The 110,432-nt window shown below is 63.0% G+C and carries 117 protein-coding genes, 3 tRNA genes and 4 pseudogenes (1 of these 124 running past the window's edge); 59 read left to right on the forward strand and 65 right to left on the reverse strand.

Going from position 1 to position 110,432, the window contains the following annotated elements; genetic code table 11:
* Positions 1-94: 94 nt before the first annotated feature.
* Positions 95-1,657, reverse strand: coding sequence for a DUF2778 domain-containing protein (locus NKI05_RS22205; protein WP_081725507.1), 1,563 nt, complete (start codon positions 1,655-1,657; stop codon positions 95-97).
* A 644-nt stretch (positions 1,658-2,301) separates the two neighbouring features.
* Between NKI05_RS22205 and NKI05_RS22210 the strand changes: the two genes are divergently transcribed.
* Positions 2,302-2,688, forward strand: coding sequence for a cytochrome c (locus NKI05_RS22210; RefSeq protein ID WP_352793239.1), 387 nt, complete (start codon positions 2,302-2,304; stop codon positions 2,686-2,688).
* Between the two features lie 130 nt (positions 2,689-2,818).
* A complete protein-coding gene (locus NKI05_RS22215; RefSeq protein WP_023684778.1) occupies positions 2,819-3,241 on the forward strand; it encodes a hypothetical protein in 423 nt (140 codons plus the stop codon).
* Positions 3,242-3,385: 144 nt separating this feature from the next.
* Here NKI05_RS22215 and NKI05_RS22220 read toward each other — a convergent pair whose 3' ends face one another.
* Positions 3,386-3,589, reverse strand: a complete 204-nt coding sequence (locus NKI05_RS22220) for a hypothetical protein (RefSeq protein ID WP_023713401.1) — start codon at positions 3,587-3,589, stop codon at positions 3,386-3,388.
* Between NKI05_RS22220 and NKI05_RS22225 the strand changes: the two genes are divergently transcribed.
* A complete protein-coding gene (locus NKI05_RS22225; protein ID WP_245261756.1) occupies positions 3,530-3,853 on the forward strand; it encodes a hypothetical protein in 324 nt (107 codons plus the stop codon). The genes NKI05_RS22220 and NKI05_RS22225 overlap by 60 nt on opposite strands.
* 106 nt (positions 3,854-3,959) lie before the next feature.
* On the opposite strand, the gene NKI05_RS22230 is transcribed toward NKI05_RS22225, so the two are convergent.
* Complete coding sequence (locus NKI05_RS22230) at positions 3,960-4,892, reverse strand: dimethylarginine dimethylaminohydrolase family protein (protein ID WP_023711883.1); 933 nt, start codon at positions 4,890-4,892, stop codon at positions 3,960-3,962.
* Between the two features lie 19 nt (positions 4,893-4,911).
* On the reverse strand, positions 4,912-6,513 hold the full coding sequence (locus tag NKI05_RS22235) for a zinc-binding metallopeptidase family protein (protein ID WP_031205206.1): 1,602 nt from the start codon (positions 6,511-6,513) through the stop codon (positions 4,912-4,914).
* Between the two features lie 83 nt (positions 6,514-6,596).
* Between NKI05_RS22235 and NKI05_RS22240 the strand changes: the two genes are divergently transcribed.
* From NKI05_RS22240 to NKI05_RS22265, 6 genes are all read left to right on the forward strand, one after another.
* Positions 6,597-7,493 carry a LysR substrate-binding domain-containing protein gene (locus NKI05_RS22240; RefSeq protein WP_352793164.1) on the forward strand — a complete coding sequence of 299 codons (897 nt, stop codon included), beginning with the start codon at positions 6,597-6,599 and terminating at the stop codon, positions 7,491-7,493.
* 103 nt (positions 7,494-7,596) lie between these two features.
* Complete coding sequence (locus NKI05_RS22245) at positions 7,597-8,688, forward strand: ABC transporter ATP-binding protein (protein WP_023814898.1); 1,092 nt, start codon at positions 7,597-7,599, stop codon at positions 8,686-8,688.
* 83 nt (positions 8,689-8,771) lie between these two features.
* On the forward strand, positions 8,772-9,887 hold the full coding sequence (locus NKI05_RS22250) for an ABC transporter substrate-binding protein (RefSeq protein WP_023814899.1): 1,116 nt from the start codon (positions 8,772-8,774) through the stop codon (positions 9,885-9,887).
* 21 nt (positions 9,888-9,908) lie between these two features.
* The gene (locus NKI05_RS22255) at positions 9,909-10,742 is read left to right on the forward strand and encodes an ABC transporter permease (protein ID WP_023670301.1); all 834 of its coding nucleotides are present in this window, start codon (positions 9,909-9,911) and stop codon (positions 10,740-10,742) included.
* Positions 10,742-11,548 carry an ABC transporter permease gene (locus NKI05_RS22260; protein WP_023814900.1) on the forward strand — a complete coding sequence of 269 codons (807 nt, stop codon included), beginning with the start codon at positions 10,742-10,744 and terminating at the stop codon, positions 11,546-11,548. The genes NKI05_RS22255 and NKI05_RS22260 overlap by 1 nt, the downstream gene beginning before the upstream one ends.
* A gap of 137 nt (positions 11,549-11,685) precedes the next feature.
* Positions 11,686-12,270, forward strand: coding sequence for a LysE family translocator (locus NKI05_RS22265; protein WP_352793236.1), 585 nt, complete (start codon positions 11,686-11,688; stop codon positions 12,268-12,270).
* 46 nt (positions 12,271-12,316) lie between these two features.
* Here the strand turns inward: NKI05_RS22265 and NKI05_RS22270 are convergent, their stop codons facing one another.
* Both NKI05_RS22270 and NKI05_RS22275 read right to left on the reverse strand, forming a co-directional pair.
* Positions 12,317-13,207 (reverse strand): alpha/beta fold hydrolase, encoded by an 891-nt coding sequence (locus NKI05_RS22270; protein WP_023814901.1) that lies wholly within the window; start codon positions 13,205-13,207, stop codon positions 12,317-12,319.
* Entirely contained in the window at positions 13,207-13,542 is a 336-nt protein-coding gene (locus NKI05_RS22275; protein WP_023814902.1) for an antibiotic biosynthesis monooxygenase family protein, read from the reverse strand. The genes NKI05_RS22270 and NKI05_RS22275 overlap by 1 nt, the downstream gene beginning before the upstream one ends.
* Positions 13,543-13,669: 127 nt before the next feature.
* Between NKI05_RS22275 and NKI05_RS22280 the strand changes: the two genes are divergently transcribed.
* Positions 13,670-13,743: transfer RNA gene (locus tag NKI05_RS22280), tRNA-Cys, on the forward strand.
* A 20-nt stretch (positions 13,744-13,763) separates the two neighbouring features.
* On the opposite strand, the gene NKI05_RS22285 is transcribed toward NKI05_RS22280, so the two are convergent.
* Positions 13,764-13,840 (reverse strand) — tRNA-Arg (locus tag NKI05_RS22285).
* Positions 13,841-13,900: 60 nt separating this feature from the next.
* Positions 13,901-14,206: an ETC complex I subunit gene (locus NKI05_RS22290; RefSeq protein WP_023670294.1), complete on the reverse strand. Its 306-nt coding sequence runs from the start codon at positions 14,204-14,206 to the stop codon at positions 13,901-13,903.
* Positions 14,207-14,379: 173 nt separating this feature from the next.
* Here NKI05_RS22290 and NKI05_RS22295 point away from each other — a divergent pair, with 173 nt between their 5' ends.
* From NKI05_RS22295 to NKI05_RS22310, 4 genes are all read left to right on the forward strand, one after another.
* The gene (locus NKI05_RS22295) at positions 14,380-15,564 is read left to right on the forward strand and encodes a flavin-containing monooxygenase (RefSeq protein WP_023695547.1); all 1,185 of its coding nucleotides are present in this window, start codon (positions 14,380-14,382) and stop codon (positions 15,562-15,564) included.
* A gap of 51 nt (positions 15,565-15,615) precedes the next feature.
* Positions 15,616-15,692 (forward strand) — tRNA-Pro (locus NKI05_RS22300).
* Positions 15,693-15,871: 179 nt separating this feature from the next.
* Positions 15,872-16,240, forward strand: a complete 369-nt coding sequence (locus NKI05_RS22305) for a hypothetical protein (protein WP_352793168.1) — start codon at positions 15,872-15,874, stop codon at positions 16,238-16,240.
* A gap of 336 nt (positions 16,241-16,576) precedes the next feature.
* Positions 16,577-16,837, forward strand: a complete 261-nt coding sequence (locus tag NKI05_RS22310) for a hypothetical protein (RefSeq protein WP_023689056.1) — start codon at positions 16,577-16,579, stop codon at positions 16,835-16,837.
* A 307-nt stretch (positions 16,838-17,144) separates the two neighbouring features.
* On the opposite strand, the gene NKI05_RS22315 is transcribed toward NKI05_RS22310, so the two are convergent.
* The 5 genes and pseudogenes from NKI05_RS22315 to NKI05_RS22335 form a co-directional block, all read right to left on the reverse strand.
* Positions 17,145-17,561 (reverse strand): type II toxin-antitoxin system VapC family toxin, encoded by a 417-nt coding sequence (locus NKI05_RS22315; RefSeq protein WP_023814903.1) that lies wholly within the window; start codon positions 17,559-17,561, stop codon positions 17,145-17,147.
* Positions 17,558-17,812, reverse strand: a complete 255-nt coding sequence (locus NKI05_RS22320; RefSeq protein WP_023670289.1) for a FitA-like ribbon-helix-helix domain-containing protein — start codon at positions 17,810-17,812, stop codon at positions 17,558-17,560. The genes NKI05_RS22315 and NKI05_RS22320 overlap by 4 nt, the downstream gene beginning before the upstream one ends.
* Before the next feature lie 123 nt (positions 17,813-17,935).
* A complete protein-coding gene (gene hdaA / locus NKI05_RS22325; protein WP_023689058.1) occupies positions 17,936-18,640 on the reverse strand; it encodes a DnaA regulatory inactivator HdaA in 705 nt (234 codons plus the stop codon).
* A gap of 2 nt (positions 18,641-18,642) precedes the next feature.
* Positions 18,643-19,836 carry an AI-2E family transporter gene (locus NKI05_RS22330; RefSeq protein ID WP_023695549.1) on the reverse strand — a complete coding sequence of 398 codons (1,194 nt, stop codon included), beginning with the start codon at positions 19,834-19,836 and terminating at the stop codon, positions 18,643-18,645.
* A pseudogene (locus NKI05_RS22335) lies at positions 19,808-20,349 on the reverse strand (CDP-alcohol phosphatidyltransferase family protein). Before NKI05_RS22335 ends, NKI05_RS22330 begins: the two are co-directional and overlap by 29 nt.
* Positions 20,350-20,536: 187 nt before the next feature.
* Here NKI05_RS22335 and purM point away from each other — a divergent pair.
* The 3 genes and pseudogenes from purM (at position 20,537) to NKI05_RS22350 (ending at position 22,850) form a co-directional block, all read left to right on the forward strand.
* Positions 20,537-21,616, forward strand: coding sequence for a phosphoribosylformylglycinamidine cyclo-ligase (gene purM / locus NKI05_RS22340; RefSeq protein WP_023689059.1), 1,080 nt, complete (start codon positions 20,537-20,539; stop codon positions 21,614-21,616).
* Positions 21,613-22,320, forward strand: coding sequence for a phosphoribosylglycinamide formyltransferase (gene purN / locus NKI05_RS22345; protein WP_023689060.1), 708 nt, complete (start codon positions 21,613-21,615; stop codon positions 22,318-22,320). The genes purM and purN overlap by 4 nt, the downstream gene beginning before the upstream one ends.
* Positions 22,321-22,326: 6 nt before the next feature.
* A pseudogene (locus NKI05_RS22350) lies at positions 22,327-22,850 on the forward strand (SixA phosphatase family protein).
* Between the two features lie 193 nt (positions 22,851-23,043).
* On the opposite strand, the gene NKI05_RS22355 reads toward NKI05_RS22350, so the two are convergent.
* The 6 genes and pseudogenes from NKI05_RS22355 to NKI05_RS22380 all read right to left on the reverse strand — a co-directional run bounded on the left by NKI05_RS22355 (position 23,044) and on the right by NKI05_RS22380 (position 28,865).
* Positions 23,044-23,277, reverse strand: a complete 234-nt coding sequence (locus NKI05_RS22355; protein ID WP_023689062.1) for a DUF680 domain-containing protein — start codon at positions 23,275-23,277, stop codon at positions 23,044-23,046.
* A gap of 236 nt (positions 23,278-23,513) precedes the next feature.
* Positions 23,514-24,287, reverse strand: a complete 774-nt coding sequence (gene dapB, locus NKI05_RS22360; RefSeq protein ID WP_023684757.1) for a 4-hydroxy-tetrahydrodipicolinate reductase — start codon at positions 24,285-24,287, stop codon at positions 23,514-23,516.
* Between the two features lie 62 nt (positions 24,288-24,349).
* Positions 24,350-25,153, reverse strand: coding sequence for an agmatinase (gene speB / locus NKI05_RS22365; protein WP_023684756.1), 804 nt, complete (start codon positions 25,151-25,153; stop codon positions 24,350-24,352).
* A 96-nt stretch (positions 25,154-25,249) separates the two neighbouring features.
* Positions 25,250-26,422, reverse strand: a complete 1,173-nt coding sequence (locus tag NKI05_RS22370; RefSeq protein WP_023684755.1) for an amidohydrolase — start codon at positions 26,420-26,422, stop codon at positions 25,250-25,252.
* Positions 26,423-26,434: 12 nt separating this feature from the next.
* Positions 26,435-27,660: pseudogene (locus NKI05_RS22375) on the reverse strand (Zn-dependent hydrolase).
* Positions 27,661-27,662: 2 nt separating this feature from the next.
* Positions 27,663-28,865: a diaminopropionate ammonia-lyase gene (locus NKI05_RS22380; protein WP_023814905.1), complete on the reverse strand. Its 1,203-nt coding sequence runs from the start codon at positions 28,863-28,865 to the stop codon at positions 27,663-27,665.
* A gap of 103 nt (positions 28,866-28,968) precedes the next feature.
* Between NKI05_RS22380 and NKI05_RS22385 the strand changes: the two genes are divergently transcribed.
* A complete protein-coding gene (locus NKI05_RS22385) occupies positions 28,969-29,445 on the forward strand; it encodes an Lrp/AsnC family transcriptional regulator (protein WP_023684753.1) in 477 nt (158 codons plus the stop codon).
* 58 nt (positions 29,446-29,503) lie between these two features.
* Here NKI05_RS22385 and NKI05_RS22390 read toward each other — a convergent pair whose 3' ends face one another.
* Positions 29,504-31,612: a molybdopterin-containing oxidoreductase family protein gene (locus tag NKI05_RS22390; RefSeq protein ID WP_352793173.1), complete on the reverse strand. Its 2,109-nt coding sequence runs from the start codon at positions 31,610-31,612 to the stop codon at positions 29,504-29,506.
* Between the two features lie 385 nt (positions 31,613-31,997).
* Between NKI05_RS22390 and NKI05_RS22395 the strand changes: the two genes are divergently transcribed.
* Positions 31,998-32,699 (forward strand): hypothetical protein, encoded by a 702-nt coding sequence (locus NKI05_RS22395; protein ID WP_023814908.1) that lies wholly within the window; start codon positions 31,998-32,000, stop codon positions 32,697-32,699.
* A gap of 18 nt (positions 32,700-32,717) precedes the next feature.
* On the opposite strand, the gene NKI05_RS22400 is transcribed toward NKI05_RS22395, so the two are convergent.
* The 5 genes from NKI05_RS22400 to NKI05_RS22420 all read right to left on the reverse strand — a co-directional run bounded on the left by NKI05_RS22400 (position 32,718) and on the right by NKI05_RS22420 (position 37,390).
* Positions 32,718-34,595: an ABC-F family ATP-binding cassette domain-containing protein gene (locus NKI05_RS22400; protein ID WP_023814909.1), complete on the reverse strand. Its 1,878-nt coding sequence runs from the start codon at positions 34,593-34,595 to the stop codon at positions 32,718-32,720.
* A gap of 137 nt (positions 34,596-34,732) precedes the next feature.
* Complete coding sequence (locus NKI05_RS22405) at positions 34,733-35,179, reverse strand: Ros/MucR family transcriptional regulator (RefSeq protein ID WP_023670270.1); 447 nt, start codon at positions 35,177-35,179, stop codon at positions 34,733-34,735.
* A gap of 166 nt (positions 35,180-35,345) precedes the next feature.
* Positions 35,346-35,579 carry a hypothetical protein gene (locus NKI05_RS22410; protein WP_023733893.1) on the reverse strand — a complete coding sequence of 78 codons (234 nt, stop codon included), beginning with the start codon at positions 35,577-35,579 and terminating at the stop codon, positions 35,346-35,348.
* A complete protein-coding gene (locus tag NKI05_RS22415; RefSeq protein WP_245261760.1) occupies positions 35,572-36,543 on the reverse strand; it encodes a DMT family transporter in 972 nt (323 codons plus the stop codon). The genes NKI05_RS22410 and NKI05_RS22415 overlap by 8 nt, the downstream gene beginning before the upstream one ends.
* Before the next feature lie 13 nt (positions 36,544-36,556).
* On the reverse strand, positions 36,557-37,390 hold the full coding sequence (locus NKI05_RS22420; RefSeq protein ID WP_023814911.1) for a hypothetical protein: 834 nt from the start codon (positions 37,388-37,390) through the stop codon (positions 36,557-36,559).
* 111 nt (positions 37,391-37,501) lie between these two features.
* Here NKI05_RS22420 and NKI05_RS22425 point away from each other — a divergent pair, with 111 nt between their 5' ends.
* A complete protein-coding gene (locus NKI05_RS22425) occupies positions 37,502-38,470 on the forward strand; it encodes a LysR substrate-binding domain-containing protein (protein ID WP_023735479.1) in 969 nt (322 codons plus the stop codon).
* 240 nt (positions 38,471-38,710) lie between these two features.
* Here NKI05_RS22425 and NKI05_RS22430 read toward each other — a convergent pair whose 3' ends face one another.
* Positions 38,711-38,863, reverse strand: coding sequence for a hypothetical protein (locus tag NKI05_RS22430; RefSeq protein ID WP_023693936.1), 153 nt, complete (start codon positions 38,861-38,863; stop codon positions 38,711-38,713).
* A gap of 136 nt (positions 38,864-38,999) precedes the next feature.
* On the opposite strand from NKI05_RS22430, the gene NKI05_RS22435 reads away from it, so the two are divergent.
* The 3 genes from NKI05_RS22435 (at position 39,000) to NKI05_RS22445 (ending at position 41,760) form a co-directional block, all read left to right on the forward strand.
* Entirely contained in the window at positions 39,000-39,167 is a 168-nt protein-coding gene (locus tag NKI05_RS22435; protein ID WP_023670264.1) for a hypothetical protein, read from the forward strand.
* Positions 39,168-39,217: 50 nt separating this feature from the next.
* Positions 39,218-41,299 (forward strand): ATP-dependent helicase, encoded by a 2,082-nt coding sequence (locus tag NKI05_RS22440; RefSeq protein ID WP_352793177.1) that lies wholly within the window; start codon positions 39,218-39,220, stop codon positions 41,297-41,299.
* Positions 41,300-41,457: 158 nt separating this feature from the next.
* Positions 41,458-41,760 carry a DUF982 domain-containing protein gene (locus NKI05_RS22445; RefSeq protein WP_023670262.1) on the forward strand — a complete coding sequence of 101 codons (303 nt, stop codon included), beginning with the start codon at positions 41,458-41,460 and terminating at the stop codon, positions 41,758-41,760.
* A 34-nt stretch (positions 41,761-41,794) separates the two neighbouring features.
* Here NKI05_RS22445 and NKI05_RS22450 read toward each other — a convergent pair whose 3' ends face one another.
* Positions 41,795-42,271: a sterol desaturase family protein gene (locus NKI05_RS22450; RefSeq protein ID WP_023814914.1), complete on the reverse strand. Its 477-nt coding sequence runs from the start codon at positions 42,269-42,271 to the stop codon at positions 41,795-41,797.
* 492 nt (positions 42,272-42,763) lie between these two features.
* Between NKI05_RS22450 and NKI05_RS22455 the strand changes: the two genes are divergently transcribed.
* From NKI05_RS22455 to NKI05_RS22480, 6 genes are all read left to right on the forward strand, one after another.
* The gene (locus NKI05_RS22455; RefSeq protein ID WP_155929547.1) at positions 42,764-43,951 is read left to right on the forward strand and encodes a methyltransferase domain-containing protein; all 1,188 of its coding nucleotides are present in this window, start codon (positions 42,764-42,766) and stop codon (positions 43,949-43,951) included.
* Between the two features lie 104 nt (positions 43,952-44,055).
* Positions 44,056-45,306 carry a class I SAM-dependent methyltransferase gene (locus NKI05_RS22460; protein WP_352793180.1) on the forward strand — a complete coding sequence of 417 codons (1,251 nt, stop codon included), beginning with the start codon at positions 44,056-44,058 and terminating at the stop codon, positions 45,304-45,306.
* A gap of 37 nt (positions 45,307-45,343) precedes the next feature.
* Complete coding sequence (locus NKI05_RS22465) at positions 45,344-46,339, forward strand: glycosyltransferase family 2 protein (protein WP_023738638.1); 996 nt, start codon at positions 45,344-45,346, stop codon at positions 46,337-46,339.
* Positions 46,340-46,508: 169 nt separating this feature from the next.
* Positions 46,509-47,183, forward strand: a complete 675-nt coding sequence (locus tag NKI05_RS22470; protein WP_023738637.1) for a class I SAM-dependent methyltransferase — start codon at positions 46,509-46,511, stop codon at positions 47,181-47,183.
* Positions 47,167-47,748, forward strand: coding sequence for a class I SAM-dependent methyltransferase (locus NKI05_RS22475; protein ID WP_352793183.1), 582 nt, complete (start codon positions 47,167-47,169; stop codon positions 47,746-47,748). The genes NKI05_RS22470 and NKI05_RS22475 overlap by 17 nt, the downstream gene beginning before the upstream one ends.
* A complete protein-coding gene (locus tag NKI05_RS22480) occupies positions 47,727-48,131 on the forward strand; it encodes a hypothetical protein (RefSeq protein WP_352793185.1) in 405 nt (134 codons plus the stop codon). Before NKI05_RS22475 ends, NKI05_RS22480 begins: the two co-directional genes overlap by 22 nt.
* 27 nt (positions 48,132-48,158) lie before the next feature.
* On the opposite strand, the gene NKI05_RS22485 is transcribed toward NKI05_RS22480, so the two are convergent.
* The 3 genes from NKI05_RS22485 to NKI05_RS22495 all read right to left on the reverse strand — a co-directional run bounded on the left by NKI05_RS22485 (position 48,159) and on the right by NKI05_RS22495 (position 50,959).
* Entirely contained in the window at positions 48,159-48,944 is a 786-nt protein-coding gene (locus tag NKI05_RS22485) for a GGDEF domain-containing protein (RefSeq protein ID WP_023754713.1), read from the reverse strand.
* 396 nt (positions 48,945-49,340) lie between these two features.
* A complete protein-coding gene (locus NKI05_RS22490; protein ID WP_352793187.1) occupies positions 49,341-50,000 on the reverse strand; it encodes a hypothetical protein in 660 nt (219 codons plus the stop codon).
* 446 nt (positions 50,001-50,446) lie between these two features.
* Positions 50,447-50,959: a DinB family protein gene (locus tag NKI05_RS22495; protein WP_023814919.1), complete on the reverse strand. Its 513-nt coding sequence runs from the start codon at positions 50,957-50,959 to the stop codon at positions 50,447-50,449.
* 269 nt (positions 50,960-51,228) lie between these two features.
* Between NKI05_RS22495 and bluB the strand changes: the two genes are divergently transcribed.
* On the forward strand, positions 51,229-51,864 hold the full coding sequence (gene bluB, locus NKI05_RS22500; protein WP_023814920.1) for a 5,6-dimethylbenzimidazole synthase: 636 nt from the start codon (positions 51,229-51,231) through the stop codon (positions 51,862-51,864).
* 12 nt (positions 51,865-51,876) lie between these two features.
* Here the strand turns inward: bluB and NKI05_RS22505 are convergent, their stop codons facing one another.
* Positions 51,877-52,074 carry a hypothetical protein gene (locus NKI05_RS22505; protein ID WP_023814921.1) on the reverse strand — a complete coding sequence of 66 codons (198 nt, stop codon included), beginning with the start codon at positions 52,072-52,074 and terminating at the stop codon, positions 51,877-51,879.
* 238 nt (positions 52,075-52,312) lie between these two features.
* Between NKI05_RS22505 and ndk the strand changes: the two genes are divergently transcribed.
* Positions 52,313-52,735: a nucleoside-diphosphate kinase gene (gene ndk / locus NKI05_RS22510; protein WP_023673443.1), complete on the forward strand. Its 423-nt coding sequence runs from the start codon at positions 52,313-52,315 to the stop codon at positions 52,733-52,735.
* Positions 52,736-52,821: 86 nt separating this feature from the next.
* Here the strand turns inward: ndk and NKI05_RS22515 are convergent, their stop codons facing one another.
* Entirely contained in the window at positions 52,822-53,277 is a 456-nt protein-coding gene (locus NKI05_RS22515; RefSeq protein WP_023701901.1) for a MarR family winged helix-turn-helix transcriptional regulator, read from the reverse strand.
* 64 nt (positions 53,278-53,341) lie between these two features.
* Between NKI05_RS22515 and NKI05_RS22520 the strand changes: the two genes are divergently transcribed.
* A complete protein-coding gene (locus NKI05_RS22520) occupies positions 53,342-53,818 on the forward strand; it encodes a cupin domain-containing protein (protein WP_023701902.1) in 477 nt (158 codons plus the stop codon).
* Between the two features lie 3 nt (positions 53,819-53,821).
* Here NKI05_RS22520 and NKI05_RS22525 read toward each other — a convergent pair whose 3' ends face one another.
* From NKI05_RS22525 to NKI05_RS22550, 6 genes are all read right to left on the reverse strand, one after another.
* Entirely contained in the window at positions 53,822-54,589 is a 768-nt protein-coding gene (locus NKI05_RS22525; protein ID WP_023814922.1) for a YbaY family lipoprotein, read from the reverse strand.
* A gap of 69 nt (positions 54,590-54,658) precedes the next feature.
* Positions 54,659-55,132 carry a molybdenum cofactor biosynthesis protein MoaE gene (locus tag NKI05_RS22530; protein WP_023742333.1) on the reverse strand — a complete coding sequence of 158 codons (474 nt, stop codon included), beginning with the start codon at positions 55,130-55,132 and terminating at the stop codon, positions 54,659-54,661.
* Positions 55,133-55,136: 4 nt separating this feature from the next.
* The gene (moaD, locus tag NKI05_RS22535; protein WP_023673448.1) at positions 55,137-55,394 is read right to left on the reverse strand and encodes a molybdopterin converting factor subunit 1; all 258 of its coding nucleotides are present in this window, start codon (positions 55,392-55,394) and stop codon (positions 55,137-55,139) included.
* Between the two features lies 1 nt (position 55,395).
* A complete protein-coding gene (gene pgsA, locus NKI05_RS22540) occupies positions 55,396-55,992 on the reverse strand; it encodes a CDP-diacylglycerol--glycerol-3-phosphate 3-phosphatidyltransferase (RefSeq protein ID WP_023673449.1) in 597 nt (198 codons plus the stop codon).
* Between the two features lie 170 nt (positions 55,993-56,162).
* On the reverse strand, positions 56,163-58,238 hold the full coding sequence (gene uvrC, locus NKI05_RS22545) for an excinuclease ABC subunit UvrC (RefSeq protein WP_023814923.1): 2,076 nt from the start codon (positions 58,236-58,238) through the stop codon (positions 56,163-56,165).
* Entirely contained in the window at positions 58,235-58,999 is a 765-nt protein-coding gene (locus NKI05_RS22550; RefSeq protein WP_023814924.1) for an SDR family oxidoreductase, read from the reverse strand. The genes uvrC and NKI05_RS22550 overlap by 4 nt, the downstream gene beginning before the upstream one ends.
* Before the next feature lie 411 nt (positions 59,000-59,410).
* Here NKI05_RS22550 and NKI05_RS22555 point away from each other — a divergent pair, with 411 nt between their 5' ends.
* Positions 59,411-60,061, forward strand: a complete 651-nt coding sequence (locus NKI05_RS22555; protein WP_023673452.1) for an outer membrane protein — start codon at positions 59,411-59,413, stop codon at positions 60,059-60,061.
* Between the two features lie 63 nt (positions 60,062-60,124).
* On the opposite strand, the gene NKI05_RS22560 is transcribed toward NKI05_RS22555, so the two are convergent.
* The 3 genes from NKI05_RS22560 to NKI05_RS22570 form a co-directional block, all read right to left on the reverse strand.
* A complete protein-coding gene (locus tag NKI05_RS22560; protein WP_023814925.1) occupies positions 60,125-60,721 on the reverse strand; it encodes a glutathione S-transferase family protein in 597 nt (198 codons plus the stop codon).
* A gap of 341 nt (positions 60,722-61,062) precedes the next feature.
* A complete protein-coding gene (locus NKI05_RS22565) occupies positions 61,063-61,452 on the reverse strand; it encodes a hypothetical protein (RefSeq protein WP_023673454.1) in 390 nt (129 codons plus the stop codon).
* A 581-nt stretch (positions 61,453-62,033) separates the two neighbouring features.
* Positions 62,034-62,561 carry a DinB family protein gene (locus NKI05_RS22570; protein WP_352793193.1) on the reverse strand — a complete coding sequence of 176 codons (528 nt, stop codon included), beginning with the start codon at positions 62,559-62,561 and terminating at the stop codon, positions 62,034-62,036.
* Between the two features lie 62 nt (positions 62,562-62,623).
* Here NKI05_RS22570 and NKI05_RS22575 point away from each other — a divergent pair, with 62 nt between their 5' ends.
* On the forward strand, positions 62,624-63,247 hold the full coding sequence (locus NKI05_RS22575) for a TetR family transcriptional regulator (protein WP_031205213.1): 624 nt from the start codon (positions 62,624-62,626) through the stop codon (positions 63,245-63,247).
* Between the two features lie 97 nt (positions 63,248-63,344).
* Here the strand turns inward: NKI05_RS22575 and NKI05_RS22580 are convergent, their stop codons facing one another.
* From NKI05_RS22580 to NKI05_RS22600, 5 genes and pseudogenes are all read right to left on the reverse strand, one after another.
* Positions 63,345-63,791 carry a hypothetical protein gene (locus NKI05_RS22580; RefSeq protein WP_023673457.1) on the reverse strand — a complete coding sequence of 149 codons (447 nt, stop codon included), beginning with the start codon at positions 63,789-63,791 and terminating at the stop codon, positions 63,345-63,347.
* Positions 63,792-63,993: 202 nt separating this feature from the next.
* A pseudogene (locus tag NKI05_RS22585) lies at positions 63,994-64,412 on the reverse strand (VOC family protein).
* The gene (locus NKI05_RS22590; RefSeq protein ID WP_023814927.1) at positions 64,400-64,951 is read right to left on the reverse strand and encodes a MarR family winged helix-turn-helix transcriptional regulator; all 552 of its coding nucleotides are present in this window, start codon (positions 64,949-64,951) and stop codon (positions 64,400-64,402) included. The pseudogene NKI05_RS22585 and the gene NKI05_RS22590 overlap by 13 nt, the downstream one beginning before the upstream one ends.
* A 192-nt stretch (positions 64,952-65,143) precedes the next feature.
* Positions 65,144-65,992, reverse strand: coding sequence for a 23S rRNA (adenine(2030)-N(6))-methyltransferase RlmJ (locus NKI05_RS22595; RefSeq protein WP_023673460.1), 849 nt, complete (start codon positions 65,990-65,992; stop codon positions 65,144-65,146).
* Between the two features lie 7 nt (positions 65,993-65,999).
* On the reverse strand, positions 66,000-66,614 hold the full coding sequence (locus tag NKI05_RS22600; protein WP_023673461.1) for a hypothetical protein: 615 nt from the start codon (positions 66,612-66,614) through the stop codon (positions 66,000-66,002).
* A gap of 182 nt (positions 66,615-66,796) precedes the next feature.
* Here NKI05_RS22600 and NKI05_RS22605 point away from each other — a divergent pair, with 182 nt between their 5' ends.
* Positions 66,797-67,954: an ATP-grasp domain-containing protein gene (locus NKI05_RS22605; protein ID WP_031205215.1), complete on the forward strand. Its 1,158-nt coding sequence runs from the start codon at positions 66,797-66,799 to the stop codon at positions 67,952-67,954.
* A 48-nt stretch (positions 67,955-68,002) separates the two neighbouring features.
* Here the strand turns inward: NKI05_RS22605 and NKI05_RS22610 are convergent, their stop codons facing one another.
* The 11 genes from NKI05_RS22610 to NKI05_RS22660 form a co-directional block, all read right to left on the reverse strand.
* Positions 68,003-68,305, reverse strand: a complete 303-nt coding sequence (locus NKI05_RS22610) for an addiction module antidote protein (RefSeq protein WP_023814929.1) — start codon at positions 68,303-68,305, stop codon at positions 68,003-68,005.
* A 1-nt stretch (position 68,306) separates the two neighbouring features.
* Positions 68,307-68,594: a type II toxin-antitoxin system RelE/ParE family toxin gene (locus NKI05_RS22615; RefSeq protein WP_023672746.1), complete on the reverse strand. Its 288-nt coding sequence runs from the start codon at positions 68,592-68,594 to the stop codon at positions 68,307-68,309.
* A gap of 52 nt (positions 68,595-68,646) precedes the next feature.
* A complete protein-coding gene (locus tag NKI05_RS22620) occupies positions 68,647-69,651 on the reverse strand; it encodes a Rieske 2Fe-2S domain-containing protein (RefSeq protein WP_352793196.1) in 1,005 nt (334 codons plus the stop codon).
* Positions 69,648-70,781 carry a GNAT family N-acetyltransferase gene (locus tag NKI05_RS22625; protein ID WP_023814931.1) on the reverse strand — a complete coding sequence of 378 codons (1,134 nt, stop codon included), beginning with the start codon at positions 70,779-70,781 and terminating at the stop codon, positions 69,648-69,650. Before NKI05_RS22625 ends, NKI05_RS22620 begins: the two co-directional genes overlap by 4 nt.
* Positions 70,778-72,034, reverse strand: a complete 1,257-nt coding sequence (locus tag NKI05_RS22630; protein ID WP_023715075.1) for a F390 synthetase-related protein — start codon at positions 72,032-72,034, stop codon at positions 70,778-70,780. Before NKI05_RS22630 ends, NKI05_RS22625 begins: the two co-directional genes overlap by 4 nt.
* Positions 72,031-72,855, reverse strand: coding sequence for an MBL fold metallo-hydrolase (locus tag NKI05_RS22635; RefSeq protein ID WP_023814933.1), 825 nt, complete (start codon positions 72,853-72,855; stop codon positions 72,031-72,033). Before NKI05_RS22635 ends, NKI05_RS22630 begins: the two co-directional genes overlap by 4 nt.
* Complete coding sequence (locus NKI05_RS22640) at positions 72,852-73,856, reverse strand: NAD-dependent epimerase/dehydratase family protein (RefSeq protein WP_031195192.1); 1,005 nt, start codon at positions 73,854-73,856, stop codon at positions 72,852-72,854. Before NKI05_RS22640 ends, NKI05_RS22635 begins: the two co-directional genes overlap by 4 nt.
* Complete coding sequence (locus NKI05_RS22645; RefSeq protein WP_352793199.1) at positions 73,853-74,791, reverse strand: 3-oxoacyl-ACP synthase III family protein; 939 nt, start codon at positions 74,789-74,791, stop codon at positions 73,853-73,855. Before NKI05_RS22645 ends, NKI05_RS22640 begins: the two co-directional genes overlap by 4 nt.
* 142 nt (positions 74,792-74,933) lie before the next feature.
* Entirely contained in the window at positions 74,934-75,383 is a 450-nt protein-coding gene (locus tag NKI05_RS22650) for a DNA polymerase III subunit chi (protein ID WP_023814935.1), read from the reverse strand.
* A gap of 8 nt (positions 75,384-75,391) precedes the next feature.
* Positions 75,392-76,882, reverse strand: coding sequence for a leucyl aminopeptidase (locus tag NKI05_RS22655; protein ID WP_023814936.1), 1,491 nt, complete (start codon positions 76,880-76,882; stop codon positions 75,392-75,394).
* Positions 76,883-76,931: 49 nt separating this feature from the next.
* Positions 76,932-77,225, reverse strand: a complete 294-nt coding sequence (locus tag NKI05_RS22660) for a hypothetical protein (protein WP_155929551.1) — start codon at positions 77,223-77,225, stop codon at positions 76,932-76,934.
* Positions 77,226-77,257: 32 nt separating this feature from the next.
* On the opposite strand from NKI05_RS22660, the gene lptF reads away from it, so the two are divergent.
* The 8 genes from lptF (at position 77,258) to NKI05_RS22700 (ending at position 85,605) form a co-directional block, all read left to right on the forward strand.
* On the forward strand, positions 77,258-78,457 hold the full coding sequence (gene lptF / locus NKI05_RS22665) for an LPS export ABC transporter permease LptF (protein WP_023814937.1): 1,200 nt from the start codon (positions 77,258-77,260) through the stop codon (positions 78,455-78,457).
* A 2-nt stretch (positions 78,458-78,459) separates the two neighbouring features.
* Positions 78,460-79,542, forward strand: a complete 1,083-nt coding sequence (gene lptG, locus NKI05_RS22670) for an LPS export ABC transporter permease LptG (protein WP_023695591.1) — start codon at positions 78,460-78,462, stop codon at positions 79,540-79,542.
* A complete protein-coding gene (locus NKI05_RS22675) occupies positions 79,542-81,989 on the forward strand; it encodes an LPS-assembly protein LptD (protein ID WP_352793201.1) in 2,448 nt (815 codons plus the stop codon). Before lptG ends, NKI05_RS22675 begins: the two co-directional genes overlap by 1 nt.
* Before the next feature lie 91 nt (positions 81,990-82,080).
* Positions 82,081-83,010: a SurA N-terminal domain-containing protein gene (locus NKI05_RS22680; protein ID WP_352793203.1), complete on the forward strand. Its 930-nt coding sequence runs from the start codon at positions 82,081-82,083 to the stop codon at positions 83,008-83,010.
* A 12-nt stretch (positions 83,011-83,022) separates the two neighbouring features.
* Complete coding sequence (gene pdxA / locus NKI05_RS22685) at positions 83,023-84,051, forward strand: 4-hydroxythreonine-4-phosphate dehydrogenase PdxA (RefSeq protein WP_031195193.1); 1,029 nt, start codon at positions 83,023-83,025, stop codon at positions 84,049-84,051.
* Between the two features lie 53 nt (positions 84,052-84,104).
* A complete protein-coding gene (rsmA, locus tag NKI05_RS22690; protein WP_023814939.1) occupies positions 84,105-84,941 on the forward strand; it encodes a 16S rRNA (adenine(1518)-N(6)/adenine(1519)-N(6))-dimethyltransferase RsmA in 837 nt (278 codons plus the stop codon).
* Between the two features lie 68 nt (positions 84,942-85,009).
* On the forward strand, positions 85,010-85,315 hold the full coding sequence (locus tag NKI05_RS22695; RefSeq protein ID WP_023672731.1) for a type II toxin-antitoxin system RelB/DinJ family antitoxin: 306 nt from the start codon (positions 85,010-85,012) through the stop codon (positions 85,313-85,315).
* Entirely contained in the window at positions 85,312-85,605 is a 294-nt protein-coding gene (locus NKI05_RS22700; RefSeq protein ID WP_023672730.1) for a type II toxin-antitoxin system RelE/ParE family toxin, read from the forward strand. The genes NKI05_RS22695 and NKI05_RS22700 overlap by 4 nt, the downstream gene beginning before the upstream one ends.
* 33 nt (positions 85,606-85,638) lie before the next feature.
* Here NKI05_RS22700 and gmk read toward each other — a convergent pair whose 3' ends face one another.
* From gmk to fabD, 7 genes are all read right to left on the reverse strand, one after another.
* Positions 85,639-86,313, reverse strand: a complete 675-nt coding sequence (gene gmk, locus NKI05_RS22705) for a guanylate kinase (RefSeq protein WP_023672729.1) — start codon at positions 86,311-86,313, stop codon at positions 85,639-85,641.
* A gap of 6 nt (positions 86,314-86,319) precedes the next feature.
* A complete protein-coding gene (locus NKI05_RS22710) occupies positions 86,320-87,210 on the reverse strand; it encodes a YicC/YloC family endoribonuclease (protein ID WP_023814940.1) in 891 nt (296 codons plus the stop codon).
* A 262-nt stretch (positions 87,211-87,472) separates the two neighbouring features.
* Positions 87,473-88,732: an endolytic transglycosylase MltG gene (gene mltG, locus NKI05_RS22715; RefSeq protein WP_023672727.1), complete on the reverse strand. Its 1,260-nt coding sequence runs from the start codon at positions 88,730-88,732 to the stop codon at positions 87,473-87,475.
* A 201-nt stretch (positions 88,733-88,933) separates the two neighbouring features.
* A complete protein-coding gene (fabF, locus tag NKI05_RS22720) occupies positions 88,934-90,196 on the reverse strand; it encodes a beta-ketoacyl-ACP synthase II (RefSeq protein ID WP_023685687.1) in 1,263 nt (420 codons plus the stop codon).
* A 34-nt stretch (positions 90,197-90,230) separates the two neighbouring features.
* Positions 90,231-90,467 (reverse strand): acyl carrier protein, encoded by a 237-nt coding sequence (locus tag NKI05_RS22725; RefSeq protein WP_006203723.1) that lies wholly within the window; start codon positions 90,465-90,467, stop codon positions 90,231-90,233.
* 221 nt (positions 90,468-90,688) lie between these two features.
* Entirely contained in the window at positions 90,689-91,426 is a 738-nt protein-coding gene (gene fabG / locus NKI05_RS22730) for a 3-oxoacyl-[acyl-carrier-protein] reductase (protein ID WP_023705359.1), read from the reverse strand.
* 60 nt (positions 91,427-91,486) lie between these two features.
* On the reverse strand, positions 91,487-92,434 hold the full coding sequence (gene fabD / locus NKI05_RS22735; RefSeq protein ID WP_352793205.1) for an ACP S-malonyltransferase: 948 nt from the start codon (positions 92,432-92,434) through the stop codon (positions 91,487-91,489).
* A 247-nt stretch (positions 92,435-92,681) separates the two neighbouring features.
* Between fabD and NKI05_RS22740 the strand changes: the two genes are divergently transcribed.
* The 13 genes from NKI05_RS22740 (at position 92,682) to NKI05_RS22800 (ending at position 106,718) form a co-directional block, all read left to right on the forward strand.
* Positions 92,682-94,640, forward strand: coding sequence for an LTA synthase family protein (locus tag NKI05_RS22740; RefSeq protein ID WP_031205217.1), 1,959 nt, complete (start codon positions 92,682-92,684; stop codon positions 94,638-94,640).
* A 299-nt stretch (positions 94,641-94,939) separates the two neighbouring features.
* The gene (gene rpsF / locus NKI05_RS22745; protein WP_023672722.1) at positions 94,940-95,440 is read left to right on the forward strand and encodes a 30S ribosomal protein S6; all 501 of its coding nucleotides are present in this window, start codon (positions 94,940-94,942) and stop codon (positions 95,438-95,440) included.
* A complete protein-coding gene (rpsR, locus tag NKI05_RS22750) occupies positions 95,440-95,688 on the forward strand; it encodes a 30S ribosomal protein S18 (protein WP_006203718.1) in 249 nt (82 codons plus the stop codon). The genes rpsF and rpsR overlap by 1 nt, the downstream gene beginning before the upstream one ends.
* A 266-nt stretch (positions 95,689-95,954) precedes the next feature.
* A complete protein-coding gene (gene rplI, locus NKI05_RS22755; protein ID WP_023672721.1) occupies positions 95,955-96,542 on the forward strand; it encodes a 50S ribosomal protein L9 in 588 nt (195 codons plus the stop codon).
* Between the two features lie 186 nt (positions 96,543-96,728).
* Complete coding sequence (locus NKI05_RS22760; RefSeq protein ID WP_023814945.1) at positions 96,729-98,078, forward strand: cyclopropane fatty acid synthase; 1,350 nt, start codon at positions 96,729-96,731, stop codon at positions 98,076-98,078.
* Between the two features lie 157 nt (positions 98,079-98,235).
* The gene (locus NKI05_RS22765) at positions 98,236-99,213 is read left to right on the forward strand and encodes a small ribosomal subunit Rsm22 family protein (protein WP_023814946.1); all 978 of its coding nucleotides are present in this window, start codon (positions 98,236-98,238) and stop codon (positions 99,211-99,213) included.
* Positions 99,214-99,435: 222 nt separating this feature from the next.
* Positions 99,436-100,929 (forward strand): replicative DNA helicase, encoded by a 1,494-nt coding sequence (locus NKI05_RS22770; RefSeq protein ID WP_023672717.1) that lies wholly within the window; start codon positions 99,436-99,438, stop codon positions 100,927-100,929.
* Positions 100,930-101,159: 230 nt separating this feature from the next.
* Positions 101,160-102,563, forward strand: coding sequence for a DNA repair protein RadA (gene radA / locus NKI05_RS22775; RefSeq protein ID WP_023672716.1), 1,404 nt, complete (start codon positions 101,160-101,162; stop codon positions 102,561-102,563).
* Between the two features lie 48 nt (positions 102,564-102,611).
* Positions 102,612-103,277, forward strand: coding sequence for a CvpA family protein (locus NKI05_RS22780; protein ID WP_023672715.1), 666 nt, complete (start codon positions 102,612-102,614; stop codon positions 103,275-103,277).
* 108 nt (positions 103,278-103,385) lie between these two features.
* Positions 103,386-104,867: an amidophosphoribosyltransferase gene (gene purF, locus NKI05_RS22785; RefSeq protein WP_023672714.1), complete on the forward strand. Its 1,482-nt coding sequence runs from the start codon at positions 103,386-103,388 to the stop codon at positions 104,865-104,867.
* Between the two features lie 30 nt (positions 104,868-104,897).
* Positions 104,898-105,653 carry an SDR family NAD(P)-dependent oxidoreductase gene (locus tag NKI05_RS22790; protein ID WP_023672713.1) on the forward strand — a complete coding sequence of 252 codons (756 nt, stop codon included), beginning with the start codon at positions 104,898-104,900 and terminating at the stop codon, positions 105,651-105,653.
* Positions 105,654-105,730: 77 nt separating this feature from the next.
* Positions 105,731-106,360: a hypothetical protein gene (locus tag NKI05_RS22795; protein ID WP_023752520.1), complete on the forward strand. Its 630-nt coding sequence runs from the start codon at positions 105,731-105,733 to the stop codon at positions 106,358-106,360.
* A 136-nt stretch (positions 106,361-106,496) separates the two neighbouring features.
* Positions 106,497-106,718 carry a hypothetical protein gene (locus NKI05_RS22800; protein WP_023689120.1) on the forward strand — a complete coding sequence of 74 codons (222 nt, stop codon included), beginning with the start codon at positions 106,497-106,499 and terminating at the stop codon, positions 106,716-106,718.
* Between the two features lie 153 nt (positions 106,719-106,871).
* Here NKI05_RS22800 and NKI05_RS22805 read toward each other — a convergent pair whose 3' ends face one another.
* On the reverse strand, positions 106,872-107,378 hold the full coding sequence (locus NKI05_RS22805) for an OsmC family protein (RefSeq protein ID WP_023814947.1): 507 nt from the start codon (positions 107,376-107,378) through the stop codon (positions 106,872-106,874).
* Positions 107,379-107,670: 292 nt separating this feature from the next.
* Between NKI05_RS22805 and NKI05_RS22810 the strand changes: the two genes are divergently transcribed.
* The 3 genes from NKI05_RS22810 to NKI05_RS22820 all read left to right on the forward strand — a co-directional run.
* A complete protein-coding gene (locus tag NKI05_RS22810; RefSeq protein WP_023814948.1) occupies positions 107,671-109,176 on the forward strand; it encodes a S10 family peptidase in 1,506 nt (501 codons plus the stop codon).
* A 148-nt stretch (positions 109,177-109,324) separates the two neighbouring features.
* Positions 109,325-110,212 carry a DMT family transporter gene (locus tag NKI05_RS22815; protein ID WP_023685677.1) on the forward strand — a complete coding sequence of 296 codons (888 nt, stop codon included), beginning with the start codon at positions 109,325-109,327 and terminating at the stop codon, positions 110,210-110,212.
* 52 nt (positions 110,213-110,264) lie between these two features.
* On the forward strand, positions 110,265-110,432 hold the 5' end (the start) of the coding sequence (locus tag NKI05_RS22820; protein WP_352793211.1) for a DMT family transporter. The gene runs 741 nt beyond the window's last position; the window shows 168 of its 909 coding nt (coding positions 1-168); it begins with the start codon at positions 110,265-110,267; the stop codon falls past the right edge of the window.

Here is a 110,432-nt window from a genome sequence, read left to right on the forward strand (position 1 = left end):
GCCTACTGCCTACTGCCTACTGCCTACTGCCTACTGCCTACTGCCTACTGCCTACTGCCTACTGCCTACTGCCTACTGCCTACTGCCTACTGCCTTACGCTCCCCGGCCTTCCTGAGCGACCCGCGTCAGCGGCTTGGTCAGGCGCGGCACGACGACGAGGCGCTTGATCTTGCCTTTCTTGTAGGCGGCAAGGAAGCGGGCGTAGTCCTTGAAGACGACGCAGCCATTGGACTCCGCACGGCCGCCGCGCAGCATGTAGGTGTGGGCGAGCAGGCCGTCGCGACCGTACTTGTTGCCGCCGCTGACGGGAGTGAGACGGAGCGCCTCGACGCCATGGAAGCGGGATTCTCGAAGACGCAGATCATAGGTGTTGGGCGGCGTCGGGCCGACATTCTTCTTGTGCACGAAGCGCGGCTGGTCGACCATCGAACCCAGCCCCGAATGGGCCTCCAGCCGCGAGCCGTCCGGCATATAGACGGTCTTGGCCGAGATATCGTACACGGCGACGCCGCCGCCCATTCCGGGCGTGGCGAACAGATCCTTGAAGGCGCGACCGACACCGCCCGCCGGGACGTCCGGCTTGGCATAGGCCAGCATCTCGCCGGCCTCTGTCTTCGACCGTTTGCCAGGCTTGATCCGGCTTGATTGGATGCTCTGGCTTTCTGGCACGCCAGGCAGTGCGGCAACCTCCGAAGTACTGCGTGGCGAGCGCGGCGACGAATTGCCCGGCGACTGGGGTGCGGGGCTCTCGGCCGTCCTGTCGGTCTGTGGCTTGGCTGCCCTGGGTTTGCTGGCTTGCCGAGCCTCGGCAGGCTGAGCGGTTTCGGCGCGTGGACGCCAACCCGGCAACGCAATGTTGTCGGGCAGATCGTCCTGCGGCGGCAGCGAAGCGACCTGAACCTCGGCCTGCCCAGGATCCTGCGCACCGGCGATTGCTGCAACGGCCGCCGGCGGGGCCAGCATGTCAGCGTCTTCCGGCAAGCTGTTGGCCAGCGCCAGCGCCAGGCGCGACGAGCGTTCGATCTCAGCCACTTCCGGCCCAAAGCGTTCCGAGGCCGGGCCATGCTGATCGGGCAGCCGGACTTCGGCGAAACGGGCAGCGACCGGAAGGCTGGCAAGCATGAAGGGCGCATTCGAGGCCTTGGCGAAGGCGGCAGCCAGCTTTTGCGGCGACAGCTCTGCCTTGGCCACCACGCCGTCGAAGCGCATGCCGCGCGAAGTGGCGAGAGCGACGCTGGTGTTTGGCGCAATGTTTGAGGCGACACTGCTCGGGGCCACAGCGTGCGTGGCCGGCTTCAGCCGCGCCATCTTGCCGTCATGCGCGAAGTTCGCGGCGGCATGCGCGCAGCCGGCGTCGCATTGGCTGAGCAGCGAGGCCTGTGATTTTTGCGCCGAAAGCCGCGGCGCCCACGAATTGGCGAGGCTGCGGCGCGAATCGGCAAGTGCTGCGTTCGGCAGAAGCAGACTGTGCGGAAGGCTGTTGGAGGCTGCGGTGAGCGAGGTACCGAGCGAATAGAGGCCGGCCATGGTTGCCACCGACCACAGCGCCAAGGCCGCGCCGACAACCGGCACCACCACCCAGCGCTGGCCGGATCTCTTCGAAGTCAAACCCCGTTCAGGAGTGTCGCCCCGGTCTTTCAAACGCAAAAACGCCATACAACCACTCTCAATCGGCATGCAGGCTTGCGACCCTCGCATCCGTGACATCCACAGTTCGCTGGTGCCCCCTGCACCTTTCGCGTCTGTTGCCGATTGAATCAAAAGATGGACAAAGTTGGTTAACCAATCCCTCCATCAGCCACCGATTATGCGGCGCCTGATACGAAAAAAGAGCACTCCATGGTCTGCGCCACGGTAGAATGCTCTCCCTCACCCCCGCCTTGCTGCCCGTTTTTGCGATCCAAGTCAAGGAAACGCTGCGTCAGCTTGCTGCAAGCCTGTGCTGATTGCCCGCTGATCGGCCTCCTCAATCAGTTGACCTTCCGGTGGCTGGAAGGTCTATCTGCTCAGAGACGGAGACCTCCGGCGACGGAAATTTACCGATGAGAACCGGCATCACGACCGAAGAATCCGACTGCAGGTCGAACCCCTGCTGCGGCTGGCTGAGCACGGATGGATGGGGCAAGGACATGGCGCCGTGAGATGGACTGTGAAAGCGGCGCTGCTGTGGCTGGTCTGTGCCCTTACGATGGGCGCCTCCGTCGGCAGCGGACCGATCGTCGCGGCCCGCCAGGCGTCGATGAAGGAGATGGCGGCGGCTGCGAAAACCATTGCCGGCATGTTCGACCGCAGGCAAGCCTATGACGCGGCAGCCTTCAAGGCGGCAGCGGACACGCTGCGCGCGCACCGGCCCTGCCCTGATTGCCGAATTTCCGAGCGGCTCGCTTGGACCGCCTTCGCAGGCCAGGCTGGAGATCGATCAGTCACGGGCGGAATTCGAGGCCCTGGCAAATCAGATCGGAACGCTGGCCGACGCTCTGGCCGCCAAGGCCGAAAGCGCGCCGGCCGTCATCACCGATGACATGCGCATGGGCACCGGCCTGGCGATGGGCGGCGGCAGCCTGCTCGGCAAGCGCTCGATTCCAGAGGAAGCCGATCCGACCAAACTGCCGGCGGAGCATATCCTGCATCTCATCCTGCAGGATTGCTCGACCTGTCATTCGAAATTCCGGCAAAAGGTACAGTGAAGCGACATTATCCGGCGGAGCATTTTCTTGCTGGCCTGCGCCACAGTCACTTTGCATACAAGTAAATTCGTTTGTGCTAATATATCGCCGGTCGTGCATATCCATGCATGACGAGCATCGGGAGGATGCAATGAAAACCATGAATCGCAGGTCTGCAATTGCCCTCGGTCTGACGACCGCCGCGGTAGCGCCTTTGTTCACCTTGGCGGCATCGGCAAAAATCAAGAAATACGGCCCGAAAGAGGGCAAGGAGATTGCGCCCGGTGTCAGGGTGGTGGAGGTCGGCACCGGCAATGCAGACATTCCCGCCTACAAGAGCATCGCAATTATCGACGTTGTGTTTCAGCCCGGAGCACATGCTCCTCAAACCGTGATGGACAACGACATGGTGTGCACCATTACCTCAGGTGCATTCACGATCAAGAAAGCGGACAAGGAATTCAAGCTCAAGACGGGTGATATGTACACCTGCTCCAAGGGCAAGACCGATGAAGCGACGAATACAAGCAAGGAGGTCGGCGTGCATCGCATCGCCGTATTGATACCCGCATAGCAGATGGAATTCCGGCCGGACCACGCCGTCGCGAGTCCGGCCGGCCAGACGAGGCGATCTCGTTCCGTCGTCAGCGCGGCCATCTCACGCCAGCCACTCCCTGATCGCCGGGCGGGCGGGAACGGCGCGCATGTGGTCTTCGCGCTATGGCTTTGTTTGGGCATGATCTTTTGGGGAAGCTGGCTTGGTTTCAAAATCAACGGCTAGGTCGAATGGCTGATCAATCAGCGCATCCACGTAGCCAATACGGAGATCGAAAACCGCACGAGTTTTGCCGGCCACCAGGCGGTGTTCGAGGCGATCGAGCGCCGCGACCCGGAAGCGGCCGGCCAAGCGATGCGGGCGCATCTGGAAAACGCCCGGCGCAAGTTCAATTCAGGTTCGGGCAGATTGGACCGGCAGACGCGGCAGCGCTCTGGCGCAAAGCAAAAAGCCCGCCGTTCAAAGCCGGCGGGCTCCCTTCAATCATACAGCGCGATCCGGTCGCCGATAACCAGGACGACCGAATTTCGGCCTTCAGCGGCTGGTTGCGCTCAGGGGGCGGGCTTCGACGGGTTCGAAGCGACCAGCGATCCCAGTTTGCCGGCTTTGGCCAGACTCGGCCTTTCGTAGGTTTTTTTCACAGAATCCCTCCTTAATAGCATCAATTTCGTCTGCCGGGCCCGTTTTGTCAAATCTGGCAGCAGTCCGTCACAGGTCCCGGCGGCAATTCGTGCCGTTACGCCGGCTCGCGCTTCAGCGCCTGCGCCATGCAGTGAATGCCGCCGCCGGTCTTGGAAATCTCGCTCATGTCGACGGCAGCAACCTCGAAGCCGCGCGCTTTGAGTTGGCCGATCAGCGACTGGCTCGACGTCGGCGCGATCACCCTGTCCTTGCCGAGCGACATGAAGTTGCAGCCGAGCGCCATCGTGTCCTGGAAGGGCACGTCGATGATCTCGTGGCCCTTGCCCTTCAGCCAGTCGACGATGCCGGGCTCGGTGCAGGCGAGGCACACCGCGGTGAGCTTCTCGGCGATCGGCACCACCATCAGGTCGATATGGACGTAATATTCGTCGATGAAGGCGAGGCGCGTTTCCCAGCCTTCCTTTTCGAACCAGTCCTGCACCTGGCGGGCGCCCTCTTCCTGCGTGCGGGCGCCGCCGCAGCCGATCAGCACCACGCCCTCCTCGATGACGTTGAAGTCGCCGCCTTCGAAGGTGCCAGCCGTGACCATGTCGTAGATGGGGATGCCGAGCTTTTCATAGGTGCGGATGGCGGCATAGTTCTCGCCGCGCCGCCACCAATTGGCCATGGCGGTGATGAAGGCGCCGTAGGGCGTCATGACGCTGGAGTCTCTGGAATAGACCTGCATCGGCAGTTCCGGCGTCGGCTCGTGCCAGTGGATGTTGACGCCGAAATGCTCGTAGGCGGCGACGAGGTCCTTGTGCTGCGCCTGCGCGATCTGGACGTTGCAGGGCGCTTCGCGCAAATGCTTGCGCGACAGCGAGCTGGTCGAGAGGTGGCGCAGGAAGTTTGGCGAGCCGAGCAACACGTCTGTCAGCACGTCGGTCTCGTTGGCAAAGCCCCATGACGTCAGCGGCTTGGTGCCGCCGGCGGGATTGCGGCGCTGCAGCGAGAACGGTTCGGCGATGATGCGATCATGGACGGTCATAAGGTTCTCCTCGATTTGACTATGCAGCTTGATTGGATTGGCTGCTCGGAATCCACCAATCGCGCCCCCGCGCGGTGGTGACATATTCCGGCCAGCGGAAATTGATCGGCGGGTCATAGTCGCAAAGCGGCGCGATCCAGTTGGAGCCACCAATGCCGCCGCCGCTGCGGGTGACGAATTCGTCCATGGCCGCATCGCGCGCGGCCTTGTCCTCGAGCAGGCGGAGGGCTGCAAGCGCAACCGTCTTGGCGGCGCAAATGACCATCGGGTCGATGGTGGCCGAGATACCGCCCAGCGCGTTCATCGCCCAGGATGGATAGGCATGGCCATTCGCCGAGCGCAGCGCCGGGCGAGCGACATAGAAGCGTGCGGTCGGCGTGTGCCACGACATGTCGGTGTAGTCGTCGGAGGTCGAGTTGATCTGCGACGGAGGCAAATCGCGGCGCAGGATTGCCTCGGCCTCTCGCGGCGCAACCAGCCGCTCCATCTCGTCGATGAAAGGGTTGTCGGTTGCGGTGCCGCCGGCATTGACCTGGACCTCGCGACCGATCGCTTTCGCCGCCTCGTCCCAGTTCGGAGCGCCGACGGTGGACAGCGCCTCATAGGCAATCCTTGCCATGGCGTGATTGGCGAGGCCCGGCCGCGACTTCGACACCCAATAGCGCTCATAGCGACAACCGCTGATCGCCGCGGCCGCGGCCGCATTACGGTCGAGCACCGCGGTGACCTGCTCTGCCATGGCAATGGTCGGCACGCGGATCATGTACTGGATCTCGGCCAGCCCCGCCGGCAGATTGTCGGCGGTCGCCTGCCCGGCGGTGAGGATCGCCTCGCTGATCGACCAGCCGCCCTGGTGGGGTAGCATGGAATCGCGCAGCGCCTTGGAGGCCATGTACATCGTCATCAGCGCGTCGTTGGCGCCGGGCGCCCGCACCGCCGAATGCGCCTGCGGGATCGGCGCGCCATCGCTTGCGCGAACCCAGTTTTCGGGTTCGTCGCAGACAAAACGGTAGATCATCGCATAGGCGGCGCCGCAATGCGTGTCCCAGCGCGCCGTGTTGCAGAGCGGCAGCATATAGAAGGGGTGGAAGGAGATCATGCCGGCAAGGCCGTCATAGTAGCCCTTGGCCGCATGGATCGGCTTCGAGCCCCTGACCTTCTCGGCCGGCTCGCCGGTGAAGCGCAACGTCCCCTCGATGCCGTGGCGTTGCATTGCCGCCTTGGTGGCGAGAAGTCCGCCGAGGCCAGCAATGCCAAGCCCGGAATGCGGATCGGTGTGGCCGCCGGCCTCGCTGCCGAGGCCCGGCCGCGATCGCTTCACCGTTGCCGCGTCCTGGCAGTTGCCAGGCACGGCGTCGTATTCGCCGTACATGCCGATGGTCGGCCCCGGGCCATTCGTCCAGTGGGCGCAAAAGGCGGTCGGCATGCCGGCCGACCCTTCCTCGACCGAAAAGCCCTCATGCTTCAGCCGCGCGACATACCAGGCCGCCGACTGGTATTCGCGCCAGGCTGTTTCGCCGAAATCGAAAATGGTGCGCGTCCACGCCGACAGCGACGGCTGGATGCTATCGAGACAGGCAAGCGCGGTGGCTTGCGCCGAGGTCGTCACCGGTTTCTCCATGCGGCCCAAGAAAGCAGTGAAGCGGCATTGCAAAAAGTGATATGTTTTTCCGGTTCATGCAAATTCGGTTCACCTGAGGCCTCTTGCGAATACCTTCCACACAGGCGCTGCGCGCCCTCGACAGTTTTGCCCGTCACGGCAGTGTCTGGCGCGCAGCCGATGAACTGCACTTGACCCGCAGCGCCGTCAGCCATCAGTTGCGGCTGCTCGAACGCGACCTCGGCTTCGACCTGCTGGAGCGCATCGGCAAGGGCGTGGCGCTGACACCGCGCGGCCAGCGCTATGCCGCCGATGTGAGAAAGGCGCTGACGGTGCTCGGCGATGCGGTGACGCGCCAGGCCGGCACGGGCGTCGGCGGTTCGTTCGCCGTTTCCTGCACGCCGGGCTTCGCCTCTCTGTTCCTGTGCACGCACATCGGCGAGTTCCGGCAGATGTATCCGGACGTGGCGCTGTCGATCCTGACGCCGCGGCGGCTGGACGATGTCAGCAATCCGGACGCCGATGCCTTCATTGCCTTTGGCGTCGGCAACTGGTCGAACCGCTCGGTGGAGTTGCTGTGCGAAATCTCGTTCACGCCACTTTGCAGCCCGACACTGCTCAACAAGGTCGGCGGCTTTTCAAAACCGGCCGACGTGCTGCGCGCCAATCTCCTGCATCTCGGCGACACCGAGGACTGGGCGCGCTGGCTGGCGCTGTCCAAGGTGGAAAACCCCGACACCGAAGGCGGCATCTTCTTCTCGGACATGAACCTCGTTTTTTCCGCGGCGATCGCCGGCCAGGGCATCGCCATGGGCGACGAGCTGACCAGCCGCCGGGCGCTGAGCGAAGGCCGTCTGGTGCGCCCCTTCGACATCGCGATCCCCTCGCCGCGCTCGTATTTCCTGGTGTCGGAACATGCCAAGGCCAGCCACCCGGTGCTGGAAGCATTCAATGGGTGGTTGAGGTCGAAGCTGTCGGAGAACCGGATCAGCCCGTACTAGCCTCCCATCCGTGAATCAAATTTGCCGATCAGGCGAAAACTATTCGGTTGCGGTGAGCCGGCGCACTGCCCTACGCTCAAGCCACGATCAAGGAAGAGGCAGGATGCAGCAACCCGGCCGGGCCGCAGAGATCAAGGCAATCGGGATCGGCAAGAGCTTCGGCTCGTTCCAGGCGCTGGACGATCTGACGCTCAATATCGGCCGCGGCGAGTTTTTGACGCTGCTCGGCCCCTCGGGTTCCGGCAAGACCACCTTCCTGATGATTCTGGCCGGCTTCGTGCAGCCCACCGTCGGCAGGCTTTTCAGCGACGGCGTCGATATCACCGAACGGCCGGCCGAGCAGCGTGCCGCCGGCATGGTGTTCCAGGGTTATGCGCTGTTTCCGCATATGTCGGTCGAAGCCAACATCGCTTTCCCGCTCAAGGTACGCAAGAAATCGGCTGCCGAGATCAAGCGCCGCGTTGCCGAGATGATCGAGCGCGTCGGCCTCAAGGGCCATGAGACGAAACTGCCGGCGCAGCTTTCCGGCGGCCAGCAGCAGCGCGTGGCGTTGGCCCGCGCTTTGGTGTTCGAACCCGGCGTGCTGCTCCTCGACGAGCCGTTCTCAGCGCTCGACAAGAGCCTGCGCGGCCAGATGCAGGCCGAGATGAAGCGGCTGCATCAGGAGACCGGCACCACCTTCGTCTTCGTTACCCACGACCAGAGCGAGGCGCTGGCGCTGTCGTCGCGCGTCGCCATCTTCAACCATGGCAAATTGCTGCAGGTCGGTGCACCGGACGAGGTGTATGACCGGCCGGCCAATCGTTTCGTCGCTGAGTTCCTGGGCGAGATCAACATGCTGCCGCTCAAGGGCGTGAAGCGCGCCGACAATGGCGCGACCGCGCTCTGCGAAGACCGCGCGATCACGCTGCGCGGCAATGCCGAGGCGGTGAACGGCAACGCCATATTGGCGATCCGGCCCGAGCATATGTCGATCGCGCGCGAAGCCGCCGCCGGCGAGAATGGCATCGCCGCCACCGCCATCGGCTCGACCTATCTGGGTGCGGCGACCAAACTCGATCTGACGACGCGCCAGGGCGCCAAGGTGACCGTCTCGGTGCCGAACGAGGTCGCGGCGGCGGCGCTGAGCAAAGGCAATTCCGTCTGGCTGACCTGGCCGGCGGAAAAGGGTTTCCTCCTTCCGGACGGAGGATGACGACGAGAACGGCGAAGTCTTCCAGCAAAGAATCTGGAGCGCGCCATAACCACCGGAACCAACAACGAAAAAGGGGAACTAAAATGACAGACCAAAGCAAAAAACAAGCCATGGACGCGCTATCCGCCCGGGCTGTGCGCGGCGAGATTTCGCGCCGGCAATTCACCCAGCTTGCAGCCCTCGTGCTGGCCGGCACACCGATGCTGCTGCGCTCGACCGGTGCCTTTGCGCAGGCCAAGGAGCTGGTGCTGGTCAACTGGGGTGGCGATGCCCTTACCGCTTATGACGCCGCCTACGGCCAGGCCTTCACCAAGGAAACCGGCATCACCGTCAAGATGGACGGCTCGGGCCCGACCGAAGGCGCGATTGCCGCACAGTTCAAGAGCGGCGCGCCGACCTGGGACCTTGTCGACGTCGACCCGTTCTCGGCCATCACGCTCGGCGCGCAGGGTGCGCTCGAGCCGATCGACTACGCCATCGTCGACAAGAAGAAGATGCGCGAGGGGTTCGGCTGGGAATACGCGGCGTCGACCTATTTCTTCTCCTATGTCATCGCCTATGATTCCGAGAAATACGGCAAGGACGCGCCGACCGGCATGGCCGACTTCTTCGACGTGAAGAAGTTTCCGGGCAAGCGCTCGCTCTACAAATGGGGCGTGTCGAGTTGGGAAGCCGCACTTCTCGCAGACGGCATCGCGCCGGCCTCGCTCTACCCGCTCGACCTGAAGCGCGCGCATGACAAGATCGCCGCCTTCAAGGAAAACGTCGTGGCTTACTGGGGCGGCGGCGCCGAGAGCCAGAGCGTGCTGCTCAACGGCGAAGCCTCGATGGCGATCGTGTGGTCGACCCGCGCCTCGCTGATCGAGCAGGACTCGGGCGGCAAGATCAAGTTCATCTGGGATCAGGGCCTGATTTCGCCCGGCGCGCTGGCCGTGCTCAAGGGCAACCCCGGCGGCAAGGACGCAGCGATGAAGTTCATCGCCAGCGCTCAGGATCCGCAAAAGCAACTGGTGATGTTCGACAAGCTCGGACAGGGTCCGGCCAATCCGGCCGCCGATGCGCTGATCCCCGCCGACAAGAAGCGCATCAACCCGGTCGATCCCGAAAACATGAAGAAGCAGATCGCGCTCGACATGGACTGGTACGCCAAGAATTACGGGGCAGCACTCGACGAATACACCAAGATCATCTCGGCCTGACCAGGCCGGGCACGAGCTTCGATGAGAGGCACCCTCTCCGACAGGATGGGCGCGGCGGTGCTGATGGCGCCGCTGCTCCTGTTCCTTGTGCTGGCCTACGCCTGGCCGTTCCTCGGCGTCGTCAAGTGGAGCGTCACCTTGCCGACACCGGGGCTCGGCCAGTATGGCGCGCTCGCCACCGATGCCCTGGTGCAGTCTGTGTTCATCCGCACGCTGCGCATCGCGCTGATCGTCACCGTGGTTTCCGTGGCGGCGGCATACGCCATCACCATGGTGTGGGTGCGCGGCAGCCCGGCACAGCGCATAATCGCTGAATTCTGCATTCTCGTCCCCTTCTGGATCTCGGTGCTTACCCGCGCCTTCGGCTGGGTGGCGCTTTTGTCCAACCGCGGCCTGATCAACACCTGGCTGCAATCGATCGGCTTCATCTCCGAGCCGCTGGCGCTGGTGCGCAACGAGTTCGGCGTCATTGTCGGCATGACGCATTTCCTCATTCCCTTCGCGGTGTTCCCGCTGGCCTCCGCCATGCGCAGCCTCGACGAGCGCGTGCTGCTCGCGGCTCGCGGGCTCGGCTCCAGCCGTATGCGCACCTTCTGGACCGTGTTCGTGCCGATGACGCGCTCCGGCATCATCGGTTCGGCGATGATCGTGTTCGTCTTCTCGCTCGGCTTCTTCGTCACGCCGGCGATCCTCGGCGGCGGCCGCAGCGTGATGATCGCCGAGCTGATCTATCTCCGCATCTTCCAGAGTCCCGACTGGGGACTGGGTGCGGCGATCAGCGTCGTGCTGGTGCTGTTCGTCGGCGCGCTCATGGCGCTGCTGTTCCGCTATGTCAGACCGAAGCAACTGATCTGATGCCGACCTATCGCCCCGGTCCCGTCTCCCTGATCCTCGCCGTGCTAGTGGCGCTGTTCCTGCTGCTGCCGCTGTTGGCGGTCATCCCGGTGTCGCTGACGCCAAGCCGCATGCTGGCTATGCCGACGGGCGAACTGTCGCTGCGCCACTACCGCGCGCTGATCGAGGATCCGCGCTGGCTCGACGCCATCCTGCTGTCGATCCGCATCGGCATCGTCAGCAGCGTCATCTCCACCGTGCTGGCGCTGTGCTTCAGCCTTGGCGCCTGGATGTTCCAGCCGCGATTTACCGCCGCCCTTGTCGGCTTCGTGCTGTTGCCGATGGTGGTGCCGCCGGTGGTCTCGGCGATCACGCTCTACTTCCTGCTGACGTCGATCTCGGGCATGAGTTCGTTCTTCGGCTACGACACCTGGCTCGGCGTCGCCATGGCGCATTCGGTGATGACGGTGCCTTTCGCCACGGTGCTGATCCTGGTCTCGCTCAGCCAGCTCGACCGCCGCATCGACCTTGCCGCGCGCGGCCTTGGCGCCGGCGTGTGGGAACGCGCCACGCGCATCATCATGCCCAACATCAACTTCGGCATCGTCACCGCCGCGCTGCTGTCCTTCGTGCTGTCCTGGGAAGAGATCGGCGTCACCCTGTTCATCACCTCGGTCAACGCCATCACGCTGCCGCGGCTGATGTGGATGGGCCTGCGCGACAACATCGACCCGGCGATCGCCGCGCTCTCGGTGATCCTGATCATCATCACCGTGCTGGTGCTGGCGGTGAGGACTGTGGTGGTGAAGATGCGCGGCGGGCACTGAGCCAAGGTGGCCAACAACAATCGGCGATAGCCAAGCCGCTGTGTGAAGGGCGTTACGGACGGTGAGCGCCGGGTACATTACGCGGCGTCATGGGAAACCTGCCGCTGGTGACATTTGCCTTTGTGTCGGTGCTCGGAATGGCGGTTCCGGGACCGGACGTCGTGCTCGCCATCACCAACGGCTCCCGCTACGGTTTTCGACGCGCGTTTCTCGGCATGGCCGGCGTCGTACTGTCTGATTTCGTTCTTATCAGCATCGTCGCGCTGGGCTTCGGCGCTCTTCTGCTGGCTTCGGAATTCTATCTCTCGGCTCTCAGGATGTTCGGCGCGGGCTATCTGCTTTTCGTCGCCATCGGTACCCTGCGCACCGCATCCCGACCTTCGTTCAACCCTAACCTTCCCGAAACACGCCATTCAGCCAAGGCACTCATTGGGCGCTGCTTCCTGGTGGCGGTCACAAATCCGGCGGCCTGGCTGCTTTTCCCCGCGATCCTGCCGCATTTTGTCCGCGTGGATGAGCCGATCGCGATCCAGTATGGCATCCTGGCCATTATCGCCGCGCTTGCCGATGTGTTTGTGCTGACGTTTTACGCAGCCCTTGGCGCGCGGGCTGCAAGGCTTCTGGCTGGGCCAAACGCCGTGTGGATCGACCGGTTTTACGGTATCGCCCTGCTTGGTCTTTCGAGCACTTTGATCCTGCAATCCCTCGGCCATCTGAGATAGTCGACACAGGAACACACAGGCCCGGATTTTAGCAATCGGCCCGCAGTCAGCTTGCGAAGAATCTCGACAGCCTTGCAGCCGTGTCTTCGGGGTGCTCTTCCGGGAAGAAATGCCCACCCTTGACCGAGCCGCCTCCGACGTTATCAGCCCATTGCCGCCAGATCGCCAACGGGCCGCCCTCCTCCGCATACCAGTTCTCCAACCCGCCCTCGCCGCTCCAGAGCGCAAGCAGCGGGCATCTGATGCGACAGCCATCAGCCTGGTCCTGCGCGTCGTGCTCGCGGTCGATGCCGGCGGCGGCGCGATATTCCTCGCAGATGGCGTGGGCATGGGCGGGATCACGCAGCGCCTCGATATAGGCGGCCCTGACCTCAGCGGGAAAAGCATCTGGAGCCGAGCCCCAGCCGGCGATCGCATTGTCGACAACTGCGTCGGGTGCTACGGACAACAGGCGCTCCGGCAGCGGTTCGGGCTGGGCGAGCAGGCTCCACGGCCAGAAGGCCAGCGCCAACCTGGCATCGGCCCGATCCCAGGCGGAGGCCGTGGGGACGATGTCGAGAACGGCGACTTTCGACACGGTTTCGGGATGGTCGAGCGCCAGCCGGTAGGCGACGCGACCGCCACGGTCGTGGCCGGTAACCATGAAACGGTCGAAACGGAGAACGTCCATAACCTGCACCATGTCGCGCGCCATCGCTCGTTTGGAATAGGCGGCATGATTGGCTCCGGAAGCCGGACAGCCGCTTTGTCCGTAGCCTCTCAGATCGGCGGCGACCACGCTGAAATGCGGCGCCAGGGCCACGGCGATGTCCCGCCACATCACATGCGTTTCGGGAAAGCCATGCAGGAGCAGCAGCGGCGGCCCTGAGCCACCGGCCCTGACGAAGATCGATGTCTCCTCCATTTGAACGGTCCTGGCGTCAAAGCCCGCAAACATCAGCTGCCGCCAACCATTCCGTGGCTGGAAAGGATGCGCAACACCTGGACACCCTTCGGCAATTCGATCAGGAACTCCTTGTCGCGGTCGAGATGGTGGATGCTTTGCGGATCGCCGCCGGTAAAGGCGGCCATTGCTTCGACGCTCTCCCAATAGGAGATGGTGATGAATTCCGAATGTGTCGGCGTGTCCTCGCGAAAAGTCTGCACGCCAAGCGCTTTCTCGATCAGCGGCTTGATGCCGGCCTCGTAATTGTAGCGCTCATAGGCATCGGCCTTGTCGGGCAAGGTCCTGCCGCGCCAGATGCGCGCAATGGTCGGGGTTGTCGGTGCCATCAGACATAAACCCCTGAGCGCCGGCGGCGTTCCGATCCCGACTGGTGGCAGACGGATCGCGATCCGAACCTACGAGCAGAGGCCGGCCAAGTTGACTAGCTGTCGCGGTCAATGCACAAGGAGCCATGGTCTGAGGGCGGGACGGTGACGCATCGGTCTGCAAAACCGACGTAGTGGGTTCAATTCCCACTCAGGCCTCCACACTATCTCTTTGAAGTTGTTGGCGATCCCGACAGGATTCGAACCTGTGACCATCGGCTTAGAAGGCCGGTGCTCTATCCAGCTGAGCTACGGGACCGCTGGCCGGCATTTGATATCTTGGCCGGCTGGTGTCTATGTGCCAGGCGCTGACCGCCGGTCAATGCGTCCAGGGTATCCTGCGGTCATAGCGGAAATTTTCCGCGTAGGAAATCTGCCGGCGCTTGGTCTCTTTCGGCTCCTCGACACGGAAGGCCAGCCCCTGCTTTTCGGCATAGGCCACCGCTTCTTCCCTGGTGTCGAAGGTCAGCCTGATCTGGCTCAGCATGTCGCCCGATGTGGTGTAGCCCATCAGCGGGTCGATCTTCTTGCGTTGGGCGGGATCGAATTCCAGCACCCAATGGCCGGTCTTGGCCTTGCCGGACTGCATCGCGGTTTTGGCTGGGCTGAAAATACGCGCGGACATGGGCACCTCGTAGCTGCGTTGGCGGTAGCGCCGCCTTATTTCAGTCAATACTGTGCAACACTGCCGACGGCAAGGCCGAAGCGGCCTGCAACCAGGCCGCTTCGGCAGCGGCATCGGCCCGATACACTGGCGTAGCATCAAAAGTCATGGTCATGATGGCGACACAAAGAGGCATGGACGCAGGGATTTTGCACGCCGAGGCCGACAGCCAAGCGATTTTCGACGGCGCGATCGTGATCGGCGCCGGGGCAGCCGGCTTGACCGCAGCCCATGCGCTGCTCAAGACCGGCGTGCCTGTGATGGTGTTGGAAAAGGAAGCCCGGCTGGCCGAGCCATGGCACGGGCGGCACGAGCGACTGCATCTCAACACGCATCGCGACCTTTCGGCGCTGCCGGGCGTTTCCTTTCCTGCCGGCACCCCTGCCTTTCCGCACCGAAACACCATCATCGGCCATTTGAACGAATTCCACGCCATGCACCGGCTGCCGGTCGAGTTCGGCATCGCGGTCGAGGAGATTGGCTTCGAGGGCGACCACTGGCTTGTGCGGACCAGTGCCGGGCCGCGGCTGGCGCGCCATGTCGTCATCGCCACCGGGCGCGACCGGCAGCCCTTCATCCCGGCCTGGAAAGGCATGAAGGCCTTTGCCGGACGCATCATCCATTCGGCCGCATTCGGTAACGCCAAGGCCTATGCGGGCAAGAAAGTGCTGGTCGTCGGCGCCGGCAATTCCGGCTTCGACGTGCTCAATCACCTGGTGGCAGCCGACGCGGGACAGATCTGGCTGTCGGCGCGCAACGGTCCGGCACTGCTGCCCAAGCGCCTCGGCCAGATCGCCGTCCACCGATTTTCGCCGATCCTGGCGCGGCTGCCGTTCAAGCTCGCCGATGCGGTGATGGCGGCGACGCAGCGATGGGCCTTCGGCGACCTCACGGCCTACGGCCTGCCGCCGACGCCTTCGGGCGGCGCAAGCCGGCTGGCGTCGGATTATACCGCCATCGCCACCGATGACGGCGCCGTCGATGCCATCAAGGACCGCAGGATCATCGTGCTGCCAACCGTGCGGGAATTTACCGGCGACACGGTCGTTTTCGACGATGGCGCGACGATCCAGCCCGATATCGTCATCGCCGCGACCGGCTACCGCACCGGGCTCGAGGCCATGCTGGGCAAGCTCGGCGTGCTCGACCAAAAGGGCGTGCCGCTGTTCAACGGCGCCGACAGCGACCCGAAACTGCCGGGCCTGTGGTTCACCGGCATGCGGCCAAGCATCCGTGGCTGCTTCGCCAATGCTCGCATCCAGGCCAAGGCGATCGCAGCCAGGATTGCGCGGGAGCGCATACCGCCAAGCCCCGTTTGATGTTTTAGGGGTTGCGCGACAGGGTCCGGAACCGTATACGCCGCAGGGCCTCGGAGTGTAGCGCAGCCTGGTAGCGCATCTGGTTTGGGACCAGAGGGTCGGGAGTTCGAATCTCTCCACTCCGACCATTTTTTCCCACAAAGCCAGTCCTTGCCCAAGGTATCACTCCCAAGGTCGCCAATGGCTGCCTCGCCGGTAGCGCATGGCGGCACGCATTGCCCAAGCAGCAGCCGCTCGCCGATCGGACCCTACATTGGAACACCAGTTCGCTCCGAGAGTTGTGTATGTTCAACCCAAGGAGCAAACAATGAAAACCCTTCTCATCGCCTCGATGATCGCGTTCGCCGGAACGGCGGCTTTGATCGCACCGGCGCAAGCCGCCAGTCTGACTATCCAGTCCGATGACGACGATCAATATTCGTCCGACGATGGCGATATACAGATTCTTCGCCATCACCAGCGCCACAAAGACTATAGCGACGACTATGGCGACGACTACAGCGACAACCAGGATGGCCAATGGCGGCGCGCCACCATCGCCATCACCGCTGCCATATCGAACTGGTCAGGCACTGGCGCCATCACCACAGGGTCGTCGAAGAGGTCAGGGTCTGCGGCTGATCCGATCGCTTTAGACCTGCTACGGCCGAGTTTGGCGACCGGAGCACCAATCTGACCTAAAGCGCGTCTCATTTGAACGGACTCACGCGACGCGCTTGAGGTCTTGTTTGATGCATGTTTGATGCATGCGGTTCTCTCAAAACCGGGGCCACTTGAGCGACATGCATCAGGCGCCCGTGTCATCGAACAGCATCCCTTCGGCGGGTTTGGCTGAAAATCGACGCAGGGATAATCCCCTCGCTTCCACCTCTATCGCCGGTCTAAAAGCGCGTCGCGCTGAAACGTATCCAGGCGACGCGCTTTGATTTTTGTTTTGATGCATGTCGTTCTCTCAAAACCGGGACCACTTTTGAGCGACATGCATTAGACTCCGGGCAAGGGGAGATTCTGGATGCTTGGTCTCGAGGCATGGCTTTCGCTGATTGGCCCTGCCTACTTCGCTTACATCCGCATCACGGTTCCGTTCGTCGTCGTCTGGGCCATTATCTGTGCAGCCCTGTGGATCTGGAACAACCGGCCGAGCAAGAGGCAAGGCCGTCCCCGGTCGTGGCCCGCCAGCGTGCTGTTCTTTGTCGTCGTCGTCGCGTGCTACGTGGCAGCGCATACGGTGGTCTATCTGCTGGTCCGGTATCTGGCGGCGTTGTGGCTATAGGGCACCCTCCCGGACACTCCGGTGACTGCTCTACGAAGGTAAGCTCGCCGGGCGAGAACCCCAATCATCACTCCCGGCGAGCCTACAACCCGATCAGGAACGCGACCAGGACCGGGGTCAGCCGGCAAGTTCCCAGGTGCAAGACGGATGCCAGATAATGTTTCCCGAAATGGGACAGCGGCCCTCATGCGGCGGTGGGCACGGAGAGATCGAGTGTATTCATTCGAACACGCTGTCGTCGCTGTAGAGGAAATCCTGCGGAAACGCATGTTCGCAGCTCGCGCTCTGGTCGGGCTGCCGTACCTGATTACGGCTGCCAAGGATCGATGACAGGCACGCCGGCCGCATGGAATGGCGCCGTGTCACGCGAGGCGAGATGAAAGCCGTTTGCGGAGGCGATTGCCGCGATGTAGCCGTCGGGCACAGGAAACCCCTTGCCGGCTGCCCTCGCCTTCACTGCAAGTCGGGCATAGTGCCGGGCCGCCTCGGTATCGAAAGGCAGGATGCGCCGCTCAAACACGGCGCACACACCGGCGAAGGTTTCAGCGAGCGCAGCCTTGCGACGACCCGCCGGCATGGCCTCGATGCCGAACAGCACTTCGGCGAGCGTCACACTGGAGAGGTAAAGCGTTTCCTCGGCCTGGTTATCAAGCCAGGCCAACACAGCTTGATGCGGTTCGGGCTTCATGGCCCCCGAAACGACATTGGTATCGAGGAGGATCATTCGAACCCCAGCGGTTCGGCCGGCGCCTTGTCGCGAGCCTGCTCCAGAACCTCCACGTCTTCATTGGTCAGCCCGGCGCGTCGGGCAATGTCTGCCAGAACGGAGCCGAGTTTCACACGGCCGTCCGGCCGCACCGCGTTTTCCAGAATGTCGCGTATCTCGGCCTCGGTGCTGCGACCGTGCAAGGCCGCCCGTACACGCAGAGCTCGGTGGGTCGCTTCCGGAAGATTTCGGACGGTCACTGCAGGCATTGATATCGCTCCGATGTCATTGATTGAAAGTATCATATTGTTTCAGGTGATGTCACCATGCATGTTTTGAAAACGTCGCACGGGTGGGATCGACAATCGCCGTCCAGGGAATTGCAGCAGGATCTAAACCTCGAACTCGCCCTGCCCTTCGTCCATTGCGCTGACGGTTTCGGCGGCGAGCGCCCTGGTGATCGGCGTCTTGCGCTCGAGCGCGGTGCGGTCGAGGCGCTCGACCACGCGCATGGCGGTGGCCAGCGAGCGCTCGATGCGGCGCACCAGATATTGCACGACATGCGGCTCGACCTCGACCTGGCGGTCGGCGAAGAGTTTGGTGATGACACCGGCCAGAAGCAAATCGTCCGGCTCATGGATCTCGACGGTTGCCGCCGCCTTCAGCCGCGAGGCAAGATCGGGCAACGTCACCCTCCAGGCGGCGGGGAAGCGCCGCGCCGTCAACAGCAAGGTGGCCCCGGCGCCGCGCACTTCATTGATGAGATGGAACAGGCCCGCCTCGTCGATGGCTGTCTTGTCGACATCGTCGATCAGCGCGGGCCTGCCGCCAAGCCCGGTGATGGCATTGCCGATGCGCTGGGCATCGACCGCCACAGCGTTGGCCCGCGCCTGCCAGATCGAGCCCAGATGTGTCTTCCCGGAACCGGCCGGGCCGGCGAGCACGATCACCGGCGACGGCCAGTCCGGCCAGCGGTCGACAAGGGCTGCCGCCTCGCGGTTGGTGGCCGACACCACCAACTCGTCGCGCGAATAGCCGGTGCCATGCCCAAGGTCTAGCGGCAGCTGGCGCGGCGGTTCGGTCTTTTGATCCGCCACGTTCAGCCGCGCGGCGAGCGGTGGCCGCCGCCGCGATCGGCAGGCAGCGGCGGGACTGGCTCGGTGGAGTGTCCCTTGTAGAGCGGCGATTCGAGATAGCGGGCAATGGCAAAGCGCACCAGCACGGCAACCGCCGCCGAAGCAGGAACGGCGATCAAAAGGCCGACGAAGCCGAACAGGGCGCCGAAAGCGAACAGCGCAAACATCAGCCAGACCGGGTGCAGGCCGACGCTTTTTCCGACCAATCTGGGCTGCAGGATGTTGCCTTCGATGAACTGGCCGATGAAGAACACCACGGCGACAGCAACGATCATGGTCCAGTCCGGCCAGAACTGGACGAAGGCGACGCCGACGGCCAGGACCAGTCCGGTCAGCGAGCCGACATAAGGGATAAACGAGATCAGCCCGGCGAAGAGGCCGATGAGGATGGCGAAATTCAGCCCGGTCAGCGTCAGGCCGGTGGCATACATGCCGCCGAGCACCAGGCACAGCGTGCCCTGGCCGCGCACGAAGCCGGCGGTCGCGGTGTTGATGTCCCTGGAGATCGCCCTGACCGTCCCGACATAATCACGCGGCACCCAGCTGTCGACGACCGCCACCATGCGATCCCAGTCGAGCAGCATGTAGAAAGCGACAACCGGAGTGACCACGAACAGGCTGACCACCGACACCAGAGCAACGCCGGAACTCCAGATCGAGGTGAAGACGGTGCTCAGCAGGCCGAAACCGGAAGTGAGCAGCGAATTCAGCCCGTCGCGCAGGCCATTGGCATTGACGCCGAATTTCTGCTCCAGCCATTTCGGATCGAAGCTGGTGATCAGCGACTGCAGCCGGGTCAGATATTCCGGCAGCTTGCTGGCGAAATCGGCCATCTGCGTGGCCAGTACCGGAACCAGGATGACGAAGGCCAGCACCAAAAGGACGATGAAGGCAATCAGGATGACCACCGTCGCCATCAGCCGGGAGAGGCCGAGGCGTTGCAGCCGGTCGGCGACCGGGTCGAGAAAATAGGCCAGCACCATGCCGGCAACGAACGGCAACAGGATGCTGGAAAAAATGTAGAGGAACAGCGCCAGGAAGATTGCCGTGCCCAGCCAGAAGAAAATCTGGCGGCGAAACGCCAGGGACGCAGCCGCGTCTGCTAACGCGGCAGTCGCGGCATTCTTGTCAACTACCCGGGGTGGAGCCTTCGCCATAGCCGCTCATATGCCTCAGCCAAGCCACGAGATAGGCCGCGGCCGAAGCCACGGTCAAGACCCCGGACAGCAATATGAGCGCAGGCCTGAGCGGGTCGAGGCGGAGGCCAAGGGCAAGTTCGCCCAGCACACGGCGCCAGCACGATCTGGGCGGCGGTGTTGGCCTTCGACACATAGAGCGGCTTCATCTCGACCGGATGCGCCATGACCGTGGACAAAAGCACGGCGCAGATGATCAGCGCACGCGTGACACCATGGTCACCACCAGCCACAGCGGCAATTGCCCGATGAAGCCCATGACCACGAACACCGAGACCAGAAGCACCTTGTCGGCCATCGGATCGAGATAGGCGCCGAGTTCGAATGCTGGTTGAAGCGGCGGGCGATGAAGCCGTCGACGCCATCGGAAATTCCGGCAACGAGAAATCCGGCAAAGGCCCAGTCCCAGCGCATGTTCAGCATCGCCAGCACCAGCACGAAGCGCAGGATGGTGATGAGGTTGGGAATGGTCAAAGGCATGTCCCGCCATGCTTGTTCTGCAGATCGATGGTGGAGATGGATTGTGGCTGCAAGGACCAGCGGTGAAGGGGCGACTGTCCACGTATTTATCTTGGGCAAAAGCCCGGTATCCTGTCGTCATCCTTGCCCCCCGAAACCATTCATGCGAAGAGCCGCCGAGGGAAACAGGGATGCGCCGACGATGAGCAAGGGCGACCGGGCCAAGCGCAAGAACGGGCTCACCTATGCCGAGGCGGGCGTCGACATCGATGCCGGCAACCTCATGGTCGAGAAGATCAAGCCGCTGGTGCGCGCGACGCGCCGGCCGGGCGCCGATGGCGAGATCGGCGGTTTTGGCGGCCTGTTCGACCTCAAGGCGGCGGGTTTCACGGATCCGGTGCTGGTTGCCGCCAATGACGGCGTCGGCACCAAGCTGAAGATCGCCATCGATGCCGGCAAGCACGACACGATCGGCATCGACCTCGTCGCCATGTGCGTCAACGACATCGTCGTGCAGGGCGCCGAGCCACTGTTCTTCCTCGACTATTTCGCCACCGGCAAGCTCGACCCCGACCAGGGGGCGGCAATCGTCGGCGGCATAGCAATCGGCTGCCGACAGGCCGGCTGCGCGCTGATCGGCGGCGAGACGGCCGAAATGCCCGGCATGTATCACGACAAGGATTACGACCTGGCCGGTTTCGCCGTCGGTGCTGCCGAACGCGGCCAGTTGCTGCCGACCGACGATATCGTCGAAGGCGACGTGCTGCTTGGCCTGGCTTCCTCGGGCCTGCATTCGAATGGCTTTTCGCTGGTGCGCCGCATCGTTGGCGTCAGCGGTCTTGCCTGGGGCGATCCGGCGCCGTTCAACGATGAGGCGACGCTGGCAGAGGCGCTGCTCGAGCCGACCCGCATCTATGTGAAGTCGGTCCTCAAAGCGATCCGTGGCACGCACGGCATCAAGGCGCTGGCCCACATCACCGGCGGCGGTTTCCCCGAAAACATCCCGCGCGTCCTGCCAAAGGACTTTTCCGCAGAGCTCGATCTCAATGCCATCGATGTGCCGCAGGTGTTTTCCTGGCTGGCGAAGACTGGCGGCGTGGCGCCGGAGGAGATGATGCGCACCTTCAACTGCGGTATCGGCATGATCCTCGTCGTCGCCTCCGGCCAGGCCGCACAGGTCGCAGCCGTGCTGCAGGAGGCCGGCGAGACGGTGACGCCGATCGGCCGCATCGTGCCGCGCCGCGACGCCGGCGTTATCTATCGGGGCTCGATCGGCCTATGAGCAGGAAACGCACGGTTGTTTTGATCTCGGGACGCGGCTCGAACATGACGGCGCTAATCGCGGCGGCGAGCGACCCGGCCTATCCCGCCGAGATCGTTGGCGTCATTTCCGACCGGGCCAACGCCGCCGGCCTCGGCATCGCGGCCGCGCGCGGTATCCCGACCAAGGTCATCGTGCGCGCCGACCATGCCAGCAAGGAAGCCCATGATGCGGCGATCGACGCCGCGCTGATTGCGTTCAATGCCGAGATCGTGGCGCTGGCCGGCTATCTGCGCATTCTCTCCCGCGGCCTGGTCGAGAAGTGGCAAGGGCGCATGCTCAACATCCACCCTGCCCTGCTGCCGGCCTTCAAAGGGCTCGATACGCATGCGCGCGCCCTGCGCGCCGGCATTCGCATTCATGGCTGCACGGTGCATTTCGTCACATCAGAGATGGATGACGGCCCGATCATCGCGCAGGCAGCGGTGCCGGTGATGGTCGGCGACAACGAAGACACGCTGGCCGCCAGAGTGCTGAAGGCCGAGCACCGGCTTTATGCGCTGGCACTCGGGCTGGTCGCCGACGGCAAGGCGCACATGGAAGGCGGCCGCACCGTGCTGGCGCATTTCGCCGACGATGCCGAAAACGGAACTTCCGTGGTGATGGCGCCCGACCCGCTGCGCGAAGAACGCGATCTCGAACATCTGGCGCGGATCACGCCGTAGGCCGACATGGCGACACCGAGACAATTGCTCCTGCTGCGCCACGCCAAGTCGAGCTGGGACGACCCGGCGCTTGCTGATTTCGACCGGCCGCTCGGGCCGCGCGGGCTGAAGACGGCGCCGCTGATGGGGCGCGAACTGGCCCGGCGCAGTTGGCTGCCTGACCTGGCGCTGGTGTCGCCGGCGCTGCGTACGCGCGAGACATGGCGGCTGGTCTCGGCGGAACTGTCGGCGAGCGTAACGGTGGAGTTCGCCGAGGCGCTTTTCGAAGCCACGGCTGGCGACATTCTGGCCGAGCTGCAGCAGGCAGTCGCATCGGCTAGCTGTCTCCTGGTGCTCGGCCATAATCCCGGCCTGGAGGACTTTGCCCGCCGGCTCGCCGGTCCGCGATCGGGTGTGGCTGCTCTCAGGAAACTTGAAGAGAAATTCCCGACCGGCGCCTTGCCCGCTTTGTCATCGACGGCGACTGGGCGGATCTCGGCTTCGGCGCGGCCCGGTTGACGCATTGCATCAAGCCGAAGGATCTAAGCTAGACCAAGCTGCCTAACGGGCTAGCCGCAGGTGACAGCCGCAAACCGTGTTTTGAAAAGACCACGGTCAAACAAGGAGATAGGACCAATTGCTGGCGGATTGATTCAAGATCTTTGCGGCCCCGAGTCGATTGCATAAAAACAAGAGCGGTGGGCCGGGCCCACCGCTCTTTGTGGTCGTAGATTTCTCAGAAAATCAACGACCCCAGATGCCCTGGCCGGATTCCGGCTGGTTCGAGTCGCCCTTGATCGTGAAATCGCCGAGGCTGGCCGGCTTGCGGATCGAGGCGGTATAATTGTGATCGATGTTGCCGGCGGGCGCTGTTACAGCAGGCTGGTTGACGCTGTCGGAGCCGTAGTGGTCGCTGCCTGCGAAAGCGGTGCCGGTGGCAAGGAGGATGGCAGCAGCGGTAAGTGCGATCTTGGTCATTTCAGGTAATCCAGATTTTTCAGTTCTGTCCGTCAAGTGGCGTGCCTTGGGAGGAATTCGCGTCGCTCGGACCACCCCGAAATGGGTGTGCGTTGCTGCCATTGCCAATCACAAAAATGTGCGAACCGAACCGTTCGGTTCGGTGTTGGAAGGCGCGAAATGGCGTAGTTGTTGCTATATTCTATTCTCTAGGCGGCTCCGACCTCCAACGCCCCTCGTTGCGTTACCCTTGCATCTCAAAAGGTCGTGAAGCCCAGTACGTCGCGCATGTCGTATTCGCGGGGCGGCCGGACGGCGACCCAGCGTGCTGCCGCAATGGCGCCGCGCGCGAACATCGAGCGGTGGCCCGCCGAATGGGAAAGCGTGAGCGTCTCGCCCTCGGCCAGCAAGCTCACGCTGTGCTCGCCGACGATGCTGCCGCCGCGCAGCACGGCAAAGCCGATCTCGCCGGCAGGGCGTGGACCTGTAAGGCCGTCGCGGATGCGTTTCGCCACATCGTCCAGCCTGACGCCATGTCCGCGAGCGGCCGCCTCGCCCAGCATCAGCGCCGTGCCCGACGGTGCGTCGACCTTCATGCGGTGATGCGCTTCCAGGATTTCGATGTCGGCGGCGGGACCAAGTGCTCGCGCCGCCTGCTCGACCAGCCCGGTCAGCATGCTGAGCCCGAGCGAGTAGCTGCCGGAGCGAACGATGGCGACGGACTTCGAAGCAGTAGCGATGGCGGCGAGATCGGCCGGCTCGAAGCCGGTCGAGCCGATGACCAGCGCCGGGCCGCCGCAGGCCGCGCAAGCTTGTGCAAGATCGACGGAGGCCGAAGGCGTGGTGAAATCGATGACGACATCCGCAAGCGCCAGTGCTTCGTCGCGCTCGACCAGCCCCTCACCGATGCTGCCCGGCCTGTGAAAGCGGGCGACGAGCGTCAGCCTGGGATCGGCCTCGACGGCCAGCGCCATCTGGCTGCCCATGCGCCCGTTCGCGCCGGCTATGGCTATTTTCAAAGGATGCGGCATGCGGCTTTCACTGGAAATGCGAGTCACAACAATGATCTACCATGCCGCCCTGCCAGATTGATTCAGCCGGCGCCATGCGTCTTGAGCATCATGCCGGCGATCTCCTTGACCAGCTTGGCGGCAACCAGCGCGGTGAGATTGGAGACGTCCTGGCTTGCATTGTATTCGACGACATCGGCGCCGACGATGGGCTGGTCGATCCGCTGGATCAGGTTGATCACTTGCCGGGTTGTAAGACCACCGGGTTCGCGGTGCGACACGCCGGGCGCACAAGCCGGGTCGAGGCCGTCGAGATCGACCGAGAGATAGACCGGCGTCTTGAGATCGAGCTGCAGATCCTCGCTGAAATGCCGCGCCTCGATCATTTCGACGCCGAAGCGCTTGAGCTGGTCACGAAGCTCATCATTGAGGGTGCGCAGGCCGATCTGGATCAGCCGGTCAGCCAGCCCCTCCTCCAGGATGCGCGCGAAGGACGAGGTGTGGGACCGCCTGTTGCCCTGATAGGCATCGTAGATGTCGGGATGGGCGTCGATCTGGACGATCGTTAGCCTGGCATGGCGGCGGCGCACGGCACGCAGCACCGGCCAGGCGATGGCATGATCGCCGCCGAGGCTGATCAACGGGTGGCCGGCATCCAGCGCGCGGCCGACCTCGGCCTCGATTCGCTCCCACGGATCGCCGGCGCCTGAAAAGTCGATGTCGCCGTGGTCGACGAAACTGTCCGCCACATCGAAGCCGGTTTCGCTCCACGAGCTGTGCGCGTCGCTTTTGAGTTCGCGCCGGATCAGGGCCGGCGCTGCAGCCGCGCCCTTGAGATAGGACGAGTTCTCGTCATGCGGTATTCCCAGAAGCGAAACCCTGGTCATCGGCGTGCGATCTCCGGGAACAGGCAATCTCCCTAAACCTGGGAGCTGGCTGGCGATAGCAGTGCCGCTTGGGCCAGCTGCGAAGGCGATCAGGCGTCACTTCCCGATCGCGCCGCCCAGCCTTTGCCTGACGATCGCGGCGTGGAAATTCGTGCCGTGCAACAGCCCGTCATCGTTGAAGTCGTAGCTGGAATTGTGCAGCGGGGCCGAGGCCTCGCCATTGCCGAGGAAGACGAAACAGCCCGGTACGTGGTCGAGAAAGCGGGCGAAATCCTCCGAGGCGGTCATCGGCTCCGCCGCGATGCCGGCGGCGCCATCGGCCAGCACGCGCCTTGCGGCGACAAAGGCCGCGTCCACCAGGTCGGCATCGTTCTGCAGCGGCACGAATTCCCTGCTGTAGGTCACGTCGGCGGTGACATTGTAGGCGGCGGCGGTGCCCGCCGCGATGACCCGCATCTGGCGCTCGATCTCGGCGCTGACCTCGGGACGAAAACTGCGGGCGTCACCAAGGATGCGGGCGAGGCCGGGCAATGCGTTGCGGGTGCCGTCGGTGATCAGTTCGGTCACCGAAACCACCGAAATGTCGGCCGGGCTCAGCCTTCGCGAGACGATGGTTTGCAGATTGGTTACCAGCGCGCAGGCGGCGACCAGCGTCTCGTTCCCGGAATGTGGCCGCGCCGCATGGCCGCCGATCCCCTTGAGCACGATCTCGAAATTGTCCTCCGCCGACATAAACGGGCCGGCACGGGTCTCGAAATGTCCAATGGGCAGGCCCGGCATGTTGTGCAGGCCAAAGATCTCGTCGAAGGGGAAGCGCTGCAGCAGCCCGTCATCGAGCATTGCCAGCGCGCCCTTGCCCCATTCCTCGGCCGGCTGGAAAACGAAACGCACGGTGCCGTCGAAACCACCCTCGGCGGCCAGCAGCTTTGCAGCGCCGAGCAGCATGGTGGTGTGGCCGTCATGACCGCACGCATGCATGATGCCGGGGTTCTGCGAGCGATAGGCTGTCGCGGACTGCTCGGTGATGCGCAGCGCATCCATGTCGGCCCTGAGCGCAATCGCCCGGTTGCCGCTGCCGCGCTTCAACGTGCCAACGACGCCGGTGCCGCCGACCCCCTCTGCAACATCGTCCAGCCCGAATTCGCGCAGCTTCGCGGCGACAAAGGCAGCGGTGTGCTTTTCCTCGAAGCCGAACTCGGGGTGCGCGTGCAAATCGCGCCGCCAGCCGGTCATTTCCTGCTTCAGCACATCACGATCGAGCTCAGCCATTTTCTCCCCGACCTATTTTGCAAGCTCACTGGCGACATCAAGCAGGATGTTGGCGCCGGCGACAAGCTCGGCATCTTCAGTGTGTTCGCGCGGATTGTGGCTGATGCCACCGGCGCTCGGCACGAAGATCATTGCCGCCGGCGCGAGGCGGGCCATCATCTGCGCGTCATGGCCGGCGCCCGATGTCATGCGCCTGACGCCGAGACCGCGGTTCTTCGCGGCCGCCTCGATCCGTTCGACGATGCCGATGTCGAATAGCACCGGTTCGAAACGGGCCAGTTGCTCTGCCGAAATCGACAGGCTTTCGGCTGCAGCGAGCTCCTCGAGATAGGCAGCAAGGGCCGCCTCATGCGCCTGCAGGCACTGTTCGTCGGGATCGCGCAGGTCGATGGTGAAGACGGCGCGCGCGGGAATGACGTTGATGGCATTGGGTTCGAAGCGCATTGTGCCGACGGTGGCGACTGTCGGCGTGTTCGATGCGCTCGCCCGATCATGCAGGAAAGTGATGACGCGGGCGGCGGCATGGCCGGCATCGCTGCGCATCGACATCGGCGTGGTGCCGGCATGGTTGGCGGCGCCGTCGATGGTGATGCGCTGCCAGGAAATGCCTTGCAAATTCTCGACCGCGCCGATCGGCACCCTTCACGCTCCAGCACCGGCCCCTGTTCGATATGCAGTTCGAGATAGGCATGCGGCTTGAGGAAGCCGGGTTCGCGGTCGCCGGCATAGCCGATGCGGGCGAGTTCCCGGCCGAGCACGCTGCCGTCCGTGCCGACAGCGGCCAGCACCGCATCGGCGTCGACGCCGCCCGCATGGGCGAGCGAGCCCATCATGTCAGGTGTGTAGCGCACGCCTTCCTCATTGGTGAAAGCGGCGACCGCGACCGGGCGTGACGGCGAAAAGCCCGAAGCCTGCAGCGTCTCGATCACCTCCAGCCCGGCCAGCACGCCGTAGCAGCCATCATAGATGCCGGCATCGATGACGGTGTCGATATGCGAACCGATGAGCAGTGGCGCCTGCCCGGCATTGTCGGGGCTTTGCCAGATGCCGAAAATATTGCCGACCCGGTCGATGGCGACTTCCAGCCTGGCCTGCCTGAGCCAGCCGACAAAGAGGTCACGGCCCTGTTTGTCTGTGTCGGAGGCGGCGAGCCGGATCAGCCTCTCCTCACTGTCGCGGCCGACGGCGCCGAGTTCCCGGATGCGGCCAAGCAGACGCTGTGCATCGATCCCGATCATGGCTATGCCTCGGCCTTCAGCTTGCCGGCCAGCACATCGGCGGGGCTCTGCCCGACCAGCTCGGTATAGCGGTGCGGGTCTGTGGCGCCTTCGGTGTTGATTACAAGCACGCGGGATTTGTCGTCGAGCCCGAGAGCGGACTTGTGGTCGGCCGTCGTCCGGATCAGCCCGGCAAGACCGACGCCGCCGCTTTCGCCGGCGACGATCACTGGATCATTGCCAGCCGGCCGTGCCAGCCGCCGCATCACCGCGACCGCCTCCTCCTCATCCACCGTCATGAAGGCATCGGCAACCCGCGCCAGAACGCGCCAGGCAACTTGCGAGGCCTCGTAGCATTCGAGCATCGCCATCACCGTCGGCTGATCGTGTGCGACCTTGACCACGTGGCCCGCCCGGGCGGCTGCGACAACGCAGGCGGCGCGGGCCGGCTCGACGACGATGAAGGTCGGCCTGGCGTCACCGAGCACGATGGCGAGATGACCGGCCACCGCGGCGGCAATGCCGCCGACACCGGCCTGCACGAAGACATGGGTCGGCGGCTGCGGCAACTGGCCCAACGCTTCGCGCACGATCGCCGTATAGCCCTGCATGACCAGACCGGGGATGCGCTCGTAGCCCGGCCAGGAGGTGTCGGACACCACGGTCCAGCCTTGCTCCGCTGAAACCTCGGCGGCCTGCCTGACCGAGTCGTCATAATTGCCGTCGACGCGGATCATCTCGGCGCCATAGCGGGCTATTGCTGCAATGCGCGCCTCGCTGACGCCGGCGTGAACGAAGATCGCCGCTTTCGCGCCAACCAACTGTGCACCTTGCGCGACCGAGCGGCCATGATTGCCGTCGGTGGCGCAGGCAACCGTCATGCCGGCAGCGACCGCCCGGACGTCGAACCGGTTGAGATCGGCCACGTCAACGGGCCGACCAAGCGATCGGCTCGCCTCCTCCAGCACCAGTCGAAAAACGGCATAGGCGCCGCCGAGCGCCTTGAAACTGCCGAGACCGAGGCGAAAGCCTTCATCCTTGATGTGGACGGCGCCGAGGCCGAGTTCGCCGGCCAGCGTCGGCAATGCATGCAACGGAGTTGCCAGGTGATTGTCGCGATGGGCCAGAAAGCGCTCGACCGTATCGGCACCGGCATTCCCCAGCGTTTCGGCATCGACCGGATCGAGCGGCCGACGGTGCAAGGCATTGCTGTTGAGCAGGAACACGGGTGGCCTCCTTTGGGTGTGACGAAATCATATTGCAGCCGAGGCGCAAATAGCGCTGTTATTGGCGCTTCGAAATGCAAGTTTGTTTCGCCAGGATAGCGCTTTGCCTCGATCGCCTTCACTCGACAGTTTCGACCTCGCCATCCTTGCCATCCTGCAGCGGGACAACACGATGCCGCAGCGGCTGATCGGCGAAGCCGTCAACCTGTCGGCGCCGGCGGTGCAGCGGCGCATCAAGCGCATGGAACAGTCCGGCGTCATTGCGGGCAATGTCGCCGTGGTCGACCCGGCGGCGGTCGGCCATCCCATCACCATCTTCGTCGAAGTGGAACTGGAGAGCGAACGCTCGGACCTGATCGACGCCGCCAAGCGGCAGTTCTCGGCAGAGCCCGAAGTGCAGCAATGCTACTACGTCACCGGCGAGGCCGACTTCATCCTAGTCATCACCGCGGCCGACATGGGGGCCTATGAGGCCCTGACGCGCAGACTGTTCTTCGACAGCAAGAATGTCCGAAAATTCCGCACCTTCGTTGCCATGGACCGTGTCAAGGTGGGGCTGACGGTGCCTCTGCCGGGATAGCCAGTCACTTTTACGCAATTCCGGACGGAAAACCGCTCACACTTTTCCTGGAATTGCTTTAGCCCGCCGGCCGCAGCCAGACCTTGTTGTCGTGGAAGGCCGCACCGCCATAGGGCGCTGGTGCGTCGGCGCCGGTGAGCACATTGATGCCTTCGCCACGCTCATGCGCGCTGTTTGGCCAGATGCCCTCGGCGATCACCACGCCGCGCTTGATGCCATCGAACAGCTTTGCGTGCAGCACCACCTCGCCGCGCCGGTTGCCGACCTCGATACGGTCACCGTCGTCCAAGCCAAGCGCGGCAGCGTCGTCCGGATGCAACAACAATTCCGGCCGGCCTTCCTTGGCCTTCGACACCGGCGTTTCCGAGAAGGTCGAATTGAGGAAGTTGCGCGCCGGTGATGTCGTCAGCCGGAACGGATGCTCGGCGTCCGCCACCTCGATCAGGTCGACATGGTCAGGGAATTCGGGGAGTTCCGCCACCGGCCCGAACAGGCCCATGCTTTTCGGCGGCCGGTTGGGCGCCGCCTGCCCGCTCCAATTGGCGCGGAAGTGAAATTTCTTGTCGGCATGGCCGAAGCCAGCGATGAAATGCGCGGCCTCGAAATCCGGCTGCAGGTCGACCCATTTGTCTTCCTTCAGGCTGACGAAGGAGCCCAGCCCGCGCTTGCCCAGGATGATGTCGATATGCTGCTGCTCGGTCAGGCCAAAGCCCGGCCGGTCGGAGACGCCGAGACGCTGCGCCAATTGCTCGATGACGAAGTGGTTGGTGCGCGGCCCTTCCGGCGGGTCGATCAGCTTGGGACCAAGCGTGATGTGCTGGTTGCCGCCGCCCTTGTAGACGTCGTCATGCTCGAGGAACATCGTTGCCGGCAGCACGACATCGGCAAGCTTTGCCGTGTCGGTCATGAACTGTTCGTGCACGCAGGTGAACAAGTCGTCGCGCAGAAAACCTTGTTTCACCAGCCGCTGCTCGGATGCGACATTCACCGGGTTGGTGTTCTGGATCAGCATCGCCGTCACCGGGGGGCCACCGTAAAGCGCGTCCGCTGCGCCGGTCAGCACCGGACCGATGCGCGACTGGTCGAGATGGCGAATATTGGGATCGCGCATCGCGGTGCCTTCCAGCACATCCTGGTTGAGCTTGAAGATGCCGGAATTGGAATGGAAGGCGCCGCCACCCTCATATTGCCAGGCGCCGGTGACGGCGGCGATGCAGGATGCCGCGTGCATGTTGACCGAGCCATTGCGCTGGCGGGCAAAGCCATAGCCGAGGCGGAAATAGGTTTTCCTCGTCGTGCCGACGAGGCGGGCGAAAGCCTCGATCTCGGTGACGGCAAGACCGGTGATGGCGGAAGCCCATTCCGGCGTGCGCGTCTCCAGATGCGCTTCCAGCCCCTTCGGATCGTCGGTGTATCTTTTGAGATAGGCGCGGTCGGCCATGCCTTCCCTGAACAGCACATGCATGACCGCGCAGGCCAGCGCGCCATCGGTGCCGGGCTTCAGCACCAGGCCCATATCGGCCTGCTTCATCGTCGCGTTCTGGTAGACATCGATGACGACGATCCTGGCGCCACGCTCCTTCCGCGCCTTGATGGCGTGGGTCATGACATTGACCTGCGTGACCACGGCATTGGTGCCCCAGATCACCACGCAGTCGGACTTCGCCATCTCGCGCGGATCGGGACCGCGCAAGGCGCCCGCTCCCATCATCCAGCCGGTCCAGGCCAGATTGGTGCAGATCGAGCCGAAGAAGCCGGAGTATTTTTTCGCATGGCGCAGCCGGTCGATGCCGTCGCGCTGCACCAGCCCCATCGTGCCGGCATAGAAATAAGGCCAGACGGTCTCGGAGCCGTATTTTTCTTCGGCCGCGATGAATTTCTCGGCGACGACGTCGAGTGCCGCTTCCCAGCTGGATTCTTTCCAGATGCCGTCGCCCTTGGCGCCGGCGCGAACAAGCGGCTTCAGCAGTCGGTCCGGATGATGGACACGATCGGCATAGCGCGCGACCTTGGCGCAGACCACACCAGCCGTATAGGTGTTGGCCTTGGCGCCATGGACGCGGCCGATGCGGTTGCCATCGAGCAGCTCGACCTCGAGCGCGCAGGTCGACGGGCAATCATGCGGACAGGCGGAGTGGCCGATGCGGAGCTTGGCGTGCTGGTTCATGGGGTCAAACTAACCGTTTATGACGGCGACGTGTAGTGCCAGATGGCACCTGGGAGAAGGTGGATCGGCGCACAGCGCCGAGACGGTTGAGGGGTGTTCCAGCGGAGTGAGACGTTGGCGTTCCCTGGAACACCCCTCATCCGTCGCCTTCGGCGACACCTTCTCCCACAAGGGGAGAAGGGAGGACCGCTCCCTACTGCGCCGTGCCTTCCTCATCCTCGACCGACATGGTTAGCCACTTTCCTCATGGCCGGCCAGCGGCTCGAAGGCGGCGCGGCGCTGGGCTGCACCTCGCTTAGCATGCTGTTAGGCTCATATCTCAAATTCAACTGCGGATATTGGTTTCCTAGGGTATTCATGGAGATGGCTTTGAAGGACCGTATCCATGAAATATCGAAAGCTCGCGGTCGGGCTGGTTCTTGCGGTTGTCGTATTGTCAGGCGCCTTGCTCCTGTTGGGCGGGGCTCTCGCAAGCCTCACCACTTCAATGTTCGGCGCATCTCGTATGATTTCCAAAAGCATGGAGCCTTATGGGGTCGTACTACGAACCCCGTTCAAAGGGGGCAAACGTCTTCCGCCTGAGGCAAAGCCCCTTGAGTGGCGCGTCGTCTTGCCACGAGCGTTCGTGACCATAGAGATAGGCACCAACGGTGCGATCGCCCCGGGAGGACGCAGAGAAAGCCGCTGGTATGAATGGCCCGCGCGAAGAACCTTTTTCCTAGATTTTGAGACAGTTATCGACCTCAAGACGGATCAATTGACGCCGGCTGTGTTGTCCGATCCCGCACGGCTTAAGGACAATTTCTTGAATATCACTTTAAGCAACAGTAGCCTCTATCCCAGAGTTAAATCCGATGAATACTGTATCCACGATGATGATTACGACAGCAGTATCGTGGAAGACGGAATTGCCGATCAGGTGCATCCATGCTCCTCGACGCCAAGGTGCGGCATAAACACGATCGTTGACGGCTGGGACGTCCGACTCATCGTCTCGCGGGCGATCTATAACCAGCCCCAAAAAATGTGTGCCGCCGCTCGGCGCTTTCTTTCAGAACACACAATCAAACGTGACAGCATCCGCTAGCGCGGAGACGGCGCCGCTTTACTCCGCCGTGCCCTCTTCATACTCGGCCGACATGGTCAGCCACTTTTCCTCGTGGCCAGCCAACTGCTGTGCCAACTGCGAGCGCTCCTTGGCCAGCCGGGTCGCCGTCGATGGATCCTTCTCATAGACGGCCGGATTGGCGAGTTCGTCCTCGATCAGGTCGATGCGCTTGCGGATGCGGTCCATCAGCGCTTCGGTGGCGCGGATTTCCTTGGCCAGCGGCTCGAAGGCGGCGCGGCGCGCCGCGGCATCGCGGCGGCGATCGGCCTTCGATGCCTTCTCGGCCTCGCGCTTGCCGCGACGGTCGCCCGACACGCCGGTGACCAGCGTCTTGTAGTCCTCAAGGTCGCCATCATACGGGTTGACCGCGCCGTCCTTGACCAGCCACAGCCGGTCGGCGGTCGCTTCCAGCAGATGGCGGTCATGTGAGATCAGGATGACGGCGCCGGGAAATTCGTTCAGCGCATGGATCAGCGACTCGCGGCTGTCGATGTCGAGATGGTTGGTCGGCTCGTCGAGGATGAACAGGTTCGGCCCTTCGAAGGCCGACAGGCCCATCAGCAGGCGCGCCTTCTCGCCGCCGGACAGGTCCTTGGCGGCGGTGTTCATCTTCTCGGTGGTGAGACCGAACTGGGCGACGCGGCCACGTACCTTGGATTCCGGCGCCTCCGGCATCAGCCGGCGGACATGCTCGTAGGCGTTTTCATCAGGCCTGAGATCGTCGAGCTGATGCTGCGCGAAGATAGCCACTTTCAGGCCCGGCGCCACCGTCATGGTGCCGCTCTCCTGCTTCAACCGGCCCGACAGAAGCTTGGCGAAGGTCGACTTGCCGTTGCCATTCGCGCCGAGCAGCGCGATGCGGTCGTCGGCATCGATGCGCAACGTCATCTTCTTGAGGATCGGCTGGCCCTCGGTGTAGCCGACATTGACGTTGTTCAGCGCCACGATCGGCGAGGCGACCGTTTTCAACGGTTCGGGGAAAGAGAACGGCCGCACCGTGTCGTTCACGATCGCCGCGATCGGCTTCATCTTCTCCAGCGCCTTGATGCGCGACTGCGCCTGTCTCGCCTTCGAAGCCTTGGCTCGAAAACGCTCGACGAAGGATTCCATGTGCTTGCGGGCGGCTTCCTGCTTGACACGGCCCTTCTCCTGCAACTCCTTCTGCTCGGTGTACTGGCGCTCGAACTGGTCGTAGCCGCCGCGCCAGAAGGTCAGCTTCTTCTGGTCGAGATGAACGATGGAATTGACGGCGCGGTTGAGCAGGTCGCGATCGTGCGAGATCAGAAGCACCGTGTGCGGATATTTCGACACGTAGTTTTCCAACCAAAGCGTGCCTTCGAGATCGAGATAGTTGGTCGGCTCGTCAAGCAGCAGAAGGTCGGGCTCGGCAAACAGCACCGCGGCGAGCGCCACACGCATGCGCCAGCCGCCGGAGAAGGACGAGGCCGGGCGGCGCTGCGCGGCGTCGTCGAAGCCAAGGCCAGCGAGGATGGTGGCCGCGCGAGATTCCGCCGAATGCGCATCGATATCCGCCAGCCGCATATGGATGTCGGCAATGCGGTGCGCGTCGGTGGCGGTCTTTTCCTCCTCGAGCAATGCGGTGCGCTCGAGGTCGGCCTTGAGCACGATTTCGATCAGCGGCTCCTCGGTGCCGGGCGCTTCCTGCGCCACCTGGCCGATGCGGGTGTTCTTGGGCAGGCTGATCGAGCCGGTCTCGGAGGGAAAGTCGCCGGTGATGGCCTTGAACAGCGTCGTCTTGCCGGTACCGTTGCGGCCGACGAGGCCGGCCTTGGTGCCGGCCGGCAAGGTCAGCGAGGCATGATCGAGAAGCAAGCGTCCGGCCATGCGGAGCGAAAGATCGTTGATGATAAGCATGCCGGGGCTTTTGCACGGGAGGGCGGCGCTTCGCAAGGGCCTGGGCGCCGGCAGGGGCATAAGGCATGAAAACGGCGCGCCCAAAGCGCGCCGTCCATCACTGCAAACTGCAGACTGACTTTCAGAGGCTGCCTGGTTCAGGCTTTGGGTTTGCGCTTCGTCACCTTGGCCGCGGCGGCCGGAACGGCCGGCTTGCGGCCGAGGCCCGAGGACTTGGCCAGTGCCGAACGGGTCGCGGAGTAGTTCGGCGCCACCATCGGATAGTCCGACGGCAAGCCCCATTTGCCACGATATTCCTCCGGGCTGAGACCATGGTCGGTCATCAAGTGGCGCTTCAGCGACTTGAATTTCTTGCCATCTTCCAGACAGACGATGTGGTCGGGAAACACCGACCGCTTCGGATTGACAGCGGGGTTCAGCGCGGGGCTTTCCACGGCGGCAATGCTGCCCAGCTTGCGCACCGATGCGCTGACGCTGGCGATCAGATCCGGCAGGCCGGACGCAGGGAGAGGATTGTTGCCGACATAGGCTGAGACGATGTCAGCAGTCAGTTCAATAGCGGTCTTGCTGTCGATGGTGTGCAATTCTGTTTCTCCCGCCGGTCATGAAGTTGCCGGCTTTTTTTAAGACTTCTCTTGATGTATCGACCTAGCTGCACCCCCCAACGGGTCGCTAAGTCTCAATAAACGATCAAGAATCGGAACAGGAGGATGTTTCCACAACAGGTTGCAACGTTGCAAATTAGAAAATCTAATACTTGGAAACGGCCGACTTCGCGCCAGCAGATTTCAACTGCACGGACCCGGCAGGTTTGGAGTCGGCCAGTATCTCCAGAATGCGCTTCCAGCGGGCGCACCGGCCGAAATCTTTTTGTTCTATCGCCTTTTCGGCCTTCATGGCGGCATAGAGCGGCGCCTCGGCGCCGAACTCCTTGAGCAGCCAGAATGCTTCCTGTCTGGCGAGACGTTCATCGTCGTCAAGCATGGTTTTCAGCCTCCGAGCGTTCTATGCCCACCGCAATACAGCTGCCGATGACGAGGACCGCACCGGCTATCGCGGTCAGCGTCAGCCTTTCGCCCGAAAGTGTCAGCAGCAGCGTCGATGCGATCGGCGTCAGATAGGCGATGACCGCAACCTTGCCGCCGCCTTCAAGCTTCAAGGCGCGCGACCAGAAATAATATCCCAGCCCCATCGGACCGGCACCGAGATAGAGGCCAAGCAGGAGGTGCTCACTGGATGGCCAGGCTGCGCCGTCGTGAATACACCACAGTAAGGTCAGGCCGACGCCGACCAACGCCGAAGGCAAAAGCAAACGCTCCGACGGTGTGGCCAGGCGGGCGACCGCAATCGAATAGAAGGCCATGCACAGCGCCGAGCCGAAGGCAGCGAGATAGCCTACGATGCTGCCCTGGAGAAAAGGCTGGCCGCGACCACCCGAGATCACCAGCGCCACGCCGACAAAGCCAAGCACGGCAGTCAAACCCAGAAGCACGGGGCGTTGCCGCTTGCCCAGCACGATGACCGCCGCCGCGACCATCAGCGGCCAGGTGTAGGCGACGAGATTGGCCTCGATCACCGGCATGGAGGCAAAGGCGATGTATTGCAGCACCATGGTGCCGACCAGGCCAATAAAGCCGACCGCGACCGGCGCCAGGGTGCCGTCAGCACCCTTGGCAAAGGCTGCGTCTTGCAGGCCCCTCTTCCGGCTCGCCAGATGGATGACGGCGAACACCAGAGCCGCTCCACAAAATTGCAGCAACTGCACCAGCGACACCGGATGGCTGGCCAGCAGCGATTTGCCGACCAGCGCGTTGGTCGACCACAGGGCGACCGCGCCGGCGGCGAAGACCAGGGCCGATGGCGAGCCCGATCCATCCCGGAATCGCCGAGACGGTGCCTTGTCATTATCGCCGACCATGATGTTACCGACGGCCAAACCGGCGTCCACTTCTATGCTCTGGCTACCAGGATTCCCTTGACCCGCCCGGGACCGGCGCATCGGCCGCCGCCGTAACCGGACGGTCTTCCTCGAAGCGGCGATAGGCCGGCAGCTGGTTCGTCCAGACGTCTTCGGCGAGCTCGTTGACCCATTCGCGATCTCGATCATTGTCGGCTGCGAGATAGAACATGCGATTGTCGTCGACGTAGGGCTTGGCCACCGAGCGCTGGTTGAGGACCAGCGTGACGCGTGAGCCGAGCTGGATCGGCGCGGTGCGGTGCAGCACACCGAGAAACTGACCGAGTGTGGCGTAGTTCATCTTGTGGTCGATGCGCATGACCTGGTTGCGCGGAATCTCGCGGCCGGATTCAAGGATGGCGCGGCCGGTCTCGGAATCGTCGCAGTAGATTTCGAGATGGCCGCCGACCAGCGGATTGCTGATCGACAGCGGAATGAGTTCGGTGACCGGGACACCGTCGCAATGCCAATCGACGGCGCCGTCCTTGGGATTCATGAAAGTGACGGTCGAGCCGACGATCGACAGCGGATAGGGCTCGAGCTTGGTGCCCATCATGTCGGACAGACGTTCCAGGCGCAGCTTGTCATGCAGCAGTTCCTTGATCTCCGGGATGAAACGGTCGGCGCCGGTGATGAAGGTCAGATCGAGGTGCTTGTGCACGGCGTGGCTGGCCTTGAGCTTCAACGCCGCCTCTTCGATCGCCGCCAGCAGCGCCGGGTCGTAGCCATGCAGATACTGCGCAACGCCGAAACCCGACACTTTCCAGGCCGTCTCATGACCGATAATGGCTTCTCGGCTCATCGCGTAGCGCAGTTCAGGTATGGTATGGGCGTTCATTCTACTTCTCCAGGATGGGGGCATCACTTGGTAAACTGTCGATTAATTTCCCCACCCCTGTAAAATTAGGAATGCTGGTGCTAGTGTAAGCCCAGCTTAAGGTCGAAACGCGTGCGTCTGCTCAGTCAGGTCAACCTCAATTCGCTGAAGATTGTCGAAAGTGCCGCCCGGCACCGTAACTTCACGCGCGCCGGCGAAGAGCAGTTTATTACTGCTTCCGCCGTCAGCCAGCGCGTCAAAAGCCTCGAGGAACAGCTGCGCTTCAAGATCTTCCAGCGCGGCGGCAATGCGGTGTCGCTGACGCCCGAGGGCGAGACCTATGTGTCGCGCGTTCGCGAGGCGCTGGAGCGCATCGTGGCGGCCAGCATGGAGGCGACCGGACAGTCGCAGGCACATGTGCTGAAGATTTCGGTGCTGCCGACGTTCGCGGCGCGCTGGCTGTTTGCCCGCCTGCCGCTGTTCCAGCGGCAATATCCCGAAATCGAAATGCGGGTTTCGACCTCCTACGCCGCCAATGAGTTCGCCACCTCCGAGTTCGACCTCGAGATCCGCTATGGCGACGGCAGCTTTCCCGACCTCAAAGCGGACCTGCTGTTCAAGGAGGATTTGACGCCGGTGTGCAGCAGGAAGCTGTTCCACGAAGTTCTCGGCGACAGGCCGCCGTCAAAGGTGACGCCGGACGACCTCAGGCATTTCACGCTGCTGCATTCCGACACCTGCACGCAGAACTGGCAGTCGTGGCTGGGTTTTGCCGGCGCGAGTTCCGTGCTCGGCGAGACCAAGAGCATCTATTTCGATTCCTGCATGATGTCCTATGAGGCGGCCAATGCCGGCATGGGCTTTGCAGTCGCCAACCGCGCCTATATGGCGAGCGAGATCCGCGCAGAGAGACTGGTGGCGCCGTTTGCCGTGCATCACCCCAACACCGCCGGCTGGTATTTCGTCTGCCCGGTCACCGCGCCCTACACGCGCAAGGTGGAACTGTTCAAGCAGTGGATAATGGCCGAGGCGGCGCTGACGCAGTGCCAGCTGGACGCCGGGATTGCCGGCGGCCCGGTGCTGCGCAAGGCCATTGCCTGAGGTCGGATTCTTTCCGCGGCCTTGCGGGATTTGCGGCCGTTTCTGCTGGTTTTGCGCAGACGGCACGAGCAGAACCGGCACGAAAACTGCCACCTCATGACGCAGGCGAGAGACTCAGCTATCTTCGGTTGTTGCGGCGGACCTGATATCCGCCTGGCCGGCGCTATCAGCTCACCTCCCAAGCGGCGCCGGCCTTCTTCTCCCGAAGGCTACCTCAGCCTTATCGTCCCGCTAAAACGATCATTGCGCCGGCTGATCGCCGCTGGCCGCCGGCTTTGGCGCCGAATCCGTCTGCGGGGTTTGGTCGAGCACCGGGGCTTTGGTTGGCTGGATGTCACCGTCGCAGGCGGCGAGCGCCAAGCTGGCGGCCAACAGAATCAGAAGCCTCTTCATGGCGACCTCCTAGGTCTGCCCTCTCCTTCATAAGGCAACGAGGTGGTTCGGCTTTGGTTGCACGCTCGCAAACGACGCCGCGTCGGCTGGAACCAAACGGCGGCTCTGAGGTTGGTTGCCCAAAGGAGATCGCGCCATGATCCGTCTGCTCATTACCGGCCTTTTCGCTTACGCGACCTATCGCATCGCCAAGGAGATCATCAAGGACGTGCCCGACAATTTCGATCCGTTGCCGGTGCCTGGCGACGAACGCGCCACATTGCGGCGCCAGTCGGCGGCGACGGGTGTCGCGCCACGGCGATAGGGGCGACTTCGGCCCGTTGCGAACAAAGCGGAAACGATGCTTGATAGGCGATGACCATCGCCATCAATGATTCGTCCTTGCAGCCCGCCTATCTGGCGAAGCTCAACGCCGAGCAGCGGCTCGCCGTCGAACATGGCGACGGCCAGATCGCCGGGCCGCTGCTGGTGATCGCCGGCGCCGGCTCCGGCAAGACCAACACGCTCGCCCACCGGGTCGCGCATCTAATCGTCAAGGGCGCTGATCCCAGACGCATTCTGCTTATGACATTCTCGCGCCGCGCCGCCACCGAAATGGCCAGGCGGGTCGAACGTATCGCCGGCGAGGTCCTGGGCCGAGACGCGTTCGTCATCGCCGACGCGCTGGCCTGGGCCGGTACGTTTCACGGCATCGGCGCCAGGCTGCTGCGCGACTATGCGCTGACGATCGGCCTCGACCCGGCCTTTACCATTCACGACCGCGAGGATTCCGCCGACCTGATGAATCTTGCCCGGCATGAACTTGGATTCTCGAAGACCGAAAGCCGTTTTCCGACCAAGGGCACCTGCCTGGCGATCTATTCGCGCGCCGTCAACGCGCAGGCGCCGCTTGGCGAGGTGCTGGGTTCGGCCTTTCCGTGGTGTGCCGGCTGGGCCGAACAACTGAAGGCTCTGTTCGCCCGATATGTCGAGGCCAAGCAGGCGCAGAACGTGCTCGATTACGACGACCTCCTGCTCTACTGGGCGCAAATGGCCGCCGAGCCGGAGATCGCGGCGCATCTGGGCTCGCGTTTCGACCATGTGCTGGTCGACGAATACCAGGACACCAACCGGCTGCAGGCCTCGATCCTTTCGGCGCTGAAGCCGGACGGCGCCGGACTGACAGTGGTGGGCGACGACGCGCAGTCGATCTATTCGTTTCGCGCCGCGGAAGTGCGCAACATCCTCGATTTCCCGCAACAATTCGCGCGAGCCGCCGATGTCATCATGCTGGAGCGCAACTACCGCTCGACCGTGACTATTTTGGCGGCAGCCAACGCGGTCATCTCGGAGGCGTCGGAGCGCTTCACCAAGAACCTCTGGTCGGAGCGCAAATCCTCGCAAAGGCCGAAACTGGTCAGCGTGCGCGACGAGGCCGAGCAGGCGAACTATGTCTGCCAGGCCATCCTGGCCGAGCGCGAGGCCGGCACGGTGCTGAAATCGCAGGCGGTGCTGTTTCGCGCCTCGCACCACAGCGGCCCGCTGGAGATCGAACTGACGCGCCGCAACATCCCCTTCGTCAAGTTCGGCGGGCTCAAATTCCTCGACGCCGCCCATGTCAAGGACGTGCTTTCGGTGCTGCGTTTTGCCGAGAACCCGCGCGACCGCGTCGCCGGCTTCCGCGTGCTGCAGCTCCTGCCCGGCATCGGCCCTTCGGCGGCGAGCACCATCGTCGAGACCATGGCCACATCGCTCGACGAGGAAATGGGGCTGGCCCGCTACCGGCCGCCGCAACGCGCGGCTGAGGACTGGCCAGCCTTCGTTGCGCTTTATTCCGGCCTGCGCGCCCGGTCGGGGAAATGGCCGGCCGATCTCGAACAGGTCAGGCTGTGGTACGAGCCGCATCTTGAGCGCATCCACGAGGATGCGACGACGCGGCGGGCCGACCTCATGCAGCTCGAGCAGATCGGTTCCGGCTATGCTTCGCGCGAGCGCTTCCTGACCGAGCTGACGCTGGATCCACCGGATGCGACCAGCGACCAGGCCGGGCCGCCGCACCGCGACGAGGACTATCTGATCCTGTCGACCATTCATTCGGCCAAGGGCCAGGAATGGAAGAACGTCTTCGTGCTCAACACCGTCGATGGCTGCATCCCGGCCGATCTCGGCGTCGGCACCAAGGAAGACATCGAGGAGGAGCGCCGGCTGCTTTACGTCGCGATGACGCGGGCCAAGGACGGCCTGCATCTGGTGACGCCGCAGCGCTTCTTCACTCACGGCCAGGCAGCGCGCGGCGACCGCCACGTCTATGCCTCGCGAACCCGTTTCATCCCGGCCTCGATCCTCGGCGCCTTCGAGCAGACGTCGTGGGCGAGCGTCCACGCCAAGGACGATCCGCGCCACAGACCTGAAGTCCGCGTCGACCTCGGCGCCCGCATGCGCGGCATGTGGAAATAGCCGCAACCGCGAATGCCGGCAGGGAGCGACCTCAAGAGCAAATCGTCCTGTCATGGCATCTCTCAGGGAACCTCGGGCCGTCAGCCGCGTTTTCTGGCGTCCAACCCGCGATCGGAGAGCGGCGACCGCCGCCTTTCCGCCCATCCAGAGAGGCCAGAATGCACGATGCGATGTTCTTCACCCCGGTTGCCGTTAGCGTTGGCGCCGGCCACAAACGCATGCTCGCCTCGCTGTTCGAGATGCATGATTTCCTGACCGAATTTCCGCCGTCACGCCGGCGCCTGAGCTATGGCGCGGCCGTGAGGGCCTGCGAGGCGGCACGCGCCGGCGAAATCTCGACTGAGGCCGCACGCGATGCCCTGATCACCTTTGCAGTCACGGCAGGCATCCTCTGGCCCGCGGTCCAGCCGGCCGTCTCGGTCAAGCCGGTCGCACACGGTTATGGCGGCTACGCCGTCTGAGACGGCCGGGACCAGGCCTGCCCAGCAAAAAAGATCACTCGGACTTGCCGGCAGACGTCGGCGAGGCCTCTGCCAGCCTTGCCGGCGGGGCGGTCTGTTCGGTGTTGCCGACAAAGAGTTGAGCGCCGACAAAGGGATAGGCAAGCTGCGGATGATAGAGCGAGGGAACCGGGTCATCGGTGCCGTATTTCTGCGGCATCCTGTCGGGCATGAACAATGTGCCTCCCAGCATGTCGAGCAAAGGCAGCTGCCCGGCGAAATTCTTGTCCCAGGCTTCGCGCTCATTGGCATGATGCCAGTGATGAAATCGCGGTGACGCCAGCAGGCATTTCAACGGTCCGACCGTGATGCGCGTGTTCGAATGGATGAACAGCGACTGCCATTGATAGATCACTGTGAAGACCAGTATGGCGGGGTTCGAAAAATCGAGAGCGAAGACCGGCAGGAACGACGCCGATTTGGTCAGGATCTGGTCGACAGGATGGACGCGGTGCGCTGCCAGCCAATCCATCTCCTATGACCGGCACCGCCTTGAGGCACCCTGCCCTCGTTGGGCCGAAGATCAGCTCGCCAGAGATTAATGCTAAGAGATGAACGGATTGCTGACGGCGGCTGGCGGCTGCTTATCGCCAGAAAAATCGAGATTTTGGTTGTATAACGATATTCTCCACCGCTTTCGTGTAACATCGTGGTTATCGCGAAGTCGTTCTCAGAAGCGATAGTTTTACCTGCGCCACGGAAACAAATATGTTGGCCGCCGCTGCACCAAAACTTGGGCGCAATTTTCAATTTTTGCTTTACGAAAACTCGCACCCCACGTAGATCAATTCTTGATGTACATAACTCTCAGAGCATATTGTGCGATCAAGCTTTGAGGGCTAACGTGCCTTGGTGAACCGGGAGGACGATCAAGCGACCTGTGCGCTGAACACGTTATTTAGCAGAAACCAGCAACTATATCAGCATAGGAATGGGTGGGGCGTTGCAGAATACACAGGGTATATTGACGTACCGACTGGGCAGCCTTTTGAATAGAGCCAATCTTGGCTCTCTGTTCACAGCAGCCGGTCGACCCGGTTTTCGACAGCTTTTTGCTTTTCGAAAACAGCCTGACCTCGACACGACCAATTCGCTGAGTTTTGCGGCACCGCCTCCCGAAGCGCCACCTTCCGAAGCACCGCCTCCCGAAGAATCGTCTGCGGAGCCACCGCATGCCGAAGCACCGCATGCCGAAAAATTTGTCCATTTGATCGACAATCTGTGGTGCGATACGTATGGCGTGTTCGTAAAAGGCTGGGCCCATGCTTGGGACCTCCCGATCACGGTGATGCGGCTGAAGAGCGGGGATTTTCGGGTAGAGGTTTCGGACTTCCACGACCGATCCGACTTGGCGACCTTCTTCCCATCACTGCATTCAATGAAATGCGGCTTCTCGGCCTACTTGGCCTGCAGTCCCTTCCGGCCGGTGGTTTTGGAAATCGAGACCGTCGATGGCTCGGCGGAATTCGAAATCTCCGCACTTTCGGCCAATCATCCTGTCAATACTGTCCTTCCCGAGCCGATGTTCACGCAACGGCGCTTTGCCGATGAGATGAAGAGGACCGGTGGTGTCGTCGTGGAAATCGGTGCGCGTGTCGTGGGGCCGTCATCTTCGCTACAGGCAGGGCAGTTCCAGCCCGAGTGCAAGTTCATCGGTGTCGACATTCATGAAGCGCCAGGCGTCGACGTTGTGGCAGACGCACATTTCCTGGGTGAGCATTTCGAGCCCGGCTCAATAGACGGAATATTCTCTTATGCGGTGATGGAGCATCTTAGTTGTCCGTGGCTGCTGGCGGCGCAAATCAACAGGGTGCTGAAGGTCGGAGGCCTGACCCTGCACTCGGTGCCTCAAGCCTTTCCAGTCCATGAAATGCCCAACGATTTCTGGCGGATTTCGAGCGAAGGCTTGAAAGTCCTGTTCGCACCCGAGATGGGCTTCGAGATCCTCGAAGTCGGAATGACGACGCCGGTCAAAATGTATGTGCACCCGGCGTTCCGGGAAGGTCCCATGCTCGAATTTGCGCTCCACGATGGAATGGCGGCGTCCTATGTCCTGGCGCGCAAGACTTTCGATCTTCCGGATGGTGCGGTTTCCTGGCCGCTCCAGCGCAGCGATTCCATGGACCACAGCAAAGCCTATCCGAAGCACTGATCACAACGATGCCAGAGAGGGGATTCATAAACTTCGACTGCCCACCGGCCCCGGCGGAATTCGTTTGCCCAGCGTGTGGTGGCGCCAATGCCAAGGCAAAAGTTTTGAGCGCCGGCACGATGTCGCTCTACCGATGCGATCGATGTGCGTCGCTGATTTGTCACCCGTTCCCATCAATCGACTATACGGAACACACCAACCCGTTGGGTATCCGCAACTACGTTGAAATGAACGCCTCCATCGACACTGTCGCGCGGAACATTCTCAGGGTCGTTCCAGAAGGTCGAGTCGGCAGAGTCGTCGATATCGGTTGCGGTTTCGGCTTTGCCCTGGATGCCGTTCGCACCATCGCCGGCTGGGAGGCCAAGGGCTTCGAGCCTTCACAGTATGGTGGCGCGGGGCGGGATCAACTCGGCCTCGATATCGTCCGCGATTTTGCGCCGCTGAACGCCAATCCACAATATCTGTACGATGTGGTGCATTGCTCGGAGGTAATCGAGCACATTCACGATGTGACCGGCTTTCTGGCAATCCTTAAATCGTATTTGGCCGAGGATGGGGTGATTGTCCTGACCACGCCCAATCCCGAGCGGATCAATCCTGCCACTGAACAATCCACCCTTCTGGCTCTGCTGTCACCTGGAGCTCACACGATCCTCTTTAGCGCTGAAGCGCTGACACGGCTGTTCGATGAAGCGGGATTGCCATTCGTATCCGTCGACAAAAGCGCAGACAGCACCTTGTTCTATGCATCGCGCAAACCGATCGAATTCCAACCCACCGAAAGTTGGCAGAGTAAGATCCTTTGGTATCTGGAGAATGCGGTTTCGCGCGCCACTCCTGGTTCTTCGTTGGCAATCGGCTTGCGCTATCGCCTTTTTCGCGGGGCCATCGATCACGGCAAGTACGAACTGGCGGAAAAGAGCTTCGCTTCAATTCTTGCTGATGCGCGGCCCAGACTGGATGACATAAACACGTTGGCGGAGTTTGCCGACCGGTGGCCGCTTTGCATAGCGGCTTCGACCTACTATCGCGGAATGCTGCTGCTCATCCACAAGGGCGACTACCTGCACGCGGCCGAGCATCTCTGTGCGGCACATCTGCTGTGCCGGAAAAAGCTGTCAATCGATTCCTCGGTAGCGGGCGTCGAAGCCGATTTAATCTGGCGGGCGAAGTATCACGAAGCGCTTTCGTTAAAATATGCAGGCCAGAACCGTCGTGCTCTCTCTGTTCTTCGGGCATTGGAAGAGAATGATTTATCGGTGAAAGTACCGCCAAACCTCATTCCGGATGTCGAAAACCTTAGGATCGATCTTACAAGCTTACTTCCTCGATATGAAACCCTAAATGCTTGAGTTATTCGGTTCTTGGCCACCGTGAAGGTTTTATTAGATGAAACGATCGATCGTTGCCTGCATACCGCTCTACAATGGTCGAAATTTCATTGGAGCGTCGCTGAAAAGCGTGCTCGAGCAAACTCGTCCGCCAGATGAGGTAATCATTGTCGACGATGGTTCCACCGACGGTGGTGCTGAAGTCGCTCGCGAAGTTGCCCGGGGCGACAACCGGGTATGTGTCCTGACGAAAGAGAACGGCGGTCAATCGTCGGCCCGCAATATGGGCGTCCGCAACTCCAAAAGCGACCTGATCGCTTTTCTTGACCAAGACGACTGGTGGTACCCAAAGCATCTCGAGACTTTGGAAGCTGCGGCAGGGCCTGAGCCTCAGGTAGGTCCATTCGGATGGGTCTACAGTGACCTTGACGAATACGATCGGGATGGAAATTTAGTGGTTCGGCAGATGCTCAAGCGACTTGGTTCAGAACATCCGAAACGGACGATCTTCAACTGCCTGTCCCAGAACATGTATGTCCTCCCGTCTGCCTCCCTCATCTCTCGCGAAGCGTTCGAGGCGGTAGGTGGATTTGACGAGCGGCTTTCCGGCTACGAGGACGACGATCTTTTTCTGCGGCTGTTCAGGGCGGGCTACACCAACAGGTTTCTGAGAGAGGCCTTGTCCGCGTGGCGCATTCATGGTGACTCCGCGTCATACAGCGCAAGAATGGCCAGGTCGGCTCTAATCTACGCAGACAAACTTCTGGTGGCATTTCCTGACGATGTTCCCTTGCGACGCTACTACGCCAGAGACCTGATAACGCCGCGTTTCTTTCGCAGTGCGGCTGGCACCTACCGGATTGCAGGCCAGTGCGGAAGCGCTGAACTGCTGATGCCGGCACTTGCGCTTATCGACAGGATCACGCCGACAATGAGGATCAGGCGATGGCTGATCATGCGGGCGATACGGCCTTTCCTCGGCAGCCACTTGGTTGCGAAACTGGCATCTTTGGAATTTACACGTAGCTTTGTAAGCCGGGTTCTCGCAATTTAGCGGCGTCTGGCAATAGCCTGTCCGACTATGCAAGTTGGCTTCGGCGCATTCCCTACGCGACGGCCAGCAAGTAATTGCTCCCCACTCCCGGTCTCCAGTCTGGCTGCGTTGTCGCGCCGGGCATGGCAGCGCGGCTCTCGCGAGATATTGGTATTGGGGTCGATTTCAGATGCTGGGAGACGGATTTCTACACAGATACTTTCTCAATAATGGAGGAAAGCGGCTTCATAAGTGGTTCCATTATTTCGATATCTACGAGCGCCATTTCGAACGCTTCAGAAACAGAGCGCCAACGATTCTCGAGATAGGCGTGTCCGGAGGCGGCTCCCTTCAGATGTGGAAGGCTTACTTCGGCCACGGCGCTCGCGTAATTGGCATCGATATCGATCCGATCTGCAAAGCGCATGACGAAGTCGGCATAGAGATATTCACTGGCAGCCAAGACGATCCGGCGCTGATCAACCAGATCATCGACAGATATGATGCCTTCGACATCATCATCGATGACGGAAGTCATATCATGCGACACGTAATGAAGAGCTTTGAGCTGCTGTATGACAAGGTCGACCCTCATGGCGTTTACCTCGTCGAGGATCTTCATACTGCGTATTGGGATGAGTATGAGGGCGGCCTGAAGCGAGCCGGGACTTTCATGGAGTTCGTCAAGGACAAGCTTGATGAGATAAACGCGGCACACGCAAGAGGCGCGATCCCCGTCTCTACCTTCACCCGATCGACAGCCTGTATCGCCGTCTACGACAGCGTGGTCGTGTTCGAAAAACGGCCGCAAGGCACCCGCCAAACCTCCATAACGACAGGAATGGGATATGCTGAACAGGAATGAGTTGCTGTTTTCATTATTCGATCCGAGCGGCTTCGGCCTGGAAATCGGACCAAGCTACAATCCTCTTTTGCCAAAGCGCCGTGGCTACAATGTCGAAATCGTCGACCATGCCGACGCCGCCAGCCTGCGCGAGAAATATCGCGACGATGCATCAAAGATCGAAGAGGTCGACTATGTCTCGGACGGCCGCACTCTGCTCGAGACCATCGGCTATGAGCAACGATACGATTTCATCTTTGCCTCGCATGTGATCGAACATGTCACCGACATCGTTCGTTTCCTCCAAGACTGCGAAACACTGCTGAAACCCGGGGGACGGCTTGTGCTGGCCGTACCAGACAAGCGCTTTTGCTTCGATGCGCTACGGCCGCTGTCCACTGTCGGTCAGACGCTGCAGGCCCATGCGGAAAAGCGCAAACGCCACACGCCGGGAATTCTGTTTGACCAGGTTTCGTATGTTTGCACCAAGGCCAAACAGACCTCTGGCTCGAGCCGACCTTTGACGATGTCGCCTTCCTGCAAAGCGACGAAGAGGCAAAAAGCATGTTCGAAGCCGTTCAGGTAGACACGGCCTATTACGATGCTCACGCGTGGCAGTTCACGCCGGCCTCGTTCCGATTTCTGATCAAGAAACTTCGTTCGCTCGGATACATCAAGTCGGGGGAACTTGCGTTTCACAAGAATGAACCGGGTCAGTTACACCTGCATGAGTTTTATATCAGTCTCTCGAAGAACGCCCCTGTCCTGCATGATTCCGATGTCGATCTGCTCAAGGAGGCGGAGCGGGAGCTGCGCGAAGTTGCCGTAAGCCGGGATGAGCTAAGCTTGCAGATCGCGGCCGCACACCAACAAATCCAGAGTCTCATTGCAACGAACCAGGCCCTGCTGAAATCGACATCCTGGAAGATAACCGCCCCGCTACGCTATGTCAGATCGGTGTTCCTGTAACACCACGCACGCCATGCAGGCTCACCCTCAATGCAAGGTCGGATCACCGGCCAGCAGGCCGCGCGGCCCGGTCGTTTCGAAACTGACCTGGTCGCGGCCGTTGGACTTGGCCTTGTAGAGGTGCCGGTCGGCCGTCAGGAACATGTCGGCATAGGTGGTGGGTCCGCTGAAGGCGACGCCGCCGATGCTCACCGAGAGCGGACAGGGCCGCCCATCCGGGGCAAACTCGACCTCGCGGATGCGCCGCCGGATCCCCTCGGCAACCAGCCAGGACTGCGACGGGTCGGCGCCGGGCAGGAAGATGGCGAACTCCTCGCCGCCGATGCGTCCGACGATGTCGGCGCCGCGCAGCTGGGCCTTGATCGTCTGCGCGATCAGCTTGAGCGCCTGATCGCCGCAATCGTGGCCCAATCGATCGTTGATGGTCTTGAAATGATCGGCGTCGACGATCAGCAGGGCGCCGGCATCGACGACGGCCTGGCTGCGCGCCTGTTCGAGATAGGCCTCGACCAGCATTGAAAACGCGCCGCGGTTGAACACCGCGGTCAGGCTGTCAGTTGCCGCGACAATGCTCAGATTCTTCTGGGCGATCGCCAGCTGGCGCATCTTGTACATCAGGAAAGAGAAGAACGATCCACCCAGCACAAGCGGCAGTAGCAGGTCGGTGAGCTGCGCCCAGCGCAATGCTTCGGGCGACAGCGACGGAAAATTGTAGGAATCGACAAGGAAGGCCGCCGCGATACAGATCGCCGTGCCGACAACCGTGACTGCTATGACCCTGCCCCAGCTGGTGGGCGACAGATCGACCCGCATGCCATTTCTCCCACTGTGTTCGCCATTTTGCAGCGGGAACACAAATGAAACCCTAAAATCTTACCTGCAATTCGAATGTGGTTAACCAGAACAATTCCAGCAAAAGTGTGAGCGGCTTTCCGGGAAGAGCGCGTTGGGCGCTTTCCCCTTCGGAATTGCCAAGACAAAGGGATAGCGCGTTTCACCGTTTCCGTTAAACGATAAAACGCTCCGGCAATCGAAAGGCGCGATCGGTTGCCTTGTGAGTGGCGACAAAAAGCCCGCCACTTGCGCGGCGGGCTTTCCGACTGGCCGGAGGCTTCTCGTCAGCGCATGTCCCTTGGGAAGTCTGGGCCATGCGGTAGGAGAGTGCCGTAAAGCCTCACGGCTGGCTCGACACTCCCGGCGAAACCTGTCTCAGCGACGCGAGATCATAAGGCATAGCTGCCGCAGATCGCTGTCGTAGGTGCCCTCGCTGGCGAGCACATCGACGCAGCGCTTCTTCATACGTGTCAGCTGGCTGTTCGACATGCTGGCGACGACACCGGGTGTCCCAGGGGTGCCTGGTGTTCCAGGAGTTCCTGGAGTGCCGGGGGTACCGGGCGTACCGGGCGTGCCCGGCGTTCCGCCAATGCCGACGCCGACACCGACGTTGATGCCGCTGACGACGTTGACGCCGACACCGGCCTTGATACCTCCGCTGCCGCCGACCGTGGCCCCAACACCGGCCTTGATGCCACCGGCTCCGCCGACCGTCGCGCCAGCGCCGGCCTTGATGCCGCTGCTACCGCCGACTGAGGCGCCGAGGCCCGCAGTAACGCCGCTATTGCCGCCGACCGTTGCGCCAGCACCCGCCTTGATACCGCCGCTGCCGCCAACCGAGGCGCCGGCACCGGCCTTGACCCCGCCGCTGCCGCCGATCGAAGCGCCAACACCGGCATTGATGCCGCCAGCACCGCCGATAGATGCGCCGACACCGACGCCAATTCCGCCGCCTGCATTCGCGGGAGCGGCAAAAATGACGATAATTGCACCCGCCGCCAGTGTTCTAGCGATTTTTTGAGTGATATTAACCATGACACTCTCCTTGTTGCCGTTCTGCTTTGTGCATTGCAACATGCCAGCAAACCAAAGCAGACATATGCTTATGCACTCACAGCTACGCACGAGTCTTCCTTATAGTTTCTTTATTTTTTCCAAGAATAAGGATTGTAGTTCTCAAGGCGTGCACTGGTCTGCTAAAAAAAAATATGTTTTTGCTTCAACATTTAAACTTTGTTTAATTCTCTAAACAGAAATTCCACCGGAGTTGGAGCGGGTTGTGGCTGCGGCGGCCTGGAGCCGAAGGCCCACAAAAGGCGGGCCACCGACAGCCCAGCCACCTGGCCCCGTCACCGGGCAGCGTTGTGCCGACAGGGTCCTCACAACCCGGCTGGAATTCAGAGCTGGCGTCGGGGATGGATGGTCGGCGCAAATGTACCGGTAACGCTCCCGTGCGTTCAAACGGAAGCGCGGTCAGGAGATCAGGCGTAGGCGCGGCCTTCGTCGGTGCGTTGGAAAAAGGCCAGGTCGAGCTGCACCGAAGGCCGGCCGAGAATGGTCAGGATGGCGTGCGCCTGGCCGCGGTGATGGGTCTGGTGGTTGAAGACGTGTCCCAGCGCCGGCGCCAGCCGCTGCGAGACGGTGCGCATGTCGGAAACGGTCATGTAGGAGAAGCGGCCGGACAAAGCCTTTTCGGTCAAACCGCCGACCCAGTCGACGATCCGCCTGTCCTCGGCCTCACGCGCCAGCTTTAGGCCAGGCAATGCGCGGTGCAGGATGGCGTCGAGCTTCGTCGGCGCGTCGCCCTCGCCGGTGAAGCGTTTCATCCAGATGCGGTCGGTGGCCAGCAGATGGTTGAGCGTGCCCATCATCGAGCCGAAAAATGCGCCGACATCGCGGTTGAACTCTTCTTCCTCAAGTGCGGCGACGGCATCGTAGATGCGGCCATTGGCCCATTGATTGTAGGCCGCGAACATCATGAAATGCTGTTTCATCTTTTTCCCGCCGACGAGTTCCGCTTCAGCCGCAGGCGACTAATTAGACCGCGAGGGCGCAGCCGCCAATGACCATTCTGTTCAATAAACTCGTCGGACACGACGCGACCCGTCCGTTCAGCCCGCATTGCTGGAAGGAGGCGGCGGCAGCAGCTTAGGGAGTAGGCAGCAGGCAATAGGGTCCGAGCGCTGTACTGCCTACTGCCTACTGCCTACTGCCTACTGCCTACTGCCTACTGCCTATTCCCCACACAAGTCTCCTGATCGCCATGCCACCACCCCCCGATTTCACCGATGATTTTCGCGCCGGGCTGGTCACGCTGCTGCGCTGGCGCCGGGATGTGCGGCGCTTCGAGCGGACGGCTTTGCCCGAGGGTACGCTGGAGCGGCTGCTGGAGCTTGCCAGCATCGCGCCGTCCGTCGGTCTCAGCCAGCCGTGGCGCTTCGTGGTGGTCGACAGCGCCGAGCGGCGGGGCGCGGTGAGAGACTGTTTCGAGCGCTGCAATGCCGAGGCGCTGGCATGCTTTTCGGGCGAGCGCGCCGCGCTCTATGCCCAGCTGAAGCTCGCCGGTCTCAATGAAGCGCCCTGCCAGTTCGCGGTTTTCGCCGACCGCACGACGCAACAGGGCCATGGGCTCGGCCGCATGACCATGCCGGCGACCATCGACTATTCGGCCGTCATGGCGGTGCACACACTGTGGCTGGCGGCGCGGGCGGAAGGCATCGGCATGGGCTGGGTGTCGATCCTCGACGCCGCCGAGATGGCCGCAATCCTGGACACCCCGCCTGAGTGGACGCTGATCGGCTATTTCTGCCTCGGCTATCCCAGCGAGGAGCATGAGATGCCGACGCTGGAGTGCGAGGGCTGGGAGCGCCGGCGGCCGCCCGTTGTTATCAGGCGGTAGTGATACTGACAGTCACTTCGCGCCGTCTTTGCCGACCAGCTTCACGCAGATCGGGTCGCCCTTCGGCATCGGCGTGCATTGCCATTCGGGGCCGAAGCCGAAGTTCGTATCTGTGCGGCGACCCAGAAAGAGCAGCAGAACAAGGCCCACGGCAGCAAAAATGCCGATAATCAATAGGCTGGTGGTAGGCCAGCGCGTCCCGTCAAACATGGTCCGATGTCTTTCCGTTCCGCTGATTTCCCTTCGAAACCGTGCGTGCCTGCGCAATCGCCATTTTCCCGCAAAGCCTTGCCTTTGACCACAGCGTTGCGAACAGCCATGCGGGCGGTCGCGGTCGAATAACGCTGCCGGGGCGCCTCCCCTTGGCAATGGGCCGGGCGGCTTGTATAGAGCCCGCCACTCCACATTCCGATCTCAAGACTTTCCATCTCAAGACAAGGACGACCCCATGGCGCTCGAACGCACCTTTTCCATGATCAAGCCGGACGCGACCCGGCGCAATCTTACCGGCGCCATCACCAGGATGCTGGAAGAGGCCGGCCTGCGCGTCGTCGCCTCACGTCGCGTGTGGATGAGCCGCCGCGAGGCCGAAGGCTTTTACGCCGTCCACAAGGATCGTCCGTTCTTCGGCGAACTGGTGGAATTCATGTCGTCGGCGCCGACCATCGTGCAAGTTCTGGAAGGCGAAAACGCCATTGCCAGGAACCGCGAAGTGATGGGCGCGACCAACCCCGCCAACGCCGCCGAAGGAACCATCCGCAAGGTCCACGCGCTGTCGATCGGCGAGAATTCCGTGCACGGCTCCGACGCGCCGGAAACCGCCGCGCAGGAGATCAAGTACTGGTTCTCCGACACCGAGATCGTCGGCTGAGCCGACGCGAACCAATGTATGCAAGAGGCCGGCACTTCGCCGGCCTTTTTCTTTGGTCAGGTCCCGGCTTCGGCTTCATGCCGCTTTCAACGGATGAGCGGCGTGTCCCAGAGGTCGCCGAGCAGCGTTTTCAGCTCCGTGAAACGCTTCTCGCCCAGTTCCTCGGCCCATTCCCGTTCGACGTCGAGCAGGATGTCGGCCATCTTCTGGTATGCGGCGCGCCCGCGGTCGGTGAAGTGGACGACGGTCCCGCCGCTCTCATCGGGTGCCGCCGAGCGAGTGATATAACCCATCGCTTCCAGCGTCTTCAGCAGTTGATTCATGGCCTGCTTGCTCATCGCGGCGCGCTCGGCGAGCGCGCTCGGCCGAAGGCCATCCGGGCCGGGATATTGGATCACCGCCATATGCGGCGGGCTGAGGTCCTCGAAACCCGACGCCCTGAGATCCCTGATCAGCTTGCGGTGAATGGCCATGGCCGGAACGCGCAGCAGTGCACCGATCAGCGGTGGCTTCTTTGGCGGTTCTTCCGCGGATAATGGCATTGACACTCTGGTAAATTGAGTTTACTCATTTCGGTAAATTCAATTTACCACGTGGGAGGATGAAATGCTAGACAGAGCTAGCCAGATCAGCGTCAATCCGGCCGACGAGACAATCAGCCATGGCGGCCTTGCCGTGCGCTTCCTGCTTACCGGCGACCAGTCGAACGGCAGCATCGCCGCCTTCGAACTGACGGTCGCCGGCTCGCAGCGCCTGCCCGCCCCGGCGCACAGCCACGATCACTATGAAGAGACGATGTACGGGATCGAAGGCGTGCTGACGCTGACCGTCGACGGACACCGGCACGATATCGGGCCTAGGCAGGCGCTGTGCATTCCGCGCGGCGCGGTCCATCGCTTCGACAACGACACCGCCGCGACCGCCAAGGTGCTGTGCGTGGTGACACCGGCGGCGATCGGCCCGGAATATTTTCGCGAGGCCTTCGCCATCTTCAGCACTGGCGGCCCGCCAGACCGCACCAGGCTGATGGACCTGATGCGCCGGTTCGGCCTGACGCCGGCGCCCCCGCCGCCGCAGTCTTGATTCTTAGCTCGCTGCGTTGAAGCGCAAGATATCGTGGCCGTCCTTGTCGGCGATGATCAGCTTGCCGCCATCGACACGGTATGACGCCGCCTTGGCGAGCGCCTCGAACAGCGCCTTTTCCTCGGCCATGATCTCCGGCGCGCAGGCCTTGTAGGTCGAGCCGATGTCGCTGATGACGATGGTCTCGCCATCGACCTTGGCGGTGGCGAAATAGGCGTTGCACGGGCCGCTGCCGCCCGCCTTGCCGGCTTCGCTGACCCGGAACGTCGCCTGCGGCTCCGAAATCACGCCGATACCGTCGATATATTCGACTAGCCAGCTCTGGCCGAACAGCGAGGCCGAGGTCGGCTTGTCGCTCGGCGCCACCATTTTCAGCACAATGGCCTGCGGCGCCTCGCTGAGCGGATCGACCTGATAGCGCGAGTCCGTGACGAACAGCAGCTTGTCGTCGGCGGTGATGCGCGCCTGCAGCGCATAGGTCATGTTGGGCCGGATCACCGTTGGATCGAAGCTGATCTCGAACTTGATCGGCACCTGGCCGGCCGGCGCTACCTTGCGCTCGCCGACAATGGCGGCCGGCGCATCGGCCAGCGATACATCGGCAAGTTGAACCGACAGCACGGCGTTGGGCGGCAGCGCGATGCGCTCGCGATACATCACCTCGCCCTTCAGGGTTTTCTCGGCGGCGACGGAAGGCTCGGGAACGGCCAGAACGCCGATAACCAGCGGCACAAAACCGAAGACGAAGAATTCGGCGATCCTGTCCAGCATGCCCTTGCTCCCTTTTTGCCGATGCGATTTGGCCAAGGGAATGCGGTCAATACATGGCTGCGCCGAGATTTATTCGGGCCGCGCCTTCCAGCGCGCCGCAGCCTGGTCGTCGGCGTCCTTGGCCTCGACCCAGCCGCCATCGCTGCCGTCCACGCGGTGCTCCTTCTTCCAGAAAGGCGCACGCGATTTCAGGAAATCCATCAGGAAATTCGCCGCCTCGAACGCCGCCTGCCGGTGTGACGACGCCGCCACCACCAGCACGATGTTTTCGCCCGGTGCGATCTTGCCGTGGCGGTGGATGACAGTCAGGCCTTGCAACGGCCAGCGCTGAAGCGCCTCGCCGGCGATCCGGCTGATTTCGGCCTCGGCCATGCCTGGATAGTGCTCGAGTTCCAGCGCCGACAGCTGGCCCTGCTCGTCGCGGCAAAGTCCTGAGAAGGACACTACGGCGCCGATGTCGGCGCGACCCCCGGTCAGTTTCGCGATCTCGGCGGCAACGTCGAAATCGTCGCGCTGGATGCGCACCGTCGGCGCGCCGGACATGGTGTCAGCCCCCGGTCATCGGCGGAAACAGCGCGATCTCGCGCGCGCCGGCTATCTTCTCGCGATGCTCGACATGTTCCTGGTTGATGGCGACGCGGATCACATCAGGATATTGCAGCGCGTGCTCATATTCCTCGCCACGCGATTTCAGCCAGCGCAGGAGGTCGGCCACCGTCTCGATACCGGCGGGCAGTTCGACATCCTCTTCCGGCTTGCCGATCCGTTCGCGCACCCAGGCGAAATAAATGAGCCGGGTGATCATCTCACTCGTCCATGATGTGCTTGAGGCCGGCGCGGAAATAGTCGTAGCCGGTGTAGAGCGTGACGAGGGCTGCGATCCACAGCAGCACCAGTCCGGTCTGCGTGGTCAGCGGGAAGATCTTGTCGCCGGCAGGCCCAGCCAGCAGGAAGGCGATGGCGACCATCTGGATGGCGGTCTTCCATTTGGCGAGCTGCGTCACCGGCACCGAGACTTTCAATGCCGCCAAATATTCGCGCAGCCCCGAAACCAGGATTTCGCGGCACAGGATGATGATTGCCGCCCACAACGACCAGCCTGCGATGCCGGCATGACGGTCGGTGTCGGCGGCGAGCAGCAGCAGGCAGGTGGCGACCAGCAGTTTATCGGCGATCGGATCCAGCATCTTGCCGATGTTGGACGTCTGCTGCCAGGCGCGCGCCAGATAGCCGTCGAGATAGTCGGTGATCGAAGCCAGCAGGAAGATGATCAACGCCGACCAGCGGGCGAAGTCGCTCGATTTCAGATGCCCCTCGAGAAAAAAGCACAGCACCACCAGTGGCACCGCGACGATGCGGGCATAGGTAAGCATGTTAGGCAGGTTGAACGCGCGCTTGGCCATATCTCAGGGACTCTTTCTGCCTGCGTACTCAAATCAGAACCGGATGTAGGGGGTCAACAGGCGAGATTCGATTGGCCAGACGAAAATAGCGCGCGATTGCCGGGATTCGAGTGGCCTGCGAGAAAAGAACGGCTGCTGCCATTTGATCGGGACAGCGGCGTCACCGGCGCTCAGCTCTCATGGAAATGATTGTAGACGAGCTTGGCGACCTGCTCTGAAATACCGTCGACCTTGACCAGATCCTCGACTGCCGCGCGGCTGACCGCCTTGGCAGTGCCGAAGGCCAGCAGCAGCGCGCGCTTGCGGCCGGGACCGATGCCGGCGATCTCGTCGAGCGGGCTCTTGACCAATTCCTTCTTCCGCCGCGCGCGGTGCGAACCGATGGCGAAGCGATGCACCTCGTCGCGCAGCCGCTGGACGAAATAGAGCACGGGATCCCTCACGGGGAGCGAAAACGAGTCCCTGCCTCTGACGAAAAAACGCTCGCGGCCGGCATCGCGGTCCTGGCCCTTGGCGATGCCGATGGCCGCCACGCGATCCTCGATGCCGAGGTCGGCGAGGATCTTGCGCACCGCGCTCATCTGGCCCTGGCCGCCATCGATCAGGATGACGTCCGGCCAGGCCGGGAAGCTGCCGGAGATGTCTTCCTCGATGTCGTCGCCTGCTCCACCGGCTGCCGCGTCGTCGGGAACGACATCGCCATGTTCCTTCAGCAGCCGCGAAAAGCGCCGTTCCATCACCTCGCGCATCATGCCGAAATCGTCACCGGGCGTGATCTCGGTCGAGCGGATGTTGAATTTGCGGTACTGGTTCTTCACAAACCCTTCCGGCCCGGCGACGACCATGGCGCCAACGGCGTTGGTGCCCATAATGTGCGAATTGTCGTAGACCTCGATGCGCACCGGCGGCTTGGGCAGGCCGAAGGTCTCGGCAAAGCCGGCGAGCAACCGGCCTTGCGTGGAGGTTTCGGCCAGCCGGCGGCCGAGCGCCTCGCGGGCATTCTGCAGCGCGTTGTCGGTCAAATCCTTCTTCTCGCCGCGCTGCGGCACCGAGATCGACACTTTACGGCCGGCGCGGGTGGACAGCGCTTCGGCCAGCAGTTCCTGATCCTGGACGCCTCGCGACAGCAGAATGTTCCGTGGCGTAGGCTTGTCGTCATAGAACTGCGCCAGGAACGAGCCCAGCACTTCCGCCCCCTCCAGTGCCGGATCGGCCCTGGGGAAATAGGCGCGGTTGCCCCAGTTCTGGCCGGTGCGGAAGAAAAACACCTGGATACAGACTTGGCCGCCCTCCTGATGGATGGCAAAGACATCGGCCTCGTCGACCGTGGCCGGGTTGATGCCCTGATGGCTCTGCACATGGGACAGTGCAGCCAACCGGTCGCGATAAATGGCGGCGCGCTCGAAATCGAGCTCCTGCGAGGCCTGCTGCATGGCGGCAGAGATTTCGGTCTTCACCTTCTGGCTGCGGCCCGACAGAAAATCCTTCGCCTCGCTGACCAGCTCGGCATAGTCGCTATGCGAGATCTCCCCGGTACATGGACCGGCACAGCGCTTGATCTGGTAGAGCAGGCACGGCCGGGTGCGGTTTTCGTAAAAGGAGTTGGTGCAGCTCCTGAGCAGGAAGGCGCGCTGCAGCGAATTGATGGTGCGCCCGACCGCGCCGGCCGACGCAAAAGGTCCGAAATAGTCGCCCTTGCGCGAGCGCGCACCGCGATGCTTGTAGATGCCGGGCGAGACGTGATCGCCGGTCAACAGGATGTAAGGGAACGACTTGTCGTCCCGCATCAGCACATTGAAACGCGGCCGCAAGCGCTTGATGAGATTGGCCTCGAGCAGCAGCGCTTCGATTTCGGTGCGGGTGACGACGAACTCCATCGTCGATGTCTCGCGCACCATGCGGCCGATGCGGGCGGTGTGGAACCGGCCTTGCGCGTAGTTGGTCACCCGCTTCTTCAGGCTGCGCGCCTTGCCGACATAAAGCACGTCGCCGGCAGCGTTCATCATGCGGTAGACGCCGGGCGCATTGGGCAGCCGCTTGACCAATGTCTGGATGACCTCGGCGCCGACCATGCCGTCGGCGTCGCCGGCATGCGGCGCCCAGTCTATCGCTGTGAAGGCGACATCGGGCCCGGTGGCCTCGGGCTCGACGATCTCCTCGACCGCTTCATCCTGAAGGTTGATCTCGGGCGGCATATCGTCGGCGGCGCCGGCGCGCGTCTTGTGTTTCTGGTCTGCGGGACTCATTCCACCATGCCTGTCACATCCGGCGTCTGCCATGCAAGATGCTGGCCGCCGTCAAGCGCGATCATCTGGCCGGTCACCGAGCGCGCATCCCAGAGATAGCGGATGGTGGCGCCGAATTCGGCCAATTGCGGGCCGCGCTCCAGAATCAGGCCATCGACCTGCTTCTGGAAATCATGATCTTCCTGGCGCGTATTCTTCAGCGTCGGACCGGGACCGATGGCGTTGACGCGGATGCGCGGACCGAGCGCCTGTGCCAGCATTTCGGTCTGCGTCCACAAGGCCGACTTCGACAGCGCATAAGAGAAATAGCGCGGCGTCGGCCGCCAGACGCGCTGGTCGATGATGTTGACGATCAGCCCCTCCTGCCCTGGCGGCAAGGCGCGGGCGAAGTTTTGCGCCAACAGCGCCGGCGTCTTCACATGGATGGCGAAGTGAAGGTCCCATGCCGCCCAGTCGAAGTCCTCGACGCTATCGTCGACGAACAGCGACGCATTGTTGACAAGAAGCGTGACCGGGCCGAGCGCTGCCGCGGCGCGGCCGACGAGATCGCCAACCGAATCCATGTCGGTCAGATCGGCGGCTACCACGCCGGCGCGGCCGCCTCCGTCCCTGATGTTCGCAGCCAGCGCGTCGGCCTCGGCGGTCGAGCGGTTGGCGTGGATGGCGACGGCAAAACCGTGCGCGGCCAGATCCTCGACGATCGCCTTGCCGATCCGCTTCCCCCCGCCCGTCACCAGCGCCGTTCCGGCGGCTTCGATCATCTGTCAATCCTCAATCTGCGCCTCAATTCGGCTGGCGGCACATTGTGACGCGTCCAGGGGTTAAATGCCGTTTCCACCTGGGGCAGGAATGTGGCGAAACGGCTTTTTCGCCGCCGGCACCGCCCCGGATTCGGGTCGGCAGGACCGCAATATAGGACGCTGAACCCGTTGCACCAAGCCGAGTGCAGTGCAGCATCGCCTGCGTACTGACATTTCGCTGTTGCGAAGATGCAACGTCAAGCTTCGGCCTCATTCGTGCCGGGGAATGACCCATTTTCAGGTTCGCTGCCGCCGCATTTTGACACGACATTCGGAACCGTTGAGTGCCAGATCCGTTTCACCCCCCGGACGGGTTGATGGCGCTCAGGACAAACAGGCCTACGTGTCTTGTGGCTTAAGGAGTAAACAACAATGCAAACCAATCTCAAATTCGCGCCGCTCGCGGTTGCGCTCGGGCTCTTCGCCCTCAGCGGTACCGCTTTTGCTGCCGATGTCGTCTCGGAAGAGCCCCCGGCGCCGGCCCCGATCGCCGAGCTCCCCGTCGCTTCCTGGGCCGGCCCGTATGCCGGTCTCAGCGCCGGCTACGGCTTCAGCGGTCATGCCAAAGTCCAGGACGGCGGCCCCGACATCAAGACCAAGGGCTTTGTCGGCGGCGTTTTCGGCGGCTACCAGTGGCAGCAGGAAAACTTCGTGTACGGTGCTGAAGCCGATCTCGGCTACAATGGCGTCAAGGGTGACAGCGGCGGCGTCAATTCCAAGGGCGGCTTCGAAGGCTCGCTGCGCGCCCGTCTGGGTTACGCCGTGACCCCGGAAATCCTGCTCTACGGCACCGGCGGCGGCGCCCTGAAGAACCAGAAGGTCTCGGTCCCCGGCGACAGCGACAGCAACACCATGCTCGGCTGGACGGCCGGCGTCGGCACCGACATCAAGATCACCGACAATGTGTTCGGCCGTGTCGAGTACCGCTACACCGACTTCGGTTCCAAGAGCTTCGACAGTGTCGGCACCAAGGTCAAAGAGAGCGACAACCGCGTCACCTTCGGCGTCGGTATGAAGTTCTAACTGTCGTTCAAGCCACGACACAAGAAAGCCGGGCCTCGCGCCCGGCTTTTTTTGTTTCGCCCGTCAGGCCGGCACAGCCACCTTCAGCCCCGGAAACTTCTCATCGAAACGCGCTGCCCAGCGGGTCAGGCGGCCGCGGCCCTTTTCCCATTTGCCGGCGAAGCGCAGAGAGAGGTAGCCGAGGCAGGCACGCAACGCCAGCTGGCCAAGCGTGATCTTCTTCGGCAGCTTCGGCGGATTGGCGTTGAGGAAATCGAGTGCGGCGGTGATCTTGGTCCACTGGCGATCGAGCCAGGGTTGATAGACCATCTCCTCCGGACGCGTGCGCCGCTCATAGACCATCGACAGCGCGCAGTCGCATATGCCGTCGGCCAGCGCCTCCAGCACTTCGGCCTTGAGGCGCTTGTCGGCATTGCGCGGCAACAACAGGCTCTTGGAAGCGCGGTTGAGATGCTGAGTGATCGCGCGGCTGTCGTGGATCGAGCGGCCGTCGTCGAGCACCAGCACCGGAATCTTGCCGAGGGGATTGGCTGACATCAGTTCAGCAGGCTTGTCCTCGGTCTTGACCAGCACCAGCTCGACGGCAATGCCGGCATGGAGTGCTGCCATGCGCACCTTGGAACTGTAGGGGGATGAGGACGCGTAGAGCAGCTTCGGCATGATCGGTTCCCTGTTTTCGGACGGCCAGTGCATGTCGCTCAACAATGCGGCTCCGGTCTTGAGAACGACGCGCGTAAAACAAAGGTCTAGAGCGCGTCGCCTGAACCCCATCGGATGCGACCGCCTTAGTGTTGGCCGATCTTCCCTGAGGGAGCAACTGCCAGAAGGGCAAAACCAGGCGGCCAATCCGCCGACAATGAAATCGCCAATGCATGTCTCACAGAAGTGGCGTCAATTTCGAGAGAACGACATGCATCAAAACAAGACCTAAATCACCACAAAAAAGCTCCCGGGAATCTGCCAGTCGGCAAAGTTCCCGGGAGCTTTGAGATGGTCCGCTGTTACTTCTTCTTGGCGGCTGGCTTTTTGGCCGGTGCAGCCTTCTTCACAGCTGCCGTCGACTTGGCGGCGGCGGCCTTCATCGGAGCCTTGGCGGCGGGTTTTGCCGCTGCCTTGGCTGCCGGCTTCTTGGCGGCGGGCTTGGCTGCTGCCTTCGCAGCAGGCTTCGCCACAGCCTTGGCGGCCGGCTTCTTGGCGGCGGGTTTCGCTGCTGCCTTGGCGGCGGGTTTTGCTACTGCCTTAGCTGCCGGCTTTGCCGCTGCCTTGGCGGCCGGCTTTGCCGCTGCCTTCGGTGCTGCCTTCTTTACTGCTGCAGGTTTCGCGGCAGCTTTCGGTGCCGCTTTCTTTGCCGGCGCTTTCGCCGCCGGCGCCTTCGTCGTGGTCTTTGCCATGCGATGCCCCTTGCGTTTGTGCCGATGGCCGTGAGTGACCCGGCGAGCTAATGCATATCTGACTCGTGCGTATCTAGCCAGCGAAGCATTACATAGAATTTCGCAGATTAAGTTTCGGTTACGCTGAGAGCATGATCGCAATGATCGGCACAGAAATCGGCAAGAAATCTTCCCGCTTCGCAGCGAACTGTTGCGAGAGAAATCTCTGATATCGCGACTCACACGTTCTTCTCGTCAAGCTCACATTCTCTTGCAACGCCGTCGATCTCACGCGGTCATCGGCGGCCTATTGGATGGCAACAATCATCGCACCGCAGAGGCTGATCTTGCTTCATCCCCACGGTTGCAGGAACAGCACTAAACTAAACGCGAGCTTTTTACTCGTATATCGAAAGTGGTTGGATGGAAGCCAGGAAAGACAGTACTTGAAGGGACAGCCTGTTGTGTTGGACGTTTCCCAGACGAGAAGGGAGATCGCCAGCTTCGGCGCAAGAGATGCCCAACGGAAATGGGAAACGAAAGATCGGGGAATCCTCCTCCCGGGAAGCCGCGGTCCCTTGGAAGCCAACGGGTGCGGGCCCCTAAGCGCCAACCCGTTCGCGCACCTGCAGCCGGCGCGAAGGCTCGGCGTGGTGGAGGTGGACGGCAAACGTATCCCACGGCGCCGCAATGCCGATCTGCATCAGGATCCGCCCGATCTCGCCGCGGTGATAGCCGCCATGCGTGACGACATGTGTCAGCATTTCCTGGCGTGACATCATCGCCCTGTCGCCGTCGGTGAAGGTGAAAGGCACAGGCTCTGACATGACCTTTGGCGAGACGGCTTCGATATAGTCGAGATACCAACGATCCACCGCAGCGACATCAGCGCTCAATTCATCGAGTGCCGGTGTGTCCTCGGTGTTGTCGGACGCATAGCCATGACGCGTGCCGGAAAGATGCGCGGCGAATATCTTCGATACGACAAGGTTGTGGTTGATGAGACGGGTCGCCGTGTGGCGCTGATCGACATGCTCCTGCTGGTCGAGGCCCGCAAGCTTCTGCAGCAATTCACCATTCGCCCAGGCTTGATAAACGAAGAGGCTGCGGAGCAAATCCAGCGCGTCCATGGTCTGTATCCTTTGCAAAAAATGTGAGTATATTATCTATATTCTTGGCTGCTGGAGCAGACATGTCTACTCGCACTGCAAAGCCGCGCTCACGCATGCGCAAGCAGCCGCGCCAGGCGCGTTCGAGAGCGACGGTCGAGGCGATCATCGAAGCCGGTGCTCATGTTCTAAGCGCGCTCGGCTGGGCCGGCTTCACCACCAACAAGGTGGCCGATGCGGCCGGCGTCAGCATCGGCTCGCTCTATCAATATTTTCCCGACAAGCTGTCGCTGGTCGAAGCAATTCGCCGGCGACATTTCGATCAGGTGCTGTCGGTGATCGCCGAATCAACAGAAGGCGACAAGCCGCTCAAACGATTCGCGCAGGAGCTGGTGCGCGGCATGATCGATGCGCACAGCATCCATCCGACGCTGCATCAGGTGCTGCTCGACGAGGCGCCGGGCGATCGCGGCTCACGCGCCGCCCATGCCTCGTTCCAGTCGCGCTATCTTGATCACTACACGGCGGCGGTGGCGCAATATCGCAGGCGCAGAAAGGACAATGAGACCGTGGCCCGGGTGCTGTCCTCAGCGGTCGAGGGCGTCATCCACAATGCCGCGCGGCGAGACATGCTCGACTTGCCGGAACTGCAGAAGCAGTTGGTCGAGCTGATCTGCGCTTACGTATCTGGTGGGAAGGCGATGTGAGGCAGCGGCAGCAGTTCGGAGATTGGCGAAACCGGAGCGACATCAGATCTCCCCCTTGCGGGGAGATAGCAGGTTCAACGGCGGTTCTTATCCGACCTTAGCGCAGGACGCGGCAGCGGCCGTTGTAGACCATCCAGCGGTCGAAGCCCGAGACGCAGAATTCGACATTGTCGCCGATCGAGGCAAAACCCTGGCCTTCCTCGATCAAGTACCAGATGGTGCGGGCGCGGCCATCGGAAAGGCTGACGGTGGCGCCGCAATAGCGGCGGCCGATCGGCCATTCTTCGCTGGCCGGGAGATAGCGATGCTGGTGGATGCGTTGGAAATCGGTGATCGAAACATCCGGCAGATGCGGCACGTGATGCACCTGGTAGGAGAAGCGGCTGGAGATCTTGCTTAGCACCCAGGCCTCGCCGCAAACGCCGCTGTCCTCGTCGGAATAGACGGAAAGATCGGCGGCCTGCGCTGGCTGGCCGAGGGGTGCGGCCAGCGGCGTGCAAAGCGAAATCAGGGCAGCAAGAGCGGATTTGGCAAAGCGAGTCATGGCAGCCTCTCAAAGGTCGACTGCGCCCACTTTGCGGATTCGGCGGCGCGCGGTCAAGCGGTCGCGCTGCCGATGGTTTCCCGCTCCGCAACCGGTTTTTCCGGTGCGAAGCTGCGAAACCACGTCCTGACGTTTGAAAAAGCTCGCCTTGCCCATTAGGAAAAGCGGCCTGCCCATGGCCGGCGGGCCGCCGAAACCCGGTTCAGCCTTGCTTGGCGTCGCCCTGCGGTATGGCGGCCGGGTCCATCCACATCGCTTCCCAGACGTGGCCGTCAGGATCGGCCAGGCTGCGATTGTACATGAAGCCATAATCCTGCTGGGGCGTTGATGTCGGCGGCGCCGCCATTTTTAGCCGCCGCCTCATTCATCGCATCGACCGCCGCGCGGCTGTCGCAGGACACGGCAAGCATGACCTCGCTCGAGGTGGCCGGTGGGATGGGGCGATCGGTGAACTGACGCCATTTGGGTGAGCAGCATGACGTTGATCGTTTCGCTCAGCACCATGCAGGCTGCGGTGTCGTCGGTGAAGTGCGGGTTGTTGTCGAAACCGAGAGCTTTGTAGAAGGCCATCGACGCAGCGAGGTCGGCGACGGGCAAGTTGACGAAGATCATACGGGGCATAGCGTCTCCTTGACAGTACACAGTTGAAACCGGACCGGCGTTGCGCCGGACCATCCTCCGATGCCTTCTCTCAACGCACCGGTTTTGCTTTGCCGCGCACCCTCTCGGTCTGCGCCTTCTGCATCGCTTCGACCTCTTGATAAAGCCGAGCAAAAACTGCATCTCGGCCGCCGAATATTTCTCCAGCAATGCGTCGCCCGCCTCGAGGATCGGATGGTAGCAGCGCCGGACGAGTTCCTCGGTGCCCGCCGCGACCATGACCTGCGCCTGTCATCGGGATCCGGCTGGCGGCTGACGAAGCCGCGCTTTTCCAGCCGGTCAATCAACGTCGTAACCGCCGCCGGCGTGAGATTTGTCTCCCTCGCTACGACGTTTGCCGGCCGCGGGCCGTGACTGATCGCGCCGAGACAGCGGCGCCCGGCAGCGCTCAGCACATAGATTTCGGCGACGGTCCCATCGAACGTTTCGACGGCATCCTGCCAGCGCGACATCGCGAAGCCTATCGCGTTGACCAGTTCCTCTTCTGTCGATCTTGGCATTCGATTCGAAATCTAATAATTAGATATCTATCTCTCGGATTCTGGGATTAGCGTCAACGCCGAGCCGATTAGATGTGCATCTCCATGGTTTCGGTTCGTTGAACACAGCTGAGCATTCGCGGATGGCGCCACCGTCAAAACCTCTAGCGACTTTGTGTCTTTGCCGCGGGCGTCGCCCGCTGCGAAGCGTCGCTACTCCCCGGCCAGCCATTCCAGCGACCAGTGCGCCGGCTTTTCGACCGCCAGCAATCTGTGCAGGACCGGCAGCACGATGCGCAGTTCGCGCTCCAGCGTGAAGGGCGGGTTGACCACCACCATGCCGCTGCCGTCGAGGCTTGGTTCACGCGATGCCGGCCGGATCTCGAACTCGATGTCGAGCAATTTTGGGACGCCGGATTGCTTGAGCGCCTTGCGGAAGGCGATGATCGCTTTGCGATCCTTGATCGGATACCACAGCGCGTAGATGCCACCCGGCCAGCGCCTGTGCGCTTTCTGCATGCCGTCGACGAGGCGGTCGAATTCGCCGGCTTCCTCGAACGGCGGATCGATCAGCACCAGGCCGCGCTTTTCCTTTGGCGGCAGATGCGCGCCAAGCGCCAGCCAGCCGTCGAGTTCGATCACCCTTGTCTGGAAATCGCCGGCAAACAGCGTCTTCAGCCTGGCGGCATCTGCGCCGTGCAGTTCGATCGCCGACAACCGGTCCTGCTTTCGCATGAGGTGCCTGGCGATCAATGGCGAGCCCGGATATTTCTTCACCCCGCCATCGGGATTGAGCGAACGCACCGCTTCAAGATAGGGGGCAAGCAGCGCAGCCGCCGATTTTTCGATCGGGGCGTCGATGAGGCGGCCGATGCCGCCTTGCCATTCGCCGGTCTTTTGCGCTTCCGCCGACGAAAAATCGTAGCGGCCAATGCCGGCATGAGTGTCGAGGACACGGAACGCCTTGTCCTTCTGCTTCAGATAGTCGAGCAGAAGGCTGAGCACGACATGCTTGACGACGTCGGCGAAATTGCCGGCGTGATAGGCGTGACGGTAGTTCATGCCGCGCTCATGTCGAGGAGCCTCTGCCCCAACGCGGCGGTGGCGGCTTCGAGTTCGGGTTCTCCGGCCGGCGACCGCCGAAAGCCAGAGTAAGCAGGAAGCCGATCAGGCCGACGGCCATCAGCCCATAGCCAACCGGCCGTGCGCGTTGATCGATCTCACCGGCGCCGGAGCGCAGTATCAGATCCACTGCGCGTATCGGGATATCGTCGGCGTCGCCCGGGCCGGCGGTGAAGAGATAGGCGCCGGGACTGACGGTTTCGATCACGCCGGCCTCGTCGCGAAAGATCTTGTCGGGCAGTTGCGGGCTGACCTGGCGCGGATTGTCGGCGTGGTTGAATTGCAGCGTCGAGGCAAGCACCGTGCGGCCGGCTGTGGCGGCAGTCAGCGTCAGCACAGTGCGCTGCTGCGAGACAATGCGCTCGGCCCTCGCCGTCAGGTCGACCAGCACTCTGACCGGCGCGTCGCCAGCTTTCAGCGTCACCGTCACAGGCCTAAACCGTCCCTGGTCGTAGACGCGCCAGGCGCCGATCTCGTGGCCGGAGAAATTGCTCATGGCCCAGGGATACACGAAGCCAATGGCGGCGCCGGCAAGCAGTATCAGGACAAACAGAAAGCGCATTGAGGAGATCCGGGTGTTCAACAGATTGCCAATAACGCCCCGAAGGCCAAAAAGCGATGGCTGACGCAGCGGAGCCACCTTTGTGGAGTCCGTTGGCGGCACGCAAGCCATGTGGCACTTATGGCGAATGAAGCCTTCCGCAGAAGCATCGACTCGTCTTTTCCAACCGATGCCGGTGGCTCATGCCCAATAGCACCGTGCTGATCACCGGTGCCCGCGCGCCGGTGGCGCTGCACCTGGCGCGGCTGCTGCATGGCGCCGGTCGCCGGGTGATCCTGGCCGACAGCCCGGCCCGGCCGATCGCCGCAGCGAGCACGGCCTGCGCCGCCTACCATCGCCTGCTGCCGCCGCGCTTTGCCGCCGACGCCTATGCCAAGGCGGTCGAAGCGCTTGTCCGCGCGGAAGGCATCGAACTCGTTATCCCGACCTGCGAGGAAGTCTTTTATCTCGGTCGTCTCTGGCAGCACCGCGCCATGCCGGCCCGCCTCTTCGCACCCGAGATGGCGATGCTCGCCAGCGTTCACGACAAGCATGCCTTCATCCGGCTGGCGCAGAGCCTTGGGCTCGACGTGCCGGAAACGATACTGCTGCAAAGCGAGGCCGATCTCGACGGCGTTCGTGGCCAATCGCGCGAATTGGTGTTCAAACCTGTGTGGTCACGTTTTGCCCGTGACGTACTGCTGCGGCCATCGCCGGACGAACTCGACGCCGTCCGCCCCTCGCCCGCCGCTCCTTGGGTGGCGCAGCGCTACATCGCCGGTGAAGAGATCAGCGCCTATGCGGTGGCGGTCGAGGGTGAACTCAAAGCGCTGGCGCTCTACCGTTCGCTCTATCGCGCCGGCAAGGGCGCCGGCATCTGTTTCGAGCCGGTCGAGGATATCGCGGCGCGGCGCTTCGTCGAAACCTTCGTCGCCGGCGCCGGCTGGACCGGCCAGATATCCTTCGACCTGATGCGCGAGAACAACGGCAGGGTGCTGCCACTGGAGTGCAATCCGCGCGCCGTGAGCGGCCTGCACTTCTTTCGCGATCCGCGGCGCTTCGCCGACGCGGTGCTGGAGGATGGCGCCGAGGTGAAGCCCGACGTGACGGCGCCGCAGACGGTGAGGCTGGCGATGTGGATCTACGGGATGCCGGCGGCACTGCGCTCCGGTGGTCTCGGCAGCTTTCGCCAGGCGATGCACGATGCCGATGAGCTGCTCGACTGGCCGGGCGACCCGGCGCCGAAGCGGGCGCAGTGGCGCACGCTGGCCGAGATCGCCGGCACAGCACTGCGCCAGCGCATCAGCCTTCAGGCTGCGTCGACGCGCGATATCGAGTGGAATGGGCCGGAGCAGGACTAGTCGAGTTGAAGCGGAACTTCCCGTTTTCAGCTGAGTGCGTAAGTCCTGCTAAGGTTGCCTAAACGGGATAACTGGCTTTGCGGACAATTGCAGGCCAAGCGCCTTGGTTACGCCCAGCAATGTACTGAGGCGCGGATCGCCCTTTTCGCTCAGCGCCTTGTAGAGTGCCTCTCGGGTCACGCCGGCGTCCTTCGCTATGCTTGTCATGCCGCGGGCGCGCGCGACAATGCCGAGGGCGTGCGCAATATAAGTCGCGTCCCCGGTCTCGAACGCATCAGCGAGCAGTTCGGCTTGAGACTCAGCATCATCAAGATATTCGGCGGCGTCGAATGGTGTGGTTCTGAGGGTCATATCAAACTTCCTTTGCCATTTTCCTGGCTTTTCCGATGTCCCTGTCCTGCGAGCCTTTGTCACCGCCGCAGAGCAGGATAATGACCGTGTTGCCGCGCCGGACGAAGTACACGCGGTATCCCGGACCGTAATCTACGCGCAATTCTCCTATGCCATCGAAGAACTTGGCGTCTCCCAACAGCCCAGCCTGAACGCGGACAATCCGTTGGGTGATCTTCTTTACGGCGCGAATGTCCGTGAGCCCTCTGAGCCATTTTCGGAATTCGTCAGTGGATCGAACTTCGATCATCCGTGAACTATAATTTACAGCAGAACTGGAATCAAGTGCCGTGAACTTTAGATTACAACTCGATTTGGTGCACCCGCGGCTCTGCCGCCGCCGGTGGCATCTTGCCGTCGATGATCGCCGCTATGTCGCGGCGCAGGAAATCCAGCGGGCCGATCGCCGGCTGAACCTGCGGCGATATACGGGCGTTGTCGCTGGCCGATTTCAGCACACGGCGATCCTGCTGCAGGGCAAAGGCAAAGAGCGGCCGGAAAGCAAGCGCCTTGAGTTCGCCGAACAGGCCCTGTCGCGGGCCGATCAGCCAGCCGACGCCTTCGACGGTCCGTTCGTCCGCCTGACGCAAATGGAAAGTGGTCGCCAGCGCCAAGCCGCCCTTGCCCCAATATTCGAGTTCGACGATGCCGGGATGGCGGTAGCGGCCGATGGTCTTGGCGCGCTTGCCTTCCAGCAGCCGGCTGACCAGCCCCTGTTGGCGGTCCTCGCCGGTGTAGCAGCTTTCGACCCAGCCCTTGCCGCCGGTCACCTCGACGCGCACGAGATGGCGCTTTGCGGTCAGGCCGCGCAGCACACCCTTGTGGGTGAAGTGGGTGTGAGTGGCGTCGAGAATGTTCTCGGCGGCGTCGAGCACCGTCGATCGCGCCGAGCTTCGCACCCGCTTCACGACGACATCCTTGCCTTGCATGCAATGGAGATAGGGCTCGCCCTCAGGCGTGCCTGCCGAGACGAAGACGACGCCGTCGCGCTCGATCGCGCTGTAGCGGCGGATACGGTAATGCGGGACGCCGCCGACATGGCCGGGAATGGCGGTGCAGCGCCCTTCCCCATTGTAGCGCCAGCCATGATAGGGACATTCGATCTCGCCACCGACGACCTTGCCGGTCGAGAGTTCGACCAGGCGGTGAGCGCAGCGGTCGAAGAGGGCGGCAATGCCTTTCGCCGAGCGGAACAGCACCAGTGGCGCGCCGTCGAACAGGATGCGCTTCGGCTTGGCTTTGATGTCGGCAGACCGCATCACCGCCTGCCAATAGTCTTTGTCTTTCTGCTGCCGGGTGTCGCTCAAAGTTCAAATCTCCTGAGCAGGGGAATGCCGATCTTCGCGAGCACAAATTCCATGATCCGCACCGCCATGCGTTGGCGGCGCGGCAGATGGGCAGCATAGACGGCGTTGTATTCCACCGTCGCCGCGGCGCCGCGCAAGCGTTTGAAGGCGGCGGCACCGGCGCTCATGTTGAAGAACAGGCTGTGCGCCATCGCATGATCCTGCGCCAGCGCCATCATCATGCGGTAAAGGCCTTCGCTCACCGGGAGGCCGGTGTCGTAGCCGACGATGGGCTGCGTCAGTGTCCTGCCGTTCTGAGACAAAGCGGCGACGGCGACCAGTTCACCGCCGGGACGACGCAGGCCTGCCAGTTGCAGGATGCCGCGACGGTGCGTCTCGCCGATATAGCGGGCCGTGTAGTGCGGGTTGAGCGGCGTGTATTTGTCGAGATAGAGCATCCGGTAGAGCGCTTCGGCGCGCGCATAGTCGGCCTCGGTGAAGTCGCCATTGCCGACCTGCTCGAAAGGCGTCGTGGGCAGCCGCTTGCGGTCGCGCTTCATGTCGTTGGTCATGGCCGAACCGTCGCCTGCGAAGATGTAGATCTGCCGCGCCGCCAGCATTCGAAAACCCTCCGCCTTCAGCGCTGCGATTGTCGACGGATCGGCGATCTCGTTCAGGGAGCGGATGAGAACAGCGCGATCGGGAAAACGCGCGGTGAGATCGTCGCGCATCGCCGCGACCGCGTTGCGATCGAGCAGCGGCACCGGATTGGTCGAATAGAGCCAGTTGTTGACCTGAACCTGATGGTCAAGGCCGCTCATCCTGACCAGCGGCGCGCACAGGCCGATCAGCATCCGCATCGTTTTTTGCAGCAAGGGCGAGGAGACGAAATTGCGGATCTCGTCGATGGCATAGTCGACATAGGCGCTGGACGGGCAGCAGATGTAGCAGTTCGGCGCTTCGCTTCTGTCGTTCAGCGTCAGCGGAAAGGAGCGGCCGGCGATCTCGAAGGTTTCGACAGCCACTGTCAGATTGCGCACGAGGTCGCGCACCGGCACCTCGTTGAAAAGCTGAACGAAGGCTTCGACCTCACGCGGGTTGTTTTCTACCCGGTTCGTCTGATCGAGTGGCAACATAGCGAGCCGGTTCATGATGCCGCTCCCAGGTGGCATTCGACCCGACGCAGTTTGCGGCCGGTCTCCAACGGCAGGTCCCTGCGAACAAGGCTGACCGAAGCTGTCGCCTGGCGCGCCGCCAGCAAATTGCGCACGGACTGATGGGCGGCGGTGGCGGCTTCGTCGGCAAGCCCGGGGGCCAGGCTGAGTTCGATTGCATCTTCAGCGGTCTGGACCAGGCGGAAATCGTCGATGCGCCGGTCGGCCTTGAGCACCGCATTGCGTAGTATGTCGGGCGTGACGAGGAGCTGCCCGTGCGGCGAGGCTAGCCGGAAAGCGTCGTCCATGCGGCCGACGATCTCGTCCAGCGTGCGCAGCGGCGAGCCGCAGCGGCATGGCTTTTCGGACAGCCGCAGCAAGTCGTTCATCCGGTAGCGCGCCATGATCTGGGTCCGGCGGCGAAAGGCGGTGATCAGCGGCATGACCAGGCCGTCGCCGGCCGGTTCGAACTCGAAGAACACCGAATCCTCGGCCAGATGCAGCCCGCCCTGGCGGCAGGTGACGGCGAACAGCCCTTCGGTCGCCATGTAGATCTGGTCGACCTGACCACCAAAGAATGCCTCGATGACCGGCCGGTCAACCGGGTCGAGCGTTTCGGCGGCGCTGAAGACACGCTGCGGCTTGAGCCGAAAGCCCTCGGCCGCGAAGTGCCGCAGTATCTTCGGTGGCGCGATGATCACCGTCGGCGCGAAATCTTCGAGAGCGCCGCGCCAGCTCTCCGGACCGCGCGTCAGATCGAAGAAGCGCAGGTCGATACGCCGCGATTTGCGCGCGCTATCGTAGAGCCCGGTGTTTTGCGGCAGGATCACCGCAACGCGCTGCCGGCGCCAGAGCAGATCGGGCACGGCTTTGGCCAGGATGGTGCCCAGCCAGCGGTATTTTTCCGCCTCGGAAATGACGAACAGGCCACGATTGCCCGACGTGCCGGTGCTGGAGCCGACAGTCAGCTCGCCAATGCGGCTATCGCCGGCCTGCGCCTTCCAGGCCTCGGCGGCCGAGACGCCATGAATGTTGAAGCGCTCGAAATTGCCCATCAGCGTCGCCTTGTCGGTCACCGGCAGATCGCCGAGATGACGCGGCGTCTTGCCGTAGAACGGCGCGCGCGGCAGGTCGCGGTCGAGAAAGCGGCGCAAGGCATGACCTTGCCAGCGTTCGAAATTCTCACGGCTCTTGCGCGAGAGCCATTGCGTCAACACAAACGAACGGGCCGCTTCCGTCGGCCCGTTCATGCGCTCTCTCCGGCCAGATCGTAGGCCGTCACCGCCGGATCATGACAAAGAACAACCTCGCCGCCGGTCGCCAGAAACCGGCGCAACATTACGCTGGTCGGCTCGATCGCGGCGGCATCCTCGGCCAGCAGGGTTGCCGGCAGACCGGGAGTTCGGTTTTCGACAAGGGCCGCGAACAACCATTGCGCGTCGACGGCGTAGAGCAGCGGCCGCTCCAGATTTGGGAACGAAAGGCCGAACTGGCCATCGGCATGGCCGGGCAGACCGACTGCGATGACGCTGCCGTCGCCGAACAGATCGGCGCCGCCCGGTACGCCGCCACGCGGCTCGACCTGCCGCTTCGACGACAGCCCGTCGAGTCGGGCCTCGAAGTCAGACGGGAACAGTTCCTTGAAGACGCCATGGCGCAGATTCTGCAGGGAAGTCTTGGCCTTCGCCCGCGCCCAGGCGGTGTCATTGGCGATAAGCCGAGCGTTGGGAAACAGCGACAGGCCCGACATGTGGTCGGCATGGAAATGCGTGACGATGACGGTGCGCACATCCTGCAAAGACAGGCCGAAGCGCGCCAGTACCGCGAGCGGCTGCTCGGCTTCGTTGAGCTGGGGCCGGAGGATCGCACCGTAAAGACGCAGCGCCGTGCTGCGCCCACTGCCTTGTGTCACATGCGGCGTGTAGCCGGTGTCGATCAGGACGGGGCCGGCCCGCGGATGCATGATCAGGCCGTAGCGGACACGTAGCCTGACCTTCGCCCAGCTGCCGCCGCGCAGGATCAGGCGCTCGGCTGCGCCGACAGAGGCGCTGTTGGCGAAGACGATCTTCACGCTGCCCCCCTGCTTTCCATCGCCTTGCCGAATGTGCGATCGAGCCCTTCCTCGAACGACACTTTCGGCGCCCAGCCGAGGATGCGGCCTGCCTTGGAAAGATCGAGGCTCTGCGCATAGGCGAACAGGCCAAGACCGTAGCGCGTCACCGGCGGTTCCGGGCGGCCGGGCAATATATTCGCTACCGTCTCCGCTATCCCGGCCGCCAGCATGGCGGGCCAGAGCGGCATTCTGCGCCAGCGCGGCTGCACGCCGGCGCGGGCGCAGGCCGCCTCGGCAATGCGGCGGACCGGCACCACTTCGCCGCCGGAGATGTTGAATATCTGTCCCTCGGCAGCGCTGCCGGCGGACAGCGCGGCAAGCACCGCATCGACGACATCCTCTATATAAGTGAGATCGATGCGCGCCTTGCCGTCGCGAAACAGCGGCAGCGGGCGCTGCCGTGCCACCTGCAGCAGACGCGGCAGCAGCGTGCGGTCGCCGGGACCGTAGAGGCCGCGCGGCCGCAGCACCACCGGGCTGATCTCAGGCGCCGCCAGCACGATCTCCTCGGCCTGCCGCTTGGTGCGGGCATAGTGGTTGACCGGAGGGGGCAAGGCCGCATTCTCGGAAACTCCGAGCTGGTCGCGATAGGCGAAACAGACCGTCGGGCTGGAGATATGGACGAAGCGGCGCACGCCTTGCCCGCGCGCGAAATCGCTGAGGTTGCGGGTAGCTGTGACATTTGCCGTCTGGAAATCCGCCAACCTGCCGAAGGGCGCGGAAAGTGCCGCGCAGTGGATGATCGCATCGACGCCGTCGAGAGCGCGCGCGGCAGCTGCATCGAATGGTTGAGACAAATCGAGCCGAACGACCCGATGACCAGCGGCTTCGAGCGCCGCGCAGCGTTTGGCGTCCCTGCCAAGACCCAGCGCCGGTGTGCCCAGTGCAGCCAGCCGCGCCATGACATGCGCGCCGAGGAAGCCGCTAGCGCCGGTGACGAGGACGCGTCCCACGGTCATGCTTCCAGCGCCATGCCGCCGAACGACACGCCGGCCGAGGTGCCGAGGAACAGCACTTTGGCGCCGGGCACAATGCGTTGTTCGCGGCGCGCGACGTCGAGCGCAAAGGGGATGGAAGCGGCGATCTGATTGCCGTAGCGCGCCGCGATGTCGACGAGCTTTTCCCTGGCGAAGCCCGTCTGGCGCGCCATGTGGGCGAGCGCGAAAGGGCTTGCCTGATGCGGCACGACGAGGTCGACATCGTCGTGCCGCCAGCCGGCGCGATCGAGCAACTCCGCTACAAAGCCGTTGAAATGGCGTGACGTAACGCGAAACAGTTCCTTACCCTCCATGTGGAACAGGCTGTGGCGGGCGAATTCCTCGGGCTCACGATGAAAGTCGAACCGGGTGCCGCCGGAGCCGATGCTGCAGGCCGCATAGGCGGAAGGGTAGGTGCGCATCAGGTTGGCCGCGACCCGACCCTCGCTTGGGGCCTGTTGCAGCACGGCGGCCGCCGCGCCATCGCCGAAGAGGGCCGCAATTTCCGGCTGGTCCTGCCACGGCAGGGCGCGCGAGGCGATTTCAGACGAGAACACCAGCGCCGTCCGGCATTGCCCGGCCTCGATCAGGCGCGACGCGGTCTCGAACGCTGTGAGGAAGCCGAGGCAGGTGCTGTTGACGTCGAAGGCGGCCGCCGACCCATCGGCAAGGCCGAGGCGCTGCATGACCAGCGGAGCCGTCGACGGCAACGGCTGGTAAGGCACGCCGCAACCGCCGATGACCAGATCGACACTGCCTGCCTCAAGTTCGGCATCGGCAAGCGCCAGACGGGCTGCGGCACAAGCAAGGTCGACCTGCGATTCGGCCTCGCAGACATAGCGTTCGATGATGCCGGTCGCGGCCTCGAAATGTCCATAGCCAAACCCCAGCCGCGCATCGAGGGCGCGCGACGTCACGCATCGAGCCGGCACGGCCCGCCCCGTTCCGATGATCCTGATCCGCATTCTCAGCCCGCCGCTTGAGTTGCGCTTTTCGCAATTCCTAAGTCGGATCGTTCGGCGACAACAGCGTCGTTTTCAAGACGCGCCGGCAAAGCGCTTACGCCTTGCGCTCCCAGCGCCGGTCCGGCGTCTGCTGCCAGTAGGTGACCGCGTGGCCGGCCTCTTTCAACGTCTTCCAATGCATCCGCGCGCCTTCGACCTGGGCCGCATCGTGGCCGTCGAACAGGAACACGGCGCGTTCGTAGCCGGCGAGATCGGCGGGAGCGGCGCCATCGACGAGGAAGCGTATCTGCGCCTGGTTGGGGTTGCCGTCGCTTGTGGTGAGCAGGATTGGCTGTTCGGCCGGATGGGCTTCACGGTCGGTCGCGTGCGCGAGGAACGAATCGTCCCTGAACGTCCACAGATGCTGGTCGAGCGCGTCGCGCCGCTCTTCGGTGCCGGTCTGCACCACGGCTCGCCAGCCGCGATCGATGCTGCGCTCGAGCAGGCCGGGCAGCGCATCCTCCAGCGTCGATTCGGTCAGGTGGTAGAACAGGACATCGGCCATGCCCTGCCTTATCCCTCGTAATTGTCGCGCACCAGCCGGTCGAGCAGCCTGACGCCAAAGCCCGAACCCCAGGATTGGTTGATCTCGCTCGGCGGAGAGCCCATCGCGGTGCCGGCGATGTCGAGATGCGCCCACGGCGTTTCCTTGACGAACCGCTGCAGGAACTGCGCGGCGATGATGGCGCCACCATAGCGGCCGCCGATGTTCTTCATGTCGGCGTTCTTGGAATCGATCAGCTTGTCGTATTCGGGCCCAAGCGGCATGCGCCACAGCCGCTCCTGCGTCGCCTGGCCGGCCGCCGTCAACCTGTCCGACAGTTCGTCATTGTTGGAGAACAGGCCGGCATAATGCTGGCCGAGCGCGACCATGATGGCGCCGGTCAGCGTCGCCAGATTGACCATGAATTTCGGCTGGAAGCGGTCGTTGCAATACCACAGCGCGTCGGCCAGAACGAGGCGTCCTTCGGCGTCGGTGTTGAGCACCTCGATGGTCTGACCCGACATCGAGGTGACGATGTCGCCGGGGCGCTGGGCATGGCCGTCGACGGCATTTTCCACCAGCCCGACGATGCCGACGACATTGGCCTTGGCCTTGCGCGCGGCCAGCGCCTGGATGAGCCCGATGACGGCCGCGGCACCGCCCATGTCGCCCTTCATGTCTTCCATGCCCGAGGCCGGCTTCATAGAATTGCCGCCGGTGTCGAAGGTGACGCCCTTGCCGACGAAGGCGACCGGTGCGTCCTTGGCCTTGCCGCCCTTCCATTGCATGACAGCCATCCGGGCGCCGCGTGGCGAGCCTTGCGCGACACCGAGGAGCGAGCCCATGCCGAGCTTCTTCATTTCCTTCTCGGTGAGGATATCGACCTCGACGCCGAGCGCTTCCAGTTCCTTGGCGCGGGCGGCGAATTCGATCGGGCCGAGCGTATTGGCCGGTTCGTTGACAAGGTCGCGCGCCAGAAGCACGCCGTCGATGACCGCAACCTCGTCGGCGAAGGCCTTTTTCGCCGCGGCAGGATCGGCGGTGTGGATGGTCACCTTGACCGGTTTCTTCGGCTCGGCATCGTCCTTGTCTTTCCTGGTCTTGTATTTGTCGAAGGAGTAGCTGCGAAGAATGATGCCGGCGGCAAGGTTCGCCGCTTGCCTGCCGCCAATCTTTGCGCCCGGCACATCGAGGATGACGGCCACCTCCGCTGCCTTGCGCAGGGACGCGGCGATGGTGCCGCCAAGCTTCAGCCAGGCAAAGTCATCGAGGCCGGCGACCTTGCCGGCGCCGACCGCCACCAGTCGGTCGAGCGATGTTCCCTGCGGCGCCAGTACTTCGACGACACCGGCGAATTTGCCGGAAAACTCCGCCACCGGAAACGCCCGCGCCAGCGTTCCTGCCGGGTCGCAGGCCTTTGCCGGTTCGCCAAGACCACCATCGTCGGCCGCCAGCACGAAGATGCTGCCCTTTTTGGGTGCGGCAAATTTGGCGAAGGCGATCAATGGTCTCAAAGTCATCAGGTCCTGCTTTCGGGAAACGGCTCAGATTTTCAGGAAAAATGCATTCTCAGGGAAGATGCGCGACATTTGGTCGTTTTCCTTGATTTGGCAAGACTTTGCCGGAATCAGGGCTCATATGCGCAGCGGAATCGATAACGATTCGTCGCGGCACGGCTCCGCTTTCCTGCCGCAACCTGTTGTTAACCATCGATGTTCTCCCTTTCTTATCCATTGCCGCCGACACTCCGGCCTGCGGGACGGGCGTTGTGGGACGGAGAATCGGATCGAACCGCCTGAAAGAAATGGCCAAACGCACCCAGTTGTACAGCCGCAGCCGGACGACTACCTTGTCGGCGGGCATGATGCCGTTCGGCAAATCGAGAAAAGCCTTACATGAAGGTCGTTGAACGCTACATCATGCGTCGCGCACTGGCGGTGTTTCTCGCTGCGCTGATCTGGACGCTGGCCATTGTCTGGACGACGCAGGTGCTTGCCCGCATCGACCTGGTCACCGATAGTGGCCAATCGGCGCTGACTTTTTTCGAGGTCGCGGGCCTCATCATCCCCACCATCATCCCGATCGTGGTGCCATTCGCCCTGGTGGTGGCGGTGGCCCAGACGCTCAGCGTCATGAACTCCGATTCGGAATTGGCCGTCATCAACGCCGCCGGCGCCTCGCGCTGGACGATTGTGCGGCCGGTCCTGCTGATCGCGCTGGCGGCCAGCGTCTTTTCCTTCGCGGTCGACAATGGCGTCGAACCCTATGCCAGGCAGAAGAACCGCCAGCTGATCGCATCCTCGCGCGCCGATCTCTTGTCGCTGATCATCCAGGAAGGCACGTTCCGCAAGATCGACGACGGACTGTTCCTGCAGATCGGCGAGCGGCTGCCGGACAACCGGCTTGGCGGCATCTTCGTGGCCGATTCGCGCGAGGAAGGCGCCAATCTGGTCTATTATGCCAAGAGCGGCAGCGTCGTCGAAAAGGGTGATGAGAAGGTGCTGATGATGAATGACGGCGTCATTCATCGCAAGACGCTGACCGGCGATCTGTCGGTCATCCGCTTCACGTCCTACGCCTTCGACCTTTCCGCCTTCATGTCGGCGGCGAACGATATCATGCTCCTGCCCAAGGACCGAACGACGCAATACCTGCTCAACCCGGATCCGAACGACAAGATCTTCCAGCGCAGGCCCGGCGCCTACAAGGCCGAGCTCGACCAGCGCTTTTCCGAATGGTCCTATTCGCTGGTGTTCGCGCTGATCGCGCTGGCGGTCGCAGGCGATGCGCGCTCACACCGCGAGGCGCGCATCCACCCGCTGATCACAGCCATCGCCATTGCGCTGTTCGTGCGCTGGCTGGGCTTCTTTGCCGCCGGCAAGGCGGACAAGATCCCGCAATACGCCTATATGGTCTATGGCGTGCCGGTCATCGCCTCGGCGGTCGCCATCTGGTTCATCGTCACCTCGCGAAGCATGGAACTGCCCGGCAGCTGGGCCGACTGGATGACGAATTTCGCCGGCCGCGTCAGCGATGGCTGGACGGCGCTCAAGCTGCGCCTCAATCGGCGCTACACATCCGGCCAGGGAGCCTGACGATGGGCTGGACCCTGGGCCGCTACTTCTTCTTTCGCTACGTGTCGATCACGATCTGGTTCTTCATCGGCCTTCTGGCGCTGGTGTTCCTGATCGACTTCACCGAGCTGTCCGGCCGCATCACCGGCCTGCCGGGCTTCACCTACGGCACGGCGGTCGCGATCTCGGCGCTGAGGATGCCGATGATCATGCTGCAGACGGTGCCGTTCGTCGGCCTGTTCTCGGCGATGGCGACGCTGGTGTCGCTCAACCGCAAATACGAGCTGGTGATTGCGCGCTCGGCCGGAGTGTCGGCCTGGCAGTTTCTGTTGCCCTGCTGCATCGGTGCGCTGTTATTCGGCATTTTGTCGGTCGGCGTGCTCAATCCGATCGCCGCGCATGGCTTCTCATGGTCGGAGCAGATGGAAAACCAGCTGCGATCCGGCAATTCGAACGCGGTGGCGGCCGATGCCACGCCGTGGATCCGCCAGAAAACCAACTCGGGCGACACCATCATCGGCGCCCGCGCCATCCTGAACCAGGGCCTGGAAATGGCCGACACCGTGTTCTTCGTCCTCGATCCGCAGGGCAACATCGTCGAGCGCAAGGACGCCGCGCGGGCCTTTCTGCGCGACGGCTACTGGGAATTGCAGGACGTCAAGGTGTTCAAGGACGGCAACATCCGTTCCGAAACGACCGACCAGTTGCCGACCAACCTCAAGCCGGAATTCGTGCAGGAACGGCTGGCGCGCCCCGAAACCATCCCGTTTTACGACCTTCCCGGCAAGATTGAGGTTGCCCGCTCCTTCGGCCTCAAGGCAAATGCCTTCGCCATGCAGTTCGATTCGCTGGTGGCATTACCGTTCCTGCTTGTGGCCATGACGCTGATTGCGGCAACAGTTTCAATGCGATTTGCGAGGATGGGGCAGTCGGCAACGATGATTCTGGGTGGCGTCCTCGCCGGCTTTCTGCTTTATGTCGTTTCGGTATTGGTCAAGGCATTCGGCGTGGCGGGATTCGTGCCCACAGCCGTGGCTGCATGGGTTCCGGTTGTCGTGGCTATGTTCTTTGGGGTGACATTCCTGCTATACAAGGAAGACGGCTAGTGAGGGAGGCGGCTTTGCGCAGCCATAGGCAGGCCGGTTTGGCGCGCCTCTATTCGGCGAGCGCCTTGGCATGCCTGCTCGCCTGCGGCGTGCTGACGGCTCCTGCGCTGGCGCAGGACGTCACCGACGTGGCAACGAAGGTTCCTTCCGGCTCCCAGATGCTGCTGGCGGCAGACACGCTCGTCTATAACAACGACAACCAGACGGTCACCGCCATCGGCGGCGTCCAGATCGACTATGGCGGCAACAAGCTCGTCGCCCAACGCGTCGTCTATGATCGAAACACCAAGCGGCTGGTTGCCAGCGGCAATGTCGAGATCGTCAACAGCGACGGCACCAAGATCAACTCGCAGCATATCGATATTACCGACGATTTCGCTGACGGTTTCGTCAATGCGCTGCGCGTCGAAACGCCCGAAAAAGCCTATTTCGCCGCCGAAAGCGCCGAGCGCATGGGCGGCGTGCTGACAACGTTCCACAACGGCGTCTATACGGCCTGCGAGCCTTGCGAAGACAAGCCGGACAAGGCGCCGACCTGGCGGATCAAAGCCAGGAAGATCATTTGGAACGGCGAAAAGAAGACGGTTCGCTTCGAGAACGCGAATTTCGAATTCTTCGGCTTCCCGCTGGCTTATCTGCCGGCGTTCGAGATCGCCGACCCTACGGTCAAGCGCAAAAGCGGCTTCCTGATCCCCAGCATCGGCTACAACAACCGTCTCGGCGTCGGCGTCAAAGTCCCCTACTATTTTGCCCTGTCGCCGACCTATGACCTCACCGTTACGGGCAGCGGCTACACCAAGCAGGGTTTCCTCGGCGAGGCCGAGTGGCGCCAGCGCTTCAACAATGGCCAATACACGCTGAAGCTTGCCGGAATCAACCAGCAGGACCCTGGCGCTTTCCGTGATTTCGCGGCTTTCCCCGGCGGCTACAATGTCAATTCGGGGCCAGCAGGCGATCCGAACAAATTCCGCGGGATGATGGGCACCAAGGGCCAGTTCGCCATCAATCCGCGCTGGGACTTCGGCTGGGATATCCTGCTTCAGACCGACAAGAATTTTTCGCGTACCTATACGATCGAAGGCTACAACGACGCCGTGCATCAATCGTCGGTCTACCTGACCGGCCTAAACGACCGCAATTATTTCGATGTGCGCGCCATGCGCTTCCAGGTTCAGGAGAACACACCGGACGGCAACGTCGCATCGCGCAGCGACAAGCAGCCCTGGGTGTTGCCGTCGCTCGATTATGCCTACATTCCCGACATGTCGGTGGCCGGCGGACAGCTGTCGTTCAACGTCAATGCACGAGTCATTCGCCGCGACGATCTCGATCAGGCCTATTTCGTCCCCTATCAACCAAATGCGCCAGACTCGGGCGTCCAGCGCGTGCGCGGCATCGAGGGTGAATCCGGCCGTCTCACCGCCGAAGCCGAATGGAAGCGCACCTTCACCACCGACGGCGGACTGCAGCTGACGCCGCTTCTGGCTCTGCAGGGAGACGTCGACTATCTCAATGCATCCTCAAGTTCGCTCGCTGCCATTGATGCGATGGCCGCCGATCATCGAATAGACACCACCGCCGATATGAGATCCTCGTTTGCCCGCTATATGGCGACCGCCGGCCTTGAGATGCGCTGGCCGGTGCTGTTCTCGATGACCGGCTCCAGCCATATCGTCGAGCCGATGGCGCAGGTCTTCATGCGCCCGAACGAACAGTATGTCGGCGGGCTCGCCGTTCCCAACGAGGATGCACAGAGCTTCGTCTTCGACGCCACGACGCTGTTCGAGCGCGACAAGTTCTCCGGCTACGATCGCGTCGAAGGCGGCAGCCGCGCCAATGTCGGCTTCCGCTATTCCGGCGCCTATGACAATGGCTGGGGCACCAATGCGATCTTCGGCCAATCCTACCAGTTGGGCGGCCGCAACTCCTTCGATTCACCCGATCTGGTCAATGCAGGCGCCGATTCCGGCCTGGAGACTTCGACCTCCGACTACGTCGGCCTTATCGGCTTCAGCAGCCCCAGCGGCTTCTCCGGCTCTTTTAGCGGCCGCTTCGACGAGCAGACCTTCGAAGTTCGCCGTGCCGAGGTGAAGGCCGCCTATTCCGGGCTGCCGGTTTCGCTGAGCGCCAAATACGCCTTCATCCAGGCGCAGCCGCTCTATGGTTTCACCACCGATCGCCACGAAGTCACGCTCGGCGCCTCGACGCACCTGGCCGAAAACTGGCGCGTCTTCGGCACCGGCACCTACGACCTGCAACAAAGCGTGCTGGTCAAGGACGGCGTCGGCTTTGCCTACAATGATTCCTGCTTCACCTACCTGATGACTTACTCGGAATCACGCGACATCAACACCAAGGAAGTGTCGCAGAATGTCGGCTTCAACCTGTCGTTCCGCACGCTCGGCGATTTCGGCTCGTCCCAAAGCTCGATCGACTCCATCCAGTAGAGCCGGCTGACGACATCGTTTTGCCGCATAAAGCGGGCACGGATTTCGCCAATATCGGGGTGGAATCGGCCAAAACCGGGCTAGAATTGGGATGCTTTCGATGAGGAAATACCTGTTTTCGGCAGGATTCGCGCTCCTGTTAGCGGCGACCTCGGTCTCTGTCACCACGATGGTACCGCCGGCCTTCGCCAGTGAAATCAAGTATGTCGTCAACAACATGCCGATCACCACCGGCGACATCGCGCACCGGGCTGCCTTCCTGAAACTGCAGCGCAAGAAGGGTGACGCGGGTCAGGAAATGATCGACCAGACGCTGCGTATGGCGGAGGCCAGGCGTCTCGGCATCCGCATCTCCGACGCCCAGGTAGAGGCTGCCTATCAGCGCTTTGCCTCGAGCAACAAGATGCAGCTCAAGCAGCTCGACGGTGTCATGGCGCAGTCCGGCGTGACCAAGGAGCATTTCAAGGAATTCATCCGCTCCCAGATGGCGTGGAACCAGGCGCTGAGCGCACGCTACAGCGGCGGCGGCGGGGAGGTGAGCGAACAGGATCTGGTCAAGCGCATGCTCGAAAAAGGCGGCGCCAAGCCAAGCGCCACCGAGTACATGCTGCAGCAGGTGATCTTCGTGGTGCCGAAGGCCGAGCGCAGTGCCACACTCGCCAAACGCAAGCGCGAGGCCGAAGCCATGCGCGCCCGCTTCAATGGCTGCAACACCACGCGTGAATTCGCCAAGGGCCTGATCGACGTCACCGTTCGCGACCTCCCCCGATTGCTGGCGCCGCAACTGCCGCCGGACTGGGCCGAGCAGATCAAGGCCACCAAGCTGGGCGGCGCCACGGCCGTGCGCGAGACCGATCGCGGCATCGAATTCATCGGCATCTGCTCATCGCGCGAAGTTTCCGACGACAAGGTGGCCCAGATGGTGTTCCAGAGCGAAGGCAGCGGCGACAAGAACGCCGACGAGCTCTCGGCCAAATATGTCGAAGAGCTGAAGGCCAAAGCCAAGATCGTTACGCGCTGAACCGGCCCAGCCGTGCGTGAGACAGAGCTTCCGCTGGCGCTGAGCGTCGGCGATCCATCCGGCGTCGGTCCGGAAATCGCCATTGCCGCGTGGCAGAGCGCCCGCGGTTCCGGTGCCGCGCCCTTCTATCTTCTCGCCGATCCGGCGCTGATTGCCGCGCGGGCGCGCCGGCTCGGCGCGGCGGTGGCAATCGCCGAGACGGTGCCGGCCCAAGCAGCTGGTGTCTTTCAACACGCCTTGCCCGTGGTGCCGCTGGCGGCCCACTTCACCGACGATCCCGGCCGGCCCGACCCGGCCAATGCCGCCGGCATCATCGAGGCCATCGATCGCGCCGTCGCCGACTGCCTTGCCGGTCACGCGGCCGCGGTCGTCACCTGTCCGATCGCGAAGAAGCCGCTTTACGATGCCGGCTTCGGCTTTCCCGGTCACACCGAATATCTGGCGCATCTGGCCTCGCTCCACACCGGCGGCACGGTGACGCCGGTGATGCTGCTCGCCGGCCCCGAATTGCGCACCGTTCCGGTCACCATCCACATCGCGCTGGCCGAGGTGCCGAAGACGCTGACGACGGAGCTGATCGTTGCCATCGCGCGCATCACCGCCGGCGATCTTGCACGCCGTTTCGGCATCGCCAGGCCGAGGCTCGCGCTTGCCGGCCTCAATCCGCATGCCGGCGAAAGCGGCGCCATGGGGACAGAGGACGAGCGCATCATTCGTCCTGCGGTCGACATGTTGCGGGCGCAAGGCATCGATGCCTTCGGACCGCTGCCGGCCGATACGATGTTTCATGCGCGCGCTCGCGCCGGCTACGACGTGGCGGTCTGCATGTATCATGACCAGGCGTTGATCCCGGCCAAGGCGCTGGCCTTCGACGAGGCCGTCAACGTCACGCTTGGCCTGCCGTTCATCCGCACCTCGCCCGATCACGGCACAGCCTTCGACATCGCCGGCAAGGGCATCGCACGTCCCGACAGCCTGATCGCGGCGCTGAAGCTGGCCCGCCGGCTGGCCGATACCGGCGCAAAGCCCGCAGCTGCATGAGCCCAAAATCATGAGCCCAAATCATGAGCCCAAAATTCATGAGCCCAAAATTCATGAGCATTGACGGGCTGCCGCCGCTGCGCGAGGTGATCGAGCGCCATGGACTGCAGGCAAAGAAGGCGCTTGGCCAGAATTTCCTGCTCGACCTCAATTTGACCGGCAAGATCGCGCGGGTCGCCGGCGACCTCAGCGACAGCACGGTGATCGAGGTCGGCCCCGGCCCCGGCGGGCTGACCAGGGCGCTGCTCTCTGCCGGTGCCGGCCGCGTCGTCGCCATCGAGCGCGACGAACGCTGCCTGGCGGCCTTGGCCGAGGTCTCCAACCACTATCCGGGCCGGCTCGAGGTGATCAGCGGCGATGCGCTGAAGACGGATTTTGCCGCTCTTGCCAAGACCGCGTCACAAGACGGCCCGGTGAGGATTGCCGCCAACCTGCCCTACAATATCGGCACCGAGCTGTTGATCCGTTGGCTGACGGTGGCGGACTGGCCACCCTTCTATCAATCGATGACGCTGATGTTCCAGCGCGAGGTGGCCGAGCGCATTGTCGCCGGTGCCGGCAGCGATGCTTATGGCCGGCTCGGCGTGCTGGCGGGCTGGCGGACCGAGGCGAGGATCGCCTTCGACGTGCCGCCGCAAGCGTTCACGCCGCCACCCAAGGTAACGTCCTCGGTGGTGCATCTGGTGCCGCGCGCCAGCCCTTTGTCAACCGACGTGAAAAAACTCGGTCGCGTCACCGAAGCCGCTTTCGGCCAGCGCCGGAAAATGCTGCGGCAGAGCGTGAAGAGCCTGGGTGGCGAGGCACTGCTGACGCGCGCCGGCATCGATCCGACCCGGCGTGCGGAGACGCTCAGCGTCGAGGAATTCGTGCGGCTGACAAACGCGGTTTGACCGGCGGCGCTAGCGCCGCCTAGCAATCGTCATTCAAACGCATTACATTGACGTCGAAGGAGATTGCCATGCCAGCAAATGCACTGGTCCAGACGCGTATCGACGCCGACATCCGGGATCGAGCTTCGGCGGTGCTCGAAAGCATGGGGCTGACGGTCTCGGATGCGGTGCGGATATTGCTCACCCGAACCGCCAACGAGGGTGCGCTGCCCATCGATCTCGTCACAAACAACGAGGCGTATGATTTATGGTTTCGCGCCAAGGTTCGCGAAGCGCTCGACGACACCCGACAAGACATTCCTGATGATCAAGTCGAGGCGCATTTTGCCGAGAGACGCGCCGCGGCGCGGCGTTCGGGTGAACCTAAATCTTGAAGATCGTCTGGTCGCCATTCGCGCTTTCAGATCGCGACGGCATCTTCGCGCATATCGAGGCCGACAATCCTGCGGCCGCGATCGCCACCGATGAGCGGATCGTCGCCGCAATCAACCGTCTTCGGGACCTTCCCCAAAGCGGCCGGATCGGCAGGCTTGCAGGGACACGAGAGATCGTCATCGTCGGCACGCCATATGTCGCGGCCTATCAGCTGACCAACAGCACGATTCGAATCCTGCGCGTGCTTCACGGAGCGCAGCGTTGGCCGGACGATCTGCCAGGCAGCTGATGCGGCTAATTTAGATTGCCAGCGGTGGACGAGCTATTCCGTCTTCTCGTCCAGCAACCCCGAGACGAAATCGAACAGCCCGGGCCGGCGGTCGCGCCGCAGCCTTTCCGCCGTCACGATGCCACGCACTTCGGCGAAGGCGCGGTCGAGATCGTCGTTGACGATGACAAAGTCATATTCCTTCCAGTGCTCGATCTCGTTGCGGGCGTTCTTCAGCCTGGTCTCGATCACGTGCTCCTGGTCCTCGGCGCGGCGCTTGAGGCGCGACTTCAATTCCTTCATCGACGGCGGCAGGATGAAGATCGAGACGATGTCGGCGCGCATCTTCTCCTTGAGCTGCTGGGCGCCTTGCCAGTCGATGTCGAAGAGCATGTCACGGCCCTGCGCCAGCGCCAGTTCGGCCGGCTCGCGCGGCGTCGCGTAGCAATTGCCGTGCACCTCGGCCCATTCGAGCAATGCGTCGGAATCGCGCAGCCGCTCGAACTCGCGCGTGGTGCGGAAGTGATAGTGGACGCCCTCGATCTCCGAGCCGCGGCGTGGCCTGGTAGTGACCGAGACCGATAATTCCAGGCTGCCGTCGCTTTCCAGCAGGTTGCGCGCGATCGTCGACTTGCCGGCGCCCGACGGCGACGACAGGACCAGCATCAGCCCGCGGCGGCGAATGCGGGATCCGAGATCCCTGGCAACCATCGGCTCCTTGCCACCCATTCGGGTTTACTCCAGATTCTGGACCTGTTCGCGAAACTGGTCGACCACCGCCTTCAGTTCCAGCCCGATGGCGGTGACAGTGGCGGCGTTCGACTTGGAACACAGCGTATTCGATTCGCGGTTGAATTCCTGCGCCAGAAAATCGAGCTTGCGGCCGATGGCGCCGCCATTTGCCAGCAGCGCTCTGCCCGACGCCACATGCGTCTTCAGCCGATCGATCTCTTCACGGATATCGGCCTTGGTGGCCAGGAACGCCGCTTCCATGTGCAGCCGGCCGGCATCGAGATTGGCCGACGCATCCATCAGCAGCCGCACCTGTTCGGCGATCCGCTCGCGGATCGCCGCCGGTTCGCGCGACGGGTCGGCCTCGGCTTGAAGCGTCAGCGCCTCAATGGCGTCGATATGGCCGGAAAGCAGCGAACGCAGCGCTTCGCCCTCGTTCTGGCGTGCCAGCTCGAGACCTGTAAGCGCCCTTTCCAGCGCCGACAGGATTGACGCGTCGAGTGCTGCCCGCACCTCCTCGGTTTCGCTGGTTTCAGGGATATCGAGCACGCCGCGCAGGGAAAGCAGACCGTCGGCAGTTGCCGGACCAACACCGAACTGGTCCTGCAGCCGCTTGGCCAAGCCCGCCAGATCCCTGAGGAAGGCTTCGTTGACCACCGGCTGCGCCTGCTGGCCGGCGGCGCGGCCGACGGTCAGCGTCGCCTGGAAATTGCCACGCGAAAAGCGCTTCTGCAGCGTCTGCCGCACAGTCGGTTCGAGCCGCTCGAAACCTTGCGGCAACCGCAACCTGACCTCGACGCTCTTGCCGTTGACCGACTTGACCTCCCAGGCGATCGAGGCGCCGTCATGTTCGGCAACAGTGCGTGCAAATCCGGTCATGCTCTGCAAATTCATGATGCGGCTCGTATCTCCGTGATGGTCCGATTCTACAAATTGCGCATGCGTTCGATATCACGGGCGGCGCGAATGTCAGAATCGCAATACCGGCAAGATGTTGATTTCCGCTGTCGTTTCGATCTCGCAGGGCTGAAATCGAGAAGCAGAGGCACCCGAGCAAGACCGAAAACGCTTCGAACCGCGCTGTTCGTTCAAAGCAGCAGCGCGTCCGCCTCTGTCCGCGTTGCTTAAGATCGATCCGTCTGAAAGCGCCGAGCTGCTACTGGGCGGCACCCGTATCGCCGCCGGCATCACCGCTGTCACCGGCGGCATCGCCACTTGCGTCACCGTTGTCGTCGCCATCCGCCGGCGCATCGGTCTGGCCCGGAGTCTTGGCGCCCTTGGCGGCGTCTTCAGCCTGCTTCTTCTGCAGTGCCCGGTAGCGGGCAACGTTCTCATTGTGCTCGGCAAGCGTGGTGGCAAAGACGTGGCCGCCGGTGCCGTCGGCGACGAAATAGAGATCATCGGTCTTCGACGGGTTGGCGACGGCTTCGAGCGCGGCGCGGCCGGGATTGGCGATCGGCGTCGGCGGCAGGCCGTTGATCAGATAGGTGTTGTAAGGCGTCTGTTTCTGGATGTCAGATTGATAAATCGGCCGGTCGGCGGGTTTGCCCTTGCCGCCGAACAGGCCGTAAATGATGGTCGGATCGGATTGCAGCCGCATGCCCTTGGCCAGACGGTTGAGGAAGACGGCGGCAACGCGCGAGCGCTCGTCGCCCCGGCCAGTTTCCTTTTCGACGATCGAGGCCAAGGTGACGAAGTCGTCGACATTGGCCAGAGGCAGGTCGGGCGCGCGCCGCTGCCAGACCTCGTCGACCAGCTTCTTCTGGTCGGCGAGCAGCTTGTCGACCATCTGTTGGCGCGTGGCGCCGCGGGTAAAGCGCAGCGTGTCGGTGGCGAGGCTGCCCTCAGCCGGCTTGGCGGCCGGCATGTCGCCGGTCAGCGCATCCTGCTCGGCGATGCGCTGCAGCGCCTGCTCGACCGTCAGGCCCTCGGGAATGGTCAGCGAATACATCACCGACTTGCCGCTCTTCAGAAGCTCCATGATGTCGCGCATGGAGGCGCGCGGCTTTATCTCGTATTCGCCTGCCTTCAGCGCTGAATCATTGCCATAGACCCGCACGGCGATGCGGAAGATGCGGGCATCGCTGATCAGCCCACGCCGTTCGAGCTGGTCGGCAATATCCTGGACGCCGGTGCTCGGCTTGACCAGGAAGGTGTCGCCGGCCACCGACGGGCCCGGTTCGTTGAATGCCTGCTTGCCGAAATAGAGCGAAACGCCGGCGGCGAGGATCATCAACATCACCGCGGAGATGACGAAGTTCATGAACACGACGACTTGGCTGCGCGAGGCGCGCGAGCGCTTTGGTGGTGGTGTGCCGGCTTCCGGGCGCAAAGCTTCGGCCGCGGTCTTCGGCACGATCGGGCCGGTCTGCTGGTTTTGTCCGAATTGTCCGCTGCCGCCCGGATTGGTGTTCATTAGCGCCCTACCATCTGATCTCTTAGAGCGACCATGCGCCCGATTGGACTCACAGCGTGCCCTAACATTTCAAGCCTACGCATCGTGCTTTTAAAAAAGCGCCTTCGGTTTCAGGCCGATGCGACGAATCCCCAGCGGCAGAGTAGGCTTGAATATGGCAAAATTGACGACAGACCGCTGGCGCGCCGGTCGATACCGCAATCAGCCTGTATAACGCTGGAATACCAGCGAAGCGTTGGTGCCGCCGAAGCCGAAGGAGTTGGACAGCGCCACGTCGACCTGGCGATGCCGTGGCGTGTTCGGAACAAGATCGATCGCGGTTTCGCGTTCCGGGTTGTCAAGATTGATGGTGGCTGGCGCGATGTTGTCTCTGATAGCGAGGATCGAAAAGATCGCCTCGGCGGCACCCGCCGCACCCAGGAGATGGCCGATCGACGACTTGGTCGACGACATCGAGATTTTCGAGGCGGCGTTGCCGACCAGCCGCTCGACGGCGCCGAGTTCGATCGTGTCGGCCATGGTCGAGGTGCCGTGCGCGTTGATGTAGTCGACGTCGGCGGGCGTCAGCTTGGCCCGGTTCAGCGCCGCCGTCATGCAGCGGAAGGCGCCGTCGCCGTCTTCGGCCGGTGCAGTGATGTGATAGGCATCGCCGGTCAGGCCGTAGCCGGTGACCTCGGCATAGATCTTGGCGCCGCGCGCCTTGGCGTGTTCGAGTTCTTCCAGCACGACGACCCCGGCGCCCTCGCCCATGACGAAGCCGTCACGGTCGCGGTCATAGGGACGCGAGGCCTTCTCAGGCGTGTCGTTGCGGTCGGTGGACAGTGCCCGGCAAGCAGCGAAGCCGGCAAGCGATAGTCTGGTCACCGGCGATTCCGCGCCGCCGGCCAGCATCACGTCGGCATCGCCGAAGATGATCAGCCGGGCGGCATCGCCAATGGCGTGCGCGCCGGTCGAGCAGGCGGTGACGACGGCGTGGTTGGGGCCTTTCAGCCCATGCCGGATCGATACCTGGCCAGATACCAGGTTGATAATGTTGCCGGGAATGAAGAATGGACTGATACGGCGCGGTCCGCGCTCTTTCAGGATGATAGCGTTCTCGGCGATGCCCTCGAGGCCGCCGATGCCGGAGCCGATCATGACGCCGGTGGCGCAGCGCTCGGCTTCGGTGCTGGGCTCCCAGCCGGAATCCTTCAGCGCTTCGTCGGCGGCCGCAATCCCGTAAAGGATGAAGTCGCCGATCTTGCGCAGTTCCTTGGGCTCGAGCACGGCTTCGGGATTGAGCGTGCCGTTGGTGCCGTCACCGCGAGGAATGACGTGGGCGATCTTGCAGGCAAGATCTTCCACTTCGAACTCGGTGACGCGCTTGGCGGCGCTGCGGCCGGTCAGAAGTTCCTTCCAGCTGTGCTCGAAGCCCATGCCGAACGGCGAAACCAGGCCAAGGCCCGTGACGACGACACGCCTCATCGCAGGTCCTCCCCGGTGATGACTGCGGATAGTGTCAGGCCGAAGCCTTGTCGATGTACTTCACGGCATCGCCGACGGTCAGGATGGTCTCGGCCGCATCGTCCGGAATCTCGACGCCGAACTCTTCTTCGAAGGCCATGACGAGTTCGACCGTGTCGAGGCTGTCCGCGCCCAGATCATCGATGAAGCTCGCCTGCTCCGTCACCTTGTCGGCATCGACGCCAAGATGTTCGATGACGATCTTCTTGACGCGCTCTGCGGTGTCACTCATTTGGGGCATCCTCGTCTTTTGTTTGTCTGTCTTCGTTAACGGGCAGAATGCCGCTAATCAAGCTGAAAGATGGTCCTGCCGGAAACGCAACGATGCCGGACCGGTTTTTGCCCGAACCGCCGGGTTGCGGGCCGCATTACACGAAAAATGGCCGAGGTCCAAGGCGAAATGGTCTCTTTTCACAAGCCGGCCATGTCTTCTTATCACCCGGCAATATCCTGTCAGATCATGGCCATGCCACCGTTGACATGGATGGTCTGGCCGGTGACGTAGGCTGCCTCGTTGGAGGCGAGATAGGCGACGGCCGACGCCACTTCAACACTCGTGCCCATGCGGCGCGTCGGGATCGCGGCCATTATCGCGTCTTTCTGCTTGTCGTTGAGCTTGTCGGTCATGGCCGATTCGATAAAGCCCGGGGCGACGCAGTTGACGGTGATGTTGCGGGTGGCGATCTCCTGCGCCAGCGACTTGGAAAAGCCGATCATGCCGGCCTTGGAGGCGCAATAATTGGTCTGGCCAGGATTGCCGGTGACGCCGACCACCGAGGTGATGTTGATGATGCGGCCATGGCGGCGGCGCATCATCGGATGGGTCAGCTCGCGGGTCAGCCGGAACACGGCGGTGAGGTTCACCTCCAGCACGCTGTCCCAATCCGCGTCCGCCATGCGCACGAACAGGCCGTCCTTGGTGATGCCGGCATTGTTGACCAGTATGTCGACGCCTTCGAGTTCGGCTTCGGCCTTCTGGCCAAGCGCCTTGACCTCGTCACGGTCGGCAAGATTGGCCGGGAACAGCTTTACCCGGTCGCCGAGTTCGCCGGCCAGGGTCTCCAGTTTCTCGACGCGGGTGCCGTGCAAGCCGACAATGGCGCCTTGCGCATGCAGCACCCGGGCAATCGCCTCGCCAATGCCGCCCGATGCGCCGGTGACGAGCGCCTTGCGGCCGGTCAGTTCGAACATTTTCGTCTCCTGATCTTAAGAGAACACCCTTCCCACGGGAGGGGTTGAATCGCCAGTGGATTATGCAAGCGCGGCCAGCGCCGCCTCGACATCGGCCGGCGTGCCGACGGCCGATGCGGCGATGTCGCGGCTGATCCGCCGCGCCAGGCCGGAAAGCACCTTGCCGGCGCCGATCTCAAACAGCGTGGCGACGCCATTGGCGCCGAACCACTCCACCGTTTCGCGCCAGCGCACGCGGCCGGTGATCTGCTCGACCAGGCGGCGCGCGATCTCGTCGGGGTCGCTGGTCGGGACTACAGTGACGTTGGAGACGACGGGCACCACCGGTGCATTCTTGGTCACCCCGGCCAGCGCCTCGCGCATGACATCGGCCGCCGGCGCCATCAGCGCCGAATGGAAGGGGGCCGAGACCTGCAGCATCAGCGCCCGCTTCGCGCCCTTTTCGGTGCACAGTTTCGCGGCGAGTTCCACCGCTGCCTTGGCGCCGGAGATCACCAGCTGGCCGCCGCCATTGTCGTTGGCGATCTGGCAGACCTTGCCGGATCCCGTTGCGGCCTCGGTGCAAGCGGCTTCGACGTAGGGCTGTTCCAGTCCGATGATCGCCGCCATGGCGCCCTCGCCGGCCGGCACCGCCGCCTGCATGGCGTTGCCGCGGATGCGCAGCAGCCGGGCAGCATCGGCGACCGAAACGAAACCGGCCGCGGCAAGGGCGGAATATTCGCCGAGCGAATGACCGGCAACGTAGGCAACCTTGTCCTTCAGCGAAAAGCCGCGCGCTTCCAGCGAGCGGATTCCCGCCAGCGAGACCGCCATCAGCGCCGGCTGGGCATTGGCAGTCAGGGTCAGCGCCTCTTCCGGGCCTTCCCAGATCAGTTTCGACAGCTTTTCGCCCAACGCATCATCGACTTCCTCGAACACCCTGCGTGCCTCGGGGAAGGCGTCGGCGAGGTCCTTGCCCATGCCGACAGCCTGGCTGCCCTGTCCCGGAAAGGTGAATGCGACGGCCATTTGGGCGCTCTCCAGCGGCTGATTTTTCCTGCCTGTGACGCAAGGCGGACCGTCAAGTCAAGCCCGGAGGCGGCATTTCCGCTCTCGCTTGAACCGGAGCTGACCTCGAGTCCCTGTTCCCAAAGGCTTTTTGCCGATCACACCTGATGAAAACCGCTCACGAATCGTTTGCTGGCTCTTCTTATTTTCGCCACAGGCGCTAGCTTTTGCATGACAGTTCTATGACAGAACGGTGGCGCGAGTGGAAATGCGCGTTGCTTGGGCCGGGGGAAGAGACGTGGCTAGGATCAGGAAGGGCGCGGCCGTACCCGCGCCACAGTTCTTGGAAGACGATCCGTCCACCGGCTACCTGCCGGGGCGCAGATGGCCGGTCATCCGTTACGGTCTGGTCACGCTGCTTGCCTCCGCCATCCTGGTGTTCGCCATCGAATGGATCGTGCGCGGCGACTTCTTCGGCACAGTCGACTTCTTCCTGCAGCCATTCAAGCCGGGCTGGACCACCATCATTGTCTTTGCATTGGTGCTGATGGGACTGGACGCCGTGCTTGGCCGCAGTCACCAGAGCCTGATGATCGTGGCGCCGCTGACGCTGGCGCTGGCCTTTGTCGGGCACCAGAAGTCGCATTATCTCGGCGATCCACTCTACCCAACCGATTTTCTTTATTCGCGCCAGATCATGGCACTGATGCCGCTCCTGGTGCGCGAACGGCCCTGGACGGCGCTCGCCATGGCGGTCGGCATCGTCGCCGGCCTGTCGCTGCTGATCTATGGCTGGCGGTTGTGGCGCCGCAAGGTTCCGATCCTCAGCCGCAAAGGGCGGCTGGCGCGGCTGACGCTGGCAGTGCCGCTGCTCGCCTTCTTCGTCTCGATTATGGACTACGCCACCTTCTCGTGGACCCGCGACCGGCTGCAGATCATCCCGATCATGTGGGACCAGAAGGAGAACTACGCCTCCAACGGGTTTGCGCTGGCCTTCGCGCTCAACGTGCCGATGGCGCATGTCTCGGCGCCGGCGGGCTATTCCGACAAGGCGATCGACGCGATCGACAGGCCTGATGTGGCGGCCTCGGTACCGGATGAGAAACCCGACATCATCGTGGTGATGAGCGAATCTTTCTGGGATCCGACCAAGCTGCCCGGCGTCACAATCACGCCTGACCCGATCCCCAATGTGCGGGCGCTGCGTTCCGGCTATATGTTCTCGCCGGAATTCGGCGGCATGACCGCCAACATCGAATTCGAGGCGCTGACCGGCTTTTCCAATGCCTTCCTGCCGGCGGGCTCGATCCCCTACCAGCAATATGTGCGCACGCCGACGCCGTCGCTGGCGACCTTCCTGAAAAGCGAGGGCTACCGGGCGCGCGCCATCCATCCGGGCACCAACTGGTTCTGGAACAGGGGCGCCGTCTATGCCGATTTCGGTTTCAACGAATTCCGCTCGGAAGAGACGCTGCCGCCACTGGAAAAGCGCGGGCCGCTGGCTTCCGATGCGTCGATGACCGACGAGATCATCGCAGAGGCCGACGCCAGCGAGCGGCCGGTGTTCTTCTTCGCCGTCAGCCTGCAGAACCACGGTCCCTACGAGCCGTACCGCTATTACAATCCGACCCACAAGGTCGCGGCACCGATCAGCACATGGGCGCGGGAATCGCTGCTCAGCTACGCCGAAGGCTCCGCCGATGCCGACCGTGGCCTCGAACGATTGATCGAATGGGCGAAGAAGCGCGAGCGGCCGACGGTCATCGCCTTCTTCGGCGACCATCTGCCGCCGCTCGGCCCCGTCTATGTCGAAACCGGTTACCTGAAGGACAATGTCGCGCCGCGCAAGGAACCGACGCCGGAGGCGGCACTGGAGCATCATCAGACGCCGCTGGTCATCTGGTCTAACCGCACCGGTCCGGCGCAGGATATGGGCGCGGTGAGCCCGGCCTTCCTGCCCTACCACATCCTGACAACGGCCGGGATCACGCACCCCTACTACACCGGCTTCCTGGGCGCGCTGCGCGAACGCTATCGCGTCGTCGACCGCAATCTGCTTTTGACACCGTCAGGTGAGGCCACGCCGGACTGGGCGCGGCAGAAGGACGTTGATCCGGCGATCAACGACTTCCGCCTGCTGCAATACGACATGATGTTCGGCAAGCGTAAGGCGGCTCCGGACTTCTTCCCCGAAACGATCAACGGTGGTACCCCGCATACGAGTTGATGCCTGGTCTGCGACGCCAGGACGCTGTCCGGAGCATGCGTTACCCTTGCCTTCCAGCCAATTTGCTATATAGACGCCCGCAATCTGCCGGTCCTTGCTGGGGGCTGAACGGAGGGCCGGAGGTTTTACCCAAAACCTTCGTGTGAAGCCAGAAGCGCTTCCGCCTCCCGTGTCTCCGCTCTCGACCGTCTCGAAATGCTCCTTTCTTCCCCGCCCCCTCGGGACCAGCGGGTCAGAGAAGTTGCAGAGGCTTTGCCGCGAGGATCCGGGAGAGAAACGAAGAAAGGCACTGAACCACTATGGCTCTATACGAACATGTGTTCCTTGCCCGGCAGGACCTCTCGCAGCAGCAGGTCGATGCGCTTGTCGAACAGTACAAGGGCGTCATCTCCGCAAATGGCGGGTCCGTCGGCCGGGTCGAGAACTGGGGACTGAAGTCCCTCACCTACCGGGTCAACAAGAACCGGAAGGCTTACTACACGCTTATGGACCTCAACTGCCCGCCGGCAGCGCTCAACGAGATGGAGCGCCAGATGGGCCTGTCCGAGGACGTGCTGCGTTTCCTGACCGTCAAGGTCGAGGCGCATGAGGAAGGCCCGTCGGCCATGATGCAGAAGCGCGAAGAGCGCTCGGAACGCGGCGGCTTCGGCGACCGCGACCGTGGCGATCGTGGTCCGCGCTCGTTCGGCGACCGTGACCGCGGCGACCGTGGCGATCGTCCGCCGCGCTCTTTTGGCGACGCCGGTGGCGATCGTGGTCCGCGCCGTCCGCGCGAAGGCGTTGAAGGAGGTGCAGAATAATGGTCGACATCAATCAGATCCCGACCCGGCGCCCGTTCCATCGCCGCCGCAAGACCTGCCCTTTCTCCGGCGCCAACGCGCCCAAGATCGACTACAAGGACGTGCGTCTTCTGCAGCGCTACATTTCCGAGCGCGGCAAGATCGTGCCGTCGCGCATCACCGCCGTCAGCCAGAAGAAGCAGCGCGAACTCGCCAAGGCGATCAAGCGCGCCCGCTTCCTCGGCCTGCTGCCCTACGTGGTTCGCTAAGACTTTCGAGCGGGCGGTTCGCCGCCTGCTTCCTTCTCCCACGGCGACGGGCGCCGCAGGGGTAATTTGATGATGCACGTCGTTGTCCCAAAACCGGGACCACTCTTGGCGACGTGCATTGAAATCCCGAGTTGAGGTGAAAAGCCTCTAACTGCCGCGACAGGCAGGACAGCGACACCGGCGCCAAGGCGCTCAGAGCTTCCTGACCTGTTCCATTCAATTCGGCGCCGATCCCGCGGTCGGTGCCCAGACGAAGGAACAAGACCATGCAAGTGATTCTTCTCGAACGCGTTTCCCGCCTCGGCCAGATGGGCGATACCGTCAAGGTCAAGGACGGCTTTGCCCGCAACTTCCTCTTGCCGCAGGGCAAGGCGCTGCGCGCCAACGAAGCCAATAAGAAGAAGTTCGAAGGACAGCGCGCGCAGCTCGAAGCCCGCAACCTCGAGCGCAAGTCGGAAGCCAGCCAGGTTGCCGAAAAGCTCGACGGCAAGAGCTTCATCGCCGTACGTTCGGCCGGCGAGACAGGCCAGCTCTACGGTTCGGTGTCGACCCGCGACATCGCCGACCTGCTGACCGCCGAAGGGTTCTCAGTCAACCGCAACCAGATCCAGCTCAACCAGCCGATCAAGACTATCGGCGTCACCAATGTGGCGATTGCGCTGCATCCGGAAGTCGAGGTCACCATCAGCCTCAACATCGCCCGCACGGCCGACGAAGCCGAGCGCCAGGCCAAGGGCGAGACGCTGACCACCGCCGAAGCCATCTATGGCGATGACATCAACGACAACGCACGGCCGGAGAACTTCTTCGACCCGAACACCGAGTTCGAAGGCGGCGAAGAAGACAACGCCTGATCCCGCACGGGGCCTGATCGGGAAGCGAGGGGAGCAGCGCTCCAATCACTTCCTCGTCATCCAGCCTTTCTGGACCAATGCCCGGGCCTCTCGCCCGGGCATTTTTGTGCCAAATGGAACTTTTCGAACCCCTATATATTGTTGCAGAATTGGTCCGCCAGTCTGACCGTGAGGGGACATTTGGTGATGAATATTCTGTTGAAACGCGTTCTCGACCGCCTGGTGCGTACGGGCAATCTGAAAGTCACCGGCCCGAAGGGCTCGACAGTGGTTTTCGGCGACGGCAGCGGCGAGCCGGTGCATATGCACATCAAGACCGCGCATGCCGAGCGCGCCATTACCTTCGATCCGATGCTGGCCGTGCCGGAAGCCTATATGGACGGCGAACTCGACATCATCGAGGGCGGCGTACTGGGTATGATGCGCATCGCCTTCCAGAACATGGGCAGCGGCGGTATCGACGCCACTTGGTCGAAGGCTATCGAGGGCCTTCGCCACGCCTTTCGCCGCCTGCAGCAGATCAACACCGCATCGCGGGCGCGCCGCAACGTGCAGCGCCACTATGATTTGTCGGGTGACCTCTACCGGCTCTTCCTCGACGAGGACATGCAGTATTCCTGCGCCTATTTCGAACAGCCGGACATGACGCTCGACGAGGCGCAGATGGCCAAGAAACGCCATATCGCCGCCAAGCTCAGGCTGAAGGCCGGCCAGACCGTGCTCGATATCGGCTCCGGCTGGGGTGGGCTCGGCCTCTATCTCGCCAAGGCTTTCGATGTCGACGTGCAAGGCGTGACGCTGTCGACCGAGCAGCACGGCGTCGCCACCGACCGGGCGCATGCGCAAGGCTTGCAGGACCGCGTGCATTTCGACCTCAAGGACTACCGCGAACTCAACGAACGCTTCGACCGCATCGTCTCGGTCGGCATGTTCGAGCATGTCGGCGTCAACCACTTCCGCACTTTCTTCGACAAGTCGGCGACGTTGTTGAAGCCCGACGGCGTCATGCTCTTGCACACGATCGGCCGCTCCGGCGTGCCGTGGGCGACCAGCGCCTTCATCCGCAAGTACATTTTTCCGGGCGGCTACATTCCTTCGCTGTCGGAGGTGATGCCGGCGATCGAGAAGTCGGGCCTTGTAGTCACCGACATCGAGATTCTGCGGCTGCACTATGCCGATACGCTGAAGCATTGGGGCCAGCGCTTTGCCGCCAACCGCGACAAGGCCAAGGCCATCTACGACGAGCGCTTCTGCAGGATGTGGGAGTTCTATCTGGCGGCTTCGGAAGCCGCCTTCCGCTGGCAGGATCTGGTGATCTTCCAGATCCAGATCGCCAAGAAGAACGACACGCTGCCGATGACGCGCGACTACATGGCCAAATGTGAAAAGGCGCTGGAAATGCGCGAAATGGGGCATCGCCAGGAGACGGCGGGCGCCGAGCCTGCTGTCGCCAGGTCTGTGCCTGCCAGGTCCGTTGCTGTCAGGTCCGTTGCGGCCAAGCCAGCGCGCCGTCGCAAGGTGGCGGATCGCGAATAACGCCTCGATTGCGATTGCCGCTTGCCATTGACGGCTCTGACACTGAAAAAGGTCTCGTTCTCGCGAGACCTTTTTTAATGACCTGCCTGCCCACCATCGCCACCACCCTTGTCGAGATCGCCGGCGCCCCGGTGCTCGCGCCACGCGGAGCCTGAGCGTGGAACTCCCCGCCTCGCTGCGACAAGGCGTCGAGCGCCTGCTCGAAACGATACCGCTGGCGGTGCTGCGCCAGGCGGCGAAGACGCTGTCTGACCGCTACCGCGCCGAATTGCGCGACGGCCGCCTGCACATGGCCGAAGAGATGGCGGTAAAAGCCTATCTGGCGACGCGGCTGCCGGCGACCTACGCGGCGGTACGGGCCGGTCTCGACGAACTCGCCTATGCGCGGCCCGATTTCCAGCCAACGAGCTTGCTCGATGTCGGCGCCGGTCCTGGCACGGTGCTTTGGGCCACTACAGACCTGTGGCCCGACCTCGAAGAGGCGGTTCTGGTTGAAGCAAGCGCCGCGGTGCGCAAGGTTGGCCAGTCGCTCGCCCTTGATACCATCGCCACCAGGATGGACTGGCGCGCCGGCGACGTGACCATCGACCTTGCCGATCTCAAGCCTGCCGACCTCGTCACCTGCGCCTATGTGCTGGACGAGATCGCGCCAGCATCGCTGCCGAAGCTTGTCGGCCGGCTCTGGCATTTGACCGGCGACACACTGCTGATCGTCGAGCCCGGCACACCGGCAGGCTGGCAGCGCATCCTGGCAGTGCGCAGGCAATTGCTGGAGGCCGGGGCGCACGTGCTGGCGCCTTGTCCGCATGAGGCGCCCTGCCCGCTTGAGCCGCCCGATTGGTGCCATTTTTCGCGCCGCGTCGCCCGCTCGCGCCGGCACCGCCTGGCCAAAGACGCCGACGTGCCGTGGGAGGACGAGAAATTCATCTACGTCGCGGCGTCGCGGCAAGCCGCGCCTGTACGTCAGCCGCGCGTGATTGCGCCGCCGAAATCGGGCTCCGGCAAGGTGCTGCTCAAACTGTGCCAGCCGGATGGCGGCGCCGGCGAGACACTTTTCACCAAGCGCGAGGGCGAGTTGTTCAAGGCAGCGCGGCGGCTGGACTGGGGCGATACATTGGACGGAAGAAGCGGGTAATCACCGAGATTGTTCTTGCTCTGTTCCAACGACTCGGATAGAAGTCAGCGCCTTTCTGAGTCAACCGGAATCGGGGCGCGGAAACACTCTTCTGTGGACGGTTTGCCGCCCCTGTGAACAACGGGGCATCGAGGTTTGATTGGTCGTGCGGTGATGCAGAAAGGTCAGCACCGATTTATCTCGTTCTGATATCGAGAAGCCGGGATCAAAATCGGGGACATCATGGCAGAGGCAGCGCGAAAATTCGGCGTGGCGGAGCAGCAACCGCTTTATCGTGAAGCGCCGAACAACATCGAGGCCGAGCAGGCGCTGCTCGGCGCCATCCTCGTCAACAACGATGCCTTCTACCGCGTCTCCGACTTCCTCAAGGCCGGCCATTTCTACGAGCCGCTGCACCGGAAAATCTTCGAGGTCGCAGCCGAGCTCATCCGCATGGGCAAGGTGGCGACGCCGATCACGCTGAAAACCTTCCTGCCGGCCGACGAGAAGGTCGGCGACATGACGGTGGCGCAATATGTGGTTCGTCTGGCGGTCGAAGCCGTCACCGTCGTCAACGCCACAGACTATGGCCGCGCCATCTACGATCTGGCCACGCGCCGGGCACTGATCACCGTCGGCGAGGACATGGTCAACATCGCCTATGACGCGCCGGTCGACATGGCGCCGTCCGAACAGATCGAGGATGCCGAGCGGCGGCTGTTCGAACTGGCCGAAACCGGCCGCTACGACGGCGGCTTCGAGAGCTTCACCGACGCGGTCAAGACCGCCGTCGACATGGCCAACGCCGCCTATATGCGCGACGGCCATTTGTCGGGCCTCGCCACCGGCATGCGCGATCTCGACCGCCGCATGGGTGGCCTGCAGGCGTCGGATCTGATCATCATTGCCGGCCGTCCGGGCATGGGCAAGACATCGCTAGCCACCAACATCGCCTTCAACATCGCCGAGATGTATGAGCCGGCGCAACAGGCCGACGGCTCGTTCAAGGCAGCCAATGGCGGCGTCGTCGGCTTCTTCTCACTGGAAATGTCGTCCGAGCAGCTCGCCACCCGCATCATTTCCGAACAGACGGAAATTTCGTCGTCAAAAATCCGCCGCGGCGAGATTTCAGAGATGGATTTCGAAAAGCTGGTCGCCTGCTCGCAGACCATGCAGAAGATCCCGCTGTTCATCGACCAGACCGGCGGTATCTCGATCGCGCAGCTGTCGGCGCGGGCGCGGCGGCTGAAGCGTCAGCGCGGCCTCGACCTCATCGTCATCGACTATATCCAGCTGATGCAGGGGTCGAGCGCGAAATCGTCGCAGAACCGGGTGCAGGAAATCACCGAGATCACCACCGGCCTCAAGGCGCTGGCCAAGGAACTCTCCGTTCCGATCATCGCGCTGTCGCAGCTGTCGCGTCAGGTCGAAAGCCGCGAAGACAAACGCCCCCAGCTGTCCGATCTTCGCGAATCCGGCTCGATCGAGCAGGACGCCGACGTGGTGATGTTCGTCTACCGCGAGGAATATTATCTGAAGAACCGCGAACCGAAGCCCGGCACCGACGAATACATCAAGTGGGAACACGAGATGAACGAGATGCGCGGCAAGGCCGAAGTCATCGTCGCCAAGCAGCGCCACGGCCCGACAGGTTCGGTGAGCCTCGCCTTCCATGGCGAGTTCACACGGTTTTCCGACCTCGCCGAAGAGCATCATATTGCGGAGAGGTTCGAGTAGCTTTTTGGCCTACCGCAGCGCTCCGTCACACCCCCCTCTGGCCTGCCGGCCATCTCCCCCGCAAGGGGGGAGATCAGCAGCTTTGCGGATGGCGCTCATCTTGCGACGTTGGCGATTGGCGAAAGCAGCGACGATAGCCAATCTCCCCCCTTGCGGGGGAGATGTCCGGCAGGACAGAGAGGGGTGTGCAGGATCACCCTCCTTCGGTCATTTGCAGGCAGCATCACTCCATGGCTAAATCGCGCGTCCAGTTCATCTGCCAGAATTGCGGGTCGGTGCATCAGCGCTGGGCCGGTAAATGCGATGCCTGCGGCGAGTGGAACACACTCGTCGAGGAAGGCACGTCCGGCGGCATCGGCTCGGGACCGGCCAACACGCGAAATGCGCGCAAGGGCCGCGCCGTGGTGCTGACCAGCCTGTCCGGTGACATCGAGGATGCGCCGCGGATCATCTCCGGCATTGGCGAACTCGACCGCGCCACCGGCGGCGGTTTCGTGCGCGGCTCGGCGCTGCTGGTCGGCGGCGATCCCGGCATCGGCAAGTCGACGCTGCTTACCCAGGCCGCAGCAGCATTGGCGTCAAAAGGCCACCGCATCGTCTATGTCTCGGGGGAAGAGGCTGTCGCGCAGATCCGGCTGCGGGCGCAGCGGCTTGGCGTCGCCGACACGCCGGTCGAACTTGCCGCCGAGACCAATGTCGAGGATATCCTGGCAACAATAGCCGATGGCAGAAGGCCGGACCTCGTCATCCTCGATTCCATCCAGACGCTGTGGACCGACATGGCCGACTCGGCGCCCGGCACCGTCACCCAGGTGCGCGCCTCGGCGCAAGCGATGATCCGCTACGCCAAATCCACCGGTGCTGCCATCGTGCTGGTCGGCCATGTCACCAAGGAAGGCCAGATCGCCGGTCCGCGCGTCGTCGAGCACATGGTCGACGCCGTTCTCTATTTCGAAGGCGAAGGCGGCCATCACTACCGCATCCTGCGCACGGTGAAGAACCGTTTTGGGCCGACCGACGAGATCGGCGTCTTCGAGATGTCGGACAAGGGCTTGCGCGAGGTCGCCAATCCGTCGGAGCTGTTCCTCGGCGAACGCCACGCAAAATCGCCGGGTGCCGCGGTATTTGCCGGCATGGAAGGGACACGTCCGGTGCTGGTCGAGATCCAGGCACTGGTGGCGCCGTCCACATTGGGCACGCCGCGCCGTGCCGTCGTCGGCTGGGACGGCGCACGGCTGTCGATGATCCTTGCCGTGCTCGAAGCCCATTGCGGCGTGCGCTTCGGCACCCACGATGTCTACCTCAACGTCGCCGGCGGCTACCGGATTTCCGAGCCGGCGGCCGATCTGGCGGTTGCCGCTGCACTGGTTTCGTCGCTCACCGGTCTTGCCCTTCCCGCCGATTGCGTCTATTTCGGCGAAATCAGCCTGTCGGGCGCAGTGAGGCCGGTTGCGCATGCGCAGCAGCGCCTTAAAGAGGCCGAAAAGCTGGGTTTTGGAAGTGCGGTTCTGCCCTTGGGCAGCGAGGAGGTTGTCGGGGGGATCGGGGCCGGCGCTTTCCAGCCGACCGAACTTGCCGATCTCGTCGCACGCATAGCCGGCTCACGGCGCAGCCGTGTCGACGTGGAAGATTGACGCGGCTCGCCCGAGCCGTGAAAAGACAATCTGAGTGGGGCGAATGACATGCCGATTACGCTGCTGGACGGAATTCTCGTCGGCTTCACCCTGGTCTCGGCGATGCTCGCCATGGTTCGCGGCCTGTCACGCGAAATCCTGTCCGTCGTGTCCTGGGCGGCTGCCGCCGCGGCGGCATTCTTCTTCTACAAGCCGGTGCTGCCTTACGTTCAGCCCTATGTCGAAAGCGACAAGATCGCCATGGCGGCATCCGCCGGCATCGTCTTCCTCATCGCGCTGATCGTCGTTTCCGTCATCACCATGAAGCTTGCCGACTGGATCATCGATTCCAGGATCGGCGCGCTCGACCGTACGCTGGGCTTCCTCTATGGCGCCGCGCGCGGCGTCCTCGTCGTCGCCGTGGCGCTGCTGTTCTTCAACTGGCTGGCCGGCGCCAAGGCCCCTGCCTGGATCGCCAACGCCAAGTCGAAGCCGCTGCTCGAGACCATCGGCGCCAAGCTGGAAAGCCTGCTGCCCGAAGATCCGGAAAACGCCATCCTGAAGAAGCTCAATCCGAATCAGCCGGCAGCCGAGACGCCTCCGGCGGCCGATGCACCGGCGGCGGATGCTCCGGCAACCGGTGACGATACGCCGGCGCCCGACGACGAGACCGACGCTCCGGCCGATAACGCACCCGCGCCCGCTGCTCCGGCTCCGGCCGCGCCGGCAAACTGATACGGACGGATGGTGCCGGACAGGCGCCATCCCGGCAGTTCCGGCCTGACTACGTTGCTTTCGCGGCGCTATCGCACTATATGGCCATTTTAGCGGAGCTTGAGCCCCATGGCAGTTTCGAAGGCAGACGCGGACGACGTGCTTTCCGCCGAAGCAGACGATCATTTCCACGACGAATGCGGGGTGTTCGGCATTTTCGGCCGGCAGGACGCTGCGGCCATCGTAACGCTAGGCCTGCATGCGCTGCAGCATCGCGGCCAGGAAGCGGCCGGCATCGTCTCCTATGACGGCACGCAGTTCCATGTCGAACGCCATGTCGGCCTGATCGGCGACACCTTCACCAAGCAGCACGTCATCGACAGCCTGCAAGGCAACCGTGCCATCGGCCACACGCGCTATGCCACGACCGGCGGCGCCGGCATGCGCAACATCCAGCCCTTCTTCGCCGAACTCGCCGATGGCGGCTTTGCCGTCGCCCATAACGGCAATCTCACCAACGCCATGACCGTGCAGCGCGCGCTGCAGAAGCAGGGCGCGATCTTCTCGTCGACCTCCGACACCGAGACGCTGCTGCATCTCGTTGCCACCAGTAAGGAACGCGATTTGAATTCGCGCTTCATCGACGCCGTGCGTCAGGTCGAAGGCGCTTTCTCGCTGGTCGCGATGACCTCCAAGAAGATGATCGGCTGCCGCGATCCGCTCGGCATCCGCCCGCTGGTGCTCGGCGACCTGGACGGCGCCTGGATCCTGGCCTCCGAAACCTGCGCGCTCGACATTATCGGCGCCCGCTTCGTGCGCGACCTGAAGCCCGGCGAAATGGTCGTGGTGACCTCGAAGGGCATCGAGAGCCTGTTCCCCTTCGAGCCGCAGAAGACCCGCTTCTGCATCTTCGAATATGTCTATTTCGCCCGCCCGGACTCCTCGGTCGAAGGCCGCAATGTCTACGAAGTGCGCAAGCGTATCGGCGCCGAATTGGCGCAGGAAAGCCCGGTCGAGGCCGATATCGTCGTGCCGGTGCCGGATTCCGGCACGCCGGCGGCAATCGGCTTCTCCCAGGCGGCAGGCATCCCCTTCGAACTCGGTATCATCCGCAACCACTATGTCGGCCGAACCTTCATCCAGCCCGGCGATTCGATCCGCCATATGGGCGTCAAGCTCAAGCACAACGCCAACCGCCGGATGATCGAGGGCAAGCGCGTGGTGTTGGTCGACGATTCGATCGTGCGCGGCACCACCAGCCAGAAAATCGTGCAGATGGTGCGCGACGCCGGCGCCAAGGAAGTGCATATGCGCATCGCCTCGCCGCCGACCAGCGCGTCGTGCTTCTACGGCGTCGACACGCCGGAGAAGTCGAAGCTTTTGGCATCGCGCATGTCGATCGAGGAAATGGCCGAGTTCATCCGTGTCGATTCGCTCGGCTTCCTCACCATTGACGGGCTCTACCGCGCCGTCGGCGAAGCCAGCCGCGACAATGAGCAGCCGCAATTCTGCGACGCCTGTTTCACCGGCCAGTACCCGACCCGCCTGCTCGACTTCGAAGGTCACGACAATGTGCGCACGCTGTCGCTGCTGGCGAACAACGGGGCGTAAAGCCCAACTGCTATCCTTGAAAGCGCTCGCATGACCCTCGACCTCTCCGGCCGCGTCGCGGTCGTTACCGGCGCCTCGCGCGGCATCGGCTACTTCATCGCCAAGGAACTTGCCGCCGCTGGGGCCCATGTCATTGCGGTAGCCCGGACCGTCGGCGGGCTGGAAGAACTCGACGACCAGATCAAGGCCGAGCGCGCGAAAACCGGCAAGGGCGAAGCGACGTTGGTGCCTCTCGACCTCTCAGACATGGCCGGCATCGACCGGCTGGGCGGCGCCATTCACGAGCGCTGGGGCAAGCTCGACATTCTGGTGGCCAATGCCGGTGTGCTCGGCGTCATCTCGCCGATCGGCCATGTCGAGGCCAAAACCTTCGAGAAGGTTATGACCATCAATGTCACCTCGACCTGGCGGCTGATCCGCTCGGTCGACCCGCTGCTCAGGCTGTCCGACGCCGGCCGCGCCATTCTCATGTCGTCCGGGGCCGCGCATTCGGCGCGCGCCTTCTGGGCGCCCTATGCGGCGTCGAAGGCGGCTGTGGAAGCCATGACGCGTTCCTGGGCGCATGAGACGCAGAGCCTGCCGCTCCGCATCAATGCGGTCGACCCCGGCGCCACCCGCACCGCCATGCGTGCGCAGGCCGCGCCCGGCGAGGATCCGGAAACGCTGCCGCACCCGTCAGAGGTGGCAAAACGCATCGTGCCGCTGGCGAGCCCCGAGATGAAAGAGACGGGGCTGATCTTCCAGGTCAAGAACAACCGCTTCGTCGCCTACCGGCAGCCGGAATAAACCGGGTTGTAGCGGGATTAAACAGGCCTCCAGTTACGTTTCTTCGAATGTAGGACATTCGAAACCGGAGGACCGACATGCGTAGACTTCTTCTCGTTGCCGCCGCCGCGATTGCCGCCACAGCCGGGGTGGCGCTGGCGCAAGACGCCAAGATGAGTTTCTTCGTCACCAGCGTCGGTTCCGGCAAGGGCGCCGATCTCGGCGGTCTCAAGGGTGCCGACGCGCATTGCGCCTCGCTGGCGGAAGCGGCTGGGGTTACCGGCAAGGAATGGCACGCCTATCTCTCGAGCGCCAATGTCGATGCGCGCGACCGTATCGGCAAGGGTCCCTGGGTCAACGCCAAGGGCGAGAAGATTGCCGATGACGTCGCCTCGCTGCACAGCAACGCCAACGCCATCAACAAGCAGACGGCGCTGACCGAGAAGGGCCAAGTGGTCAATGGCCGCGGCGACAAGCCGAACCGGCACGACATATTGACCGGCTCGAAGCCTGACGGCACCAAGCTCGCCGACCAGACCTGCGGCGACTGGACCTTGAGCGGCGCGGAGGGCGCGGCGATGATGGGCCATCACGACCGCACCGGCCTTGATGAGTCGGCGGCGGCGAAATCCTGGAACTCCTCGCATGCCTCGCGCGGCGGCTGCAGCCAGGAGGCGCTGAAAGGCACCGGCGGCGACGGCCTGTTCTACTGCTTTGCGACGAACTGAGAGACGTCTGGGGAGCGGTTCGTTCACGGGTCTGTGATGATCCGGCAGGTCCCTCCCCCCTCGCCCTGCTTTCGCCATCAGCCGGGAGTTGCTAGGGTCGACCCGACTCCGACACCCAGCAAAGCGAGGAATTCCCATGGCTGCTCCCAGCGTAGCATTGGTCTGGTACCTGGTGATCGCCGGCCCGCAAGGCGGCATGGTGGTGCTGCCCAGCACCTTCGACACCCGCGAACAGTGCACAAACGCGATTACCGAATATCAGAAGCAGCCGACGCCGGCCGGCTGGGCGGTCAACTGCGTGCCGAGCGCCTCGCCTTTCACCGATGAGGGTGATGCGGAAGAGCCGGCGGCGCAGTAGCGTAGTCTCCCCCCTCGAGGGGGAGATGGCCGGCAGGCCAGAGGGGGTCGCCTCGCGTAGAGTGCCAACCTCCTTCCGCACAAAGGGCGTCGCGTCCAGTCGGCCCGACCCCCTCTGTCGCCTTCGGCGACATCTCCCCCTCAAGGGGGGAGATCAGGCGCGCGCACTCACCGTCAGCTCCGGCTTGCTGTTGATGGTCTGGAACACCACGCAATAGCGTTCGGTCAGCTTGATGAGCGAATCGATGCGCGCCTGCGGCTCATCCGTGTCGAGGTTGAAATTCAGCCGGATGGCGCGAAAGCCCACGGGGGCGTCCTTGGCCACGCCCAGCGTGCCGCGAAAATCGAGATCGCCTTCGGCCTCGACAGTCGCCGCGCCGAGTTTGAACTCTAGTGCGGTGGCCACCGCCTTCAGCGTCACCCCGGCGCACGCCACCAGCGCCTCCAAAAGCATATCGCCCGAACACGATTCGAGCCCGGAACCGCCGGTCGCCGGATGCAGGCCCGCCACCGCCAGCGCCCTGCCCGTCTCGACCTTGCAGGCAATGGACTGGTCGTCGATGGAGCCTTTGGCGCGAAGCGTGATCAGCGCTCGCGAGGAATCGTCGCGATAAGCCTCCTTGATCGGCGCCTGCATGGCTTTGAGTGCGGTGGCATCCATGTTGCATTCCTTTCAGGTCCTTCGCACTTTGATAGCACTGATATGCCGGCGAGACAGCGCCCCCCTCTGGCCTGCCGGCCATCTCCCCCGCACGGGGGGAGATGGCCGCTTCGCCGATAGCGCTTTCTACGCCGGCGATTAGCGAAGGCGGTCGCGACATCCAATCTCCACCCCTGTGGGGGAGATGTCCGGCAGGACAGAGGGGGGCTGAAGGAATGCTACCTCACGAAGAGTTACTTTGACTTCGACCGCCCCAGCCATACCTAAGCAGAGTCATTCCCGCGGAGACATCATGCCGTTCAAGCTGAAACTGATCTCGCTTACCCTGTTGGTGCTTGCAGCCTTCGCGCAGCCAGTCCTCGCCGAAACGCCCGAGCGCCCCGCCCCTGCCGGCGGCGTGCTGTCGCTGCTGCCGGCACCGCAGACGACCAGCGATTCAATCACCATTGCCGGGCGCAAGCTGGACTATCAGGCTAAGGCCGGCACGCTGTCGCTGCTATCCGGCAAGGGCGAGGTCACCGCGGAAATCTTCTATGTCGCCTATACGCTGCCGCCACTGGCGGGCGCGGAGAAGGCTCGCCCCATCACCTTCGTCTTCAATGGCGGCCCGGGCGCGGCATCCGCCTATCTGCATCTCGGCGCACTCGGCCCGCGTGTCGTCGCGACCGGCGCCGATGGCCAATTCCTGCCGCCGCCGCAAAAGCTGATCGACAATCCCGACAGTTGGCTCGACATGACCGACCTCGTCTTCGTCGATCCGGTCGGCACCGGCTACAGCCGCGAGGCCCCCGGCCAGGACACGAAAGATTTTTGGGGCGTCAGCCAGGACGCCAGTTCGATCGGCGCTTTCATCCGGCTCTATCTCGCCCAGAACGGCCGCACCGGATCGCCGCTCTTCCTCGCCGGCGAAAGCTATGGCGGGTTCCGCGCGGCACTTCTCGCCAGGACCCTGCAGGAAGATGTCGGCCTGAGCCCCAACGGCATCGTACTGATCTCGCCTGCACTGGAGTTCACGCTGGTGCTGCCCGACGAATTCCAGCCACTGCATTGGGCGCTGGAACTGCCCTCGCTGGCGGCGGTGCGCCTGCGCAGCGAAGGCCTCAGCGGCGAAGCACTGCGCGAAAAGCTCGCCGAGGTCGAAAAGTATGCGCTGGGCGACTACCTCACGGCTCTGACCGGCGGGCTGGAACAGGGCGGGCGGCTGGCCAGCCAGCGCGTGGCCGAGATCACCGGCCTGCCGCTCGACCTCGTGCAACGCAATTTCGCCCGCATCCCGACCGCCCTGTTCGCGCGCGAATTCCAGCGCCCCAGTGGAAAAGTGCTCAGCCCGTATGACGGCACCATCGCCACCAGCGACATCGCCCCGGAGAGCGCCCGCAGCGCCGGCCCAGATCCGGTGCTCGACCGCAGCGTGCCGGCGCTGACCTCGGCCTTTGTCGGTTATGCGCGCGACGAGCTGAATTTTCGCACCGATGTCAGCTACAGGTTGCTCAATGGCGATGTGACCCACGCCTGGGACTATGGCGGCTCGCGGCAAGGCTATGCCGGGGTGATGGACGATCTGCAGCGGGCGCGCTCGCTCAACCCGGGGCTCGGCGTGGTGATCGTCAACGGCGACACCGATCTGGTCACTCCCTATCTGGCCTCACGCTATCTGGTGAGCCAAATCCCGACGCTCGGCGGGGCAAAACCTATCCGTCTCGACGTCATCGAGGGCGGCCACATGATGTATCTCAGGCCGGGCGGCCGGCGCGCCCTGAAGGAGGCCGCTTCGGAGCTCTACCAGGCAACACAGTGAACGGCGTGCCCACGCTGTCGGCCAGGCTGCGCCAACGCAAGCTTGCCACTGGCGTAGCGCCCCGCAGGCTTTCGCCCGTATAGCCTGCAATGGGAGCCTGTTGGGGCAGGCTTCTTCTTCGTCCTCTTGACAGCGCCGGACACGCCGCATGGCCGATATTGCCATTCTGGAAACCCGCGAAAGGGTGCTTGCCGGCATCCTGTTCACCGGCTGCGCCTATTTCCTGTTTTCGACGCAGGACGCCGCGATCAAGCTTCTGGTCGTCGGCATCAGCGTCTGGCAGATCATGTTCTTCCGCTCGATCGCTGTGCTTATCGGCTGTGCTGCAATCGGCGGACCGCCCATCTTTGCCGACACAATGCGCTCGCCCATCGTGCGGCCGATGCTGGTGCGCAGCGCCTTCACGCTCGGCGCCTGGCTCTGCTACTACAACGCGGCCCGCTCCCTGCAGCTGGCCGAACTCACCACCATCTATTACGCCGCCCCGATCATCGTCACCGTGCTGTCGGTGGTGATGCTTGGCGAAAAGGTGCCGCTGTTGCGCTGGCTGGCGGTGTTCATCGGCTTCGTCGGCGTCTTCATCGCCTGTGATCCCACTCGTCTCGGCTTGTCCGTGCCGATGCTCTTGGTACTGGCTGCGGCAGTGCTGTGGGGCATTGCCGTGGTGCTGTTGCGCAAGACGGCGCTGGCCGAGCGCACGCTGATCCAGCTTGTGCTCAACAATTTCTACTTCCTGGTGTTTTCCGCGGTGCCGGCGCTGTTGGTCTGGCAGATGCCGGACTGGCGCCAGTTGCTGCTTTTGATCAGCGTCGGCGCGCTCGGCGGCGTGGCGCAATTTATGCTGTTCGAAGGCATGAAGCGGGCGCCGGTGTCGATCGTGGCACCGTTCGAATACACCTCATTGGTCTGGGCCTTCGGGCTCGGCTTTGCGATCTGGGGCGACGTGCCGCGTCGCGAGGTGTTTCTGGGGGCGGCGTTGATCGTCGGCGCCGGCCTGCTGATCATCGGCAACGAGCATTTCCGCAAGCGGCTATGAGTACCCCCGTACTGACAGCATGGTGGCAGGAGAAGACGGATAGGCTGCTGAGATGACGGAAGCGCTCGACGGCCCAGGCACCACAGATACCGCTGCCGAGCGTACGCTCGGCATTATGCTGGTGGCGGCCTCGGCGGCTTTCTTCGCCCTCACCGGCGTGCTGACCAAATCGATCCACGCCGACCCGCTGACCATCACCTGCTGGCGCGGCTTTGTCGGC

The organism is Mesorhizobium sp. M0771, from assembly GCF_040320155.1.
In the GTDB taxonomy this organism is placed as follows: Bacteria; Pseudomonadota; Alphaproteobacteria; order Rhizobiales; family Rhizobiaceae; genus Mesorhizobium.

Excerpts from the sequence above, each read along its gene's own strand:
- NKI05_RS22725 (WP_006203723.1), bottom strand. The coding sequence starts at position 90,467 with ATGAGTGACACCGCAGAGCGCGTCAAGAAGATCGTCATCGAACATCTT.
- NKI05_RS22625 (WP_023814931.1), bottom strand. The coding sequence starts at position 70,781 with ATGAACCGGCTCGCTATGTTGCCACTCGATCAGACGAACCGGGTAGAA.
- dapB (WP_023684757.1), bottom strand. The coding sequence starts at position 24,287 with ATGCCGCATCCTTTGAAAATAGCCATAGCCGGCGCGAACGGGCGCATG.
- lptG (WP_023695591.1), top strand. The coding sequence starts at position 78,460 with ATGGGCTGGACCCTGGGCCGCTACTTCTTCTTTCGCTACGTGTCGATC.
- NKI05_RS22780 (WP_023672715.1), top strand. The coding sequence starts at position 102,612 with ATGCCGATTACGCTGCTGGACGGAATTCTCGTCGGCTTCACCCTGGTC.
- NKI05_RS22410 (WP_023733893.1), bottom strand. The coding sequence starts at position 35,579 with ATGCTTGACGACGATGAACGTCTCGCCAGACAGGAAGCATTCTGGCTG.
- NKI05_RS22450 (WP_023814914.1), bottom strand. The coding sequence starts at position 42,271 with ATGGATTGGCTGGCAGCGCACCGCGTCCATCCTGTCGACCAGATCCTG.
- uvrC (WP_023814923.1), bottom strand. The coding sequence starts at position 58,238 with ATGAGTCCCGCAGACCAGAAACACAAGACGCGCGCCGGCGCCGCCGAC.
- NKI05_RS22245 (WP_023814898.1), top strand. The coding sequence starts at position 7,597 with ATGCAGCAACCCGGCCGGGCCGCAGAGATCAAGGCAATCGGGATCGGC.
- NKI05_RS22435 (WP_023670264.1), top strand. The coding sequence starts at position 39,000 with ATGATCCGTCTGCTCATTACCGGCCTTTTCGCTTACGCGACCTATCGC.
- NKI05_RS22480 (WP_352793185.1), top strand. The coding sequence starts at position 47,727 with ATGTTCGAAGCCGTTCAGGTAGACACGGCCTATTACGATGCTCACGCG.
- NKI05_RS22740 (WP_031205217.1), top strand. The coding sequence starts at position 92,682 with ATGCGCGTTGCTTGGGCCGGGGGAAGAGACGTGGCTAGGATCAGGAAG.
- NKI05_RS22400 (WP_023814909.1), bottom strand. The coding sequence starts at position 34,595 with ATGCTTATCATCAACGATCTTTCGCTCCGCATGGCCGGACGCTTGCTT.
- NKI05_RS22215 (WP_023684778.1), top strand. The coding sequence starts at position 2,819 with ATGAAAACCATGAATCGCAGGTCTGCAATTGCCCTCGGTCTGACGACC.
- NKI05_RS22630 (WP_023715075.1), bottom strand. The coding sequence starts at position 72,034 with ATGAACGGGCCGACGGAAGCGGCCCGTTCGTTTGTGTTGACGCAATGG.
- NKI05_RS22330 (WP_023695549.1), bottom strand. The coding sequence starts at position 19,836 with ATGGCGAAGGCTCCACCCCGGGTAGTTGACAAGAATGCCGCGACTGCC.
- NKI05_RS22810 (WP_023814948.1), top strand. The coding sequence starts at position 107,671 with ATGCCGTTCAAGCTGAAACTGATCTCGCTTACCCTGTTGGTGCTTGCA.
- radA (WP_023672716.1), top strand. The coding sequence starts at position 101,160 with ATGGCTAAATCGCGCGTCCAGTTCATCTGCCAGAATTGCGGGTCGGTG.
- NKI05_RS22230 (WP_023711883.1), bottom strand. The coding sequence starts at position 4,892 with ATGACCGTCCATGATCGCATCATCGCCGAACCGTTCTCGCTGCAGCGC.
- NKI05_RS22495 (WP_023814919.1), bottom strand. The coding sequence starts at position 50,959 with ATGAAACAGCATTTCATGATGTTCGCGGCCTACAATCAATGGGCCAAT.
- purF (WP_023672714.1), top strand. The coding sequence starts at position 103,386 with ATGGCAGTTTCGAAGGCAGACGCGGACGACGTGCTTTCCGCCGAAGCA.
- NKI05_RS22485 (WP_023754713.1), bottom strand. The coding sequence starts at position 48,944 with ATGCGGGTCGATCTGTCGCCCACCAGCTGGGGCAGGGTCATAGCAGTC.
- NKI05_RS22260 (WP_023814900.1), top strand. The coding sequence starts at position 10,742 with ATGCCGACCTATCGCCCCGGTCCCGTCTCCCTGATCCTCGCCGTGCTA.
- NKI05_RS22420 (WP_023814911.1), bottom strand. The coding sequence starts at position 37,390 with ATGAACGCCCATACCATACCTGAACTGCGCTACGCGATGAGCCGAGAA.
- NKI05_RS22440 (WP_352793177.1), top strand. The coding sequence starts at position 39,218 with ATGACCATCGCCATCAATGATTCGTCCTTGCAGCCCGCCTATCTGGCG.
- NKI05_RS22235 (WP_031205206.1), bottom strand. The coding sequence starts at position 6,513 with ATGGAGAAACCGGTGACGACCTCGGCGCAAGCCACCGCGCTTGCCTGT.
- rsmA (WP_023814939.1), top strand. The coding sequence starts at position 84,105 with ATGAGCATTGACGGGCTGCCGCCGCTGCGCGAGGTGATCGAGCGCCAT.
- NKI05_RS22555 (WP_023673452.1), top strand. The coding sequence starts at position 59,411 with ATGCAAACCAATCTCAAATTCGCGCCGCTCGCGGTTGCGCTCGGGCTC.
- lptF (WP_023814937.1), top strand. The coding sequence starts at position 77,258 with ATGAAGGTCGTTGAACGCTACATCATGCGTCGCGCACTGGCGGTGTTT.
- NKI05_RS22430 (WP_023693936.1), bottom strand. The coding sequence starts at position 38,863 with ATGAAGAGGCTTCTGATTCTGTTGGCCGCCAGCTTGGCGCTCGCCGCC.
- moaD (WP_023673448.1), bottom strand. The coding sequence starts at position 55,394 with ATGATCACCCGGCTCATTTATTTCGCCTGGGTGCGCGAACGGATCGGC.
- NKI05_RS22320 (WP_023670289.1), bottom strand. The coding sequence starts at position 17,812 with ATGCCTGCAGTGACCGTCCGAAATCTTCCGGAAGCGACCCACCGAGCT.
- NKI05_RS22490 (WP_352793187.1), bottom strand. The coding sequence starts at position 50,000 with ATGGTTAATATCACTCAAAAAATCGCTAGAACACTGGCGGCGGGTGCA.
- NKI05_RS22315 (WP_023814903.1), bottom strand. The coding sequence starts at position 17,561 with ATGATCCTCCTCGATACCAATGTCGTTTCGGGGGCCATGAAGCCCGAA.
- NKI05_RS22570 (WP_352793193.1), bottom strand. The coding sequence starts at position 62,561 with ATGGACGCGCTGGATTTGCTCCGCAGCCTCTTCGTTTATCAAGCCTGG.
- mltG (WP_023672727.1), bottom strand. The coding sequence starts at position 88,732 with ATGAACACCAATCCGGGCGGCAGCGGACAATTCGGACAAAACCAGCAG.
- NKI05_RS22210 (WP_352793239.1), top strand. The coding sequence starts at position 2,302 with ATGACGCGGCAGCCTTCAAGGCGGCAGCGGACACGCTGCGCGCGCACC.
- NKI05_RS22355 (WP_023689062.1), bottom strand. The coding sequence starts at position 23,277 with ATGACCAAGATCGCACTTACCGCTGCTGCCATCCTCCTTGCCACCGGC.
- NKI05_RS22470 (WP_023738637.1), top strand. The coding sequence starts at position 46,509 with ATGCTGGGAGACGGATTTCTACACAGATACTTTCTCAATAATGGAGGA.
- NKI05_RS22615 (WP_023672746.1), bottom strand. The coding sequence starts at position 68,594 with ATGATCGAAGTTCGATCCACTGACGAATTCCGAAAATGGCTCAGAGGG.
- NKI05_RS22695 (WP_023672731.1), top strand. The coding sequence starts at position 85,010 with ATGCCAGCAAATGCACTGGTCCAGACGCGTATCGACGCCGACATCCGG.
- NKI05_RS22650 (WP_023814935.1), bottom strand. The coding sequence starts at position 75,383 with ATGGCCGATGTCCTGTTCTACCACCTGACCGAATCGACGCTGGAGGAT.
- NKI05_RS22710 (WP_023814940.1), bottom strand. The coding sequence starts at position 87,210 with ATGAATTTGCAGAGCATGACCGGATTTGCACGCACTGTTGCCGAACAT.
- NKI05_RS22800 (WP_023689120.1), top strand. The coding sequence starts at position 106,497 with ATGGCTGCTCCCAGCGTAGCATTGGTCTGGTACCTGGTGATCGCCGGC.
- NKI05_RS22640 (WP_031195192.1), bottom strand. The coding sequence starts at position 73,856 with ATGACCGTGGGACGCGTCCTCGTCACCGGCGCTAGCGGCTTCCTCGGC.
- NKI05_RS22655 (WP_023814936.1), bottom strand. The coding sequence starts at position 76,882 with ATGACTTTGAGACCATTGATCGCCTTCGCCAAATTTGCCGCACCCAAA.
- NKI05_RS22590 (WP_023814927.1), bottom strand. The coding sequence starts at position 64,951 with ATGCCAAGATCGACAGAAGAGGAACTGGTCAACGCGATAGGCTTCGCG.
- ndk (WP_023673443.1), top strand. The coding sequence starts at position 52,313 with ATGGCGCTCGAACGCACCTTTTCCATGATCAAGCCGGACGCGACCCGG.
- purM (WP_023689059.1), top strand. The coding sequence starts at position 20,537 with ATGAGCAAGGGCGACCGGGCCAAGCGCAAGAACGGGCTCACCTATGCC.
- NKI05_RS22370 (WP_023684755.1), bottom strand. The coding sequence starts at position 26,422 with ATGGCTGAGCTCGATCGTGATGTGCTGAAGCAGGAAATGACCGGCTGG.
- NKI05_RS22580 (WP_023673457.1), bottom strand. The coding sequence starts at position 63,791 with ATGACTCGCTTTGCCAAATCCGCTCTTGCTGCCCTGATTTCGCTTTGC.
- NKI05_RS22250 (WP_023814899.1), top strand. The coding sequence starts at position 8,772 with ATGACAGACCAAAGCAAAAAACAAGCCATGGACGCGCTATCCGCCCGG.
- NKI05_RS22255 (WP_023670301.1), top strand. The coding sequence starts at position 9,909 with ATGAGAGGCACCCTCTCCGACAGGATGGGCGCGGCGGTGCTGATGGCG.
- NKI05_RS22550 (WP_023814924.1), bottom strand. The coding sequence starts at position 58,999 with ATGATCGAAGCCGCCGGAACGGCGCTGGTGACGGGCGGGGGGAAGCGG.
- NKI05_RS22795 (WP_023752520.1), top strand. The coding sequence starts at position 105,731 with ATGCGTAGACTTCTTCTCGTTGCCGCCGCCGCGATTGCCGCCACAGCC.
- NKI05_RS22205 (WP_081725507.1), bottom strand. The coding sequence starts at position 1,657 with ATGGCGTTTTTGCGTTTGAAAGACCGGGGCGACACTCCTGAACGGGGT.
- NKI05_RS22390 (WP_352793173.1), bottom strand. The coding sequence starts at position 31,612 with ATGAACCAGCACGCCAAGCTCCGCATCGGCCACTCCGCCTGTCCGCAT.
- NKI05_RS22595 (WP_023673460.1), bottom strand. The coding sequence starts at position 65,992 with ATGAACTACCGTCACGCCTATCACGCCGGCAATTTCGCCGACGTCGTC.
- fabF (WP_023685687.1), bottom strand. The coding sequence starts at position 90,196 with ATGAGGCGTGTCGTCGTCACGGGCCTTGGCCTGGTTTCGCCGTTCGGC.
- NKI05_RS22525 (WP_023814922.1), bottom strand. The coding sequence starts at position 54,589 with ATGCTGGACAGGATCGCCGAATTCTTCGTCTTCGGTTTTGTGCCGCTG.
- purN (WP_023689060.1), top strand. The coding sequence starts at position 21,613 with ATGAGCAGGAAACGCACGGTTGTTTTGATCTCGGGACGCGGCTCGAAC.
- NKI05_RS22505 (WP_023814921.1), bottom strand. The coding sequence starts at position 52,074 with ATGTTTGACGGGACGCGCTGGCCTACCACCAGCCTATTGATTATCGGC.
- NKI05_RS22805 (WP_023814947.1), bottom strand. The coding sequence starts at position 107,378 with ATGGATGCCACCGCACTCAAAGCCATGCAGGCGCCGATCAAGGAGGCT.
- NKI05_RS22305 (WP_352793168.1), top strand. The coding sequence starts at position 15,872 with ATGAAAACCCTTCTCATCGCCTCGATGATCGCGTTCGCCGGAACGGCG.
- NKI05_RS22680 (WP_352793203.1), top strand. The coding sequence starts at position 82,081 with ATGCTTTCGATGAGGAAATACCTGTTTTCGGCAGGATTCGCGCTCCTG.
- NKI05_RS22275 (WP_023814902.1), bottom strand. The coding sequence starts at position 13,542 with ATGGCACCGACAACCCCGACCATTGCGCGCATCTGGCGCGGCAGGACC.
- NKI05_RS22600 (WP_023673461.1), bottom strand. The coding sequence starts at position 66,614 with ATGCGCTTTCTGTTTGTCCTGATACTGCTTGCCGGCGCCGCCATTGGC.
- fabG (WP_023705359.1), bottom strand. The coding sequence starts at position 91,426 with ATGTTCGAACTGACCGGCCGCAAGGCGCTCGTCACCGGCGCATCGGGC.
- NKI05_RS22760 (WP_023814945.1), top strand. The coding sequence starts at position 96,729 with ATGAATATTCTGTTGAAACGCGTTCTCGACCGCCTGGTGCGTACGGGC.
- NKI05_RS22290 (WP_023670294.1), bottom strand. The coding sequence starts at position 14,206 with ATGTCCGCGCGTATTTTCAGCCCAGCCAAAACCGCGATGCAGTCCGGC.
- speB (WP_023684756.1), bottom strand. The coding sequence starts at position 25,153 with ATGACCAGGGTTTCGCTTCTGGGAATACCGCATGACGAGAACTCGTCC.
- rpsR (WP_006203718.1), top strand. The coding sequence starts at position 95,440 with ATGGTCGACATCAATCAGATCCCGACCCGGCGCCCGTTCCATCGCCGC.
- NKI05_RS22605 (WP_031205215.1), top strand. The coding sequence starts at position 66,797 with ATGCCCAATAGCACCGTGCTGATCACCGGTGCCCGCGCGCCGGTGGCG.
- NKI05_RS22310 (WP_023689056.1), top strand. The coding sequence starts at position 16,577 with ATGCTTGGTCTCGAGGCATGGCTTTCGCTGATTGGCCCTGCCTACTTC.
- NKI05_RS22515 (WP_023701901.1), bottom strand. The coding sequence starts at position 53,277 with ATGCCATTATCCGCGGAAGAACCGCCAAAGAAGCCACCGCTGATCGGT.
- NKI05_RS22770 (WP_023672717.1), top strand. The coding sequence starts at position 99,436 with ATGGCAGAGGCAGCGCGAAAATTCGGCGTGGCGGAGCAGCAACCGCTT.
- NKI05_RS22660 (WP_155929551.1), bottom strand. The coding sequence starts at position 77,225 with ATGCCCGCCGACAAGGTAGTCGTCCGGCTGCGGCTGTACAACTGGGTG.
- NKI05_RS22265 (WP_352793236.1), top strand. The coding sequence starts at position 11,686 with ATGGCGGTTCCGGGACCGGACGTCGTGCTCGCCATCACCAACGGCTCC.
- NKI05_RS22815 (WP_023685677.1), top strand. The coding sequence starts at position 109,325 with ATGGCCGATATTGCCATTCTGGAAACCCGCGAAAGGGTGCTTGCCGGC.
- NKI05_RS22270 (WP_023814901.1), bottom strand. The coding sequence starts at position 13,207 with ATGTTTGCGGGCTTTGACGCCAGGACCGTTCAAATGGAGGAGACATCG.
- rplI (WP_023672721.1), top strand. The coding sequence starts at position 95,955 with ATGCAAGTGATTCTTCTCGAACGCGTTTCCCGCCTCGGCCAGATGGGC.
- NKI05_RS22790 (WP_023672713.1), top strand. The coding sequence starts at position 104,898 with ATGACCCTCGACCTCTCCGGCCGCGTCGCGGTCGTTACCGGCGCCTCG.
- NKI05_RS22395 (WP_023814908.1), top strand. The coding sequence starts at position 31,998 with ATGAAATATCGAAAGCTCGCGGTCGGGCTGGTTCTTGCGGTTGTCGTA.
- NKI05_RS22560 (WP_023814925.1), bottom strand. The coding sequence starts at position 60,721 with ATGCCGAAGCTGCTCTACGCGTCCTCATCCCCCTACAGTTCCAAGGTG.
- fabD (WP_352793205.1), bottom strand. The coding sequence starts at position 92,434 with ATGGCCGTCGCATTCACCTTTCCGGGACAGGGCAGCCAGGCTGTCGGC.
- rpsF (WP_023672722.1), top strand. The coding sequence starts at position 94,940 with ATGGCTCTATACGAACATGTGTTCCTTGCCCGGCAGGACCTCTCGCAG.
- pgsA (WP_023673449.1), bottom strand. The coding sequence starts at position 55,992 with ATGGCCAAGCGCGCGTTCAACCTGCCTAACATGCTTACCTATGCCCGC.
- NKI05_RS22565 (WP_023673454.1), bottom strand. The coding sequence starts at position 61,452 with ATGGCAAAGACCACGACGAAGGCGCCGGCGGCGAAAGCGCCGGCAAAG.
- NKI05_RS22465 (WP_023738638.1), top strand. The coding sequence starts at position 45,344 with ATGAAACGATCGATCGTTGCCTGCATACCGCTCTACAATGGTCGAAAT.
- NKI05_RS22530 (WP_023742333.1), bottom strand. The coding sequence starts at position 55,132 with ATGTCCGGCGCGCCGACGGTGCGCATCCAGCGCGACGATTTCGACGTT.
- NKI05_RS22295 (WP_023695547.1), top strand. The coding sequence starts at position 14,380 with ATGGACGCAGGGATTTTGCACGCCGAGGCCGACAGCCAAGCGATTTTC.
- NKI05_RS22475 (WP_352793183.1), top strand. The coding sequence starts at position 47,167 with ATGCTGAACAGGAATGAGTTGCTGTTTTCATTATTCGATCCGAGCGGC.
- NKI05_RS22445 (WP_023670262.1), top strand. The coding sequence starts at position 41,458 with ATGCACGATGCGATGTTCTTCACCCCGGTTGCCGTTAGCGTTGGCGCC.
- NKI05_RS22610 (WP_023814929.1), bottom strand. The coding sequence starts at position 68,305 with ATGACCCTCAGAACCACACCATTCGACGCCGCCGAATATCTTGATGAT.
- NKI05_RS22575 (WP_031205213.1), top strand. The coding sequence starts at position 62,624 with ATGTCTACTCGCACTGCAAAGCCGCGCTCACGCATGCGCAAGCAGCCG.
- NKI05_RS22520 (WP_023701902.1), top strand. The coding sequence starts at position 53,342 with ATGCTAGACAGAGCTAGCCAGATCAGCGTCAATCCGGCCGACGAGACA.
- NKI05_RS22220 (WP_023713401.1), bottom strand. The coding sequence starts at position 3,589 with ATGCGCCCGCATCGCTTGGCCGGCCGCTTCCGGGTCGCGGCGCTCGAT.
- gmk (WP_023672729.1), bottom strand. The coding sequence starts at position 86,313 with ATGGGTGGCAAGGAGCCGATGGTTGCCAGGGATCTCGGATCCCGCATT.
- bluB (WP_023814920.1), top strand. The coding sequence starts at position 51,229 with ATGCCACCACCCCCCGATTTCACCGATGATTTTCGCGCCGGGCTGGTC.